General features: G+C 70.8%; 91 protein-coding genes, 4 tRNA genes and 1 pseudogene (2 of these 96 running past the window's edge). 68 read left to right on the top strand and 28 right to left on the bottom strand.

The window, feature by feature from the left end; translation table 11 throughout:
• Together pepN (ACIBNA_RS03515) and ACIBNA_RS03510 are read right to left on the bottom strand one after the other, a co-directional pair.
• Window positions 1–2448: the 5' portion of an aminopeptidase N gene (pepN, locus tag ACIBNA_RS03515; RefSeq protein WP_399163614.1), read on the bottom strand. 126 nt of this gene lie to the left of the window's left edge; only the first 2448 of its 2574 coding nucleotides appear in the window; it begins with the start codon at window positions 2446–2448; its stop codon lies off the left edge, out of view.
• A gap of 91 nt (window positions 2449–2539) precedes the next feature.
• A complete protein-coding gene (locus tag ACIBNA_RS03510; RefSeq protein ID WP_399163613.1) occupies window positions 2540–3400 on the bottom strand; it encodes a LysR family transcriptional regulator in 861 nt (286 codons plus the stop codon).
• 97 nt (window positions 3401–3497) lie between these two features.
• Between ACIBNA_RS03510 and ACIBNA_RS03505 the strand changes: the two genes are divergently transcribed.
• Together ACIBNA_RS03505 and ACIBNA_RS03500 are read left to right on the top strand one after the other, a co-directional pair.
• Window positions 3498–4748, top strand: coding sequence for an MFS transporter (locus ACIBNA_RS03505; protein WP_399163612.1), 1251 nt, complete (start codon window positions 3498–3500; stop codon window positions 4746–4748).
• Window positions 4749–4753: 5 nt separating this feature from the next.
• On the top strand, window positions 4754–5248 hold the full coding sequence (locus ACIBNA_RS03500; protein WP_399163611.1) for a DUF1203 domain-containing protein: 495 nt from the start codon (window positions 4754–4756) through the stop codon (window positions 5246–5248).
• On the opposite strand, the gene ACIBNA_RS03495 is transcribed toward ACIBNA_RS03500, so the two are convergent.
• Complete coding sequence (locus tag ACIBNA_RS03495) at window positions 5245–6261, bottom strand: aspartate-semialdehyde dehydrogenase (RefSeq protein WP_399163610.1); 1017 nt, start codon at window positions 6259–6261, stop codon at window positions 5245–5247. The genes ACIBNA_RS03500 and ACIBNA_RS03495 overlap by 4 nt on opposite strands.
• A 339-nt stretch (window positions 6262–6600) precedes the next feature.
• Here ACIBNA_RS03495 and ACIBNA_RS03490 point away from each other — a divergent pair, with 339 nt between their 5' ends.
• On the top strand, window positions 6601–7137 hold the full coding sequence (locus tag ACIBNA_RS03490; RefSeq protein WP_399163919.1) for an RNA polymerase sigma factor: 537 nt from the start codon (window positions 6601–6603) through the stop codon (window positions 7135–7137).
• A 1-nt stretch (window position 7138) separates the two neighbouring features.
• Window positions 7139–7966, top strand: a complete 828-nt coding sequence (locus ACIBNA_RS03485; protein ID WP_399163609.1) for a hypothetical protein — start codon at window positions 7139–7141, stop codon at window positions 7964–7966.
• 60 nt (window positions 7967–8026) lie between these two features.
• Here ACIBNA_RS03485 and ACIBNA_RS03480 read toward each other — a convergent pair whose 3' ends face one another.
• A complete protein-coding gene (locus ACIBNA_RS03480; protein WP_399163608.1) occupies window positions 8027–11323 on the bottom strand; it encodes a S8 family serine peptidase in 3297 nt (1098 codons plus the stop codon).
• Between the two features lie 219 nt (window positions 11324–11542).
• Between ACIBNA_RS03480 and ACIBNA_RS03475 the strand changes: the two genes are divergently transcribed.
• From ACIBNA_RS03475 to ACIBNA_RS03465, 3 genes are all read left to right on the top strand, one after another.
• Entirely contained in the window at window positions 11543–12010 is a 468-nt protein-coding gene (locus ACIBNA_RS03475; protein ID WP_399163607.1) for an NUDIX hydrolase, read from the top strand.
• Between the two features lie 231 nt (window positions 12011–12241).
• Window positions 12242–13996, top strand: a complete 1755-nt coding sequence (locus tag ACIBNA_RS03470) for a TIGR03767 family metallophosphoesterase (protein WP_399163606.1) — start codon at window positions 12242–12244, stop codon at window positions 13994–13996.
• 92 nt (window positions 13997–14088) lie between these two features.
• Entirely contained in the window at window positions 14089–15222 is a 1134-nt protein-coding gene (locus tag ACIBNA_RS03465; protein WP_399163605.1) for a serine hydrolase domain-containing protein, read from the top strand.
• Window positions 15223–15287: 65 nt separating this feature from the next.
• On the opposite strand, the gene ACIBNA_RS03460 is transcribed toward ACIBNA_RS03465, so the two are convergent.
• Window positions 15288–16328: a hypothetical protein gene (locus tag ACIBNA_RS03460; RefSeq protein WP_399163604.1), complete on the bottom strand. Its 1041-nt coding sequence runs from the start codon at window positions 16326–16328 to the stop codon at window positions 15288–15290.
• 195 nt (window positions 16329–16523) lie between these two features.
• Window positions 16524–19103 carry an aminopeptidase N gene (gene pepN / locus ACIBNA_RS03455; protein WP_399163603.1) on the bottom strand — a complete coding sequence of 860 codons (2580 nt, stop codon included), beginning with the start codon at window positions 19101–19103 and terminating at the stop codon, window positions 16524–16526.
• Between the two features lie 137 nt (window positions 19104–19240).
• Here pepN (ACIBNA_RS03455) and ACIBNA_RS03450 point away from each other — a divergent pair, with 137 nt between their 5' ends.
• The gene (locus ACIBNA_RS03450; protein WP_399163602.1) at window positions 19241–19879 is read left to right on the top strand and encodes a DsbA family protein; all 639 of its coding nucleotides are present in this window, start codon (window positions 19241–19243) and stop codon (window positions 19877–19879) included.
• 3 nt (window positions 19880–19882) lie between these two features.
• On the opposite strand, the gene ACIBNA_RS03445 is transcribed toward ACIBNA_RS03450, so the two are convergent.
• The 10 genes from ACIBNA_RS03445 to ACIBNA_RS03400 are packed head-to-tail and all read right to left on the bottom strand — an operon-like array spanning window position 19883 to window position 29736.
• Window positions 19883–20104 carry a hypothetical protein gene (locus tag ACIBNA_RS03445; RefSeq protein WP_399163601.1) on the bottom strand — a complete coding sequence of 74 codons (222 nt, stop codon included), beginning with the start codon at window positions 20102–20104 and terminating at the stop codon, window positions 19883–19885.
• Complete coding sequence (locus tag ACIBNA_RS03440) at window positions 20104–21144, bottom strand: glycerophosphodiester phosphodiesterase family protein (protein ID WP_399163600.1); 1041 nt, start codon at window positions 21142–21144, stop codon at window positions 20104–20106. Before ACIBNA_RS03440 ends, ACIBNA_RS03445 begins: the two co-directional genes overlap by 1 nt.
• Before the next feature lie 26 nt (window positions 21145–21170).
• Complete coding sequence (locus ACIBNA_RS03435) at window positions 21171–22595, bottom strand: FGGY family carbohydrate kinase (protein ID WP_399163599.1); 1425 nt, start codon at window positions 22593–22595, stop codon at window positions 21171–21173.
• 19 nt (window positions 22596–22614) lie between these two features.
• Complete coding sequence (locus ACIBNA_RS03430) at window positions 22615–23646, bottom strand: 2-hydroxyacid dehydrogenase (protein WP_399163598.1); 1032 nt, start codon at window positions 23644–23646, stop codon at window positions 22615–22617.
• On the bottom strand, window positions 23643–24722 hold the full coding sequence (locus tag ACIBNA_RS03425) for an ABC transporter ATP-binding protein (protein WP_399163597.1): 1080 nt from the start codon (window positions 24720–24722) through the stop codon (window positions 23643–23645). Before ACIBNA_RS03425 ends, ACIBNA_RS03430 begins: the two co-directional genes overlap by 4 nt.
• Window positions 24700–25524 (bottom strand): DeoR/GlpR family DNA-binding transcription regulator, encoded by an 825-nt coding sequence (locus tag ACIBNA_RS03420; protein ID WP_399163596.1) that lies wholly within the window; start codon window positions 25522–25524, stop codon window positions 24700–24702. The genes ACIBNA_RS03425 and ACIBNA_RS03420 overlap by 23 nt, the downstream gene beginning before the upstream one ends.
• Window positions 25521–26609, bottom strand: a complete 1089-nt coding sequence (locus ACIBNA_RS03415; RefSeq protein ID WP_399163595.1) for an ABC transporter ATP-binding protein — start codon at window positions 26607–26609, stop codon at window positions 25521–25523. The genes ACIBNA_RS03420 and ACIBNA_RS03415 overlap by 4 nt, the downstream gene beginning before the upstream one ends.
• The gene (locus tag ACIBNA_RS03410; RefSeq protein ID WP_086601815.1) at window positions 26606–27430 is read right to left on the bottom strand and encodes a carbohydrate ABC transporter permease; all 825 of its coding nucleotides are present in this window, start codon (window positions 27428–27430) and stop codon (window positions 26606–26608) included. Before ACIBNA_RS03410 ends, ACIBNA_RS03415 begins: the two co-directional genes overlap by 4 nt.
• Window positions 27427–28311, bottom strand: a complete 885-nt coding sequence (locus tag ACIBNA_RS03405) for a carbohydrate ABC transporter permease (protein WP_399163594.1) — start codon at window positions 28309–28311, stop codon at window positions 27427–27429. The genes ACIBNA_RS03410 and ACIBNA_RS03405 overlap by 4 nt, the downstream gene beginning before the upstream one ends.
• 3 nt (window positions 28312–28314) lie before the next feature.
• Entirely contained in the window at window positions 28315–29736 is a 1422-nt protein-coding gene (locus tag ACIBNA_RS03400; protein WP_399163593.1) for an ABC transporter substrate-binding protein, read from the bottom strand.
• 156 nt (window positions 29737–29892) lie between these two features.
• On the opposite strand from ACIBNA_RS03400, the gene ACIBNA_RS03395 reads away from it, so the two are divergent.
• From ACIBNA_RS03395 to ACIBNA_RS03385, 3 genes are read left to right on the top strand one after another with little or no spacing between them, the layout of a single operon-like run.
• Window positions 29893–31377: an FGGY-family carbohydrate kinase gene (locus tag ACIBNA_RS03395; RefSeq protein ID WP_399163592.1), complete on the top strand. Its 1485-nt coding sequence runs from the start codon at window positions 29893–29895 to the stop codon at window positions 31375–31377.
• Window positions 31374–32006: a histidine phosphatase family protein gene (locus ACIBNA_RS03390; protein ID WP_399163591.1), complete on the top strand. Its 633-nt coding sequence runs from the start codon at window positions 31374–31376 to the stop codon at window positions 32004–32006. The genes ACIBNA_RS03395 and ACIBNA_RS03390 overlap by 4 nt, the downstream gene beginning before the upstream one ends.
• A 12-nt stretch (window positions 32007–32018) precedes the next feature.
• Complete coding sequence (locus ACIBNA_RS03385; RefSeq protein WP_399163590.1) at window positions 32019–32795, top strand: SAM-dependent methyltransferase; 777 nt, start codon at window positions 32019–32021, stop codon at window positions 32793–32795.
• A gap of 119 nt (window positions 32796–32914) precedes the next feature.
• Here ACIBNA_RS03385 and ACIBNA_RS03380 read toward each other — a convergent pair whose 3' ends face one another.
• On the bottom strand, window positions 32915–33562 hold the full coding sequence (locus ACIBNA_RS03380; protein ID WP_274816305.1) for a superoxide dismutase: 648 nt from the start codon (window positions 33560–33562) through the stop codon (window positions 32915–32917).
• Between the two features lie 131 nt (window positions 33563–33693).
• Entirely contained in the window at window positions 33694–35073 is a 1380-nt protein-coding gene (locus ACIBNA_RS03375) for an amino acid permease (RefSeq protein WP_399163589.1), read from the bottom strand.
• Window positions 35074–35454: 381 nt separating this feature from the next.
• Here ACIBNA_RS03375 and ACIBNA_RS03370 point away from each other — a divergent pair, with 381 nt between their 5' ends.
• A complete protein-coding gene (locus ACIBNA_RS03370; RefSeq protein WP_399163588.1) occupies window positions 35455–36036 on the top strand; it encodes a biotin transporter BioY in 582 nt (193 codons plus the stop codon).
• A gap of 86 nt (window positions 36037–36122) precedes the next feature.
• Here the strand turns inward: ACIBNA_RS03370 and ACIBNA_RS03365 are convergent, their stop codons facing one another.
• On the bottom strand, window positions 36123–36854 hold the full coding sequence (locus ACIBNA_RS03365) for a hypothetical protein (RefSeq protein ID WP_399163587.1): 732 nt from the start codon (window positions 36852–36854) through the stop codon (window positions 36123–36125).
• A gap of 283 nt (window positions 36855–37137) precedes the next feature.
• Here ACIBNA_RS03365 and ACIBNA_RS03360 point away from each other — a divergent pair, with 283 nt between their 5' ends.
• Complete coding sequence (locus ACIBNA_RS03360) at window positions 37138–39105, top strand: protein kinase (protein ID WP_399163918.1); 1968 nt, start codon at window positions 37138–37140, stop codon at window positions 39103–39105.
• Window positions 39106–39195: 90 nt separating this feature from the next.
• Here ACIBNA_RS03360 and ACIBNA_RS03355 read toward each other — a convergent pair whose 3' ends face one another.
• On the bottom strand, window positions 39196–40701 hold the full coding sequence (locus tag ACIBNA_RS03355) for an amino acid permease (protein ID WP_399163586.1): 1506 nt from the start codon (window positions 40699–40701) through the stop codon (window positions 39196–39198).
• Window positions 40702–40979: 278 nt separating this feature from the next.
• On the opposite strand from ACIBNA_RS03355, the gene ACIBNA_RS03350 reads away from it, so the two are divergent.
• Complete coding sequence (locus ACIBNA_RS03350; RefSeq protein WP_399163585.1) at window positions 40980–41465, top strand: ribose-5-phosphate isomerase; 486 nt, start codon at window positions 40980–40982, stop codon at window positions 41463–41465.
• A gap of 963 nt (window positions 41466–42428) precedes the next feature.
• A complete protein-coding gene (locus ACIBNA_RS03345; protein ID WP_399163584.1) occupies window positions 42429–43238 on the top strand; it encodes an Fpg/Nei family DNA glycosylase in 810 nt (269 codons plus the stop codon).
• A gap of 15 nt (window positions 43239–43253) precedes the next feature.
• Here ACIBNA_RS03345 and ACIBNA_RS03340 read toward each other — a convergent pair whose 3' ends face one another.
• Window positions 43254–44510 (bottom strand): GNAT family N-acetyltransferase, encoded by a 1257-nt coding sequence (locus ACIBNA_RS03340; protein WP_399163583.1) that lies wholly within the window; start codon window positions 44508–44510, stop codon window positions 43254–43256.
• Between the two features lie 160 nt (window positions 44511–44670).
• Here ACIBNA_RS03340 and ACIBNA_RS03335 point away from each other — a divergent pair, with 160 nt between their 5' ends.
• Complete coding sequence (locus tag ACIBNA_RS03335; RefSeq protein ID WP_399163582.1) at window positions 44671–45849, top strand: PP2C family protein-serine/threonine phosphatase; 1179 nt, start codon at window positions 44671–44673, stop codon at window positions 45847–45849.
• Window positions 45850–45881: 32 nt separating this feature from the next.
• A complete protein-coding gene (locus ACIBNA_RS03330) occupies window positions 45882–46343 on the top strand; it encodes an HD domain-containing protein (protein WP_399163581.1) in 462 nt (153 codons plus the stop codon).
• Window positions 46344–46358: 15 nt separating this feature from the next.
• On the opposite strand, the gene ACIBNA_RS03325 is transcribed toward ACIBNA_RS03330, so the two are convergent.
• Complete coding sequence (locus ACIBNA_RS03325; RefSeq protein ID WP_399163917.1) at window positions 46359–47471, bottom strand: acyltransferase family protein; 1113 nt, start codon at window positions 47469–47471, stop codon at window positions 46359–46361.
• Window positions 47472–48166: 695 nt separating this feature from the next.
• On the opposite strand from ACIBNA_RS03325, the gene ACIBNA_RS03320 reads away from it, so the two are divergent.
• Both ACIBNA_RS03320 and ACIBNA_RS03315 read left to right on the top strand, forming a co-directional pair.
• Entirely contained in the window at window positions 48167–48361 is a 195-nt protein-coding gene (locus ACIBNA_RS03320; RefSeq protein ID WP_031114136.1) for a hypothetical protein, read from the top strand.
• 296 nt (window positions 48362–48657) lie between these two features.
• Window positions 48658–49485 (top strand): protein kinase, encoded by an 828-nt coding sequence (locus ACIBNA_RS03315; protein ID WP_399163580.1) that lies wholly within the window; start codon window positions 48658–48660, stop codon window positions 49483–49485.
• Window positions 49486–50229: 744 nt separating this feature from the next.
• Here the strand turns inward: ACIBNA_RS03315 and ACIBNA_RS03310 are convergent.
• Window positions 50230–50303, bottom strand: a tRNA-Gly gene (locus ACIBNA_RS03310).
• Window positions 50304–50468: 165 nt separating this feature from the next.
• On the opposite strand from ACIBNA_RS03310, the gene ACIBNA_RS03305 reads away from it, so the two are divergent.
• The 5 genes from ACIBNA_RS03305 to clpX all read left to right on the top strand — a co-directional run bounded on the left by ACIBNA_RS03305 (window position 50469) and on the right by clpX (window position 55301).
• Window positions 50469–50545, top strand: a tRNA-Pro gene (locus tag ACIBNA_RS03305).
• Between the two features lie 193 nt (window positions 50546–50738).
• On the top strand, window positions 50739–52151 hold the full coding sequence (tig, locus tag ACIBNA_RS03300; protein WP_399163579.1) for a trigger factor: 1413 nt from the start codon (window positions 50739–50741) through the stop codon (window positions 52149–52151).
• 259 nt (window positions 52152–52410) lie between these two features.
• On the top strand, window positions 52411–53016 hold the full coding sequence (locus tag ACIBNA_RS03295) for an ATP-dependent Clp protease proteolytic subunit (RefSeq protein ID WP_184993373.1): 606 nt from the start codon (window positions 52411–52413) through the stop codon (window positions 53014–53016).
• Window positions 53017–53125: 109 nt separating this feature from the next.
• Window positions 53126–53833, top strand: a complete 708-nt coding sequence (locus tag ACIBNA_RS03290; protein ID WP_399163578.1) for an ATP-dependent Clp protease proteolytic subunit — start codon at window positions 53126–53128, stop codon at window positions 53831–53833.
• Between the two features lie 181 nt (window positions 53834–54014).
• Window positions 54015–55301 (top strand): ATP-dependent Clp protease ATP-binding subunit ClpX, encoded by a 1287-nt coding sequence (gene clpX, locus ACIBNA_RS03285; RefSeq protein WP_184592647.1) that lies wholly within the window; start codon window positions 54015–54017, stop codon window positions 55299–55301.
• 61 nt (window positions 55302–55362) lie between these two features.
• On the opposite strand, the gene ACIBNA_RS03280 is transcribed toward clpX, so the two are convergent.
• A complete protein-coding gene (locus ACIBNA_RS03280) occupies window positions 55363–56316 on the bottom strand; it encodes a hypothetical protein (RefSeq protein ID WP_399163577.1) in 954 nt (317 codons plus the stop codon).
• A 138-nt stretch (window positions 56317–56454) separates the two neighbouring features.
• On the opposite strand from ACIBNA_RS03280, the gene ACIBNA_RS03275 reads away from it, so the two are divergent.
• The 24 genes and pseudogenes from ACIBNA_RS03275 to ACIBNA_RS03160 all read left to right on the top strand — a co-directional run bounded on the left by ACIBNA_RS03275 (window position 56455) and on the right by ACIBNA_RS03160 (window position 90781).
• Window positions 56455–59079 (top strand): valine--tRNA ligase, encoded by a 2625-nt coding sequence (locus ACIBNA_RS03275; RefSeq protein WP_399163576.1) that lies wholly within the window; start codon window positions 56455–56457, stop codon window positions 59077–59079.
• 161 nt (window positions 59080–59240) lie between these two features.
• A complete protein-coding gene (locus tag ACIBNA_RS03270) occupies window positions 59241–60764 on the top strand; it encodes a bifunctional folylpolyglutamate synthase/dihydrofolate synthase (protein WP_399163575.1) in 1524 nt (507 codons plus the stop codon).
• 6 nt (window positions 60765–60770) lie between these two features.
• A complete protein-coding gene (locus ACIBNA_RS03265; RefSeq protein WP_399163574.1) occupies window positions 60771–61127 on the top strand; it encodes a DUF4233 domain-containing protein in 357 nt (118 codons plus the stop codon).
• 65 nt (window positions 61128–61192) lie between these two features.
• Window positions 61193–61606, top strand: a complete 414-nt coding sequence (gene ndk / locus ACIBNA_RS03260) for a nucleoside-diphosphate kinase (RefSeq protein WP_020271915.1) — start codon at window positions 61193–61195, stop codon at window positions 61604–61606.
• A 266-nt stretch (window positions 61607–61872) separates the two neighbouring features.
• A complete protein-coding gene (locus ACIBNA_RS03255; protein WP_062705440.1) occupies window positions 61873–62892 on the top strand; it encodes a rod shape-determining protein in 1020 nt (339 codons plus the stop codon).
• Between the two features lie 144 nt (window positions 62893–63036).
• Window positions 63037–63984 (top strand): rod shape-determining protein MreC, encoded by a 948-nt coding sequence (gene mreC / locus ACIBNA_RS03250; RefSeq protein WP_399163573.1) that lies wholly within the window; start codon window positions 63037–63039, stop codon window positions 63982–63984.
• Window positions 63985–63997: 13 nt separating this feature from the next.
• Window positions 63998–64669 (top strand): rod shape-determining protein MreD, encoded by a 672-nt coding sequence (gene mreD / locus ACIBNA_RS03245; protein WP_399163572.1) that lies wholly within the window; start codon window positions 63998–64000, stop codon window positions 64667–64669.
• Between the two features lie 148 nt (window positions 64670–64817).
• Window positions 64818–67064, top strand: coding sequence for a penicillin-binding protein 2 (mrdA, locus tag ACIBNA_RS03240; protein WP_399163571.1), 2247 nt, complete (start codon window positions 64818–64820; stop codon window positions 67062–67064).
• Entirely contained in the window at window positions 67061–68263 is a 1203-nt protein-coding gene (rodA, locus tag ACIBNA_RS03235; RefSeq protein WP_399163570.1) for a rod shape-determining protein RodA, read from the top strand. Before mrdA ends, rodA begins: the two co-directional genes overlap by 4 nt.
• 56 nt (window positions 68264–68319) lie before the next feature.
• Window positions 68320–69825 (top strand): CHAD domain-containing protein, encoded by a 1506-nt coding sequence (locus ACIBNA_RS03230; RefSeq protein ID WP_399163569.1) that lies wholly within the window; start codon window positions 68320–68322, stop codon window positions 69823–69825.
• A gap of 98 nt (window positions 69826–69923) precedes the next feature.
• A complete protein-coding gene (locus ACIBNA_RS03225; RefSeq protein ID WP_399163568.1) occupies window positions 69924–71888 on the top strand; it encodes a TIGR03960 family B12-binding radical SAM protein in 1965 nt (654 codons plus the stop codon).
• A gap of 101 nt (window positions 71889–71989) precedes the next feature.
• Window positions 71990–72172, top strand: a pseudogene (locus ACIBNA_RS03220) (helix-turn-helix domain-containing protein); the annotation flags it as partial.
• Between the two features lies 1 nt (window position 72173).
• Window positions 72174–72644 (top strand): GNAT family N-acetyltransferase, encoded by a 471-nt coding sequence (locus ACIBNA_RS03215; protein ID WP_399163567.1) that lies wholly within the window; start codon window positions 72174–72176, stop codon window positions 72642–72644.
• A gap of 98 nt (window positions 72645–72742) precedes the next feature.
• A complete protein-coding gene (locus tag ACIBNA_RS03210) occupies window positions 72743–73930 on the top strand; it encodes a hypothetical protein (protein ID WP_399163566.1) in 1188 nt (395 codons plus the stop codon).
• Window positions 73931–73978: 48 nt separating this feature from the next.
• On the top strand, window positions 73979–74761 hold the full coding sequence (locus ACIBNA_RS03205; protein WP_399163565.1) for a TIGR03936 family radical SAM-associated protein: 783 nt from the start codon (window positions 73979–73981) through the stop codon (window positions 74759–74761).
• A 259-nt stretch (window positions 74762–75020) separates the two neighbouring features.
• Window positions 75021–79190 (top strand): ribonuclease E/G, encoded by a 4170-nt coding sequence (locus tag ACIBNA_RS03200; RefSeq protein ID WP_399163564.1) that lies wholly within the window; start codon window positions 75021–75023, stop codon window positions 79188–79190.
• Between the two features lie 270 nt (window positions 79191–79460).
• A complete protein-coding gene (rplU, locus tag ACIBNA_RS03195; RefSeq protein WP_020269559.1) occupies window positions 79461–79781 on the top strand; it encodes a 50S ribosomal protein L21 in 321 nt (106 codons plus the stop codon).
• Between the two features lie 14 nt (window positions 79782–79795).
• Window positions 79796–80050: a 50S ribosomal protein L27 gene (gene rpmA / locus ACIBNA_RS03190; protein ID WP_010041940.1), complete on the top strand. Its 255-nt coding sequence runs from the start codon at window positions 79796–79798 to the stop codon at window positions 80048–80050.
• A 126-nt stretch (window positions 80051–80176) separates the two neighbouring features.
• Entirely contained in the window at window positions 80177–81613 is a 1437-nt protein-coding gene (gene obgE, locus ACIBNA_RS03185; protein WP_399163563.1) for a GTPase ObgE, read from the top strand.
• 153 nt (window positions 81614–81766) lie between these two features.
• Window positions 81767–83263, top strand: coding sequence for an FG-GAP-like repeat-containing protein (locus ACIBNA_RS03180; RefSeq protein WP_399163562.1), 1497 nt, complete (start codon window positions 81767–81769; stop codon window positions 83261–83263).
• Between the two features lie 168 nt (window positions 83264–83431).
• Window positions 83432–84982, top strand: a complete 1551-nt coding sequence (locus ACIBNA_RS03175; protein WP_399163561.1) for an alkaline phosphatase D family protein — start codon at window positions 83432–83434, stop codon at window positions 84980–84982.
• 581 nt (window positions 84983–85563) lie between these two features.
• Window positions 85564–87060: a D-ribitol-5-phosphate cytidylyltransferase gene (locus tag ACIBNA_RS03170; protein ID WP_399163560.1), complete on the top strand. Its 1497-nt coding sequence runs from the start codon at window positions 85564–85566 to the stop codon at window positions 87058–87060.
• Between the two features lie 203 nt (window positions 87061–87263).
• Window positions 87264–89369 (top strand): hypothetical protein, encoded by a 2106-nt coding sequence (locus ACIBNA_RS03165; protein WP_399163916.1) that lies wholly within the window; start codon window positions 87264–87266, stop codon window positions 89367–89369.
• Window positions 89370–89572: 203 nt separating this feature from the next.
• Window positions 89573–90781 (top strand): glycosyltransferase family 2 protein, encoded by a 1209-nt coding sequence (locus ACIBNA_RS03160; protein ID WP_399163559.1) that lies wholly within the window; start codon window positions 89573–89575, stop codon window positions 90779–90781.
• Between the two features lie 88 nt (window positions 90782–90869).
• On the opposite strand, the gene ACIBNA_RS03155 is transcribed toward ACIBNA_RS03160, so the two are convergent.
• Complete coding sequence (locus ACIBNA_RS03155) at window positions 90870–92927, bottom strand: hypothetical protein (protein ID WP_399163558.1); 2058 nt, start codon at window positions 92925–92927, stop codon at window positions 90870–90872.
• A 977-nt stretch (window positions 92928–93904) separates the two neighbouring features.
• Between ACIBNA_RS03155 and proB the strand changes: the two genes are divergently transcribed.
• From proB to ACIBNA_RS03130, 5 genes are all read left to right on the top strand, one after another.
• A complete protein-coding gene (gene proB, locus ACIBNA_RS03150; RefSeq protein ID WP_399163915.1) occupies window positions 93905–95011 on the top strand; it encodes a glutamate 5-kinase in 1107 nt (368 codons plus the stop codon).
• A gap of 134 nt (window positions 95012–95145) precedes the next feature.
• A complete protein-coding gene (locus ACIBNA_RS03145) occupies window positions 95146–95604 on the top strand; it encodes a hypothetical protein (protein WP_059416949.1) in 459 nt (152 codons plus the stop codon).
• Window positions 95605–95700: 96 nt separating this feature from the next.
• Window positions 95701–96987 (top strand): glutamate-5-semialdehyde dehydrogenase, encoded by a 1287-nt coding sequence (locus ACIBNA_RS03140; protein ID WP_399163557.1) that lies wholly within the window; start codon window positions 95701–95703, stop codon window positions 96985–96987.
• 133 nt (window positions 96988–97120) lie between these two features.
• The gene (locus ACIBNA_RS03135; RefSeq protein WP_399163556.1) at window positions 97121–97690 is read left to right on the top strand and encodes a hypothetical protein; all 570 of its coding nucleotides are present in this window, start codon (window positions 97121–97123) and stop codon (window positions 97688–97690) included.
• A gap of 89 nt (window positions 97691–97779) precedes the next feature.
• Window positions 97780–98850, top strand: coding sequence for a hypothetical protein (locus ACIBNA_RS03130; protein WP_399163555.1), 1071 nt, complete (start codon window positions 97780–97782; stop codon window positions 98848–98850).
• A gap of 60 nt (window positions 98851–98910) precedes the next feature.
• Here the strand turns inward: ACIBNA_RS03130 and ACIBNA_RS03125 are convergent, their stop codons facing one another.
• Window positions 98911–100026 carry a M48 family metallopeptidase gene (locus ACIBNA_RS03125; RefSeq protein ID WP_399163554.1) on the bottom strand — a complete coding sequence of 372 codons (1116 nt, stop codon included), beginning with the start codon at window positions 100024–100026 and terminating at the stop codon, window positions 98911–98913.
• 124 nt (window positions 100027–100150) lie between these two features.
• Here ACIBNA_RS03125 and ACIBNA_RS03120 point away from each other — a divergent pair, with 124 nt between their 5' ends.
• The 10 genes from ACIBNA_RS03120 to ACIBNA_RS03075 all read left to right on the top strand — a co-directional run bounded on the left by ACIBNA_RS03120 (window position 100151) and on the right by ACIBNA_RS03075 (window position 105362).
• Window positions 100151–100312, top strand: coding sequence for a hypothetical protein (locus ACIBNA_RS03120; RefSeq protein ID WP_086602242.1), 162 nt, complete (start codon window positions 100151–100153; stop codon window positions 100310–100312).
• Between the two features lie 162 nt (window positions 100313–100474).
• Window positions 100475–100639: a hypothetical protein gene (locus ACIBNA_RS03115; RefSeq protein ID WP_184983671.1), complete on the top strand. Its 165-nt coding sequence runs from the start codon at window positions 100475–100477 to the stop codon at window positions 100637–100639.
• A gap of 68 nt (window positions 100640–100707) precedes the next feature.
• Window positions 100708–101451 carry a nicotinate-nucleotide adenylyltransferase gene (gene nadD, locus ACIBNA_RS03110; RefSeq protein ID WP_274816243.1) on the top strand — a complete coding sequence of 248 codons (744 nt, stop codon included), beginning with the start codon at window positions 100708–100710 and terminating at the stop codon, window positions 101449–101451.
• 16 nt (window positions 101452–101467) lie between these two features.
• Window positions 101468–103162, top strand: a complete 1695-nt coding sequence (locus ACIBNA_RS03105; RefSeq protein ID WP_399163553.1) for an LCP family protein — start codon at window positions 101468–101470, stop codon at window positions 103160–103162.
• 104 nt (window positions 103163–103266) lie between these two features.
• Entirely contained in the window at window positions 103267–103713 is a 447-nt protein-coding gene (gene rsfS, locus ACIBNA_RS03100; protein ID WP_399163552.1) for a ribosome silencing factor, read from the top strand.
• Window positions 103704–104378, top strand: a complete 675-nt coding sequence (locus ACIBNA_RS03095; RefSeq protein ID WP_399163914.1) for a histidine phosphatase family protein — start codon at window positions 103704–103706, stop codon at window positions 104376–104378. The genes rsfS and ACIBNA_RS03095 overlap by 10 nt, the downstream gene beginning before the upstream one ends.
• A 101-nt stretch (window positions 104379–104479) precedes the next feature.
• Window positions 104480–104552, top strand: a tRNA-Ala gene (locus tag ACIBNA_RS03090).
• Window positions 104553–104753: 201 nt separating this feature from the next.
• A complete protein-coding gene (locus ACIBNA_RS03085; protein ID WP_399163551.1) occupies window positions 104754–104924 on the top strand; it encodes a hypothetical protein in 171 nt (56 codons plus the stop codon).
• Between the two features lie 3 nt (window positions 104925–104927).
• On the top strand, window positions 104928–105161 hold the full coding sequence (locus tag ACIBNA_RS03080; RefSeq protein WP_006136074.1) for a hypothetical protein: 234 nt from the start codon (window positions 104928–104930) through the stop codon (window positions 105159–105161).
• Between the two features lie 128 nt (window positions 105162–105289).
• Window positions 105290–105362: transfer RNA gene (locus ACIBNA_RS03075), tRNA-Ala, on the top strand.
• A 119-nt stretch (window positions 105363–105481) separates the two neighbouring features.
• Here ACIBNA_RS03075 and ACIBNA_RS03070 read toward each other — a convergent pair.
• Both ACIBNA_RS03070 and ACIBNA_RS03065 read right to left on the bottom strand, forming a co-directional pair.
• Window positions 105482–107098, bottom strand: coding sequence for an NADH-ubiquinone oxidoreductase-F iron-sulfur binding region domain-containing protein (locus ACIBNA_RS03070; protein ID WP_399163550.1), 1617 nt, complete (start codon window positions 107096–107098; stop codon window positions 105482–105484).
• Entirely contained in the window at window positions 107095–108360 is a 1266-nt protein-coding gene (locus ACIBNA_RS03065; RefSeq protein ID WP_399163549.1) for a cytochrome b/b6 domain-containing protein, read from the bottom strand. The genes ACIBNA_RS03070 and ACIBNA_RS03065 overlap by 4 nt, the downstream gene beginning before the upstream one ends.
• 467 nt (window positions 108361–108827) lie before the next feature.
• On the opposite strand from ACIBNA_RS03065, the gene leuS reads away from it, so the two are divergent.
• The 5 genes from leuS to ACIBNA_RS03040 all read left to right on the top strand — a co-directional run.
• The gene (leuS, locus tag ACIBNA_RS03060; RefSeq protein WP_399163548.1) at window positions 108828–111707 is read left to right on the top strand and encodes a leucine--tRNA ligase; all 2880 of its coding nucleotides are present in this window, start codon (window positions 108828–108830) and stop codon (window positions 111705–111707) included.
• Window positions 111708–111845: 138 nt separating this feature from the next.
• Entirely contained in the window at window positions 111846–112607 is a 762-nt protein-coding gene (locus ACIBNA_RS03055; RefSeq protein WP_399163547.1) for a hypothetical protein, read from the top strand.
• A 72-nt stretch (window positions 112608–112679) separates the two neighbouring features.
• Entirely contained in the window at window positions 112680–113525 is an 846-nt protein-coding gene (locus tag ACIBNA_RS03050) for a DegV family protein (protein ID WP_399163546.1), read from the top strand.
• A 119-nt stretch (window positions 113526–113644) separates the two neighbouring features.
• A complete protein-coding gene (locus ACIBNA_RS03045) occupies window positions 113645–114799 on the top strand; it encodes a helix-hairpin-helix domain-containing protein (protein ID WP_399163545.1) in 1155 nt (384 codons plus the stop codon).
• Window positions 114796–115343: the beginning of a ComEC/Rec2 family competence protein gene (locus ACIBNA_RS03040; protein WP_399163544.1), read on the top strand. 2296 nt of this gene lie beyond the right edge of the window; 548 of the gene's 2844 nt are visible here — the first part of the coding sequence; its start codon is at window positions 114796–114798; the stop codon falls past the right edge of the window. The genes ACIBNA_RS03045 and ACIBNA_RS03040 overlap by 4 nt, the downstream gene beginning before the upstream one ends.

Here is a 115343-nt window from a genome sequence, read left to right as displayed (position 1 = left end):
CAGGGTCTCCTGGGAGACCTGGACCGTCGGGTAGAGGCCGACGGCGATCTGCTGGGCCATCTCGTGGGAGCGGGACTCCCAGATGTCCTTGACCACCTCGAAGTAGCGGTCCGCGTAAGGGGCGAGCAGGTCGCGCTGGTCGGTCTGGACGAAGCCGGCGATGACCGCCTCCTGCACGGCGTTCGGCAGCTTGTCGGAGTCGACGACCGACGCCCACGCCTCCGCCTTGGCCTCCGGGGTCGGCCGGGCCGCGCGGGCCGTGGCGGCGTGCCGCTCACCGGCGGCCGTACGGTCACGGTCGTACTCGCCCGCGATCTCCGTCTCGTCGAACCGGCCGACCGCCGCGAGCCGCTCCACGAACGCCCAGCGCAGCTCCGTGTCGACGACCAGGCCCTCGATCGTCTGCGAACCCTCCAGCAGGGCGTCCAGCAGGTCAAGCTGCTCGGGCGTGCGCGCCGTCGCGGCGAACGCGCGCGCCCACGCCAGCTGGTGGTCGCTGCCCGGCGCCGCCGCCCGCAGATGGGCCAGCGTCGCGTCGGTCCAGCGGGCCAGCAGCGCCTCGCGGGCGGCCGGGTCGGCGTACAGGTCGACCGCCAGCTTCACCTGGCGCTGCAGCGACTGCACGAGGCCGATGTCGGACTCCTTGCCGATGCCGGACAGCACCAGCGAGAGGTAGTCGCGGGCCGCCAGCTCGGCGTCGCGGGTCATGTCCCAGGCCGACGCCCAGCACAGGGCGCGGGGCAGGGAGGACTCGAAGTCGCCGAGGTGTTCCGTGACGAAGGCCAGGGACTTCTCGTCCAGGCGGACCTTCGCGTAGGACAGGTCGTCGTCGTTGAGCAGGACCACGGCCGGGCGGCGCTTGCCCACCAGCTGCGGTACGGGCGTCAGCTCGCCGTCCACGTCCAGCTCGATCCGCTCGTCCCGGACCAGCTTGCCGCTGTCGTCGTCGAGTTCGTACAGGCCGACGGCGATCCGGTGCGGGCGCAGCATCGGCTCGCCCTTCGCGCCTGCGGGCAGCGCCGGGGCCTCCTGGCGGATGGCGAAGGAGGTGACGACACCGTTCGCGTCCGTCTCGATCTCCGGGCGCAGGATGTTGATCCCGGCCGCCTGGAGCCACTTCTCCGACCACGTCTTCAGATCGCGGCCGGAGGTCTCCTCCAGGGCGCCCAGCAGGTCCGACAGGCGCGTGTTGCCGTAGGCGTGGCGCTTGAAGTAGGCCTGCACGCCCCGGAAGAACTCGTCCATGCCGACATAGGCGACGAGCTGCTTCAGGACGCTGGCGCCCTTGGCGTACGTGATGCCGTCGAAGTTGACCAGGACGTCGTCCAGGTCCCGGATCTCGGCCATGATCGGGTGCGTGGACGGCAGCTGGTCCTGCCGGTAGGCCCAGGTCTTCATGGAGTTGGCGAAGGTGGTCCACGCGTGCGGCCACCGGCTCCCGGGCGCGTGCGCCTGGCAGGCGATGGAGGTGTACGTGGCGAACGACTCGTTCAGCCACAGGTCGTTCCACCACTCCATGGTGACCAGGTCGCCGAACCACATGTGGGCCAGCTCGTGCAGGATGGTCTCCGCGCGCACCTCGTACGCCGCGTCCGTCACCTTCGACCGGAACACGTACTGGTCGCGGATGGTCACCGCGCCCGCGTTCTCCATCGCGCCCGCGTTGAACTCCGGCACGAACAGCTGGTCGTACTTCTTGAACGGGTACGCGTAGTCGAACTTCTCCTGGAACCACTCGAAGCCCTGCCGGGTCACCTCGAAGATGGCGTCCGAGTCGAGGTACTCGGCGAGCGAGGGGCGGCAGTAGATACCGAGCGGGACGGACTGGCCGTCCTTCTCGTACACGCTGTGCACCGAGTGGTACGGGCCGACGATGAGCGCCGTGATGTACGTCGAGATGCGCGGCGTCGGCTCGAAGACCCAGACGCTGTCCTGGGGTTCGGGGGTGGGCGAGTTGGAGATGACGGTCCAGCCCTCCGGCGCCCTCACGGTGAACTGGAAGGTCGCCTTCAGGTCCGGCTGCTCGAAGCTCGCGAACACCCGGCGGGCGTCCGGCACCTCGAACTGGGTGTAGAGATAGGCCTGGTCGTCGACCGGGTCGACGAAACGGTGCAGGCCCTCACCGGTGTTGGTGTACGCGCAGTCGGCGACCACCCGGAGGATGTTGCGGCCCTCCAGCAGGCCGCGCAGGGCGATCCGGGAGTCCGCGAAGACCTCGGCGGGGTCGAGGGAGTCCCCGTTGAGGGTCACCTCGTGCACGGCCGGGGCCACCAGGTCGATGAACGACTCCGCCCCGTTCTCCGCGACGTCGAAGCGCACCGTGGTCACGGACCGGTAGGTGCCGCCCTCCTGCGCGCCGGAGAGGTCGAGTTCGATCTCGTACGAGTCAACGGCGAGCAGCTTCGCCCGCTGCTGCGCCTCCTCGCGGGTCAGGTTTGTGCCAGGCACGCGGTCATCTCCTCGGTATGGGTGGGTTGCGCCATCTTTCCACGGCAGCTTCGCACGAGGCGACGACCTGGGGATCTCCTAGGGATACCCCTCACCCGGCGAGGGTCCGCGCGAACTCCCGTACCGCCGCCGTCTCCCCGTCCCGGTGCCACACGAGGCCGAGAGCCGACTCGGGAACGCCCTCCACCGGTACGAACACCACGTCCTCGCGCCGGTGGTACACGGCCGTGGGCCGGCACAGCAGCATGCCCGCGCGGCCCGCGGCGACCTGGGTCAGGCCCTCCTGGAGGGTGGTCACCGCCGGGCCGGGCACGGTGGACGGGGCGTGGGCGGCCCGCCAGTAGGCGGGGGCCGGGGGAGCGGTCGTGACCAGCGGGGCCGCCGCCACCTGAGCCGCGGTCACCTTCGCGAGGGACGCGAAAGGGTGGTCCCGGCCGACCGCGACCGTCTGGGGCCGCTCGGAGAAGACCGGGCCCAGCACCAGGTCCGGCTCCTCGACGGGAAGCAGGACGACCGCCGCGTCCACCGCGCCCTCGCGCACGGCGCCGAAGGGATCGGCGAGCGGAATCTCCACCACGTCCGTCTCGCACTCCGGGTGCGCGGACCGGAAGTCCCGCACCGCCGCCGTCAGCCCGGTGTCCGCCGTCCCCTGAAAACCGATCCGCAGGGCGCCCTCGACACCCCGGGCGGCGGCCCGCGCGTCGTCCACGGCCTCCCGCAGCCCGCCGTACGCCGGACGCAGCCGCTGCACGAACCGCTCGCCGAGCGGCGTCAGGGCGACGCGGCGGCTGGTGCGGTGCACCAGACGGCCGCCCACCCGGCGCTCCAGCGAGCTCAGCAACTGGCTCACCCGGCTCTGCGAGACGTACAGCCGCTCCCCGGTCCGGCCGAAGTGCAGCTCCTCGGACAGCACCAGGAAGCACTCCAGCTCACGCAACTCCAGCCCCGCCACGGCGGTTTCCCCCTCGATTCCGATCGATCAGTGACGCTCATGCAAGGGTGAGGGCTTCGCCGTTGTTCCCGGGCGGGCCGCGCCAAAGGGTGGAGGCATGCCCTCCACGACCTCCATGACCACCGCCGCGGAGACCGGCACGGGCGGGCCGGCGCGCCCCTGGCCCGCTGTCCTGGCGCTGGCCCTCGCCACCTTCTCCGTCGTCACCACCGAGATGCTCCCGGTCGGCCTGCTCACCTCGCTCGGCTCCGGCCTGCACGTCTGCGCAGGCACCGCCGGGCTCGCCGTCACCCTGCCCGGCCTGGTCGCCGCGGCGAGCGCACCGCTGCTGCCGGTCGCGGCCCGCCGCGCCGACCGGCGCACGGTGCTGTGCGCGCTGCTGCTCCTGCTCGCGGCCGCCAACGTGCTGTCCGCCCTGGCCCCGCACATCGCCGTCCTGCTGCTCGCGCGCGCCCTGGTCGGGGTGTGCATCGGCGGGGTGTGGGCGATCGCGGCCGGGCTGGGGACACGACTGCTGCCGCCGGACCGGGCGGGCCGGGCGACCGCGCTGATCTTCAGCGGGATAGCGGTGGCCTCGGTGCTGGGCGTCCCGGCCGGCACCTTCCTCGGGTCACTCGCGGGCTGGCGCTGGGCGTTCGCCGCGACGGCCGTCCTCGCGACGGCCGTGGCCGCAGCACTGGCCCTCGCCCTGCCGCCGCTGCCGCCCGAACGCCCCGTCAGGCTCGGCACGTTCCCGGCCCTGCTGCGCACGCCGGGGGTGTCCCGCGGCCTGCTGGCGACAGCGCTGCTGGTCACCGGCCACTTCGCGGCGTACACCTACGTCCGCCCGGTCCTGGAACGCGTCCCCGGCCTGGGCGCGGGAACGATCAGCGCCCTGCTCCTCTACTACGGCGTGGCCGGAGTCGCCGGCACCTTCGCGGGCGGATGGCTGGCGGCCCGCGACCCACGCCGGGCCCTGCTGGTCATCGCGGCCGGGCTGGGCACGGTCGTCCCGCTGCTGATCCCGGCGGCGGGCTCACTGGCCGCCTCGACGCTGCTGCTCGTCGTCTGGGGCCTGGTCTACGGGGGCGTCTCGGTGGCCACCCAGAGCTGGCTGTCGGCCGCCGCGCCGAGGGCCCGCGAGGCGGGGTCGGCGCTCTTCGCGGGTGTCTTCAACACGGGCATCGCGCTGGGCGCGTTCACCGGGGGCCGCGCGGCCGACGCACTGGGCCCGACGGCCGTGCTCTGCGTGGGCGGCGGCCTGGCGCTCCTGGCCCTGCCGGTGGCCGTACGGGCCGGGCGGCCGGGGGCAGGGGCAACACGACGTCCGGATCCCGCCGGTCCGCAGGGCCCCGGCGAGCAAACCTGATGAACATGACGACGACGTACCCGCCGCGCCCCATCGACCCGCACACCCTGAAGAACCTGCGCACGGCCGACGACGCGGGCTGCGCACCGGCCCCCTTCACCGACCCCGAGGGCGGCTCCCCGCTCCGCTGCTGCCTGCGCCACAGCGAGCCGGGCGAACGGATCGCCCTGGTCTCCTACGCCCCACTGCGCCGCTGGGCGGCCGACAGGGGCGTCGATCCCGGCGCCTACGACGAACAGGGCCCGGTCTTCATCCACGCCGAGGAGTGCGCGGGCCCGGACACCGACGCCGGCCTCCCCTTCACCAACGCCCACCGCACGGTCCGCCGCTACTCCGCCGAGGGCCGCATCGTGGGCGGTCGGCTGGTCGAGGAGTCGGACGCCTTCGAGCAGGCCCTCACAGAAGCGTTCGACGACCCGGCCGTGGCGCTCGTCCACGTCCGGGCCGTCGAGTACGGGTGTTTCCTCTACGAGGTGCGCAGGGACTTTGACGCCCCCTAGCCCTTCAGCTCGGCCGCCACCAGTTCCGCGATCTGGACCGCGTTCAGCGCGGCGCCCTTGCGGAGGTTGTCGTTGGAGACGAACAGGGCCAGGCCGTTGTCCACCGTCTCGTCGCGGCGGATGCGGCCGACGTAGGACGGGTCCTTGCCGGCGGCCTGGAGCGGGGTGGGGATGTCGGAGAGCTCGACGCCCGGGGCGTCCTTCAGCAGCTCCGTCGCACGCTCCGGGGAGATCGGGCGGGCGAAACGGGCGTTGACCTGGAGGGAGTGGCCGGAGAAGACCGGGACGCGCACGCAGGTGCCGGAGACCTTCAGCCCGGGGATCTCCAGGATCTTGCGGGACTCGTTGCGGAGCTTCTGCTCCTCGTCGGTCTCGTTCAGACCGTCGTCGACGATCGAACCCGCCAGCGGCAGCACGTTGAAGGCGATGGGGCGCTTGTAGACGCCCGGCTCGGGGAAGTCGACCGCTTCGCCGTCGTGCGTGAGCTGGTCCGCTTCGGCGACGACCTTCTGCGTCTGGCCGTGCAGCTCGGCGACGCCCGCGAGGCCGGAGCCGGAGACCGCCTGGTACGTGGCGACGACCAGGGCTTCCAGACCCGCCTCCGCGTGCAGCGGACGGAGCACCGGCATCGCGGCCATCGTCGTGCAGTTCGGGTTGGCGATGATCCCCTTGGGGCGGTTCGCGATCGCGTGCGGGTTCACCTCGGAGACGACCAGCGGGACCTCCGGGTGCTTGCGCCACGCGGAGGAGTTGTCGATCACCACGGCGCCCTGGGAGGCGACCTTCTCGGCCAGCGCCTTGGACGTGGCACCGCCCGCGGAGAACAGCACGATGTCCAGGCCGGTGTAGTCGGCGGTCGCCGCGTCCTCCACCGTCACGCCGTCCAGCTGAGAGCCCGCCGAGCGGGCCGAGGCGAACAGACGCAGCTCCGTGATCGGGAAGTTCCGTTCCTTGAGGATCCTGCGCATGACCGTGCCCACCTGTCCGGTGGCTCCGACGATTCCGACCCTCACGGTGACTCCCTCTCCTGCGTCTCTTCACGTGCTCGTTGCTTGGCCGAGGCTTTTCCATCATGCGGCCGACCACGGCCCGCCTGTCCACTTCTTTCCCCGGTCTGCCCGGGGAGTGGGACGACGGGTCCCGTTCCATGGTTGCGGACATCCGGCGCCCGCCCCCGCTGAGCTGGAGAAATTCGTTCGCCGGGGGGCATACGCCGCAAGGTCGCCTGCCCCTGTTGCTCTCGGCCACACGGGAGTGTGACGTACGCCTCTGTCGCCCCGCTGGAAAAAGGACCGAACGTTCCGGGCGGTGCCGGCGTCGTAGGAGAAACACGGTGAGGGGGGTGGCTTGTGCTGCTGCGCGGAAGGGCCCGGCGCGGCCGGGAGGCGCACGCCGGTACCGGCGACGATCCGCTGGACGCGGCACAGGAGCGCCGGGTGCGGGCGGTGCTCGCACTGGGCGGAGTGCCGCAGGCGGACCTGCCGGACGGGGTACAGCAGGTCCGCCTGCGGCTGCTGGAGCGGGCCGCGAGCGGCCGGGAGGCACCGCGGGACGTATCGGCGTGGGCGGCGGTCGTCGCCTCCAACCTCGCCATGGACTGGCACCGGGCCAAGCGCCGCCAGGAGCGCCTCGGGGAGCGGCTGGCCGCCCTGCGACAGCTGGAGCACCCCTCCGGCGAGGACACCAGCGTGCTGTCCGTCGCCGTCGCCCAGGGCCTGGACGCACTGCCCGACGCCCAGCGGCAGGTCGTCGTGCTGCGCTTCTACGCCGACCTGCCGGTCCGGTCCATCGCCGAGCAGCTCGGCGTCCCGGAGGGCACGGTCAAGAGCAGGCTGCACACGGCGGTACGGGCCCTGCGCGCCCGCCTGCACGAGGACGAGGTGGTGTGACATGCCCGCCCGGAACGACGACGACCGGCGCGACGCCGACTACGACGGCCTGGACGCGCTGATGGCAGCGCTCATCGACGAACCGCTGCCGGAGGGGGCCAGGCGGGACGGGTCCTTCATGGCAGCCCACCGAGCGGCCGCCGCGGACGTGACACTGCTGCGGCAACAGCTGCTGCTGATCGGGGAGACGCTGGCGCACGACCCCGGGGCGGAGGCAGGGGCAGCCGGTATCGAGCCGGCGGTGGAGTCCCAGGAGGCAGCGTCGCGGTCCGGGCAGGAAGGGGGAGCCGGGGCCGGTGTGGTCTCCCTGGCTGGGCGGCGTAGCCGTCCTCGGCCCCTGGTCGTGGCACTGCGGGGGCTCGCCGCGGCCGTGGCCGCCGGCGCTGTGGTGGGTATGGGCTGGCTCGTCGTGCAGAGCGGTTACGGGTCGGGGGAGGACACAGCGGGCAGCTCGGCCGCCGACAGCGCGGCCGGTCGGCGGCACGGCGACCAGGAATCCGGGCTCGGCCACGCCGGGTACCTCGCCTGCGCCCGGCTCGTGGCCGAGGGCACCGTCGCCGAGGTCGAACCGGTCCCCGGCACCGGCCAGGACCGCGTCACCCTCGACGTGGACCGCTACTACAAGCCCGCCAAGGGCCAGGACCGGATCGTCTTCCCCAGGGAGGAGGGCGTCGGACCCCGGGCGCGGCCGGGCGACCGCGTGCTCGTCGGGATCACGCGCGGGCAGGCCCAGCCGGACCTGTGGAGCGTCGGGGAGAAGGAGATCGCCTCCGAACGGGCCTGGATCACCGCCGCCCTGCCCGCGTCGGGAACCCTTCCCTGCGAGTGAGCACAAACGCCGAGGGCGGGCGTCCGTCCGGACGCCCGCCCTCCTGATGTCGTCGAACCGCTACGGCAGGACCTTCTCGATCTTCACGCTGCCCACGCCCGCGGCCGTCCCGCGCGCGTTGACCAGCTGGACCTGGCCGAAGAACTCACGCCCCTCGGGCGCTGCCGCCGCGGCGGTGACGCTGCCCGAGAACGTCGCCGAGTCGCCCGTGCCGAGCTTCACCGGCGCCGTCCCTTCGACGGTGATGCTGCCGAGGGAGGGAGCGAAGAACACGTCCCGGTAGTCGTACTCGGTCGTGCCGGCCGGCACCGAGTAGCCGACGACCTGGACGGTGTACTTGCCGGCCGCCGGGGAGGGCACGGAGACCGACTCCTCCGAGTCGCCGTCCGTGGAGCTGCCCGCCAGCTTGCCGGCGGCGTCGTAGACCAGGAGGTCCAGGTCGGCGGCGGCGTCCGAGACGCGGCCGATGGCGACGTCCAGCGACTTCGCGCCTGCGGGCACCTCGACCGTGGTGGTCTGCATCTCGTTCTGCTTGATCGACGGACGGATCGTCTTCGACGAGCCGAGCGAACCGCCCACCAGTTTGCCGTCGATCGCGGCGAAGCCGTTCGTCACCTTCCAGGAGGCGGCGGCCGGTGTGCCGACCTTCGCCTCGGGCACGGTCACGGTCTCCGGCTCGAAGGCCGCGCCGAGCACGGCGACGTCCAGCTTGTACGGGTTGTCGAGCAGCGGCGACGTACGGCGCGACTCGACCTCGATCTCCCACACGCCGGGCTTCGGGTCCGCGTAGGAACGCAGGTCCGGGCGGCAGGTGTTGGCCGGGTTCGAGTAGTTCGGGTAGCAGTTGACCGTCGACGTCGGGTCGGCCGGGACGCCGAACGGGTGGATGGAGATGAACCGGGTCTGGCTCTTGTCCTGCAGCCCGCTCATCGCGACCTCGAGCGTCTTCGCGCCCTCGGGCACGGTGACGTAGTAGTGCCGCGAGCTGTTGCGCTGCACCGAACCGGACGCGGAGAACGTGGACTTCAGCGGCGCCGCGACCACGACCGTGTTCAGGACCTGCTTGTCGATGCCCTCGGTCTTCGGGTCGTCGACCTCCAGGATCGCGCTCTTGATGCCCGCGGACTTCGGCGCGGCCTGGACCTTGACGGTGACCGGCTTGTTCAGCGGCAGCTTCACCTCGTCGGAGCCGACGATCCGGAACGTGCCGCCCGCGTTGTTCTCGAAGTGCAGCTCGTGCCGGATCGCCTTGTCGGCGCCGGACGTACGGGTGACGGTGATCTCGTACGTCTTCTTCTGGCCGGCCTTCAGGCCGCCCTCACGGTCGTACAGACCCGTGCCGTAGCCGGGCGTCTTGAGCTTGTCGTCCATCGCGGTGTCGACCGGCGCCTTGACCGTGTAGGCGTGCGAGGTGGCGCCGTCGCGGATCGAGTCCCAGGCGTCCTCGATGTTCATCAGGCCCGCGCCCTCCTCGTACGCCTGCACACCCTTGATGTGGTCGGCGGTCGAGGTGAGGGCCGTGCGCAGGGTCGCCGGCGTGAGGTCGATCTTCTTCTGCTTCGCGGCCGACAGCAGCAGCGCGGCGGCGCCGGCGGCCTGCGGGGAGGCCATCGAGGTGCCCTGGAGCATGCCGTAGCCGGCCGGCAGGGAGTAGCCCGCCTCGGCGACCGGAGCACCCGGCATCCAGGTCTGGATGGTGTTGATCGCGGCACCCGGGGCGACCAGGGTCGGGGTGAAGCCGCCGTCCTCACGCGGGCCGCGCGAGGAGAACGGCATCAGCGCGTACTTCTTCTCCACGACCGAGCCGTAGTTGGCGGCCCAGGTCTCCTTGGAGACGGACGCGCCGACCGAGATGACCTTGTCGGCCAGGGCCGGGTCGCCGATGGTGTTGGTGCCGGGGCCGGAGTTGCCCGCGGAGATCACCAGCTGGACGCCGTAGGTGTCGATCAGGCGCGTGTACAGCTCGGCGCGCGCGTTGTTGCCGTCGTTCAGCGCCGGCAGGCCGCCGATGGACATGTTGACGATGTCGACGCCGCGCTTGGTGACGAGGTCGATCATGCCCTCGGTCAGCGCCACGTTGGTGCAGCCGCCGGACCAGGTGCAGGCGCGCGAGGAGACGAGCTTGGCGCCCGGAGCCGCGCCGTCCATCTTGCCGCCGAACAGGCCGTTCGCGGCGGTGATGCCGGCGACGTGCGTGCCGTGCTCGGACTCGATGACGCCGATGTTGACGAAGTCGGCCTTCGCGCCGGTGCCGTTGTGGACGACGTCCTTGCGGATCTCGACGACGAACGGCTGCCGCTCGGCGATGTCGGTCTTCGGGTCGTCGGTGCCGAAGTACCCGATCTGGAAGCCGTCCTTGTACGGCTTCATCGCGGTGTCGTCACCGAAGTCGTTGTTGTTGTTCAGGTCGACCCGGACCGTGCCGGCGGCCGGGTCGTACAGCACGCCCCAGGAGTCCGTGGTGTCGCCGTCGCGGTTGGCGTCACCCGCGGCGTCACCGCCGGTGGTGTACGACTCCTTGAAGGTGTTCACCCGGTACGAGCCCGAAGGCGCCGTCCAGGTCCTGCCGTCGTGCGTGAACGTGGGGCCCGAGACGGAGGTGTCCATCCGGCGCCAGGTGTTGTCGCTGTCGACGACCGGGTCCGTCGCCGTCACCCAGTCGACGATCTTCCGCTCGCCGGTCGTGGTCTTCTGGAGCGCCGGGTGGCCCAGGTCGACGCCGGAGTCCAGGATGCCGATGGTGATGCCGCGGCCGTCCGCCTTCGGGTGGTCCTCGACGAAGTCGACCGCGCCCGTCTCGAAGGACGGGTTGTACGGGTTCTCCGCGGGGGTCATCCTCCCCGGCGCCGGGTACGTCCCCGCGGCGGCCTCGGCGCCCTTGACGGCGTCCGCAGCCGGCGTCGGGTCGTCCAGCGGGATCTCCTCGCGCAGGTCGATGCCGTGCACGGAGGAGAGCTTGGCGGCGGCGGCGATGGCCGAGTCCGCCCGGGACGTCGGGACGGTGGCGCGGACGTAGCCCAGCTTGTCGTCGGCCCGGCCCACCGAGCCGCCCTTGACCGCGTCCAGCTGACCGGCGACCTGCTCGGTCTGCCCGGGCGCGGTGGCGATCATCATGGTGACGGTCTTGTCGCCGTCGGCCTTGGCCTCCGCGAGCAGGTCCGCGTCGCCCGAACCGAGCTTGTCGTGCGCGGACTTGACGTCGGCGTCGGCCGGGGCGGACGCGCCCGGCTCGTCGGCGGCGAAGGCCAGGGGGACCGGCCCGGCCGCGGAGAGCGCGGCGACGAGACCGGCGGCCACGGCGATGCGCGCCACGCGTCTGCGGGCCGATATCGGGTCGCGCTGGGGGGTGTTGGTCATCGGCATCCCTTGTAGGTAAAGGAACGAGCGGGAGCGACCGGGACCGATCGGCCCTGGTCGCGACCGTCCGGAACGCAGGCCCGGACGATCGCACAGCTTTACGTAAGGGGAGGTTCTTTGGGGAGGGTTGACCGAATCGAAATGGATGTATGGGGAAAACCCGCGATGCGTTTTGCGGGCATGAGTCCCGAAGGCGGCGAAATCGGTTAACGTCCCGGAGTGCGACAGAAGTTGAGGGTGGCGGCCTACGCCGTATGCGTCCGTGACGGACAGATCCTGCTCGCCCGCTCCCCGGCTCCCGACGGCACCCCCGAGTGGGTCATGCCCGGCGGCGGCATGGAGCACGGCGAGGACCCCTACGACACCGTGCGGCGGGAGGTCGAGGAGGAGACCGGGTACCACATCGAGGTCACCGGACTGCTCGGCGTGAACTCCTCCCGCCACACCCTCCGCGAAGGCCTCGGACGCGCCGTCGACCATCACGCGGTCCGCTTCGTCTACGAGGGCCGCATCATCGGCGGCGAACTGCGCAACGAGGTGGGCGGCTCCACCGACCTGGCGGCCTGGCAGGACCTGGACGCGGTGCCCGGACTGGTCCGGGTCGGGATGGTCGACATAGCACTGCGCCTGTGGCGGGAGCGGCCGGCCACCGGACGGCTCGCCGGCCTCATGGAGGAGGTGGAATAGGTGCACTACCCCGGAAGATGAACACCGCGTGACCGACTCCCGGCCGTTCCAGGTGCGACCGGCGACGCGCAGGGTAGTCCAAGATCCACGTACGGTGATCGGCGCTGCGCGTTGCCACACCGTTTACGCGCAGGTCATTCCCAGTGCCAACGATCCAGTACGAGCGGGATGTTCGCGTGTTGGACATCCCGCGACCACTGCCGACGCGTTCGCACTCGGGGAGAGAAGCGCATGTCGCGCACACGCTCAGTCGCCGGCTCCGGCCAGGGCATCCACCGTCGTTCCGTCCTCGCCGCCACCGGAGCGGTCGCCCTGTCCGCCGGCGTCGGTTACGCCCTGCGGCCCAGCGACAGCCAGGCCGCCACCGCCAAGGAGACCACCGAGGCCGTCGCCGCCTCCTCGCGCCAGGCGCCGGCAGCGCCGCTGGCCCCGTACACCAAGGGCACGACCGTGGCGTCCGTGGCCACCCCGCGCGGCTCCGGCTACCGGCGTCTGGGCGACGGACCCGGCTGGCGGCGGGTCGTGCGCTCCGACCTGGCCGCGCCCAAGTCCGGCCGCGCCGGGCGCCGGACCGCGCTCGCGGCGTTCGTCCAGCTCACCGACCTGCACATCATCGACGCCCAGCACCCGCTGCGCCTGGAGTACCTGCGCTCGGCCGACGTGCACGCCTGGCGGCCGCACGAGGCGCTGACCGTGCAGGGCGCGATCGCGCTGGTGGAGCGGATCAACGCGCTGCGCGGCGCCCCCGTCACCGGCACCCCGCTGCACTTCGCCATGACCACCGGCGACAACACGGACAACAACGCCAAGTCCGAGCTGGAGTGGTTCCTGAAGATCATGAGCGGCGGGCGCATCACGCCCAACACCGGTGACCCGCGCCGCTACGAGGGCGTCCAGAACAGCAGCCTCAAGCTCTACTGGCAGCCGGAAGCCCCGGTCCGCGACACCGACAAGCAGGCCGGCTTCCCGCACCTCGACGGCTTCCTCAAGGCCGCGATCCGCGAGGTGCGAAGCCCCGGCCTCAACCTGCCCTGGTACTCCACGGTCGGCAACCACGACTCCATGCCGATGGGCTGCTACGCCTCGCACGGCGACTCCTACCTCACCGAACTCGCCGTCGGCGGCAAGAAGCTGATGAACGTGTCCGCCGCCGAGGCGCAGCGGCTGCTGACCCTCATCAAGAAGGCCCGGGACCCCGAGGGCGTCCACTACCACGACTTCCTCAAGACCCACGCCCGGGCCACGCGCTCGGTCACCCCCGACGAGAGCCGCGCCCCCTTCACCCCCACCGAGTACATCCAGGCGCACCTGGACCCGGCCTACCGCGGCATCGGCCCGGCCGGCCACGGCTACTCCTCCGCCAACCTCGACACGGGCACCCAGTACTACGCCTTCCGCGTCTCCGACGACGTCATCGGCATCAGCCTGGACACCACCGACGCCGGCGGCCACTACGAGGGCTCGCTCGGCACGGCCCAGCTGAAGTGGCTCGACCGGACACTGCGGGAGAACAAGGACTCCTACGCGGTGATCTTCAGCCATCACACCAGCAAGACGATGACGAACACCCGCATCGACCCGGCCCGCCCCAACGAGCGCCGGCACAACGGCCAGGAGGTCCTCGCCCTCCTCGGCGGCCACCGCAACGTGCTCGCCTGGGTGAACGGCCACATCCACAAGAACGTCATCACCCCGCACTCGATGTCCGGCGGCGGCTCCTTCTGGGAGATCTCCACGGCCTCCCACGTCGACTACCCCCAGCTCGCCCGGATCATCGAGCTGACCGACAACAAGGACGGCACGGTCTCCCTGTTCACCACGCTGGTGGAGTCCTCGGCCCCGCACCGCACGGACTTCTCCGACCTCTCCCAGACCGGCCTCGCGGCCCTCTACCGCGAGCTGTCCCTCAACGCCCCCGGCGCGAGCACGACCCTCGGCGGCGACCCGGAGGACCGCAACACCGAGCTGGTGCTGAAGAAGGGCTGAATCCCGCCCGACCACGCCCGGGCCGGTCAACTCCGGCCCGGCGGCTCGGGTCCCACCCCCTGACACCACTCGACGTGACGGGGGCAGGGGACATGAACAGACGCGTAGGCACGATCCTGACGGCGGCGACGGCCGTGGCACTGTCGGCGGCCCTGGCGGGCCCCGCGGTCGCGGCCCCGCCCACCGGCGGCCACGACGCGACCCGGCAGGCGGTGCGGGCCGCGGTCGCCGAGGGCGTGCCGGGCGTGACCGTGAGAGTGCAGCGGGGACACGGGGTGTGGGCGGCCACGGCCGGCGTCGGAAACCTCAAGACGGGCGAGCCACGTTCGACGCGGGATCACTACCGCATCGGCAGCGCGTCGAAGACGTTCATCGCCACCGTCGTCCTGCAACTGGCGGCCGAGGGCGAGCTCTCGCTCGACGACACCGTGGAGAAGTGGCTGCCGGGCGTGGTGCACGGCAACGACCACGACGGCAGCCGCATCACCATCCGCCAGTTGCTCAACCACACCAGCGGCGTCTTCGACCTGCTGGCCGACGAGACCTTCCAGCGGACGTACATGCTCAAGGAGGGCTTCTTCCGGCACCGCTTCGACACGACGACGCCCCGGGACCTGGTCGCGATGGCCATGACCAACCGGCGGGACTTCGAGCCGGGCACCTCGTGGAAGTACTCCAACACCAACTACATCCTGGCCGCGATGGTGATCGAGAAGATCACGGGCCGCCCGTACGGGGAGGCGGTCGAAGACCGCGTCATCGAACCGCTGGGGCTGACGGCCACGTCCGTCCCGCGCACCCGGACCACCGTCCCCCAGCCCAGCAGCCGCGCCTACAGCAAGCTGGCGAGGACCCCGGACGGTCCGGCCTACGACGTCACGGAGTTCAGCCCCTCCTTCGCCTACTCGGGCGAGATGATCTCCGACTCGGCCGACCTGAACCGCTTCTTCTCGGCGCTGCTGCGCGGCAAGGTGCTCCCGCCGCGGCAGCTGAAGGAGATGAAGACCACCGTCCCGACGAAGCCGGACGAGGCCTACGGCCTGGGCCTGAGGTCCTACGCGCTGAGCTGCGGCATCACCGTCTGGGGCCACGGCGGCGACCTCCACGGCTCGCACTCCAGGGCCCTCACCACCGCCGACGGCCGCCACTCGCTCGCTCTCAACTTCAACGGCGACTGGTCGGGCGACAGCGACGCGATCGTCGAGGCGGAGTTCTGCGGCAAGTAGCCCACGAGGAGGGGCCCGGAGAACCCGGCGGCCCCTCCCCTCCTGGCCCTGCCCCCGGTCCGTCACTACCGGGGCAATACCACGACGTACGCGGCCGGTTCGCGGTCGGCCGAGGCCATCAGGGCCGTGCGGACCACCGTCGCCTGCTGTTCCGGACAGTCGCGGAGCTTCCTGGGTGTGATGTGGACGACCGTGATACCGAGGCGCTCCAGGTGCTCGCGCTTGCGGGCGTACTCGGACCACAGGGCGTCGTCGTCCTGCCGGGGCGCCCGTGTGTCCAGCTCCAGCGCCACCGCGTGGGCGGGCCAGTACGCGTCCAGACCTCCGAGGTAGGGGCCGCCGGGCAGGCGCAGGTCCACGTTCCAGACCGGGTCGGGCAGGTCGTACTCGCGCACCATCCGGTACAGGCGGTCCTCCGCGATCACCCGGCCCTCGGCCAGCAGGGACTCCACGGCGGCCACCACGTGCGGACGGCTCAGCAGCCGCGCCTGGTTCAGCTCCCGCACCACCGCCGCCGGCTCACAGTGGGCGCCGCGCACCGCCTCCGTCATCAGCCGGCGCACGACGCCGGCGTCCGCGAGCTCGGCCACCGCGTCGGCCAGCGCGCGGGCGACCGGGGCCACCGACAGGCCCGTGACCTGCTCGGGGGCCGGCAGCGCCGCACTGCGGACGATGCGCGCACAGCCCGTCGAGCGCAGCCGGCGCAGCCGCGGGACCAGGACGTCGATCGCGTCCAGGGCCGGCAGCGGGGGAGTGGAGGAGAAGCCGTGCAGCGTCAGGGCGGCCAGGCCGGTGATCATCGCATCCGGGTAGGCGGGGGCGTGTCCCTCGCCCGCGCGGGGCTGGGCGGGGACACCCGTGCCGCGCTCCCGCGCCGCGTACATCAGCACCGCGTGCAGCCGCTCCTCGCTGGTCGGCGGGCCCGGGTGCAGCAGGACGACGCCCGGCAGGAGCTGCTGCCAGGGTCCGCCGGGGCGGCACTGCTCGTTCGTCTCGGACGTCGTCACGCCGTGCGAGCGGAGCTGCGCGACCGTCATGACGCGGAGCCTGCCGCGGCCGGACACGTCGTGCAGGGGGCGGTGGGAGAGCGGGGTGTTGTGGGTCATGACCCGCAATTTCCCGCGCTCCGACCGCTCTTTAACCGTTGTTACAGGCCCGTCGACAAATACGGACAACCCAGCCCTAAAGGACGGGTGTTCGGATGCCGAAAGTCCCTGGTCCGTTCGGGTGTGGGCCAGGGTTACGGCTTGCGGGGCACGCATCTCGTAACGATGGCCGAACGCCCAAATCTCAGGCCAAAGCTACTGGTCAGAGGCCGCGTCGCGCTCTTGCCCCCGCAGCGCCCGCGCCAGATCGTCCCGGGCCTCCAGCACCAGCCGGCGCAGGGCCGGGGCCGCCTCCCGGTGGGCCTCCAGCCATGCGTCCGTGGCGTCGAGGGTCTCCCGGGACTGCTGGAGCGAGGGGAACATGCCCTGCACCACATGCATCCCGATCTGGATCGACCGCTCGGCCCACACCCGCTCGATCGCCGCGAAGTACTTCTGCGCGTACGGCGCGAGCAACTCCCGCTGCGAGCCCTGGGAGAAGCCCGCGATGGTCGCCTCGATCATGGCGTTGGACAGCGCGTCGGACTCCACGACCTGCGCCCACGCCTGCGCCTTGACCGCCTTTGACGGACGGGCGGCCAGGCAGCGCACCTGGTGGCGCTTGCCGGAGGCCGTGTCGTCCCGGGCCAGCTCCTCGGCCAGCGCCTTCTCGTCCACCACCCCGTGCGCGGCCAGCGGCTCCAGGAACACCCACCGCAGCTCCTGGTCCAGGTCGAGGCCCTCGATCGACGCCGTGCCCGCCAGCAGGTCGCTCAGCAGCTCGAAGTCGGCGTCGGCGGTGGCCGTCCGGGCGAAGAAACGCGCCCACGCGAGCTGGTGCTCGCTGCCGGCCTCGGCCGCGTACAGCTCGCGCCGCGCGCCCTCGGCGAGGAGGCGGGCGGTCGTCTCCCGGCGGGCGGGCGCCGTGTAGTGCGTGAGGGCCGACTCGGCCCACGCGTGCAGCATCTGCAGCACGCCGATCTCGGACTCGCTCCCCGCGAACCGCAGCACCAGGTCCACGAAGTCCCTCGCCGGGAGCAGCGCGTCCCGCGTCATGTTCCACAGCGCCGACCAGCACAGGGCGCGCGCCAGCGGGTCGGTCACCGACCCCAGGTGCTCGCGCAGCGTCGCCAGCGAGGTCTCGTCGAAGCGGATCTTGCAGTACGTCAGGTCGTCGTCGTTGACCAGGACCAGATCGGGCGCCTCGGCGCCGGACAGTTCCGCCACGACCGTGCGCGCGCCGTCGACGTCCGCCTCGGCGCGCGCGTACCGCTCGACCGTCCCGCCGTCCGTCACCCGGTACAGGCCCACCGCCACCCGGTGCGGGCGCAGTTCCGGATGCGACTCGGCCGCCTCCTGCACCACGGCCAGCTCGTCGACGCGGCCCCGCGGGTCCAGCAGCAGCTGCGGGGTCAGCGAGTTCACCCCGGCCGTCTGGAGCCAGGACCGCGCCCACGCGCTCATGTCCCGGCCGCTGGTCTCCTCCAGCACCGACAGCAGGTCACCGAGGCGCGTGTTGCCGTACGCGTGCCGCTTGAAGTAGCGCCGGGCGCCCTCCAGGAACGCGTCCTGGCCGACGTACGCCACGAGCTGCTTCAGCACCGACGCGCCCTTGGCGTAGGTGATGCCGTCGAAGTTCAGCTTGGCGTCCTGGAGGTCGCGGATGTCGGCCGTGATCGGGTGCGTGGAGGGCAGCTGGTCGGCCCGGTAGGCCCACGACTTGCGGCGGTTGGCGAAGGTGACCCAGCCGTTGACGAAGCGGGTCGCGCCGACCAGCGAGAACTCGCCCATGAAGTCCGCGAACGACTCCTTCAGCCACAGGTCGTCCCACCACTCCATGGTGACCAGGTCGCCGAACCACATGTGCGCCATCTCGTGCAGGACGACGTTGGCCCGGCCCTCGTAGGACGCCTGCGTCACCTTGCCCCGGAAGATGTACTCCTCCCGGAACGTCACCAGGCCCGGGTTCTCCATCGCGCCCAGGTTGTACTCGGGCACGAACGCCTGGTCGTACTTCCCGAACGGGTACGGGTAGTCGAAGTGGTCGTGGAAGAAGTCCAGGCCCTGCTTGGTGACCAGGAAGACGTCCTCGGAGTCGAAGTAGGGCGCGAGGCCCTTGCGGCACAGCGCGCCGAGGGGGATCTCCAGCGTCGTGCCGTCCGGATACGTACGGGAGTAGCTGTCCGTCACGTAGTGGTAGGGGCCCGCAACCACACAGGTGATGTACGTCGAGATCGGCTTGGTCTCGGCGAACCGCCAGACCCCGTCGGCCTGTTCGCCCACGCCGTTGCTCCACACCGTCCAGCCCTCCGGAGCCCGCACCTCGAAGCGGAAGGGGGCCTTGAGGTCGGGCTGCTCGAAGTTCGCGAAGACCCGGCGGGAGTCGGCCGGCTCGTACTGCGTGTACAGGTACACCTCGCCGTCCTCGGGGTCGACGAAGCGGTGCAGCCCCTCGCCGGTGCGGGAGTAGGCGCATCGCGCGTCGACGACCAGCTCGTTGTCGGCGGCCAGGTCCTCCAGCGTGATCCGCGAGCCGTCGAAGACCTCGCCGGGGTCCAGATCCCGGCCGTTGAGTGAGACGGCCGTCACACTCGGCGCGATCAGGTCGGCGAAGCTGCTCGCCCCGGGCTCGTTGCAGCGGAACCGGACGGTCGTGACGGACCGGAACGTGCGGGGCCCTTCGGTGTCGTCCTCGCCGACCGCGGACCGCAGGTCGAGGGACACCTCGTACCCGTCGACGCCGATCAGGGCGGCCCGCTCCCGGGCCTCGTCGCGGGACAGATTCTCACCGGGCACGGGCGGAACTCCTCAAGCGTCGTCGGATACGGCTGAACAGCACCGATCCTGCCATGTGCCCCTGACGCGGGGCAGCCGGGAATGACAGGGGCGGGCATTGGCGTTCCCGGAGAAACGGTTTCCTCATGAGGAGAGACATGTCGGACAAGACGCCCGTCGACTTCTGGTTCGACCCGCTGTGCCCCTGGGCCTGGATGACCTCCCGCTGGGTGCTGGAGGTGGAGAAGGTCAGGGACATCGAGGTCCGCTGGCACGTCATGAGCCTTGCCGTGCTCAACGAGGACAAGCTCGACGAGCTGCCCGAGGAGTACCGCGAGCTGCTCGAGACCAAGGCGTGGGGTCCCGTCCGGATCGTCATAGCGGCACAGCAGGAGCACGGCGCCGAGGTGCTGGGCGACCTCTACACCGCGCTCGGCACCCGCATCCACAACCAGGGCGAGGGCTCGGAGAAGGAGACGGTCGCCGCCGCCCTGAAGGACGTCGGCCTGCCCGAGTCCCTCATGGAGCACTGGGACGCCACCCGTTACGAGCCCGAGCTGCGCGCCTCCCACAAGGAGGGCATCGACAAGGTCGGCCAGGAGGTCGGCACCCCGGTCATCGCCGTGCCCGGCGCCGACGGCGAGCAGCTCGCCTTCTTCGGCCCGGTCGTCACCCCGGCCCCGAAGGGCGAGGAGGCCGCCCGCCTCTGGGACGGCACCCTCGCCGTGGCCTCGGTGCCGGGCTTCTACGAGATCAAGCGCACCCGCACCAAGGGCCCGGACTTCTCCAACCTGTAGGGGTCACACCGAGGCGTCGGCTCCCGGGTTCTGCATGTCCTCCGGGAGCCGGCCCCCGCCGGCCTGATGGCCCCAGGGCTGGTACCACCGGCAGCCCGGAGCGGTACAGCGCCACAGGTCCGTGCGGTGCGTCCCGAGCGCCTTTCTCTCCTCGGGCTCGAGCGGCGTGAAGACCTGCGTTCCGCTGCCGCCACAGGTCGGGCAGTGCTTGTCCTTGAAGAACATCAGCCCCTCCTCGCCATCACCGCCAGGTCGGGGAAGTCGGTCACCACCGCGTCGACTCCCCAGCGGTAGTACAGCGCGTACTCGGCGAACGCGTCCCCGAAATCGGTGCTTCCGGCGCCGCGCCGGAACTCCGCCGGAAGGAACTGGTTCTCCGAGCGGAAGGTGTACGGCCCCACGCGCAGGCCCGCCGCGTGGGCGTCCGCGAGGAGCGACGTGCCGACCAGCGACGACTTGTCCGGGCCGATCCAGTCCGCGTACTGCGCGATGTCCGCCAGCCCGGCCGGGGTCATCATCTCCCGGTAGGTCGTCGTGGGCAGGTCGTACGGCCCGCCCGTCGTCCCCAGGGCCTGCCACAGCGGTACCCCCAGGCCCGTCATGCGCTTCAGGCTCGTCGGCTCGAAGGACTGCACGACGCACTCGCGCCTGCCCAGCCGGCCCAGGCGGATCGCGGCCGCCAGTTTCGGCTCCAGCGGCAGGCCGATGGACCGGAAGTACGTCGGATGCTTGGTCTCCGGGAAGACTGCGATCGTCCGGCCGTGCGCCTTCGACAGCTTCCTCGCCAGGTCCACGACCTCCTGGAAGGTCATGACCTCCTCGCGCCCGTCGAACACCGTGTTGCGGTTGCGGACCTGCGGCAGCCGCTCCACCGCCCGCAGCGTCTTCAGCTCGGCGAGGGTGAAGTCCTCCGTGAACCATCCGGTCACGGACCGGCCGTCGACCGTCTTCGTCGTGCGGCGGTCCGCGAACTCCGGGCGGCGGGCCACGTCGGTGGTCTGGGAGATCTCGTTCTCGTGCCGGACCACCAGCACATGGTCCTTCGTCGGCACCAGGTCCGGTTCGATCCAGTCGGCGCCCGTCTGCACGGCGTACGTGTACGAGGCGGCCGTGTGCTCGGGGCGCCAGCCGGCCGCGCCGCGGTGTCCGATGACCAACGGCCCGTCGGCAGGGGCCGCGTGCGCGGCTCCCGCGAGCGCGGGCACGGTCGCGGCCGCCGGGGAGGCGGCCGCCGCGAGCAGGAGAGATCGGCGTCTCAGGTGCATCCAGTTCCCTTTCGCCATCCGGATGTTCAGGTCCTTGCCCCGGCCCGTGCCTCGGCAAGCCGCACCAGGTGCTCCTCGTACCCCTTCGTGTAGTACGCGGCCCGGCCCCGGTCCGGCTCGACGACCTGCGCAGGCCGCGTCCACACCCGCGCGTCCAGCGGCACCCCGTACCGCTCGGCCGCCGCGAGGACCGCGCCCCGCGCGCCCACCTCGCCCTCGACGACCCGCAGGGGCCGCCCGAGCACATCGGCGAGCAGCCGCATCCAGGCGGGGCTGCGGGTGCCGCCGCCGCAGACGGCCAGAGCCCCTGTGAGGCCCGCCGCCTCCAGGCAGTGCCGGGCGGCATAGCCGATGCCCTCGCAGGTGGCGCGGACCAGATCACCCCGGGTGGACTCCAGACAGACACCCGTGAGTTCGGCGCGCAGCCGTGGCTCGACGAAGGGGGCGCGTTCGCCGGAGGGCGCGAAGTACGGCAGCACCCGGACGCCGTTCGCGCCCGGCGGGGTCTTTGCCAGCAGGGCGTCCACCTCGTCGTGCCGCACGCCCGTCGTCGACAGCACCCAGTCCAGGGCCGCCGTGCCGACCATCGCGGGCATGGCGCGCAGCCAGTACCCGGGCCGGTCGGTGGAGATGTACAGGCCGGCCGGTTCGCCCGTCAGGTCCAGCTCGGTCGTGGCGACCAGGCTGGCCAGACAGGTCCCGACGATCAGCAGACCGTCCCCGGGGGCCGTCACCCCGGCGCCCAGCGCACAGGCCGGCAGATCGTACGGGCCGTTGGCGATCCGCGTGCCCGACGGCAGGCCCTCGCCCAGCGCCTCGGCCGTGGCGACCGGGTCGCTCACCGGGGCGAGCAACCCGCGCCGGTGCGTGAGCCCCAGCAGCTCCACGACCCGGTTGTCGTACGTCCGGGTGCGCGGGTCCAGGAAGGGCATCGAGGCGTCCGACACATCCGTCGCCGGGCCCGCCCCCGTCAGCCGCTGGAACACCATGTCCTTGCAGTACAGGGCGGCCTTCGCGGCGTCCAGCGCCTTCGGTTCGTTGCTGTCCAGCCAGGCCAGCAGCGGCCCCGGACAGCCCGGGAACATCGCGCTGCCCGTGCGCCGGAACACCGTCTCGAACGTACCGTCGGCCAGCCACCGGTCGACCAGTTCGTGCGCCCGCCCGTCCATCCAGGAGGCCGCCGGCCGCACGGGCCTGCCCTCGCCGTCGACCAGCCACACCCCGTCGCCCTGCCCGGTGAGCCCGGCGAGCTCGACCGGCCCCGGGACCCGTCCGGTGATCTCGTCGAGCACGGCGACGACCGCCCCGTACACCTCCTCCATGTCCTGCTCGACGAACCCGCCGTGCAGTGTCAGGTCCACCGGCCGGGCGGACACGGCCAGTTCCCGGCCCGTGTCGTCGAAGGCCGCCGCCTTGACCATGGACGTGCCCACATCGATACCGACGTACATGCGGCTCTCCTCCAGGTCCTCAGGTCAGGCAGTGCGCGAGCGGCTCGCCGCGCACCCAGCGGCCCACCTCTTCGGCGGCGATACGCGCCGCCTTCTCCGCCACCGCGCGCGACGCGCCACCCAGATGCGGGGTCAGCACGACGCGGTCGCCCAGCCCGAGAAGCCGCGACTGAGCAGGCAGCGGCTCCCGCTCGTACGTGTCGAGCGCCGCCGCCGACACCTGCCCGCTCTCCAGCGCGTCGCACAGCGCGCCCTCGTCCAGCAGCGGGCCCCGGGCCACGTTCACCACCACCGCGCCGGAAGGCAGCAGCCCCAGCTCCCGGGCGCCGATCAGACCCCGGGTCTCGGGAGTGAGCCGGGCGTGCAGGGTGATCACCTGGGAGCGGCGCAGGAGTTCGTCCAGCGAGGTCACGCGCAGCCCGTGGATCTCGCCGTGCACATACGGGTCGTACACCATCACCCGCGCCCCGAACGCGCACAGCACCCGCGCCACCCGGCTGCCGACGGCCCCGTATCCGACCAGCCCGACAGGCAGGTCCTCCAGCTCCAGACCGCTCTGCTCGTAGGTGTAGTACGTCGCGCCCTCCCAACTGCCCTGCCGGGCCAGCGGGTCGTGGGCCTGGGGGATACGGCGCAGGGCGGCCAGCATCATGCCGACGGTGAACTCGGCGGTGGCGGCGGCGTTGCGGCCGGGCGCGAAGCACACCCGCACGTCACGCTGCTTCGCCGCGTCCAGGTTGACGTTGACCGGTCCGCCCCGGCAGACCACGACCAGCTTCAGATCCGGGCAGGCCGCGAGGACCCGTTCGGTGACCGGCCCCATCTGTGTGACCAGCACCTCCGCCCCGGCCAGCGCCTCGATCATCTCGTCCTCGGCGTCACTGGCCTCCTGCACCTCGGCGACCGGCCCGAACGGCTCCAGCGGCCAGCCGAGCCTCAGTTCCCTGACGTCCGCCCGCCCCACCTCGTGCTCCACCGCCCGCGTGATCAGTGACGGCAGGACGAAGTGGTCACCGGCGGCCACCACACGCACGCTGTTTCCGGAGGTCATTGCAGGGAGTCTCCTGTCTCGGCGTCGAAGACATGGGTGTGCCGGCGGTCGGCGGCGACCCGGACCCGCTCGTCGTGGGCGAGCCGCACCTCGGGGTCGGTGAGGACCACCAGGTGCCGTTCGACCCCGTCGAGGGCGACGGTCGCGATGCCCGACTCCAGCAACGGCTCATGGGCGACGACCCGGGCGGGCAGGCCGTCCTCGGCGGTGAGCCGGACGTCCTCCGGGCGGATCCCCACCACGACTTCCCGCCCCGGGTCCACCGGCACGGGCAGCGCGATCCGCACCGAGTCGGAGAGGCGGGCGTGGCCGTCGCCGTCGGCGATGCCGGGCAGCAGTGCGATCGCGGGCTCGCCGACGAAGTCCGCGACGAACACGTTGGCCGGGCTGTCGTAGATCTCGTAGGGGGTGCCGAGCTGCTGGATGACGCCGTCCTTCATCACGGCGATCCGGTCGGCGAGGGAGAGGGCCTCCTCCTGGTCGTGGGTGACCAGGATCGTGGTGTGGCCCAGGTCCTTCTGGATGCGCTTGAGTTCACGGCGGGTGGTGTCGCGCTGGGCCGCGTCCAGGTGGGAGAGCGGCTCGTCGAGGAGCAGCACGTCCGGTTCGCGGATCAGGGCCCGGGCCAGCGACACGCGCTGCTTCTGGCCGCTGGACAGGCCGGCCGGGCGGGCGTCGAGGAGGTCGGTCAGGCCGACCCGCTCGGCGATCTCCTTCACCTTGCGGTCGACGTCACCGCGGGCGGCCTTGCGGCGGGCCTTCAGCCCGAACGCCAGGTTCTCCGCCACCGACAGCGGCGGATACAGCGCGTAGTTCTCGAACGCGACCCCGATGTTGCGCTGCTGCGCGGGCCGTTCGACCACCGACGCCCCGCCGACCAGGATGTCCCCGCCGGTCACCGGCTCAAGACCGGCGATCATGCGCAGCGTCGTCGACTTGCCGCAGCCGGAGGGACCGAGCAGCCCGAGCAGCTCCCCGGACCCCAGGCTCAGGTCCATCCCGCGTACGGCGTCCACCGCCGGCCGCCCCCGCGACCGATATGTCTTACGGAGTTCACGTAGCTCCAGTCCCGTCATGGCCGCCCTTCGTCGCGCAAACCTCGTAACGGACCTTGTGCTCGTCCAGATCCCGCAGCGCCTCCGCCGACGCCCCGTCGTCCACGAGGAGCGTGTCGAAGCGGGACAGCGGGACGACCCGGTGCAGGGCGACCCGGCCGAGCTTGGTGTGGTCGATCAGCAGGACGTTCCGCGCGGCCGCGTCGAGCATCGCCCGCTTCACGGACACGATGTGCTGTTCCTGGTGATAGGCGTAACCCCCGTGCACCGCCGACGTCGAGGCGAAGCACACGTCCACCCGCAACTGCTCGACCGCCTCCACGCAGGACACCCCCAGGAAGGAGGAGTGCAGCGGGTCGTAGTCGCCGCCGAGCGCCATCAGGTGGATGCCCCGCTGGTCGGCCAGCAGGTTGATCGCCTCCAGGAAGTTGGTGACGACCGTCAGCGGCGTGACCTCGCCCGTGCGCAGGCGCCGGGCTATCTCCAGGGTGGACGTGGAGTCGTCCAGCAGGATCGCCATGCCGGGCTCCACCATCCGCAGCGCACGGTCGGCCACGGCGGCCTTCTCGGCCCGCATCGTCTTCAGCCGGTACTGCACGTTCGACTCGAAGACCCCCGACGGCTGCGCGGTCACCCCGCCCCGGAACTTCCGTACGATGCCCTGCCGTTCGAGCTCGTCGAGATCCCGGTGGATGGTCATCAGACTCACCCCGAACCGCTCGGCGAGTTCCGCCGCCGTCGCCGAGCCGTCGGCCAGCACCCGCTCGGCCATGGCGGCCTGCCGCGCCGCCGGCCCCTGCTGTCCACCACTGCTGCTGCTCATCGCTGTGTCTCTATCCGTCGTCCCCATCGCTCCGGCCGGTCGGCCTCGAACAGCAGCAGGTTCTCAGGCCGGACCACGAGCCGTACCGGATCGTCCGGACGAAGGCGCGCCGCGTCCGCCCGGGGGGCCACCAGCGACACCCGCTGCTCCCCGGTCCCGAGCCGGACGGTGACCTCGACGGACCGGCCGAGCACCTCGGTGACGTACACGGTCCCGGTGAGCTCGTGCCCCTCGCCGTGCAGGGCGATGTCCCGGGGCCGCAGCCCGACCAGGACCTCGCTGCCGGCCGGGGCCTGCGCCCGGACCGGCAGCTCCACCCCGCCGTCCGACCGCACGCCGCTCTCCGTCACCACCCCCGGCAGCAGATTGATCCGTGGCCGTCCGAAGGCCCGCGCGACCTCCGTGTCGTGCGGCCGGTACCAGATCTCCTCCCGCGTGCCCGTCTGCACGATCCGCCCCTGCCGGATGACCCCGATCCGGTCGCCGAGCGCCAGCGCCTCGACGGAGTCGTGGGTGACGTACAGCGTGGTGGTGTGCTGCACGGCCCCGATGGCCTTCAGCTCCGCCCGCATCTGCTGACGGAGTTTGGCGTCGAGGTGGGAGAGCGGCTCGTCGAGGAGGAAGGCCCGGGCGGGGCGGACCAGCACCCGGCCCAGGGCGACGCGCTGCCGCTGCCCGTTGGACAGCTGGCCCACCGGCCGGTCCAGCAGCCCCGAGATCCCCAGCAGTTCGGCGATCGCGCCGATCCGCTGCCGGGCCTCGGCGGCGGGCAGCCGGTGCCGGGGCGAGCGCAGCGGCGAGGCGAGGTTGTCGTAGGCCGAGCGGTGCGGGTAGAGGGCGTAGCTCTCGAAGCACATCGCCACACCCCGGTCGTAGGGCTCGACTCCCCGCATGTCCTCGCCGTCGAGCACGACCGTGCCGGAGTCGGGCTGTTCGAGCCCGGCGACGGTCTTCAAAGTGGTCGTCTTGCCCGCGCCCGACGGGCCCAGCAGGCAGAAGAACTCGCCCCCCCGCACCTCCAGTTCCAGCTCGTCGAGCGCGACGGTCTTCCCGTACGTCTTCCGTATCCCGTTCAGCCTGATCACGACTTCACCGCCCCGAACGACAGTCCCCGCACCAGATACCGCTGGATCGTCAGCGCCAGCAGCAGCGGCGGGACGACGGACACCAGCGCGGCGGCGGCCGTCAGGTTGTACTTGGGCCGGTCCCCGCCGAGGAAGGACAGCGCGCCCACGGTCACCGTCTGGGCCTCGTTGGAGGTGAGGATCAGCGGGAAGACGAAGTTGTTCCAGGCGAAGATGAAGGCCAGCAGCGACACGGCCGCGATGCCCGGCTTGACCAGCGGCAGCGCCACCTTGAAGAACGCCTGCTTGCGGGTGTAGCCGTCCAGCAGGGCCGCCTGCTCCAGCTCGGGCGTGAGGTCGGCGAAGTAGGACCGCATGATCCACACGATCAGCGGCAGGGTGACGAGTTGCAGCACCCACACCATGCCGACGTACGTGTCGAACAGCCCGAGCTTCTGGTACAGCACGAACAGCGGGATGATCACGGTCAGTTCGGGCGCGAAGCGGAACGACAGCAGCGTGAACATCAGGTTCTCCGAGCCCTTGAACCGCCACCGCGCCGAGGCGTACGCCGCCGGCAGCCCCACCACCAGCGACAGCACCACCGCCCCCACCGACACCACCAGGCTGTTGACGAAGAACCGCACGAACGGGATGCCCTCGCTGTCGCCGAGGACCGTCCGGTAGCCGTCCAGCGTCGGAGAGAAGGAGAAGTACGTGCTGAAGAGCTGGTCGGCGGGTTTCAGGGAGAGGATCACCATCCAGGCGATCGGGAACAGCGCGAAGACGAAGTAGAGGACGAGGGCTGCGTCCGCGAGCCAGCCCAGCACACGCTTCTTCACGTGGTCACCTCCGCGGCCCGCCGCTGGATCTTCCCCAGGTGCTTCACCAGCACCATCGCGGCCAGATACACCACGGCCCACAGCACGATCGTGTAGCTGATCCCGAAGGAGTAGCGCTGGAAGCGGATCGCCTCCAGATACGCCCGGATCTGGAGGACGACGGTCGAGTCACCGGGCCCGCCCTCCGTCAGGGCGTAGATGATGTCGAACACCTTCAGCGAGTCCATGAACCGGAAGATCACCGCCACCAGCACGTACGGCCACAGCATCGGCAGGGTCAGCCGCCGGAAGGTGTACCACCACCCCGCGCCGTCCACGGCCGCCGCCTCGAAAGGGGAGGTGGGCAGCGACCGCAGACCGGCCAGGGCGAGGATCGCCACGAATGGCGTGTACACCCACACGTCCACGGCGATCGACGACAGGAGGGCACCCGTAGGGGTGTCCGTCCACTGCACCCCGCCCAGACCGAAGGGCCGCAGCAGGTAGTTGACGACCCCCACGGACGGCTGGAGCATCAGCTTCCAGATGATCGCCGCGATCACCGGGGCGATCATCAGCGGCAGGATCAGGATCTTCTCCAGCACACGGCCCACCAGGGTCGAGCGGTGCAGCAGCAGGGCGACGGCCACCCCGAGCACGGTCTCGACGAGGGCCGCCCCGACCGCGTACAGCACCGTCACCCACGCCGAGTTCCAGAAGGCCTCCTGCGTGAAGACGGTCGTGTAGTTCTCCAGCCGCACCATGTCCGGCTGCGGTTTGCTCGCCGAGAAGTCGAACAGCGTGTAGTACAGGCCGAGCCCGAACGGGTAGAGGATCCCGCAGGTCAGCAGCAGTGCGGGCACGATCAGGACGTACGGGCGCAGGGTGAGCCGCCACCCCATCGGCTAACCCACCTTGCCGGCGAGGTCGTCCGCCAGCCCGTCGAGGACCGACTGCGCGCCCTTGCCGCCGTAGATCTCCTGGAGGGCCGCCGCCCAGCTGGTCGTCGCGTCGAAGAACTGCGCCTGCGGGGTGAACTGGATCTTCGTCTGGTCGACGACCGTCTCGAAGGTCTCCAGGAAGCCCGGCAGGTGCCGCATCTTGTCCTTGTACGCGGCGTCCTCGGCGACCGACTTGCGCACCGGGTCGATGTGGTTGTGCGTGATCGCGCCCTTGCGCAGGTGCTCCTTGCCGGTGGCCCACTGCAGGAACAGCCAACTGGCGCTCTTCTTCTTGCTCTTGGCATTCATGCCGAGCGACCAGATCCACATGTTGGTGGCGAGCGACCCGTCCGGCCCTTTGGGCCCCGGGTGGAAGGCGATCTTCCCGGAGGCGGGGCCGGCGCCCTTCACCGCCTGGAAGTAGGCGGCCGTGTCGGCGTCGAACAGCATCCCGGCCTTCTTCGCGCCGAGGTCGCTGGAGCACTGGTACCAGGTGTACGACGTCCAGGACGGCGGCCCGCCCCGCTTGACCATGCGCGCCCAGTCCTCGGTGAACGCGACGGCCTCGGGGCTGTTCATGGCGGGTGTGAGCTTCCCGCCGTCGACCGTGAAGTCCTTCAGCCCGTTGCGGGCGTACATCGTCATGAAGCCCGGGTGGATGGTGGCCCAGCTCCTGGACCCGCGTACGGCGATCCCGTACATCCCGTCGAAGCCGGCGCCGGGCGCCTTCCGCTTGATGGTCCCGGCGAGTTCGGCCAGCTCGTCGAAGGTCTCAGCCGGCTTCAGCCCCAGCTTCCCGAACACCTCAGTGTTGTAGGCGACGACGTTGGTCTCCCAGCCCCACGGCAGCGCGTACTGCCCGCCCTGGCCCAGCGGCGCGCCCGCCTTCAGCGACCACTGGTCGGCCTGGAGCAGGTTCGGGAAGAAGTCCGCCTGGTCCCACTCGGCGCCCGTCGCCGAGGAGTTGCGCATCCAGGGCCCGAGGTCCTCCAGCCAGCCCGGCGGCCCGTACTGCCACACCATGTACGCGCCGAGCATGAAGACGTCGTAGGAGGCACGCCCGCTGGACAGGTCCACGGTGAGCTTGTCGAAGTAGTTGTCCTCCGGGAAGACGTCGTACTCGACCTTGATGCCGGTCTTCGCGGTGAAGGACTTCAGGTCGGCGATGAGCGCGTCGGTGTACGGGTGCTTGTTGAGCAGCGCCTTGACGGTGGTGCCCTTCTCCCGCTTCCAGTCGAAGGAGCCGGTGACGTCGTCGGCGGCGGACCCGTCGCTCTTGCTGTCGCCCCCGCCGAAACCGGTGCCGCAGGCCGTGAGCAGCGGGGCCGCGGCAGCCCCGGCGGCGAGCGCGAGGAAGCGCCGCCGGTCGTGCACGTGCGTGTCCATCCGTACCTCCACGTGGGGGCTGGTTAACACGTCGAGTCGACTCGTTAACAGAGGGTGGAACGGCTGAAGTTGGGCGTCAATCCCTCGCGCACGGGAAAATATCGGGGCACAGTGAGAAGTTCACAGATCCGGCTGCGACGTCGTGGGAGGTTCCGGATGGCGGACGAGGATGCGGGCTGGCTGGGGATCGACCTGGGCACACAGAGCGTCCGCGTGCTGCTCGTCACCGCCGACGGCAGGGTCCTCGGCAGCGGCTCGGCCCCGCTGACCGGGCGGCGGGACGGGGTGCGGCACGAGCAGGACCCAAAGCAGTGGTGGTCGGCGCTGTGCACGGCGTCCCGGACGGCACTCGGCTCCGCGCCCGGCGTGCCGGTCGGCGGCCTCGCGGTGTGCGGCACGTCCGGCACGGTCCTGCTGACGGACGGCTCGGGCCGCCCGGTGAGCCCCGCGCTGATGTACGACGACGGCCGCGCGGCGGCGCAGGCCGCGCGGGCCCGGGAGGCGGGGCTCGCCGTCCAGGACACCTGGGCGCTGCCGAAGGCGCTGTGGCTGGTGGGGGAGTACGGCCCCGGCCTTCGGCTCGCTCACCAGCCCGACCAGGTCATCACCCGTCTCACCGGCGAACCGCCCCCGGCCGACTCCAGTCACGCCCTCAAGACCGGCTACGACCTGCACGCGGAGGCCTGGCCGGAAGCCGCCCTGTCCCAACTCGGTGTCCCGGACCGCCTGTTGCCCGACGTCGTACGCCCGGGCACGCACCTCGGCGAGGTCTGCGCGGACGCCGCCGACGCCACCGGCATTCCCGCCGGCACCCCGGTGCTCGCCGGCATGACGGACGGCTGCGCGGCCCAGATCGCCTCGGCCGCGCTGCGCCCCGGCTCCTGGAACTCGGTGCTCGGCACCACGCTCGTCCTGAAGGGAGCCGCCCGCGACCCCGTCCGGGACCCCACCGGCGTGGTCTACAACCACCGCGCCCCCGACGGCACCTGGCTGCCCGGCGGGGCGTCGAGCGTGGGGGCGGGGGCACTCGCGGCACACTTCCCGGACGCCGACCCCGCCACGATGGACGAGCGGGCGGCGGCGTTCGAGCCGTCCCGCGCGGTGGCGTACCCGCTGGTCACGCCGGGGGAGCGGTTCCCGTTCCGGGCGCCGGAGGCGGCCCTCCTCGTCCTCGGCGAACCCGAGGGCGACGCCGGTCTGTGGGCCGCGCTGCTCCAGGGTGTCGGCTTGGCGGAACGCCTGTGCCTGGACTACCTGCACCACCTGGGCGCTCCCCTCGACGGCCCGCTCACCTTCACCGGCGGCGGCGCGCGCAGCTCGTACTGGAACCAGCTCCGCACCGACATCCTCGGCCGCCCGGCCCGCGTCCCGGAACAGACGGAACCGGCGCTGGGGATGGCGGCGTTGGCCGTGTACGGGGCATCCGGGGTTTACGGGGCGTCCGGAGCCGGATCCCTCGCCGACGTCGCCGAGCGCATGGTCCGCGTCCGGACCGTCCTCGAACCCCGCGCCGACCGCACCGCCCGCTTCGCCGAGCCGTACGCCCGCCTCGTCGACGCGCTGGAGACACGCGGCTGGCTGCCCGCCCCCGTCGCGGCACACGCCCGAACCCGCCTGCACCTGGACACTGGGAAGTCATGACCACCACGACCACCACCCTCCTCCTGGCCCGGCACGGGCAGACCGTCTGGCACGCCGAGAACCGCTACGCCGGCGTCAGCGACATCGGCCTCACCGACACCGGCCGCGCCCAGGCCGAGGCGCTCGGCCGCTGGGCCGCCGCCCACCCCGTCGACGCGATCTGGACGTCCCCGCTCTCCAGGGCCGTCGCCACCGCCGAGCCCGCCTGCCGTGCCCTGGGCCTCGTCCCGCGGCGCGAACCCGACCTCACCGAATGCGACTTCGGAGTCGTGGAGGGCCGTACGCTCGCCGAGTTCGAGGCCGAGGTCCCCGACCGGGCCGCAGCCTTCCGTGCCGACCCCGTCGCCCACCCCTTCCCCGGGGCCGAGGACCCGACGGCGGCAGCGGCCCGAGGGGCCGGCGCCCTGCGTCGTATCGCCGGCGCCCACCCCGGCGGGCGTGTCCTCGTCGTCGCCCACAACACCCTGCTGCGCCTGGTGCTGTGCACGCTGCTGTCGATCCCGGCCGGGGAGTACCGCAGGGTGTTCCCGCGGTTGCGGAACGCGGCGATCAGCGAACTGCGCATGAACCCCGACGGTTCCGCCGCACTCCTCTCACTCAATGTGCCGTGCGGGACGTACGTGCCGTAGCACTATGAGCCCATGACGCAGATCGACACCTCGGTGCCGCACTCGGCCCGGATCTGGAACTACTGGCTGGGCGGCAAGGACAACTACCCGGTGGACGAGGAGGCCGGTGACGCCTACACGGCCGTCTTCCCCGGCATCGTCACCATCGCCCGCAGCAGCCGCGCCTTCCTCGGCCGCAGCATCCGCCACCTCGTCCAGGAGGCCGGCGTACGGCAGTTCCTCGACGTCGGTACCGGACTGCCGACCGTCGACAACACCCATGAGGTGGCCCAGCGTCTCGCTCCCGAGTCGCGGATCGTCTACGTCGACAACGACCCGCTGGTCCTCGCTCACGCCCGCGCCCTGCTCACCTCCACGCCCGAGGGCGCGACGGCGTACGAGCCGATCAACCTCCACGAGCCCGAGCGCATCATCGAGGCCGCAGGCAAGACGCTCGACCTCACGCGCCCCACGGCCCTGATCCTCAGCGGCATCCTGGGCCACGTGGCCGACTACGACGAGGCCCGCGACCTCGTCCGCCGCCTCCTGGCCGGCCTGCCCTCCGGCAGCTACCTCTCCCTCAACGAGGGCTCCCGCGGAACCGACCCGGCCTACGAACAGGCCCAGGACGCCTACAACGAGACCGGTGCGGTCCCGTACTTCCTGCGGCCGGTCGAGCAGATCGAGGCCTTCTTCGAGGGCCTGGAGCTGGTGCAACCGGGCGTGGTCTCGGTACCGCTGTGGCACCCCGAGCCGGGCGCTCCCACGGAACCGATCGGCCAGCACGGCGGCCTGGGCCGCAAGCCGTAGCGCACGTACGGAAAGCCCCCGCGAGGCACGTCCTCACGGGGGCTTCCTTCATTCCGCCTGCCGTTCGTGAAGGGTGAGAAGACGATCACGAGGCAGGACGACTCGACGGCACGCCGCCGTCAGGGCGCCAGCAGCAGCACGTCCGCGCGGGACTTGGCGGCCTCGTAACGGCGGGCCACGTCCTGCCAGTTGACGACCTGCCACATCGCCTCGATGAAGTCGACCTTCTGGTTCCGGTACTGGAGGTAGAAGGCGTGCTCCCAGGCGTCGAAGACGAGGATCGGCGTCGAGCCCTGGCCGACGTTGCCCTGGTGGTCGTAGACCTGCTCGACGATCAGCCGCCCGCTCAGCGGCTCGTAGGCCAGCACGCCCCAGCCCGAGCCCTGGGTCGTGGCCGATGCCTTGGACAGCTGCGCCTTGAAGTTGGCGAACGACCCGAACGACTCGGCGATCGCGTCCGCGAGCTCACCCACGCCGTCCTGCGCCAGCGGCTCACCACCGCCGTCCTTCGGACCGGTCATGTTCTGCCAGTAGATGCTGTGCAGGATGTGCCCGGACAGGTGGAAGGCCAGGTTCTTCTCCAGCCCGTTGATCGACCCCCACGTCTCCTTGTCCCGCGCCTGGGCAAGCTGCTCCAGCGTGTCGTTGGCGCCTTTCACATAGGCCGCGTGGTGCTTGTCGTGGTGCAGCTCGATGATCTCGGGGCTGATCACGGGAGCGAGCGCGGAGTAGTCGTACGGCAGGTCGGGCAGCGTGTAGACGGGCATGGCGAGGAACCCTCCGAACCTCTTATTGCACTAAGCTTGCAACTGCACGTTAGCAGCAGGAAGGTGGCGGTGGGTGCCCTGGGCACACAAAAAGGCCCCCGCGTGTCGCGGGGGCCTCGGTGCCGGAGTCCCTACTGCCGGGCGCGTGCCTTCTGCCGCGCGTACCCGACGGCGGCCAGGAACAGCGTCATCCCGCCCGTCGAGTACAACTGCACCCGCGTGTCCGGCTCCCGCGCCATCAGGACGAAGATGCCCGCCATCCCCGCCAGCGCGACCCACGTCAGCCACGGGAAGGCCCACATCCGCACGACCAGCTTCTTCGGCGTCTCCCGCTCCAGGCGTCGCCGCAGGCGCAGTTGCGAGACGGCGATGAAGATCCAGACGACCAGGATCACCGCGCCGATCATGTTCAGCAGCCAGGAGAAGACGTCGTTCGGCCGCCAGTAGCTCAGCAGCACGCACAGGAAGCCGAAGACGGAGGAGGCGAGCACGGCGATCCGCGGGACCCCGCCGGAGACGCGGCCCAGCGTCTTCGGGCCCTGGCCGCGATCCACCAGCGAGTAGGCGATGCGCGAGGCGCCGTAGATGTTGGCGTTCATGGCGGACAGCAGGGCCACCAGGACGACGACGTTCATCAGCTGGCCGGCGCCCGGGATGCCGAGTTCGTCGAGGGCGGCGACGTACGGGCCCTTCTCGACGACCTCCTTCGAGTCCCAGGGCACCAGCGTGACGATGACCGCCATCGAACCGACGTAGAACAGCGCGATACGCCACATCGCCGTACGGACCGCGCTCGCCACGCCCTTGACGGGGTTCTCCGACTCGGCCGCCGCGATGGTGACCGTCTCCAGCCCTCCGTAGGCGAAGACCGAGGCGAGCAGGCCGATGACCAGACCCTCGCCGCCGTTGGGGAGGAAGTCGGTGAGGTGCGAGGCGCCGGGGGAGTCCGTACCCGGCAGGATCCCGAGGATCGCCAGGGTGCCGAGCGCCAGGAACAGGGTGATCGCGCCGACCTTCAGGGCCGCGAACCAGAACTCGAACTCGCCGAAGTTCTTCACGGCCGCGAGGTTCGTGCCGCAGAAGACGACCATGAACAGCGCCACCCACGCCCACTCCGGCGTGCCCGGCAGCCAGCCGCTGACGATCTTCGCGGCACCGATGCCCTCCAGACCGACGGCCGTGCAGAGCAGGACCCAGAAGGACCAGCCCGCTGTGAAGCCCGCCCAGGGGCCGATCGCCCGCTCGGCGTGCGCCGAGAACGAACCCGACGACGGATACGCGGCCGACATCTCGCCGAGCATCCGCATCACCAGCATCACGAGGAGACCGGAGAGGGCGTAGGCGACCACGATCGACGGACCGGCGGCGGCGATGCCCGCGCCGGAGCCGACGAACAGCCCGGCGCCGATCACCCCGCCGAGGGCGATCATCGACAGGTGGCGTTGCTTCAGACCATGAGAGAGGGAGACGTCGTCCGTGCTGGGCGGCGTCCCGGTGGTGGTGCTGGGCATGGGCGCGGCTCGTCCAATGCGTGAGAGGCGGCAGAGGGCAAAAACGCCGCCAGTCTGGGCGGTCCCTCCGCCCGGCGGGGAGGGTTGTCCATCATGCGGACTGCCGGAACGCATGCTGTGAGTGACCGGAAGCGGAGGGTTGACACCCGTCCAGGAGGCGATTTGGCGAAACCCTACAGTTCGCCGCCGCACCCGCCACGTGATCGAAGCCTCGCCACCTCCGTGACCGGCACCACTCCGCGCCCGGTGTGCCCCCCACCCTTTGTCAAAAGCCAACCAACCGCGCGATCTCGCCTTTGTCGAGCGCTGACGGTGAACCGGGCGAGCACGCTGGGATAGCGTCACCGTGTCCCGACCGGCCCTCACTCTCGCGGAGTCCCCATGAGTACCGCTGCCGCCACACCCGCCCGCACTGGGCAGGTCCTCGCCGACCTGCTGCCCGCCTCCCGTGTCCGGGACGCGGCCCTCGTGCTCGGCGGAGCCGCGCTCACCGGCCTCGCCGCGCAGATCGCCTTGCCCGTGCCCGGCTCCCCGGTGCCGGTGACCGGCCAGACCTTCGCCGCACTGCTCGTCGGTACCGCCCTCGGCGCCGGCCGCGGCTTCCTCTCGCTGGCGCTGTACGCCGTGGCGGGACTCGCCGGTATGCCGTGGTTCAGCGACGGCACCTCCGGCGTCGCCCCCTCCTTCGGCTACATCCTCGGCATGATCCTCGCCTCCACGGTGGTGGGCGCCCTGGCCCGCCGCGGCGCCGACCGCTCGATGCTGCGCATGGCGGGCACGATGCTGGTGGGCGAGGCGATCATCTACGCCGTCGGCGTGCCCTACCTGGCCCTCGCCACCGGCATGTCCGCCACCGCCGCGATCGCGGCCGGCCTCACGCCGTTCCTGATCGGTGACGCCCTGAAGGCGGCTCTGGCAATGGGGGCGCTGCCGACGGCATGGAAGTTCGCCGACAAGCGCTGACCCGTCGTTCCGCACCAGAGGCTCCCCGGGCACACCTTCCCTCAGGCCCGGGGAGCCTCTCGTGTGTCATGGCGCGGAAGGCCGGTTCAGCCCTCCTGCCGCCGCTGCGACCACCACATCCCGGCCACGCCCGCCGCGAGCAGCGACGCGCCCGCCGCGCCCAACGGCAGCAGATCGCGCGCCGGCCCGGTCTTCGGCAGCTCCTTGCCGCCCGGGGAGTCCGGCTTGCCGGGGGAGACCGGCTCGTTGTCGGTGCCGAGCAGCAGGGGCGTCGCCGGTGCGTCCGGCGACGGATTGGTCGTGCCGAACGGCACCGGGCCCTGCTGCCAGAACGTCTTCTTCCCGTCGCTCGCCTGGACGGGCAGACAGATCTTCCCGGTCTTGGCCAGGTCGTACGTCGCATCGACGGCGTACGACTTCGACTTGCCGGCCCCGAGATTGTCGACGGGGCAGCTGAAACCGCTGTTCGAACCCTCCGGCAGATTGTTCTCGGCTATCGGGGAACACCCCTGGACGTTCTTGACGGTGAGCCCGTCGAAACCGACGACCAAAAGCAGGATCTCCCCGCTGTCCTTGTTTCCCTCGTTCTTCACCGTGGCGGTAAGCGCTGTCTTTTCGGAGCCGTTGTCGACCGAGATCTTCTCGGGCAGCAGCGTGGTCAGCTTCACCCCCGCCGGCGCCTCGTCAACGGCCTTTCCTCCCTTGCTGCTCGCGGGCCCTTCACCTTCCGCGCCGGCCGTTCCGGAAAGGATCAGTACCGCCGAGAATGATGCCGCTACCAGCGATCCCGCGACCGCCGCCGTGCGACGAGAACTCATGTTCGCCCCCCTTGCGTCCCCCTGGACTGCCCCGGACTGCCCTTGGGTTGCCCTTGAACCGTCCTGGACTGCGCCTGAATTCGCAGTACTGAAAGAGCTACCACAAGATTTCCCGGCACTATCCTGGTGCGGCGCGAAGTGTGACCATTGTGTTTCACTTGAGTCGGTCGCGGCGTCGTGGAGGGGGTGCAGCGGATTGCCGGGGAATGCGAACATCGGCGGTGTTCCAGGGATATTGGTGACGGGGCGCTATCGGCTGGTCGAAAGTATCGGCCAGGGGGGAATGGGGCGGGTGTGGCGAGCCGCCGACGAAATACTCGACCGACAGGTCGCCGTCAAGGAAATGCGTATCGACGGCCTCGACGCGGAGGACAGCGGGACCCGCCGCGAACGCACCCTGCGCGAGGCCAGGGCCACGGCCCGGATCGACCACCCCAACGTCGTACGCGTCTACGACGTGGTCGACGAAGGCGAACGCCTGTGGATCGTCATGGAGTTGGTCGCGGGCCGCTCCCTCGAACGGATCATCGCCGAGGATGGCCCACTGGGCCCCGGTGATACGGCCCGGATCGGGCTCGGTCTGGTCGCGGCGCTACGACAGGTCCATGCGCGGGGGGTACTGCACCGGGACATCAAGCCGGGCAACGTGCTGGTGGAGCACGGGAGCGGACCGGCCGGACCGGGGCCCGAACGGCGTGTCGTCCTCACGGACTTCGGCATCGCCGCGATCCAGGACGCCAAGGCGCTCACCATGGTCGGCATGCTGGTCGGCTCCCCCGACTACATGGCCCCCGAGCGCATCTCCGGCCGCCCGCAGGGCCCGCCGTCCGACGTCTGGTCCCTCGGCGCGACCCTCTGCGCGGCCCTGGGCGGCCGTTCCCCCTTCGCCCGCGACACCACGCTGGCGACCCCGCACGCGGTCCTGTACGAGGAGCCCGAACTCCCCGCGGCCTCCGGCCCGTTGCGCGACATCCTGACGTCCCTGCTGGAAAAGGACCCGTCGGTCCGCCCGGGGCTGGAGGAGCTGGCAGTGGCCTTGGAACCGGTCGCGCACCCGGCGCCGACGCCTACGGTGCCGGTGGGAGTGCTCCTCGAACGACTGGAGCGGGCAAGGGAGTTGCCGGATCCGGTGTCGGATGCGGCACCCGCCCGGGAACCCGTGGCGGTGCCGGACCGGCAGCCCGAACCCGCGCCTGACCTGAAACCCGGGCCTGACCTGAAACCCGGGCCTGAGCTGAAACCCGAGCCGGACCCGAAACCCGGGCCGGACGAACAACCCGCCCCGGAACCGGAGCCGGAGCCGCGGACATCGGCCCTGACGCCGCCGACGCCGCCGACGCCGCCACCACCCCGGCCACCCAGCCCAAAGGACCCCCGCGAACCCGCCCCCATCACCACACCCACCGCACGGACGACACAACCGAACGCGGCCAGTTCTCCAAACCCCGCCGTCAGCACCACCACTGCCACCCACCGCCCGAGCCCCGTCTCGCTCACCCGGGCACAGGCGGCAACGGAGGGCCGTCCCCGCCCCACCCCGGCACCCACCCCCATGCCGCCGGGCGAACCCCCCGGCCCCGCCACACCGGCCACCGCCCGCCCCCGAGCCGGCCACCGCCGTACGATGCTCGCCGCCGCGGCGGCCACGGTCGCGACGGTCGGCGCCGTGGTGGTAATCCTGCTGGCGACGTCCTCCGGCTCACCGGGCGACGACACCCCCCGCGCGGGCGCCTCGGCCTCCGCACCACCCGCTGAAGGCACCACCACTGACCCCACCCCCGACTCCACGCCCCCAGCCACCGTCGAAGGCACAGCCAGGCCGCAGATCCTGCCGCCCGGCGCGCACCGGGAGGCCGGAGGATTCGCCTGGGCGACACCGGAGGGCTGGCGGCGGGACGTGAAGACGGGAGCGGAGGTGCACTACACCTCCCCGGACGGCACGCAGGAACTTGTCGGCAAGTCGTCCCTGGCCCGCGGCGACCTGCTGGAGACCTGGCAGACCTCGGAGCGCAACGCCCACCAGGGCCAGGACTACCGCAAGATCCGCCTGGCGGAGACGACGTTCCGCGGCCACCCGGCGGTGGTCTGGGAGTACACGTTCACGCTGCGGGGCGTCCACTGGCACGCCCGCCTGCTCGGCTTCAACGTGGACGGCAAGTCGTACCAGATCAACACCTGGTACGACTCCGGCATCGAACCGGAAGCCCTCCGCACGTACGAGAAGGTCAAGGCCAGCTTCACGGTGCTGTAGACGGCAACGAAAAAAGGGCCCGCGGTGCGCGTACTGGCGGAACGCGCACCGCGGGCCCCCGTTCACCACGAACGGCAAGCGCCGAAAGGGTCAGCCGGCCGAGACCTCGTCCCGGCTGTCGTCCTGTGCCTGGGTCTGTGCCTGCGCGGCGTCAGCGGCGGCGGCCCGCCGACCCCCACCGACCCTCTCCTTCACGAAGGCGACGACGAGGACGAGCGCCGCGACGATCAGCGACAGCACGATGGTCTGGCGTCCGTCGTGTTCGGTGTCGGTGAGCATGTAACCGAGGATGAACACGATCAGCGCGGCCGTCGCCCAGGTCAGGTACGGGTACAGCCACATCTTCACGACGAGCTTCTCCGGCGCCTCGGCCTGGATGATCTTCCGCATCCGCAGCTGGGAGAAGCAGATCACCAGCCACACGAACAGGGCGACCGCGCCACTGGAGTTCACGAGGAAGAGGAAGACGGAGTCCGGGAACTTGTAGTTGAAGAAGACGGCGAGGAATCCGAACGCGACGGACGCGAGGATCGCCGTCCGCGGCACGCCGTTGGCGGTCGTGCGGGCGAAGGACTTCGGCGCGTCGCCGCGCTGGCCGAGCGAGAAGGCCATGCGGGAGGCGGTGTACAGGCCGGAGTTGAGACAGGACAGCACCGAGGTCAGCACGATGAAGTTCATGATCTGACCGGCGTGCGGAATGCCGAGGGAGTCGAGCGCGGCGACGTAGGAGCCGTCGTCGGTGATGGACTTGCTGTCCCACGGCAGCAGGGACACCACGACGAAGATCGAGCCGAGGTAGAAGACGGCGACTCGCCAGATGATGCTGTTGGTGGCCTTGGTCACGGCCTGCTGCGGGTTCTCGGACTCACCGGCGGCCAGGGTGGCGATCTCGCTGCCCATGAAGGAGAAGACGACGAGCAGCACACCGGTGAGGATCGCCCCGGCGCCGTGGGGCAGGAAGCCGCCGTGCTCGGTGAGGTTGCTCAGCCCGGCCTGTTCGCTGTCGACGCCGGGCAGCACGCCGAACACGGCGAGCCCGCCGATGACGATGAACGCGGCGATCGCGACCACCTTGATCCCGGCGAACCAGAACTCGAACTCGCCGTACGAGCCGACGGAGACGAGGTTGGTGGCGGTGAGCACCACCATCACGATCAGGGCCCAGGCCCACTGCGGCACGGCCGGGATCCACCCCTCCAGGATCACGGCGCCGGCGGTCGCCTCGACCGCCAGCACGACCACCCAGAAGAACCAGTACAGCCAGCCGATGGAGAAACCGGCCCAGGGCCCGAGCGCCCGGTCGGCGTGCGCGGAGAAGGAACCCGAGGTCGGATTGGCGGCCGACATCTCACCGAGCATCCGCATCACCAGCACGACGAGCGTGCCGACGAGGGCGTACGACAGCAGGATGCCGGGCCCGGCGGTGGCGATACCGGAGCTGGACCCGACGAACAGGCCCGCCCCGATGACACCACCGATGGCGATCATCGACAGATGCCGGTTCTTGAGCCCGGCCTGGAGCCCGGGGCTGCCACCGGGTTCTCCGGGGCCGCCGCGTTCGCTTCCTGTCGTCTTGAGAGTCGGCTGCGAGGTCATGGAACGGATTTCCTTTGCGCCGGGGAGCTTTCTTCCGTACGAACCGCCTGAGCCGTACGAACGGGGGGTGTGTCGCGGCATGACGGTGTACAGGGGCTCGTACGAGCGGTGTACGAGCAGGTCCAGTGAATCGGAGGTGAACGGTGAGATGAACCTCTGAATCCAGATTGTTACTTGAGGTTTTCCTGAGCTTCTATAACGCGGCTCACATTCGCCTCACGTTTCCATGAGCGCCACCCCGCGCGCCTTCCCCGAAACACCCGTGTCACACTCGTCCCATGCGCGTGTACCTCGGCTCGGACCATGCGGGCTACGAACTCAAGAACCACCTCGTCGAGTGGCTGAAGGCGGCGGGTCACGACCCCGTCGACTGCGGCCCGCACATCTACGACGCCTTGGACGACTACCCGCCCTTCTGCCTCCGCGCCGCGGAGCAGACGGCCGCGGACCCCGACGCCCTCGGCATCGTCATCGGCGGCTCCGGCAACGGCGAGCAGATCGCCGCGAACAAGGTCAAGGGCGTCCGCGCGGCCCTCGCCTGGAGCGAGGAGACGGCGGCCCTCGGTCGCCAGCACAACAACGCCAACGTCGTCGCCGTGGGCGCGCGCATGCACTCGCAGGCCGAGGCGACGGCCTTCGTCGAGACGTTCCTCAACACGCCGTTCTCCGGTGACGAACGTCACGTCCGCCGAATCGACATGCTCGACGCGTACGAGTCAACAGGCGACCTCCCTCCCATCCCACCTCACCACCCTCAGCCGTAAGTCCCCGGGCCTCGCCCTGCACGGGGCCCCTGCCTGAACCGCTGAGGTCAGGTGGTTGTGCCGAGCGGGGGAGGGGGCCCGAGGTTCGAGGTGCCCGCGGGTACTGGGGCCGGCCACCGTCGCGGCCCCAGTGTCCGAGCCTGGTGCGCAACTCCAGGGGCCGGACGCGAGGTTCAGCATCCGAGCCTCATGTGGGGGCAGGGTCCGAGCCTCTGTGGGGGTCAGGGTCCGAACCTCATGTGGAGGTCAGGGCCGAGCCCGACGCTGAGCCAGTGCCGAGCCCGACGTGGGGGGCAGCGCCGAGCCCGACGCTGAGCCAGTGCCGAGCCCGACGTGGGGGGGCAGCGCCGAGCCCGACGCGGGGGCCAAGGGCCGAACCCGACGTTGGGGGATAGTGTCCGAGCCCAGCGTGGGGGGAGAGAGAGCCGAGCCCACCGTGGGGTTCAGCGTGTGAGTGTGATGCGGGGTTCTGTGCCTGAGCTCACCGTGGGGTTCAGCGTGTGAGTGTGATGCGGGGGTTCTGCGTCCGAGCCCACCGCGGGGTTCAGCGTCAGATCCCGATGCGGGGGATTCTGTGCCCGAGCTCTCCGTGGGGTGGGTTCAGCGTACGAACCCGACGCGGAGGCTCAGCCTCTGAGCCCACGGCGGAGGTCCTGCGCCCGAGCCCACCTTGTGGGGCCGGCGCCCGAGCCCAACGCCAGGATCCGGCGCCCCAGCCCAACACGGGCGTTCAGCGGATCCGGGCCTGATGCGGAGTCGGGCGCGCAGCCCCACTTATGTGGTGCAGGGGTGAACTCATGGGATGCGGGGGCGGAGCCCCGCGAGGGGTGCAGGGGACGCAGTCCCCGCCGGGGTCCGGGGCGGAGCCCCGTGGCTTTTCGACTCGGGCCCCTCGAGGAACCGCTCCAGGGCCCCGGAGCGAGGCCACCCTCTGAACAAAGGCGACGATCACAGGAGAAACCCGTGCCGGAAGGCCACACCATCCACCGACTGGCCCTCGACTACGCCACCGCCTTCCTCGGCACAACCCCCCAGGTAACCAGCCCCCAGGGCAAGTTCACCGACGCCGCCACCCTCCTCACCGGCACGGAACTCACCCACACGGAAGCCCACGGCAAACACCTCTTCCTCGGCTTCCACGCCACCGACTGGATCCACATCCACCTCGGCCTCTTCGGCAAGGTCACCTTCGGCCCCACCCCCGCGCCTGAACCCACCGACACCGTCCGCCTCCGCCTCGCGAACGACACCACCTACGTGGACCTCCGCGGCCCCACCACCTGCGCCCTCATCACACCCCCGGAGAAGCAGGCGATACACGACCGCCTCGGCCCCGACCCCCTCCGCGACGACGCCGCCCCGGACACCGCATACCGCCGCGTCTCCCGCAGCCGTACGACCATCGCCGCCCTCCTCATGGACCAGAAGGTCATCGCCGGCGTGGGAAACGTCTACCGCGCGGAAGTCCTCTTCCGGCACCGCATCGACCCGTACCGCCCCGGCAAGGACATCACCCCGTCCGAGTGGCACTCGATCTGGACCGACCTGGCCGAGCTCATGCACGAGGGCGTCCGCAACAACCGCATCGACACGGTCCGCCCGGAACACACCCCGGAGGCGATGGGCCGCCCACCCCGGGTGGACGACCACGGCGGCGAGGTGTACGTCTACCGCAGGGCCAACCAGCCCTGCCACATCTGTGGCGGCGAGATCCGCACCGCCGATCTCGCCGCCCGCAACCTCTTCTGGTGCCCGACCTGCCAACGCCCCTGAAAAACAGCTCCGCACTCAGAAACTGTGCGGCAACCACGGCGCCACCGCACCGGCCCCGAACCCCAACGAGACCTCCGCCAACGCCCCCCGCCGCAACTCCCGCACACGCCCCGCCGCCCCCAACGCCCCGAGGCTCACCCCACCGAGATACGCCGCCCCCAACTCCCGTACGGACAAGGCGACATCCGCCGCATCCGCCGTACGCTCACAGGACGCCCCCTTCGCATCCCCGCTGAGCCGCCAACGCCCGGCGTTCCAGGGACAGAACGCGTCCTCCACCTCGAACACCACGTCCACCGGCGTCTGATACGCCCGCGCCTGCAACGCGGCCCCGACCTCCACCGGCCGTACGTACAGCGAATCCCGCAACCGCGGCTGACACCGCCGTATGTCGGACACCATGTACTGCCACGCGTCGTCGACCGGCCGCCCCCGCATCACCAGCGTCGACGTCAGGTCGATGCCGAACAGGTACCGCAGCATCGCCGCGTCCGCCGCGGGATCCAGCGCGGTGGAGTTCTCCACAATCACCGTGCCGTTGGGCCCGGCGGGCTCCCAGCCGGGCTTGACGCGGTACCGCGCGTACCCGACAGTCTCCCCGTCCCGCTCGGCGAGGACGCACTGAAGCGGCGACGCCCCGCCCCGCTCGCTCTCCGGATCGAGCACCCCGAGCCGCTCCCAGCCGGGCTGCCGCGCCAGCATCCCCGGCCGCGACGGCACCAGCCGCGCGTACACCGCCTCGCACACATCGACGACATCGGCGGGAACGGCGTATCGCAGACGCACGTCGTCCGTACCCGCCGGCAGCGACGACAGCCGCACCCGGCTCGTGTCGATCTCGGCGTTCAACTGGAAGGTGGCCTCGCCGTATCCGAACCGGCCGTAGATCGCCGGCTCGGAAGCCGTGAGCACGGCCAGCGGCTCACCCCAGGCGCGGACGTCGTCCAGCTGGCGCCGCATCATCGACGTCAGGACGCCGCGCCGGCGGTGCGTGGCCGCAACGCTCACCATCGTGACGCCCGCGGCCGGCACCAAGGCCCCGCCGGGCACGGTGAGCCGGAAGCGGAACGCCCCGGCCGTCCCCACGCAGTCGTCCCCGTCCCAGGCACCGAGTGAACGGTCGTGCTCGGTCAGCACGTTCCACAACTCCCGCTCCTCGGCGGGCTCCGGCACCCCGCCGAAGCCGCGGATGAGGGTGTCGTACCACTTGTCCCAGTCGTCCTGCCGAAGGACCCGCAGGGTCGCCGCGGAGCCGGTCGCGTCAGTTGCCATGGCGCATGCCTACCAGGGCAACTCGGGACGAGCGAGGGAATTTCGCCGGGGTGACGGCGGGCCGCGCACCGTAAGTTCACTGTGAAGTCGGCGCTCGGACGGGGGACAAGTAGGACCTCCCGTGCCAAGCGGCCGGTCCGATGGATAGGGTCCCGAACTAATGGCAGCAGGACGAGAGCGGCGCGCGGAAGCCGAGACGTTCACGGCCCGGTTGAAGAAGCAGTGGCACCGGGTCCGCGTCGGCGTGCGCCGAGCCGCCGTGGACTACTTCCGCGGTGACGGCTCGGACTGGATCGCCCTGGCCGGCCTGCTCCTGACCGTCCCGCTGATCGCGGCGGCGACGCTTGCCAACTCGGTGTGGTTCTCGCCGGCCGCGCTGGTCCTGCCGGTCGTCGTGGGCGGTCTGCTGCTGCGCCCGGCGAGCCTGCTCGGTCTGTACGCGGCGGCGGCCACGGCGCTGATCGTGGAGTCGGTGCAGCTGGGCCCCTACACGGAGGGTCCGTCCAGGGTCACCCCGGGCGTGGTGCTCGTGGTCGCGGCCTGCGGTTCCTTCGGGCTGCTGCTGGCCCAGTTCCGCAGTCGGGTCGGTGTGCCCTGGCGGCGCGGCGGCACCATGCTGTTCGACCTGCGCGAACGCATCCGGGTGCAGAGCAAGCTGCCCGGCCTGCCGGCCGGCTGGCACCGCGAGATGGCGCTGCGCCCGGCGGGCGGCCAGTCCTTCTCGGGCGACTTCGTGGTGGCCGCGCGCACCAACGGCGGCCGCACGCTGGAGGTCGTCCTCACCGACGTCTCCGGCAAGGGCATGGACGCCGGCTCCCGCGCGCTGCTCCTGTCCGGCGCGTTCGGCGGGCTCCTCGGCTCCCTCCCGCCGCACGCCTTCCTCCCGGCCGCGAACGGCTATCTGCTCCGCCAGGACTGGGACGAGGGCTTCGCGACCTCCATCCATCTGGTCCTCGACCTGGACTCCGGCGACTACGAGCTCTACTCCGCCGGCCACCCGCCGGGCCTCCAGCTCAGCGCGGGCAGCGGCCGCTGGGAGGAGAAGGCGGCGGAAGGCCCGCTCCTCGGCGTGTACGACGGTGCCCAGTTCGACCCGGTGAAGGGCTCGCTCCGCCCGGGCGACGTGCTGATGCTGTTCACGGACGGCCTGGTGGAGACCTCCGAGCGCGACATCGTCGAGGGCATCGACCGCCTCACCGGCGAGGCCGACCGCTATGTGGCCGGCGGCTTCCACGGCGCCGCCTGGCACCTCATCGAGGCCGTGGCCAAGGACGTCAACGACGACCGGGCGCTGCTGCTGATCTGCCGGGAAGGCCCGACAGCGGCCGCCATCCGCTGAGGTGCGGTCCTCCCCAGGGGCACACTGGAGCCGTGACCGAGACACCCCGCACCCCGCTGACCCTGGCCCAGGTCGAGGCCACCGCCCGCGCCGCCCACGCCGGCCAGACCGACAAGGCCGGACGGCCCTACGCCGAGCATCTCCAGGCCGTCGCGCAGGGCGTACGGGCACGGGGCGGCGACGAGGAGCAGATCGCGGCGGCCTGGCTGCACGACGCCGTCGAGGACGAGGCGCTGTCGCCCCAGTGGCTGCGTGAGGCCGCGCTGAGCAGCCGTACCAAGGACATCGTCCGCGCGGTCACCAAGCGGGCGGGGGAACCGCCCGAGGCGTACGCCGCGCGCATCCTCGCCACGCCCGGCGCGCTGCTGGTGAAGGAGGCGGACCTGGCGCACAACGCGGACCCGGCACGCCTCGCGGCCCTCGACGAGACCACCCGCAAACGACTGACCGAGAAGTACGCGCGGATGCGCGCACTTCTCGGTCTCGTCGGATGAACCCGGGTACGGGCGTCAGGCGTTGACCTTCTCGCGCTCGCGCTCGCGCCGCTCGGCGCCCTGGCGCTCACGGGCGAGCTCGGCCGCGTCCCGCTTGAAGGCCCATTCCATCTTCGGCTCCATCGCGAACCGGAAGACCCGCTGCACCGGCTTGGTGCACAGCACCGTCACGACGGCGGCGGCGGCGAGGGTCACGGCGATCTCACCGAGCGGCTGGTGCATCCACGTCGGCTCGAACCAGCCCTGGTAGTCGCCGGCCTTCACCAGGAAGCCGTGCAGCAGGTAGCCGTAGAGCGTGCCGGCGCCGAGCGCGGTGAACCACATGTGGCGGCGCGGCACCCAGGCGAAGAAGCAGGCGGTCAGCACCAGGGAGCAGCCGAACATCGCGAGGACCATGACCGGACCGGTCCACCACGGCGCGCCCAGCTCCTGCGCGGCGTCCCGGTGGTAGAACCACGCGGTGTTCATGCGCGGCACCGCCCACCAGCTGAAGGCGAGCGCGACCGCGAACACGGGCACCGCGGCGATCCGTACCGAACGGCGGCGCACCATGTGGAAGTGCTCGGGCTTCATCACCAGGCCCAGCACGAAGAAGGGCAGGAACTGCAGGACGCGCTGCAGGTCCAGGTCGTCACCGATCTCCGGGGTGACGGTCGCCAGCATGGCGAGGCCGAGCGCGAGCGGCAGCGGCCAGCGCACCATCTTCCAGATGGGGGTGGTCAGCCGCCAGACGAACAGCGCGCACAGGAACCAGGTCAGGTACCAGGGGTCGAGGAGGCTGATCTCCTGGTGCGGGTCGTTGTCGATCCACCGCTTGAAGAGGGGGTAGGCCGTCTCGAAGACGATGTACGGCACGGCCACGCCGGTGATCAGACGCTTGAGCCGGTCGGGCCGCATGTCGAAACTGCGCGAGAAGTAGCCGGAGATGATGATGAACGCCGGCATGTGGAACGCGTACACGACCTGGTACGCGGCCTCGAGGATCCGGCTGTCGCCCTTGAGCGGCTCCCAGGCGTGGCCCATGGCCACCAGCACGATCGCCAGGTACTTGGCGTTGTCGAAGAACGCGTCGCGCTGCTTGCCGTTCTGCTTCTTCTGCGGGCTCTGCGGCGAGCGCGGGCTCGGCACTCCGTCGGCCGGCGACTGTGCCGGGGGAAGTGGCGCCCTGCGGTCGCCGTTCGGTCGCAGCGAGTTCGTCACAGACCCTCCCACCAGGAACTCGGGGAGACGATCCGGGACCTCGCTGCGCTTGCGGGGGACGAGGCAGCGTGGAACATCTGAGGCACCCTAGCGTTCCCCGCGGCTTTTCGTAAAACGCCGGATGTGAATCCTGGCTATTCGCTGTGGGTACCCCGGATTTCGAGTGGTTGACGTCACTGTCGGAGTGACGGCCAACACATCGTCCGACGGCGGATTGCGCTCATCACACCCGCCCTGCTTGTCGTGATACTTCCGGACTAAGCGCCCCATAAGACCAGCGGGCGACTCCGGCGGAATGTCTGCTTCCGCACCTCTTCGAAGCCTGCCCGCAGGGTTGTTGAGGAGCCTGCGGGGGCAATTCGAATTAGCTGCGAACGCGTTGTGTGGACACGGAAACGATGTGGTCGAATTCCCTGTGCGGGTGGCACTTCGAATTGCCGTACGAGTCCCTGCCGTTCGGCCCCCGCTCCCCGGCGGCGCACACGCGTCCGGACACGAGTGAGGTGGTCGATGCGTCACGGACCGCATAGCCCGGCCGGGTTGGTGGCACGATGGTTCTGGCGGGGTGCGCGAGGTCGCGTCCCCGGGCCGGGAGAGCGGACCGACCGAGGGTGTGATCAGTTGTGGCCATTTCACTGTCTGTGGTGCTGCTGTTGGCGATCATCCTTGTGGTGTTGCTGAGAGGGGGATCCATCAAGGCAGGCCCAGCGATCGTGGCGATCCTCTTCGGCTTCTTCCTCGCCTCGACCGGCATGGCCCCGTCCATCCAGCGGTTCCTCAACTCGATAGCGGAGACGATCAACTCCATCAGCTTCTGACCGGCCGGTAGCGCCGGTCCGAGGAGTGTGCGGATGCGCTCCTGCCCGAGTGCGTGACGGGGGGAACGTACGGGGGTGGCGCTGCGCGACTCCGACCCGGCCGAGGTGGGTGGCTACCGCATCGAGGACCGCCTCGGCTCCGGCGGCATGGGTGGGGTCTACCTGGCCCGCTAGGCCTCCGGCCGGCCGCTCGCGATCAAGGTGGTGCACGGCCAGTACACCGACGACGACGAGTTCCGTGCCCTCCCCCAAGCTCTCGGCTTCGCTCGAGCAGGGGGGACCCCCACCGCCGCGAGGTGGCCGCCGCCCGCCAGGTCAGCGGGGCCTCCACGGCCCCTGTCGTGGACGCGGACGCCGACGCGCCGCGCCCCTGGACGGCCACGCTCTACATGCCGGGCGCGGACCTCGGCACCCACGTCCGCGAGCACGGCCCGCTCCCACTGCCCCGCCTGCGCGACCTCGCCGAGGCGCTGCGCGACATGCACCGCGCCGGAGTCGTCCACCGCGACCTGAAGCCGTCCAACGTGATGCTCGCCGAGAACGGCCCCCGCGTCATCGACTTCGGCATCTCCCGCGCCGCCGAGTTCGCCGCCTCGGAGGTCCTCACCCAGACCGGCCGCGTCATGGGCACGCCGCCCTTCATGTCCCCGGAACAGCTCGCGTCCCCCAGGACGTCGGCCCGGCCGCCGACATCTTCTCCCTCGGCTCGGTCCTCGCCTACGCCGCCACCCGCCGCGGCCCCTTCGACAGCCCGAGCCCCCGCCGGCTCACCACGCCCCCTGCGACCGGGACCGGGCACCCGACCGACCGAGCCCGCCGGAACGGCATGGCCGGACGCGGCACGCGCCGAGCAGAAGCCGCGCGAACCTGCCGGGACGCCGACGCCGACGCCGACACCCGAGGCCGCGCGCCCCCGCAGCCCCAGCCGACGCCGCCTGCTGCTCGTCTCCGCCGCCCTGGCCGCCGTACTCGCCGTGGTGGTCGCCACCGTCGTCCTCACCCGCGACGGCGACGACCGCACCCCCTCGCCCACCGCGCGGCCGACCTCCCCGACGGCTGGAAGCCCTGGGCAGCCCAGGCGAAGCCCCCCGACGGATCAGGGCGCGCCTCGGGCCCCGCCCTGAACGCCCACACCGGCAAGGTCGAGGAGACCCGCCCCGGCCGCGACGACAGCGGCCCGACCGACAAAGCCTCCGGCGCCCCCCTCACCCTGGTCGGCGACGCCCTGTACGTCCCGTACGGCGACCGCTCGGTCTACACGGTCGACGTACGCGACCCGCCCGCCGGATGAGGCCGACGTCGCCCGACCGGTCGAACGCCGGCGAGGCAGTGATGATCCCGGCCGCGAACCGACCTGACACACGAACGCCGAAGGCCCGGGGAGAGGAGAACCTCGCTTGTCAGACGCCTGCGACAATTCCGCGACGGCGACGCTGGTCGCGGGGGCGTGGGAAGGGAGCGGCGTTGATCCTTCGAGGGGTGCTCGAACTGCTCGTGGGTAGCGGATTGATCGTGCTGGCCTGCGACTACCGCAACGTGGCCCTACGGGTATGGGATTGGGCGGACGTAGTGGCTACGCGGAGGACCCGATGGGGGACGCCCTGGAAGAGCCCCGACCGCATGAGGATCTGGTTCGGGATCATGGGAGTCATTTGCGCGGTGCTGGGGCTGGTGTTGGTGGGCTGACAGCGCGGGCGGCGTAGGGCGCGTCGGGCAGTCTGTGGACCTGCCCGTTGGGCCGGAAGCCCGAGCGAAAGCAAGATCAGGAGCCGGATGGACACGAGGGGGACACGCCGGACTGAACACAACCCCCGGAAACGATCAGGGCCAGGCGGAGGAATGATCCTCAGACCTGGCCCTGAGCCGTATGGAGCGGGCGACGGGAATCGAACCCGCGTAGCTAGTTTGGAAGACTAGGGCTCTACCATTGAGCTACGCCCGCACAGCATGCGCCGCAGGTCGGGCGACCGCGGCACTGAAGGCATCGTAGCGGGTCGGCCCCGTCCGTCGCACACCGCATTCCCGCCGTGTGCCGACGCGGCGCAGGCCCTGTGGAAATGCGGCGGCCGGACCGCCCGGCGGCATGTACCCTACGTGTCGCACCAGACGGGGTGTGGCGCAGCTTGGTAGCGCGTCCGCTTTGGGAGCGGAAGGCCGTGGGTTCAAATCCCGCCACCCCGACCAGCCACCCGGTCACCTCGCGTGATCGTCGCCTGATCACTTACGTGATCGCCTTTTGGGCGGTGTAGTCGCTGCCGTTACTATGCAAGCTGCACGCCCGTATGTCTCAGCGTCTGAAGTCCTCCGGGCGGCGAAATCCGCCGGGCCGCTCTGGCACCGGCAGAACCCAAGAAGTCAGCCACAAGGAGACCGAACCGTGAAGAGCGCCGTGGAGACCCTGAACCCGACTCGGGTTCGGCTCACTGTCGAGGTGCCCTTCGAGGAGCTCAAGGACAGCCTCGACGCGGCGTACAAGAAGATCAACCAGCAGGTCACGGTGAAGGGCTTCCGTAAGGGCAAGGTCCCGGCCCGGGTCATCGACCAGCGGTTCGGCCGCGGTGCGGTGCTGGAGGAGGCCGTCAACGACGCGCTTCCGAAGTTCTACACCGACGCGGTCAACGAGGCCGAGCTGAGCCCCCTGGGCCAGCCCGAGGTCGACATCACGGAGCTGAAGGACGGCGAGACGCTGAACTTCACCGCCGAGGTCGACATCCGCCCCGCGATCGAGATCCCGGACTACTCCGGCATCGAGGTCGAGGTCGACGCCGTCGAGGTCACCGAGGAGGACGTCGACAAGGCGGTCGAGGAGCTCCGCGAGCGCTTCGCCTCCACCGCCCCGGTCGAGCGTGCCGCCGAGGACGGCGACGTCGTGACGATCGACCTGGAGGCCAAGGTCGACGGTGAGGTCCTCGAGGACGGCGTCGCCGACGGTGTGTCCTACACCATCGGCTCCGGCGAGCTGCTGGACGGCATCGACGACGCCGTGAAGGGCCTGGAGGCCGGTGGCGAGGCCACCTTCACCTCCGAGCTCAAGGGCGGCTCCGCCGCCGGCAAGGAGGCCGAGGTCACCGTCAAGGTCACCCAGGTCGCCAAGCGCGAACTGCCCGAGCTGGACGACGAGTTCGCGCAGCTCGCCTCCGAGTTCGACACCATCGAGGAGCTGCGCGCCGACAGCCGCAAGCGCCTCGAGAACATGAAGCAGTACGACCAGGCCACGCAGGCCCAGGAGCGCGTCCTGGAGAAGCTGCTCGAGCTGGTCGAGGTCCCGGTCCCCGAGAAGCTGCTCGAGGACGAGGTCAACACGCGTAAGCACAACCTCGAGCACCACCAGCTCGGCCAGATGGGTCTCGACCTCGCGAAGTACCTGGAGATCCAGGGCAAGAGCGAGGAGGAGTTCGAGACCGAGACCCGCGAGGCCGCGGTCAAGGGCATCAAGACCCAGTTCGTGCTCGACGAGCTCGTCAAGCAGGAGAAGCTCAACGTCAACCAGGAGGAGCTCACCGAGCACCTCATGCGGCGCGCCGCCTCCTCCGGCATGTCCCCCGACCAGTTCGCCCAGGCCGTCGTCGAGGGCGGCCAGGTCCCGCTCCTGGTCGGCGAGGTCGCCCGCGGCAAGGCCCTGGCCGTCGTGGTCGAGAAGGCCACGGTCAAGGACACCAACGGCGAGATCATCGACCTCGACGACGAAGAGGACGAGGACACCACCGAGGCCTCCGCCGAGGAGACCCCGGCCGCTGAGGCCCCGGCCGAGCCCGCCGAGGAGAAGGCCGAGGAGAAGACCGAGGGCTGAGCCCCCGGGCACTTCGAAACGCCGTAAGGACGGGCCCCGAGACACACAGTGCCTCTCGGGGCCCGTCGCGTTACCGGCCCCCAGTCGCTACGCCCCCGGCGAACACTCCCATCTCCGGGATTCCCCGAAGGGACCCGCGCGTTAGGGTCCATGAATACCAGGGCAGTGGAGCCTCCGATACGGCTCCCGCCCCGCAGGGAACACGTGAAGACGGCCCGGCGCCGTCGTAAGACGAGCAGGTGGATACGTGACGAATCTGATGCCTTCAGCCGCCGGCGAGCCTTCCATCGGTGGTGGCCTCGGCGACCAGGTCTACAACCGGCTGCTCAACGAGCGGATCATCTTCCTCGGCCAGCCGGTCGACGACGACATCGCGAACAAGATCACCGCACAGCTGCTGCTCCTTGCCGCCGAACCGGACAAGGACATCTACCTGTACATCAACAGCCCCGGCGGTTCGATCACGGCCGGCATGGCGATCTACGACACCATGCAGTACATCAAGAACGACGTGGTGACGATCGCCATGGGCCTCGCGGCCTCGATGGGACAGTTCCTGCTCAGCGCGGGCACCCCCGGCAAGCGCTTCGCGCTGCCGAACGCCGAGATCCTCATCCACCAGCCCTCCGCCGGCCTGGCCGGCTCGGCCTCGGACATCAAGATCCACGCCGAGCGGCTGCTGCACACCAAGAAGCGCATGGCCGAGCTCACCGCCCAGCACACGGGCCAGTCGGTCGAGCAGATCACCCGCGACTCGGACCGCGACCGCTGGTTCGACGCGTTCGAGGCCAAGGAGTACGGCCTCATCGACGACGTCATGCCCACGGCCGCCGGTATGCCGGGCGGCGGCGGCACCGGGGCCTGAGAGGTCCCCACGGGGCCTGTGGCGCCCCGTGAGGCCTACGGAGCCCTCCCGGGCCCCAGCGACCCCAGACAGCCCCAGCCGACCGCCTCAGCCCTCTTCAGGAGACACCGTGAACCAGTTCCCCGGCAGCGGGATCTACGACCGTACGCACGCCGTGCAGGACATGAGCGCCTCGCAGGGCCGCTACACCGGCCCGCAGGCCGAGTCCCGCTACGTCATCCCGCGCTTCGTCGAGCGCACCTCCCAGGGCATCCGCGAGTACGACCCGTACGCGAAGCTCTTCGAGGAGCGCGTGATCTTCCTCGGCGTCCAGATCGACGACGCCTCCGCCAACGACGTCATGGCGCAGCTGCTGTGCCTGGAGTCGATGGACCCCGACCGTGACATCTCGGTCTACATCAACAGCCCGGGCGGCTCCTTCACGGCGCTCACGGCGATCTACGACACGATGCAGTACGTGAAGCCGGACATCCAGACGGTCTGCATGGGCCAGGCGGCCTCCGCCGCCGCCGTCCTGCTGGCCGCCGGTACGCCGGGCAAGCGCATGGCCCTGCCGAACGCGCGCGTGCTGATCCACCAGCCCTACAGCGAGACCGGCCGCGGCCAGGTGTCCGACCTGGAGATCGCCGCCAACGAGATCCTCCGGATGCGCTCGCAGCTGGAGGAGATGCTGGCCAAGCACTCCACGCAGACGATCGAGAAGATCCGCGAGGACATCGAGCGCGACAAGATCCTCACGGCCGAGGACGCGCTGAGCTACGGCCTGATCGACCAGGTCATCACCACCCGGAAGTTGGACAACTCGAGCCTGCGCTGAGGCGACAGGCTGTATCGTCTGCCGCCCCTTGGCACGGTTTGGCACGGTCCACGTCAAAGCGAACCGCGCCAAGGGGGGCCCGAACGAGGGGCCCGGCAAGGTACCGTCGGACATAAGGCAGCACCAGGAGTCCGCTGGACGTCGACGTCCAGGAGTCTCCCAGGCGAAGGGGAAGCACACCGTGGCACGCATCGGTGACGGCGGCGATCTGCTCAAGTGCTCGTTCTGCGGCAAGAGCCAGAAGCAGGTCAAGAAGCTCATCGCAGGGCCCGGTGTGTACATCTGCGACGAGTGCATCGACCTCTGCAACGAGATCATCGAGGAGGAGCTGGCGGAGACCAGCGAGGTCCGCTGGGAGGAACTCCCGAAGCCCCGCGAGATCTACGAGTTCCTCGAGGGGTACGTGGTCGGCCAGGAGGCCGCCAAGAAGGCCCTCTCCGTCGCGGTGTACAACCACTACAAGCGGGTCCAGGCCGGTGAGAACGGCGGGGCGAACGGCCGCGACGACGCCATCGAGTTGGCGAAGTCCAACATCCTCCTCCTCGGCCCCACGGGCTCCGGCAAGACCCTCCTCGCGCAGACCCTCGCGCGGATGCTGAACGTCCCCTTCGCGATCGCCGACGCCACGGCCCTGACGGAGGCCGGCTACGTCGGCGAGGACGTCGAGAACATCCTGCTCAAGCTGATCCAGGCCGCCGACTACGACGTCAAGAAGGCCGAGACCGGGATCATCTACATCGACGAGATCGACAAGGTCGCGAGGAAAAGTGAAAACCCCTCGATCACGCGCGACGTCTCGGGCGAGGGCGTCCAGCAGGCCCTGCTGAAGATCCTGGAGGGCACCACGGCCTCGGTCCCGCCGCAGGGCGGCCGTAAACACCCCCACCAGGAGTTCATCCAGATCGACACGACGAACGTGCTGTTCATCGTGGGCGGTGCCTTCGCCGGACTGGAGAAGATCATCGAGTCCCGGGCCGGCGCCAAGGGCATCGGCTTCGGCGCGCAGATCCGCTCCAAGCGCGAGATGGAGTCCAAGGACCAGTTCCAGGAGGTCATGCCGGAGGACCTGGTCAAGTTCGGCATGATCCCCGAGTTCATCGGCCGCCTCCCGGTCATCACCTCGGTCCACAACCTCGACCGCGAGGCCCTGCTCCAGATCCTCATCGAGCCGCGCAACGCGCTCGTCAAGCAGTACGAGCGCCTCTTCGAACTCGACGGCGTGGAGCTGGACTTCGAGCGCGAGGCCCTCGAAGCCATCGCCGACCAGGCCATCCTGCGCCAGACCGGCGCGCGCGGCCTGCGCGCCATCATGGAGGAGGTCCTCCAGGGTGTGATGTACGAGGTCCCGTCCCGCAAGGACGTGGCCCGGGTCGTCATCACGGCGGACGTCGTCCAGTCGAACGTGAACCCGACGCTGATTCCGCGGGATGCGCGGGGGCGGGGGCCTGGGGAGCAGAAGACGGCCTAGTCACTCACCGCACGCGAAGGCGCCCAGCACAGTTGCCGGGCGCCTTCGTCGTTGCCGGTGGTCAGGCCTTGACGCGGACTTCCCCGCGGACCTTGGTGGTGAGGTCGATCGCCACGTCCTTGGTGACGCCCTGCGCCGCGTCACCCGGCGACACGATGGCGATCGTGCTGTAGTCGGCCCACGCGCAGAACCAGTTGGTCTTCTCTTTCCCGGTCTTCCGGTCCGGCCCCTTGACCGACTGGCACTTCATGACCGCGCCGTCGAGGTCCGCCGCCTCGGGCTCGCCGACCAGCTCCGGCTTGCCGGACCCGGTGGCGGACTCCTTCTCGGCCGACTTCTTGAAGTTGGCGAAGAACAGGTCCAGAGTCGCCTCCGGGTCGGAGATCTCACCGTAGGCACCGGCCACCGAAAGGGTCTTGGCCGTCGCCATCTTCGCCGCGGACGCCGGGTCGTCGGGGTCGTAGTCGCTCAGGTCGACCGTGTTGTAGAGGCCCGCCGCGGACTTGGCGTTCTTGACGCCGCTCTTCTCCAGCTCCGACGTCGAGTTGGCGCCGACGGTCGCCCCGTCCTGCGTGGTGCGCTTGTAGTCGCTGAGCACCGTCGCCGGCGTCGTGAGCTTGTGCGGCCCGTCGTCCTCCAGGCCGCCACCACCCCCACCGATCACGAAGTACGCCCCCACACCGATGGCCGCGACCACCGCGACCGCGCCGATGACGATGCCCGTCTTCTTCTTGCCGCCGCCCGGGGCCGGGGGCTGGGGCACGCCGTACGGGGCCTGGCCGTAGGGCGGCTGTTGGCCGTACGGGGGCTGCTGGCCGTAGGGGTTCGGCTGGGGCGGGACGCCCTGCGGGGGCTGCTGCGGGTAGCCGTAGCCGGGCTGGGGCGGAGGGGCCTGCTGGGGGTAGCCGTAGCCGGGCTGGGGGGCCTGCGGCGGCTGGCCGTACGGTCCCGGCTGGCCGTACGGTCCGGGCTGCTGGGGCTGCCCGCCGTACGGGCCCGGCTGGTTGTAGCTCATGTTCTGGGTTCCCCTCCAGATGCTGATGCGTTCGAGACATCCTGGCGCAGACCCGCCGTGTGCATGGCAGCGGGCCCCTCACCGTTACAAAGGAAACGCGTTTCGGGACGGGGTAGTGACACCTCTAAACTGACCCCCGTGACCGAGAACGCTCAGCAGCAGCCACCAGCGCCCAGCACCGACCTGCCGACCCAGTACGCGCCGGCCGACGTGGAGGGGCCGCTGTACGAGCGCTGGGTAGAGCGGGGTTACTTCGAGGCGGACGAGAAGAGCGACAAGCCGCCGTACACGATCGTCATCCCGCCGCCGAACGTCACGGGCTCGCTCCACCTGGGGCACGCCTTCGAGCACACCCTCATCGACGCCCTGACCCGCCGTAAGCGGATGCAGGGGTGCGAGACGCTGTGGCAGCCCGGCATGGACCACGCCGGTATCGCCACGCAGAACGTCGTCGAGCGGGAGCTCGCCAAGGAGGGCAAGTCCCGGCACGACCTGGGCCGTGAGGCCTTCGTCGAGCGGGTCTGGCAGTGGAAGGGCGAGTCCGGCGGGCAGATCAGCGGACAGATGCGGCGCCTCGGTGACGGCGTCGCCTGGTCGCGTGAGCGCTTCACCATGGACGAGGGCCTCTCCCAGGCCGTCCAGACCATCTTCAAGCGGCTCTACGACGACGAGCTGATCTACCGCGCCGAGCGCATCATCAACTGGTGTCCGCGCTGTCTGACCGCCATCTCGGACATCGAGGTGGAGTACCAGGACGACGACGGCGAGCTCGTCTCCATGAAGTACGGCGACGGGGACGACACCATCGTCGTCGCCACGACCCGCGCCGAGACGATGCTCGGTGACACGGCCGTCGCCGTTCACCCCGAGGACGAGCGGTACAAGCACCTGATCGGCAAGCTGGTCAAGCTGCCGCTGACCGACCGCTCCATCCCGGTCGTCGCCGACGAGCACGTCGACCCCGAGTTCGGCACGGGTGCCGTCAAGGTCACCCCGGCGCACGACCCGAACGACTTCGAGATCGGTCAGCGCCACGACCTCCCGGCCTTGACGATCATGGACGAGCATGCCGTGATCACCGCCCACGGCCCCTTCCAGGGCCTGGACCGGCTGGAGGCCCGCTCGGCGATCGTCGCCGCGCTGCGCGCCGAGGGCCGGATCGTCGCCGAGAAGCGGCCGTACGTCCACTCGGTCGGCCACTGCTCGCGCTGCAAGACCACCATCGAGCCCCGGCTGTCCATGCAGTGGTGGGTCAAGGTCGGCCCGCTGGCGAAGGCCGCCGGCGACGCCGTCCGCGACGGGCGCGTCAAGATCCATCCGCAGGAGATGGAGAAGCGCTACTTCGACTGGGTCGACAACCTCCACGACTGGTGCATCTCGCGGCAGTTGTGGTGGGGCCACCGCATCCCGGTCTGGTACGGCCCGAACGGCGAGGTCGTCTGCGTCGGCCCCGACGAGGAGCCGCCGAGCGGCGAGGGCTGGCGTCAGGACACCGACGTCCTCGACACCTGGTTCTCCTCCGGCCTGTGGCCGTTCTCCACGCTCGGCTGGCCCGAACAGACCGAGTCGCTCGCGAAGTTCTACCCGAACTCGGTCCTGGTCACCGGCTACGACATCCTCTTCTTCTGGGTCGCCCGGATGATGATGTTCGGCCTGTACGCGATGGACGGCACCCCGCCGTTCCACACCATCGCCCTGCACGGCATGGTCCGCGACCAGTTCGGCAAGAAGATGTCGAAGTCCTTCGGCAACGCGGTCAACCCGCTGGACTGGATGGACAAGTACGGTTCGGACGCGCTCAGGTTCACTCTGGCCCGTGGCGCGAACCCGGGCGTCGACGTGCCGATCGGCGAGGACTGGGTCCAGGGCTCCCGCAACTTCGCCAACAAGATCTGGAACGCGACGCGCTTCGCGATGATGAACGGCGCGACGGTGGACGGCCCGCTGCCGGAGCCGTCGGCGATGTCGTCGACGGACCGCTGGATCCTCTCCCGCCTGAACACGGTCGTCGCCGAAGTCGACGCGTTCTACGACGACTACCAGTTCGCGAAGCTGTCCGACTCCCTGTTCCACTTCGCGTGGGACGAGGTCTTCGACTGGTACGTCGAGCTGTCCAAGACGACGTTCCAGGCGGGCGGCGAGGCGGCCGAGGTCAGCAAGCGCGTCCTCGGCGAGGTCCTCGACGTCACGCTGAAGCTGCTGCACCCGGTCGTCCCGTTCGTGACGGAGACGCTGTGGACGACGCTGACCGGCGGCGAGTCCGTCGTCATCGCCGACTGGCCGAAGGACAGTGGCTTCCGGGACGCCGACGCCGAGCGCGAGATCGAGAGCCTGCAGTCGGTCATCACCGAGGTCCGCCGCTTCCGCGCCGACCAGGGCCTCCAGCCAGGCCAGCGGGTCCCGGCCCGGCTGACCCTGGACGGCACGCCGTTCGCGACGCACGAGGCGGCCATCCGCCAGCTGCTCCGGCTCCAGCCGGAGGGCGACGCCTTCACGGCCACGGCGACCCTCCCGGTCGCCGGCGCCGAGGTCGCCCTCGACCTCTCCGGCACGATCGACGTGGCGGCGGAGCGCAAGCGCCTCGCGAAGGACCTCGCGGCGGCGGAGAAGGAGAAGGCGCAGGCGGGCGCCAAGCTCGGCAACGAGGCGTTCCTGGCGAAGGCCCCGGACCACGTCGTGGAGAAGATCCGCACCCGCCTCGCCAAGGCGGAGGAGGACATCGCCCGGATCCAGGCGCAGCTGGAGCGGCTGCCGCAGGCGTAAGGGTTCCTACGGTCGCAAAGGCCCCGGTGCTTGTCAGCGCCGGGGTCTTTACGCAGTTCAGGGGCGCGGGGAACTGCGCGACAAGCCACAGACGACCCGCACAGACACCACGACGCAAACCACCCCCGAGCAATGTCACTGCCGCTCCGTAGACTGGCCCCGTGAGCGAGCTCCCTCCAGACCACAGCGCCGACGACCAGCCCGACCCCCTCAACACCTTCGACGAGATCATCGCGGAGGAGACCACCCGCGACCCCGACCTCGCGGTCATCGAAGCCGGCAGCCGAACCCTGCGCACCCAGGGCGGCCCGCCCGACGCCGACATCCCGACCCGCCCCGCCGACCCCGAGGTCGACAAGGCCCTGCGCGAGGTCGAGGCGGAGCTCGCCACGCGCTGGGGCGAGACCAAGCTGGAGCCCTCGGTCAGCCGGATCGCCGCGCTGATGGACGTGCTGGGGGACCCGCAGCGGTCGTACCCGTCGATCCACATCACCGGGACCAACGGCAAGACCTCCACGGCCCGCATGATCGAGGCCCTCCTCGGCGCCTTCGAGCTGCGGACCGGCCGCTACACCTCGCCGCACGTGCAGTCGATCACCGAGCGCATCAGCCTGGACGGCGCCCCGATCTCCGCCGAGCGGTTCATCGAGACGTACCAGGACATCAAGCCGTACATCGAGATGGTCGACGCGCAGCAGGACTACCGGCTGTCCTTCTTCGAGGTGCTCACGGGCATGGCGTACGCGGCGTTCGCCGACGCGCCCGCCGACGTCGCCGTCGTCGAGGTCGGCATGGGCGGCTCCTGGGACGCCACGAACGTGATCGACGGCGACGTCGCCGTCGTCACGCCCATAGACCTCGACCACACCGACCGGCTCGGCACCACGCACGCGGAGATCGCGGCGGAGAAGGCCGGCATCGTCAAGCAGGGTGCGACCGTCATCCTGGCGCAGCAGCCGGTCGACGCGGCGCAGGTGCTGCTGAAGAAGGCCGTCGAGGTGGACGCGACCGTGGCCCGGGAGGGGCTGGAGTTCGGTGTCGTGGACCGGCAGGTGGCCGTCGGCGGGCAGCTGCTGACGCTGCGCGGGCTCGGCGGCGAGTACACCGAGGTGTACCTGCCGCTGCACGGCGCCCACCAAGCGCACAACGCGGCCGTCGCGCTCGCCGCCGTCGAGGCGTTCTTCGGCGTCGGTGCGCAGCGGCCCGATCCGCTGGACCTGGACACGGTCCGCAAGGCGTTCGCGGCCGTCGCCTCGCCGGGGCGGCTGGAGGTCGTGCGGCGTTCCCCGACCGTCGTGCTCGACGCCGCCCACAACCCGGCGGGCGCCCGGGCGGCGGCCGAGGCGGTCGGTGAGGCCTTCCAGTTCAGCCGACTCATCGGTGTCGTCGGCGCGAGCGGCGACAAGAACGTGCGGGGGCTGCTGGAGGCCTTCGAGCCGGTGTTCGCCGAAGTCGTGGTCACGCAGAACTCCAGTCACCGCGCGATGGACGCCGACGAGCTGGCCGGCATCGCCGTCGAGGTGTTCGGCGAGGAGCGCGTCCAGGTCGAGCCGCGGCTGCCCGACGCGCTGGAGGCCGCGATCACGCTGGCCGAGGAGGAAGGCGAGTTCGCGGGCGGCGGAGTGCTCGTCACCGGTTCCGTCATCACCGTCGGCGAGGCCCGACTGCTCCTGGGGAGGGGCTGAGATCCCGTGCGTACGCTCTGTTCTTCGACCCTGATCGGCGAGTTCTTCATCATCGGCTTCGCCGGTCTGGTCGCCATGAAGGACCCCGACCTGTCCATGACGACCGTGTGGACGGTCTGCGGTGTCGCGATGTTCCTGTGCCTGGTGCTGTGCGGCCTGGTGACACGCCCGGGCGGGGTCGCGCTCGGCTGGGCGTTGCAGATCGCGCTCATCGCGTCGGGCTTCGCCGTGCCGATGATGTTCTTCCTGGGCTTGGTCTTCGCGGCCCTGTGGTGGGCGTCCGTGCACTACGGGCGGAAGGTGGACGAGGCGAAGGCGAGATTCGCGGCCGAGGCCGGCTCCTCCACACCTGACGCTGCGTAACAGGCGCCCCGACACGCCGGGTAATCTCGTCTTCCCGCACAACCTTGATGCATAAGGAGCCCGTCGTGAGCCAGCGCACCCTCGTCCTCCTCAAGCCCGACGCCGTCCGTCGCGGCCTGACCGGCGAGATCATCAGCCGCATCGAGCGCAAGGCGGGCTGGACGATCACCGCGCTGGAACTGCGCACCCTGGACCAGGACACGCTGGAGCAGCACTACGGCGAGCACAAGGGCAAGCCCTTCTACGAGCCGCTGGTGGAGTTCATGGCCTCCGGCCCTGTCGTGGCGATGATCGTCGAGGGCGAGCGGGTCATCGAGGGGCTGCGGGCGCTCGCCGGCCCGACCGACCCGATCGCCGCGGCCCCCGGCTCCATCCGCGGCGACTACGGCGTCATCGTCCGGGAGAACCTGATTCACGCCTCCGACTCGGAGGAGTCCGCCGAGCGCGAGGTGAAGATCTTCTTCCCGGGTCGCGCCTGAGTTGAAACGGCGAGGGAAGTCTGGGAGCCACCGGCTCCCGGACTTTTCTGGCATATGCGTGGCGATCGAGGGAACGATGGTCCCCAAACGCCCGTCTCCACAAGCGAACCCGCACAGCATCTGCTGACAATGGCGGAGACCCTCCCGCAGTGTTCGCGAAGGCGCGTCTACGATGGAAGCCTTCACGTCACAGCACCCACCTTTGCCTACCTGAAAAGCCCTCAAAAGCCAGTGGGAAGGCCAGACGAATCCTGATGGGGAACTCAATGTCGTTCATCGGCCGTGACATGGCTGTCGACCTCGGGACCGCCAACACGCTGGTGTACGTCAGGGGTCGCGGGATCGTACTCAACGAGCCGTCCGTCGTCGCGATCAACACCAACACCGGTGGCATCCTCGCGGTCGGTGCCGAAGCAAAGAAGATGATCGGGCGCACGCCCGGCAACATCGTTGCCGTTCGTCCGCTGAAGGACGGCGTGATCGCCGACTTCGAGATCACCGAGCGGATGCTCCGCTACTTCATCCTGAAGATCCACAAGCGGCGGTATCTGGCTCGTCCGCGGGTCGTCGTCTGCGTGCCCTCGGGCATCACGGGCGTCGAGCGCCGCGCCGTCATCGAGGCGTCGTCCCAGGCCGGCGCCCGCCAGGTGCACATCATCGAGGAACCCATGGCCGCGGCCATCGGCTCCGGCCTGCCGGTCCACGAGGCCACGGGCAACATGGTGGTCGACATCGGCGGCGGCACCACGGAGGTCGCGGTCATCTCCCTCGGCGGCATCGTCACCGCCCAGTCCATCCGTGTCGCGGGCGACGAACTGGACAACGCGATCATCCAGCACATCAAGAAGGAGTACTCCCTCCTGCTGGGTGAGCGCACGGCCGAGCAGATCAAGATCACGGTCGGTTCGGCGTACGACCTCGACTCCGACGAGCACACCGAAATCCGCGGCCGGGACCTGGTCTCCGGGCTGCCGAAGACCGTCGTCATCTCCGCGGCCGAAGTCCGCAAGGCGATCGAGGAGCCGGTCAACGCGATCGTCGACGCCGTCAAGACGACCCTCGACAAGTGTCCGCCGGAGCTGTCCGGCGACATCATGGACCGAGGAATCGTTCTGACCGGCGGCGGAGCGCTGCTGCGGGGCCTGGACGAGCGGCTGCGCCGGGAGACCGGTATGCCGATCCACATCGCCGAGGACCCTCTGGACAGCGTGGCGCTCGGTTCCGGAAAGTGCGTCGAGGAGTTCGAGGCGCTCCAGCAGGTGCTGGACGCCCAGCCGCGCAGATGACGTAACTCTTCGATTCCGCCGTACGGGACGATCTCCTCTCGTACGGCGGATCGTTGATATAGATGCATAAGCTCCCACAATGCAGCCCCTCGGGTTTCCCTGGGGCTTCCCGAATTCCTATGAGGAAGGGCACGGCCGCCGCACGTGAGGGACACACGAGAGAGCCGGCTGCTCCTGGTGCTGCTGATCGCGATCGCGTTCGCGTTGATCACGGTGGACATTCGCGGTGGGGAGGATTCCCCGGTCGACGGTGCCCGGCAGGCAGCGGCAACGGTCTTCGGCCCGATCGAGAGCGGTGTGTCGGCCGCGGTCGACCCGGTCGGCAACGCGGTCTCCGCCATCCGGGACTCCGGCCAGCGGCACGACCGGCTCGCCGCGCTGGAAGAGGAGAACGCGGCCCTGAAGGCGCGGCTCGGCAGCGACGACCGCAGCCGCAGCCGCCTCAAGCAGCTCGACAAGATGCTGAAGGTCGCCGGCCAGGGCCAGTACGGCATCAAGGGCGCCGAGGTCATCGCCATCGGAGCCGCGCAGGGCTTCTCCTGGACCATCACGATCGATGTCGGCGCCAACGACGGCATCAAACGCGACATGACCGTCCTGAACGGGGACGGGCTCGTCGGCCGGGTCACCACCGTCGGACCCAACACCGCCACGGTCCTGCTCGCCAGCGACCCCGACTTCACGGTCGGCACCCGGATGGAGGCCAGCGACGAGCTCGGCTTCGCCTCCGGGCAGGGCGACCGCCCGCTGCGCGTGGAACTCCTCAACGGCAAGGCGGAGGTGAAGAAGGGCGACCGGCTGGTCACCTTCGGCTCGCAGGCCGACCGGCCGTTCGTGCCCGGCGTGCCCGTCGGCGTGGTCTCCCGCGTCGACCCCTCCGGCGGCGGCCTGACCCGCACGCTCTACGTGACGCCGTACGCCGCCTTCAGCAAGCTCGACATCGTCGGTGTCGTCGTCGAGGCCCCGAAGAAGGACCCGCGCGACACGGTGCTCCCGCCCAAGCCGAAGCCGACTCCCAGGCCGACGGTGACGGTGACCGTGACGCCGTCCGCCGAGGCACCCGCGGACGGCCAGAACCAGCAAGAGCAGTAGGAGCTGTCACCTCATGCGCGTCAACCGGATCCTGCTCTCCTCCTCCCTGGTCGTCGTCGCCCTGGTGATCCAGGTGAGCGTCCTCGCCCGCCTCCATCTGCCGGGCGCCGTGCCCGACCTGATGCTTCTGACCGTCCTCGGCCTCGCGCTGGTGTACGGCCATGTGGGTGGCGCCCTCGTCGGTTTCGGCGCGGGCCTGCTCGCCGATCTGGCCCCGCCCGCCGACCACGCCGCCGGGCGCTATGCCCTCGTGCTGTGCCTCATCGGCTACCTCGCGGGCCTGGTGAAACCGGAGACGGGCCAGCTGAAGTCCGCGACCGGCCCCATGGTCGTGGTGGTAGCCGCCGCGATCGGCTCCACCCTGCTGTACGCCGGGGTCGGTGCCCTCGTCGGTGACACCGCCGCCCGCCATGTGGGCCTGGGCAGCCTGCTGTTCACGGCCGTCCTGTACGACCTGCTGCTCGCCCCGTTCGTGGTGCCGTGGGTCATGGCGCTGGCCAGACGCGCCGAGAACGATCCGCTCGCCGAGGCCGGCTCCGCTGCCAAGGCCACCGACATCTCCTCCGGCTGGCTCTCCGGCGGCACCGGCCTGAAGATCGGCAGCCAGCGCAACGGGCTGCGGGTGAAGGCGGCCCGGGCACGGGTGGCGCGGGCCGGGCGCATCAAGGGGGTCAAGCGGCTGTGACCGCAGGGAAGTTCACCCGAACGGACCCCTCCGGTAGGAACGCCGCCTCGTGGGCCCGTCGTTCATCACTCGTATCCGCACACGCGTGCCCGGACACACCGTCGTATCCGCACATCCGTACGCGCACTGAGAGGGGGAGGCGGCCGCAGTGACCAACATTCCCGAGACCGGCCGGAATTCACGGGTCCAGATCCGGCTCGTCGTCATCCAGGTCCTCGTCCTCTCCCTCCTGCTCACCCTCGGCGGGCGCCTGTGGTACCTCCAGATCCGTGAGGGCGCGGCGTACGCCAAGGAGGCGTCGGGGAACCACGTCCAGCAGGTCGTCCAGCCGGCCGTCCGCGGCTCCATCCTGGACGCGCGCGGCGTGGCCCTCGCCGACAACGAGACGCGACTGGTCGTCTCCGCCTCGCGCACCGACCTGCTGAAGATGCCGGACGACGGCAAGGAAGTCCTCACCAAGCTCGCCGGAGTCCTGGGCATGACCCCCAACGAGGTCCAGGAGAAGGTCCGGCTGTGCGACGCCGAGACGCCGCAGCCCTGCTGGAACGGCTCGCCGTACCAGCCCATCCCCATCACCGACGAGGCCACCCCCAAGCAGGCCCTCCAGATCCGCGAGCGCGCCGAGGACTTCCCCGGCATCACCGCCGAGCCCGAGGCCGTGCGCCGTTACCCGAGCCCGGGCAAGGCCAACACCGCCCAGGTCCTCGGCTACCTCTCGCCGGTCACCGACGAGGAGATCAAGAAGGCGCAGAACACCAACTCGCCGTATCTGCGCTCCGACCAGGTCGGCCGCTCCGGCCTGGAGCGCCACTACGACAAGCAGCTGCGCGGCAAGGCCGGCGTCACGCGCTACGAGGTCGACAACCTCGGCCGCGTCATCGGCCAGGCCGAGGCAGACCCGGCCCACCCCGGCGACAACCTCGTCACCAGCATCGACGCGCGCGTCCAGCGGATCGCCGAGTACGAGCTGAACGAGGCCATGAAGCAGGCCCGCAAGGAGCACGACCGCAACACGGGCACGAACTACAAGGCAGACTCCGGCGCCGTCGTCGTCATGGAGGCCAAGACCGGCCGCGTCGTCGCCATGGCCTCCAACCCGACGTACGACCCGAACGCCTGGGTGGGCGGCATCTCCGCCAAGGACTACACGCGGCTCACCGGCAAGAGCTCCAACTACCCGCTGCTCAACCGCGCGATCCAGGGCCAGTCGGCGCCCGGCTCCATCTTCAAGGTCATCCCGACGGCCGCCGCGGTCAACGCGGGCTACTCCTTCAACGGCCCTTACCAGTGCTCCAGCTCGTACTCGATCGGCGGCCAGGTCTTCAAGAACTTCGAGTCCAAGGGATACGGCCCGATCAGCCTCGGCCGCGCCCTGGAGGTCTCCTGCGACACGGTCTTCTACCGGCTCTCCCACGAGGAGTGGAAGAAGGACGGCGGCACCAAGCCGAAGAAGAAGCCCAACGACTGGTTCTACAAGACCGCCCACCAGTTCGGCCTCGGCAAGGAGACCGGCATCGACCTGCCCAACGAGGTCACCGGCCGCGTCCCCGACCGCCAGTGGAAGCTGGACTACTGGAAGGCCAACAAGGACGCCTGGTGCCGCACCGGCAAGCGCAACGGCAGCTACGCCGAGAAGATCGCCTACGAGAACTGCCTCGAAGGCAACCGCATGCGCGCCGGTGACTCCGTCAACTACTCCATCGGCCAGGGCGACACCCTCGTCACCCCCATCCAGATGGCCACCATCTACTCGGCCATCTCCAACGGCGGCACCATGTACACCCCCTCGGTCGGCAAGGCCGTCATCAGCGCCGACGGCAAGACCGTCACACCGATCAAGCCCAAGTCGCACGGCAAGCTGCCGATGACGCAGAAGACGCGCAGCGAGATAAGCGATGCCCTCGCGGGAGTCGCCACCCGCGGTACGGCCGCCTGGCGGTTCGGCGGCTGGCCGCAGGACAAGATCCCGATGCACGCCAAGACGGGTACGGCGGAGGTCTACGGCAAGCAGACCACCTCCTGGTTCGCCACGTACACCAAGGACTACTCGATCGTCATGACGATCTCCCAGGGTGGTACGGGCTCCGGCGCCTCGGGCCCCGCCGTCCGCAACATCTACAACGCGCTGTACGGCGTCTCCCCGGACGGTGACATCGACTCGAAGAAGGCCCTGCTGCCCAGCCCGGAGAAGGCCCTGCCGAAGGTCAAGACGGACGGCACCATCGCCTCCCCGAAGGTCCCCAAGGACCCGGCCAAGGACCAGCAGGCGAACAAGAAGGACCCGAACGCCCCGGCCGACCCGCTCCAGCCGGCGACGGCGGCCCCGCCGACGCCGCAGAACCGTGACACCCGAAGGCGCCGGCGCCGGCGGGGAAGCCGGAGGTTGCCGACATGACCGGCGGTGTGAACAGCTTCCAGGTCTCCGGCTACGGCCCCGAGCGCTCCGGCTGGACCCGGCTCCTCGCCCGTGACTCGGTCGCGCGGCGGCTCGACTGGCCGATCCTGCTGTCGGCGACGGCCCTGTCGCTGCTCGGCACGCTCCTCGTCTACTCGGCGACCCGCAACCGCACGGAGCTCAACCAGGGCGACCCGTACTACTTCCTCGTCCGGCACCTGCTGAACACCGGCATCGGCCTCGCCCTGATGGCCGGCACGATCTGGCTCGGCCACCGCGGCCTGCGCACGGCCGTACCGATCCTGTACGGCCTCTCGGTCCTGCTGATCCTGCTGGTGCTCACCCCGCTCGGCTCCACGATCAACGGCGCCCACTCGTGGATCAAGCTCCCCGGCGGCTTCTCCCTCCAGCCGTCGGAGTTCGTGAAGGTCACGATCATCCTGGGCATGGCGATGCTGCTGGCGGGCAGAGTCGACGCGGGCGACAGGAAGTACCCCGACCAACGCACGGTCATGCAGGCACTGGGCCTGGCCGCCGTGCCCATGGTGATCGTGATGCTCATGCCCGACCTCGGGTCGGTCATGGTCATGGTCATCATCGTGCTCGGCGTGCTGCTCGCCTCCGGTGCCTCCAACCGGTGGGTGTTCGGACTGATCGGCGCCGGCGGGATCGGCGCGATCACCGTCTGGCAGATCGGGGTGCTCGACGACTACCAGATCGCCCGCTTCGCCGCCTTCGCCAACCCGGAGCTCGACCCGGCCGGCGTCGGCTACAACACCAACCAGGCCCGCATCGCCATCGGCTCCGGCGGCCTGACCGGCTCCGGCCTCTTCCACGGCTCGCAGACCACCGGACAGTTCGTGCCCGAGCAGCAGACGGACTTCGTCTTCACCGTGGCGGGGGAGGAGCTCGGCTTCCTCGGCGGCGGCCTGATCATCCTGCTGCTCGGCATCGTCCTGTGGCGGGCCTGCCGTATCGCCCGGGAGACCACCGACCTGTACGGCACGATCGTGGCCGCAGGCATCGTCGCCTGGTTCGCCTTCCAGACGTTCGAGAACATCGGCATGACGCTCGGCATCATGCCGGTCACCGGCCTGCCGCTGCCGTTCGTGTCGTACGGCGGTTCGTCGATGTTCGCCGTGTGGATAGCGGTCGGTCTGTTGCAGTCGATCCGGGTACAGCGCCCGATGTCGGCCTGACCACACCGCGGGGCGGCCCCCTGCCGCCCCGCGCCCGCGCCGACTAGATTCGGCCCATGGCGGACACCAAGCGCGAGATCGAGCGGAAGTACGAGTCCGAGGACAGCGGGATTCCCGACCTGACCGGTGTCGCCGGGGTCGCGGCCGTGCTCGACAAGGGCGTCGCCCACCTCGACGCCACCTACTACGACACAGCCGACGAACGCCTCGCCGCGTCGTCCGTCACCCTGCGCCGCCGCACCGGCGGCTCGGACGCGGGCTGGCATCTGAAGTTCCCCGTCGCCCCCGGCGTCCGCGACGAGATCCACGCCCCGCTCTCCGACACCCTCCCGGACACCCTCGCCGGGCTCGTCCGCTCCCGCGTCCGCGGCGGCGAACTGCTGCCCGTCGTCCGGCTGCGCTCCGACCGCGATGTACGCCACCTCGTCGACGTCGACGGCCGGCTGCTCGCCGAGGTCAGCGTCGACGCCGTACGGGCCGACCGGCTCACGGCCGGCGGCGGTGAGGCGCAGTGGACGGAGATAGAGGTGGAGCTCGCCGACGGGGGGGACCCGGCCTTCCTCGACAAGGTGGGGAAGCGGCTGCGCAAGGCGGGCGTACGGCCGTCGGCCTCGGCGTCGAAACTGGCGCGGGCCCTGGCGGAGACGGCACCGGGCCGGCAGCGCGCGTCCGTCTCGGCAGGGGAACCGGTGACCGCCGCAGACCACGTCCTGGCGTACCTGCGCGCCCAGCGGGACGCCCTCGTCGAGCTCGACCCGGCCGTGCGGCGGGACGCCGAGGACTCCGTGCACAGCATGCGCGTGGCCACCCGACGGCTGCGCAGCACCTTCAAGTCTTACGGCGAGATCCTCGACCGGACCGTGACCGACCCGGTCGGTGACGAGCTGAAGTGGCTGGCCGGTGAGCTGGGCCTGGACCGGGACCGCGAGGTGCTGACCGAACGGCTGACGGCGGCCCTCGCCGAGGTGCCGGCCACCCTGGTCCGCGGCCCGGTCGAAGAGCGGCTGCACACCTGGGCGAGCGCCGAGCAGGGCGGCGCCCGCGGACGGCTCATCGGCGTCCTGGACTCCCGCCGCTACCTCGCCCTGCTCGACGCACTGGACGCGCTGATCGCCGACCCGCCGCTGCGGAAGGCGGCCGGCAAGAAGCCCCACAAGCGGATCGCCAAGGCCGTGAAGAAGGACTTCCGCAAGGTCGCCGAGCTGGTCGAGCGGGCCGTGGAACTGGAGCCCGGCACCGACCGCGATGTCGCGATCCACGAGGCCCGCAAGAAGACCAAGCGCGCCCGCTACGCGGCGGAGGCCGCCCGACCAGCCCTCGGCAAACCGGCCCAGGCCCTGGGCAAGTCCATGAAATCGCTCCAGAACCTGCTCGGCGAGCACCAGGACAGCGTGATGGCCCGGCAGGCGCTGCGCGAGCTGTCGGCGGTCGCCCACGCGGCGGGGGAGAGCGACTTCACCTACGGCCTGCTCCACGAGCGCGAGGAGCAGCGGGCGGTGCGCGTGGAGAGGGAGCTGCCCGGATTCTGGGACGGGATCAAGGGCGGGGCGGCGGGCCTGTGATCTTCCGCTGATCTTCCGCGCGTACGAAGGTACGGCCCGGTCGCGTTAGTCTGGATGGTCACCCTGTCCGTTCAGTCCAGCTCACGAAGGTGCGCGACATGCCTGCCGAAGTCGCTGCGTCGGTGTTCCCGCAGCTCGAAGCTCTGCTCCCGCATGTGCAGAAGCCGATCCAGTACGTCGGCGGAGAACTCAACTCCACGGTCAAGGACTGGGACTCCTGTGACGTCCGCTGGGCGCTCATGTACCCGGACGCCTACGAGGTCGGCCTGCCCAACCAGGGCGTCATGATCCTCTACGAGGTGCTCAACGAGCAGCAGGGCGTCCTCGCCGAGCGCACCTACAGCGTGTGGCCGGACCTCGAGGAGCTGATGCGGGAGCACGGCGTCCCGCAGTTCACGGTGGACAGCCACCGGCCCGTGAAGGCCTTCGACGTGCTCGGCCTGTCCTTCTCCACGGAGCTGGGCTACACGAACATGCTGGCGGCTCTGGACCTCTCCGGGATTCCCCTGGAGGCCAAGGACCGCGGCCTGGACGACCCGATCGTCATGGCCGGCGGCCACGCCGCGTTCAACCCCGAGCCGATCGCGGACTTCATCGACTGCGCGGTGATCGGCGACGGCGAGCAGGCCGTCCTGGAGGTCACCGCGATCATCCGCGCATGGAAGGCGGAGGGCCGCCCCGGCGGCCGCGAGGAGCTCCTGTTCCGCCTGGCGAAGACGGGCGGGGTGTACGTACCCGGCTTCTACGAAGTCGAGTACCTGCCGGACGGCCGTATCGCCCGAGTCGTGCCGAAGCGCAGCGGTGTCCCGTGGCGGGTCTCCAAGCACACGGTGATGGACCTCGACGAGTGGCCCTACCCCAAGCAGCCCCTGGTCCCGCTCGCGGAGACGGTCCACGAGCGCATGTCGGTGGAGATCTTCCGCGGCTGCACCCGCGGCTGCCGTTTCTGCCAGGCCGGCATGATCACCCGCCCGGTCCGCGAACGCTCCATCACGGGCATCGGCGACATGGTCGAGCAGGGTCTGAAGTCGACGGGCTTCGAGGAGGTGGGCCTGCTGTCCCTCTCCTCGGCGGACCACTCGGAGATCGGCGACATCGCCAAGGGCCTGGCGGACCGCTACGAGGAAGACAAGATCGGCCTCTCCCTCCCGTCCACCCGCGTGGACGCCTTCAACATCGACCTGGCGAACGAACTCACGCGCAACGGCCGCCGCTCCGGCCTCACTTTCGCCCCCGAGGGCGGCTCGGAGCGCATCCGCAAGGTCATCAACAAGATGGTCTCGGAAGAGGACCTGATCAGGACCGTCGCGACGGCGTACGGCAACGGCTGGCGTCAGGTGAAGCTGTACTTCATGTGCGGCCTGCCGACGGAGACCGACGACGACGTCCTCCAGATCGCCGACATGGCGACGAAGGTCATCGCCAAGGGCCGCGAGGTGTCGAAGTCCAACGACATCCGCTGCACGGTCTCGATCGGCGGCTTCGTCCCCAAGCCCCACACCCCCTTCCAGTGGGCCCCGCAGCTGTCGGCGCAGGAGACTGACACCCGCCTGGAGAAGCTGCGGAACAAGATCCGCGGCGACAAGAAGTACGGCCGCTCCATCGGCTTCCGCTACCACGACGGCAAGCCCGGCATCGTCGAGGGCCTGCTGTCCCGCGGCGACCGCCGCATCGGCGCCGTCATCCGCGCGGTCTACGACGGCGGCGGCCGCTTCGACGGCTGGCGCGAGCACTTCTCGTACGACCGCTGGATGCGGTGCGCCGAAAAGGCGCTGGCTCCCTTCGGCGTAGACGTCGACTGGTACACGACGCGTGAGCGCACGTACGAGGAGGTGCTCCCCTGGGACCACCTGGACTCCGGCCTCGACAAGGACTGGCTCTGGGAGGACTGGCAGGACGCCCTCGACGAGACGGAGGTCGAGGACTGCCGCTGGACGCCGTGCTTCGACTGCGGGGTCTGCCCGCAGATGGACACCCAGATCCAGATCGGCCCGACGGGGAAGAAGCTGCTGCCCCTGACGGTCAAGAACGCGGCACCGGCGCCGAGCGGTCACGCGCACTGACGATCGTCCGACGGCGTCACCGAATCCCTCTCACCGTACTGGGAGCCCCCTCCGTCCTGGAGGGGGCTCCTTTTGGTGGCCGCCCTGCTGGTCAGCGGAAGATGGCCGTGGGCGAACTCGCCGAACGCGTCGGCATCACCCCCGCCAACCTCGCGGTCCTCAAGAACGGCCGCGCCAAGGCGGTCCGCTTCTCGACCCTCGCCGCGCTCTGCGAGGTACTCGAGTGTCAGCCGGGGGACCTGCTGCGCTGTGAGGGGACGGGACCGCCGACCGGACAATGCCCTGGTGGAGAACATCAGCATCCGCCCGGCTCGGTCCGGCGAACTGGCGGCCGTGGCGGCCCTGCGATGGGAGTGGCTCGTCGAGAACGGCGGCGAGGCCCTCGGCGAACGCGCCGCATTCGTACGGCACTTCGTCGAGTGGGCCCGGGACAACGCCGGTTCGCATCGGTGCATGGTGGTCGTGCGTGACGATGACGTGGTCATCGGTATGGCCTGGCTGGCGGTGGTGCAGCGGGTCCCCACGCCGCGGGCGCCGCGGCGGGCCTCCGGCGATCTCCAGTGCGTGTACGTCGTACCCGAGGCGCGCGACGGCGGGCTGGGCGGGCGGCTCATCCGGGCGGTTCTGGACGGGGCCCGCGAGCTCGGGCTGGAGCGGGTGACCGTGCACTCGACGCCGCGGGCGATTCCCGCGTACGCCCGGTGCGGTTTCGAGGAGTCGCCCCGGCTGCTGCAGGCTCGGGTCGCGGGCGCATGAGCCGTATGATCATGACGCCAGGTGGAGGATCTGCGGAAGAACGGGGCGGGGCTGTGCGGTGCTGGATCCGGACGGGGTGCTGAGGCGTCTACGACGGTATGGATCTGGAGAAGCCGGCCCGAGAGGGCTCCGAGACGTGCGTCGATCTGTGGAAACGGGTGCCCGAACCGTCCGCGCCGCCGGTGCGTGAGGCGGCGCCCGAGGGGTGCATCGCCGTCGCGATCCGGATTCCCGTGCGGATCGTCGTGCTCGTGCTGGTCGTCCCCGTGCGGATGGTGTGGGACGCGCTCGTCGTGGCCGGGCGGTTCCTGAACGACGTGCTGCTGCGGCCGCTGGGCCGGGCGCTGCTGTGGCTCGGGCGGGCGGTGTTCGTCTGGCCGTTCGTGGGGCTGTGGCGGTATGTCGTCGTGCCGGTGGCGAAGGCGCTCGGGTGGCTCGGGAACGTGCTCCTCGTCGTGCCGGTGGTGTGGCTCTACCGGTACGTGCTGACGCCGGTTGGACACGCGATCGCATGGGTCGCCACACAGGTCGCCAAGGGCGTCGGGGCCGCGCTCGGCTGGGTGTACTCGTACCTGCTCACGCCGGTCGGGCGGGCCGTGATGTGGGTGCTGAAGGGGCTCGGCGCCGTGCTCGCCGCGGTCGGGATCGGCGTATACACGGTCGTGGCGTGGCTCGCCCGGTACCTGGTCGTCGTACCCGCCGTGTGGCTGTACACGTGGGTGCTCGCGCCCGTCGGGCGGGCGATCGTCTGGTGCGGCAAGGGACTGGTGTGGCTGGTGAGCATGGCCGTCACCGGCATCGGGACGGCCCTCTACTGGATCGCCCGGATCCTGCTCGTCCTGCCCGCCCTCGCCCTCTGGCGCTGGGTCCTCGCCCCGGTCGGGCGGGTCCTCGCGGTCATCGGGCGGGAGGTCCTGGACGCCCTCGGGCACGCGTGGCGGATCGCCGGGCACATCTCGCTCGCCGTCGGACGGTTCCTCGCGACGCTCTTCCGGTGGATCTTCGTCGAGCCGGTGCGGTGGGTGTACCGGAGCGTGCTGACGCCCGTCGGGCACGTCGTGCGGGACACCGTCCTGCGGCCCGCCGCCGAGGCCGCCCGCAGTGTGGGACGGGCCACGCGGCAGGCGCTGGCCTCCGCCCGGGAGTCCGTACGGCAGGCGCGCGCCGACTTCCGGCGGATGCTCTTCGGCGAGCCGGCGCAGCCGCAGCCGGTCGACCTCGGGGAACCTTCGGGCCGCGAGGCACGTACTCTTGGTAGCAGTACGACCGCTCTCACGAAGGACTGAACGACACTGGGCAAGCGACAGCCCGAAGGCCCGCCGCCCGCACCCGCGGTGCAGCGCATCCGACTGCGCTACACCAAGCGCGGCCGCCTCCGGTTCACCAGCCACCGTGACTTCCAGCGCGCCTTCGAGCGTGCGTTGCGCCGTGCCGAGGTGCCGATGGCCTACTCGGCGGGCTTCACACCGCACCCGAAGGTGTCGTACGCCAATGCCGCACCCACCGGCACGGGCAGTGAGGCGGAGTACCTGGAGATCGCGCTCACCGAGGCGCGCGACCCGGAGCAGCTCAGGAACCTTCTCGACGAGTCGCTGCCCGCCGGGCTCGACATCATCGAGGCGGTCGAGGCCCGCACCTCGGGCCTCGCCGACCGGCTGACGGCTTCCGTGTGGGAACTGCGGCTGGACGGCGTCTCGCCGGAGGACGCCCGCCGAGCGGCGGACGCCTTCAACGCGGCCGAGACCGTCGAGGTCCAGCGCCTCGCGAAGAACGGGGTACGCACCTTCGACGCCCGCTCCGCCGTCGCGAGCCTGGAGATCCGCGACCTCGCGGAAGCACACGGTTCGCAGGCTGATAGGCCGACCGACCAGCCCTGTGCGATACTGCGGCTGGTTGTTCGGCACGTGACGCCTGCCGTACGACCCGACGACGTCCTGTCCGGTCTTAGCGCCGTGGCCGACCTGGCGCCGCCGGTCCCCGCAGCGGTGACCAGGCTGGCGCAGGGGCTGTTCGATGAAGAGACCGGCACGGTGACCGACCCGCTCGCGCCCGACCGCGAGGCAGCGGAGGCCCACTCAACGGCCGAACCGCCTGCCGCCGCGACGGCGTCGGCGTAAGGAAGGTTCCGCGTAGGGACGGACGTCGTAGCGCCGCCCTGGGACTCGGGAGCCACCTGGGTCGGGCAGCGCACCGACCACAAGACTTTCGCCAGGCCGTACGCATTCGGCGTACGGAACCGGCGAGACAGGACACAGAGAGCTCCCGTGCGGCGCCCGCGCCCCGGACGGCGGCGACGCGCACAGCGCGAGCCGCGGACGTCACCGGCACAGCCGGACCAGGTGCGGCGCCCGGGAGCCTGACGGGAGAAAAGCCCGCATGCTCGGACCGACCGAACCCACAGAGTCCGCCACGGACTCCGAACACAACACTCCCAGCGACACCCTGCCGCCCCGTCGGCGGCGCCGTGCCGCGTCCCGCCCGGCGGGTCCGCCCGTCGGCGCCCTCTCCGACGCTCCGGTGGAGACCGTCACGCCGGCCATACCGGCCGCGGAGCCCGACGACCTGGCGGCCGACGCCGTAGAGGCCGACGAGGTCGAGGAGACCTCCGAGGCTGCCGCGAGCGCCGAGGAGGCCGCGCCTGCCGCTCCCAAGCGGCGCCGCGTGGTCCGCCGTGCTGCCGCGCCCGCCGGGGCTCCCGCGTCCGCGGAGAGCGCCGAGACCGTGGTGCAGGTGACCGCCGCTGCCCCGTCCGCCTCCGAGGCGTCGGAGCAGGCCGAGGCCCCCGCCGCGTCCGCCGAGGTGGCCGAGGACGCCGCTCCCCGGCGCACCCGGCGTCGTGCGACGCGCACGGCGACCTCGCCTGCTGCGGCTCCGGCGGAGGCGGTGGAGACGGCGGCGCCGGCTGCCGCCGCACAGGCCGAGCCGAGTGCCCCCGAGTCCGCCACGGCCGGTGGGCCCGCTGACGGTGCCGAGACCGCGGAGGCCGCCGAGGAGGCTGCTCCGCGTCGGGCTCGGCGGCGTGCCACACGACGGGTGACCGCGCCCGTCGCAGCGCCTGCCGCCGCGGATGCGGCGGAAGGAACCGCCGACGCGGGCCGGTCCGGCTCCGTCGCTCCGACCGACGCGCCCGCCGAGGCCGTCGCCGCCGTGTCTGGTGGGCCCGCCGAGGCCCCCGCCGGCTCGCCCGCCGAGGAGGCGAAGGCACCTGTGACCGATTCCCCCGCCGCAGAGTCCGACGGAGCCTCCGAGGCCGCCGCCCAGGCTTCCGAGCCCGCCGAGGACGCCGCTCCGCGGCGCCGTCGCCGGGTGGTCCGCCGGGCCGCCAGTGGTTTCGCCGAGCCCGCGCAGTCCTCGCGGGCCTCCCGGGGCTCGAAGTCCGCGCGGGCCGCCGCCGGTGCCGAGGCCGCCGGTGAGGACGAGACGTCGGCGCGGCCCGCACGGCCCGCTGTCGCCCTGTTCCAGGCGCCCGTGTTCACCGAGCCCCAGTTCCAGACGCCGGAGCGGGCCGCTGCCGCAGCCGCCGCCGAGGCGGCCGAGGCCGAGGAGCCCGAGGAGGCGGAGGAGTCCGCGCCGGCCGAGGTGCGCGAGGAGCAGCCCGGCGGGTCGCGCCGGCGGCGTCGTCGCCGGGGTTCCGCAGACGAGCCCGAGGCCCAGGCCACCGCGGCCCCCGCTGCCGAGAGCGCCGCCGACGAGGCGGAGGAGCCCGAGGAGTCCGCCGAGGGCGAGGACCAGGACGACGCCGAGGGGGCCGGCTCGCGCCGACGCCGTCGCCGGGGCGGCCGCCGCCGTCGGCGTGGCGAGTCCGCCGAGACCGACGCCGAGGGCGGCGAGGACACGGACGCCGAGTCCGAGCAGGTCGCCGCCGCACAGGCCGCGCAGGACGCCGAGGACACCGCGGAGCAGGCCGAGGAGGACCAGGAGGAGTCCGACGAGGCCGCCGATCGTGACGAGTCGGCCGGCGGCGGCTCCACCAGCAGCCGCCGGCGCCGTCGCCGCCGTCGCCGGGCCGGTGACACCGCGCCCGAGGCCGAGCCCACCGACGACGACCCGGAGCGCACGGTCGTCAAGGTCCGTGAGCCCCGCCCCAAGGCCGAGCCGTCCGACGAGGTGCAGTCCATCAAGGGCTCGACCCGTCTGGAGGCCAAGAAGCAGCGCCGCCGGGAGGGCCGCGAGCAGGGCCGCCGGCGCGTCCCGATCATCACCGAGGCCGAGTTCCTGGCCCGGCGTGAGGCCGTCGACCGCGTGATGGTCGTCCGGCAGCACGGCGACCGTACGCAGATCGGCGTCCTGGAGGACGGCGTGCTCGTCGAGCACTACGTCAACAAGGAGCAGTCGACCTCGTACGTCGGCAACGTCTACCTCGGCAAGGTGCAGAACGTGCTGCCGTCGATGGAGGCCGCCTTCATCGACATCGGCAAGGGCCGCAACGCGGTGCTGTACGCCGGTGAGGTCAACTTCGAGGCGCTCGGCATGGCCAACGGGCCGCGGCGCATCGAGTCCGCCCTGAAGTCCGGGCAGTCCGTGCTCGTCCAGGTGACCAAGGACCCCATCGGGCACAAGGGCGCCCGCCTGACCAGCCAGGTCTCCCTCCCCGGGCGCTACCTCGTGTACGTGCCCGAGGGCTCCATGACCGGCATCAGCCGCAAGCTGCCCGACACCGAGCGGGCGCGGCTGAAGACGATCCTCAAGAAGATCGTCCCCGAGGACGCGGGCGTCATCGTGCGCACCGCCGCCGAGGGCGCGAGCGAGGACGAGCTGCGCCGGGACGTCGAGCGGCTCCAGGGGCAGTGGGAGGACATCCAGAAGAAGGCCAAGAACGGCAACGCCCCGACGCTGCTGTACGGCGAGCCGGACATGACCGTCCGGGTCGTGCGCGACATCTTCAACGAGGACTTCTCCAAGGTCGTCGTCAGCGGGAGCGACGCGTGGGAGACCATCCACGGGTACGTCTCGCACGTCGCGCCGGACCTCGCCGAGCGGCTGACGAAGTGGACCTCCGAGGTCGACGTCTTCGCCACGTACCGGATCGACGAGCAGCTCGCCAAGGCACTCGACCGCAAGGTGTGGCTGCCCAGCGGCGGCTCGCTGGTGATCGACCGGACCGAGGCGATGGTCGTCGTCGACGTCAACACCGGCAAGTTCACCGGCCAGGGCGGCAACCTCGAGGAGACCGTCACCAGGAACAACCTGGAGGCGGCCGAGGAGATCGTGCGCCAGCTGCGGCTGCGTGACCTCGGCGGCATCATCGTCATCGACTTCATCGACATGGTGCTGGAGTCCAACCGGGACCTGGTGCTGCGGCGCCTGCTCGAATGCCTGGGCCGGGACCGTACGAAGCACCAGGTGGCCGAGGTGACCTCGCTGGGCCTCGTGCAGATGACCCGCAAGCGGGTCGGGCAGGGGCTCCTTGAGTCCTTCTCCGAGACCTGCGTCCACTGCAACGGGCGCGGTGTCATCGTGCACATGGAGCAGCCGACCACCTCCGGCGGAGGCGGCGGCAAGCGCAAGAAGCGTGCGCGCGCAGGTGCCGCCGAGCAGCCCCACGTGCACGAGGCAGCCGTCGAGGCCATCGAGACCGTCGAGGAAGAGGCGGAGACCGAGGCCGAGATCGGTGCCGAGATCGCCGAGCCGATCGCGCTGCCCGAGCCGGCCTTCGAGCCCGACGAGGAGCTGTACAGCAGCGCCGCCGAGGCGGAGGCCGCGGCCACGCGCGGGCGGACGCGACGCCGGGCGAGCCGGCGGGCGTCGGCTCCGGCGGGTGCGCCGCGCGGTGAGACGGCGGAGCCGAAGGCCAGGCAGGACATGAAGGCCGAGCAGGCCGAGGCCGAGGTGCCGACGGCTCAGGACGTGACCGCCGCCGAGGAGATCGCCCGTCCGGTGCAGCCGGAGCCGGCCGCCGAGGCGCACGCCGAGCCGATGGCCGTCGAGGACCCGGTCGTCGAGGCTCCGGCCGCCGAGGAGGCCGCGCCCAAGGGCCGTGGCCGTCGGCGGGCGACGCGCAAGGTGTCCGCGCCGGCCGGTTCTCCGGCGGGGGCGGAGGCGACCGTGGTGACGGTGTCCGAGACCGCGCCCGCCGCGCCCGAGGCCGCTAAGACGCCTGAGCAGGCCGAACAGCCCGCGGCGGCTGCCGAGGCGGCGGTTGCCGAGGCGCCCGCCGAGAGTGCCGCCCCGGCCCGTCCGCGGCGCCGTGCCGTGCGCAAGCCCACCGTGTCCACCGCGTCCGAGGAGGCGGCCGTCGTGGTCGTCCCGTCGGCCGCGTCCGAGGAGGCCCCCGAGGCTGCCGCGGCTGAAGGCGCCGCCACGGAGGAGGCCGTTGAGGAGCCGGCCCCGGCCAAGAAGACGGCCCGCAAGACGGCCAAGAAGGCCACGACGGCTAAGAAGGCCGCCACCAAGAAGACCGCGGCGAAGAAGACCGCGGCCAAGAAGACGACGGCGAAGAAGGCGGCGAAGACCACCAAGACCGCCGCCAAGAAGACCACGTCGAAGAAGACCGTCGCGGCGGAGCAGTCCCGCTCCTCCGTCTCGGCCTCCACCGACGAGGACTGACCCGCCTCGACGTCCGCCAGGGGCGTGCGCGAACCGTGCGTACGCCCCCGGCGGACGCGACCGGCGTGACCGGTCGCACAGGCGGTGGGCCCGGCTCGGTTTGACCCCCTCGGCCGCGGCCCCGTAACCTTGACCGTCGGCGTGTCGAATGACGCGTCACATCCCCGTAAACCTCATCCTCCGGGCGCCGGGCGCCCAGGAGAGGCCGCTTGCTGTGTCGGGCGGCTGGCCTGCGGGGGTGCCGTTTCCCGAGCGAGAGAGTGAGTCCGCGTGTACGCCATCGTGCGCAGCGGTGGCCGCCAGCACAAGGTTGCTGTCGGTGACATCGTTGAGGTTGACAAGATTTCCACTGCCCAGGTTGGCGACACGGTCGAGCTCTCGACCCTGCTCGTTGTCGACGGCGACGCCGTGACCAGCGACCCGTGGGTGCTGGCCGGCATCAAGGTCCAGGCCGAGGTCGTGGACCACCACAAGGGCCAGAAGATCGACATTCTGCGCTACAAGAACAAGACCGGCTACCGCCGTCGCCAGGGCCACCGCCAGCAGTACACGGCGATCAAGGTCACTGAGATCCCCACGGCTGCGAAGTAAGGGACTGAGGAGAAATGGCACACAAGAAGGGCGCATCGTCCACCCGGAACGGTCGCGACTCCAACGCCCAGCGGCTCGGCGTGAAGCGCTTCGGCGGTCAGGTCGTCAACGCGGGTGAGATCCTGGTCCGTCAGCGCGGTACCCACTTCCACCCGGGCGCCGGCGTCGGCCGTGGCGGCGACGACACGCTGTTCGCGCTCCAGGCCGGTTCGGTGCAGTTCGGCACCCACCGTGGCCGCAAGGTCGTGAACATCGTTCCGGTCGCCTGACCGGAAGCTTTCGCGAGGCGGACCTCACTTCCCTCACGGGAAGCGGGTCCGCCTTTCGCGTGTTACGCAGAGAACAACCCCGTACAACCCGTACACAACGGCCGTACATCACTGGAGGCACTCACCATGACCACCTTCGTGGACCGCGTCGAGCTGCATGTCGCCGCGGGTAACGGAGGTCACGGCTGTGCCTCCGTCCACCGCGAGAAGTTCAAGCCGCTGGGCGGGCCCGACGGCGGCAACGGCGGGCGCGGCGGGGACGTGATCCTCACCGTCGACCAGTCCGTCACCACGCTCCTCGACTACCACCACTCCCCGCACCGCAAGGCCACGGGCGGCAAGCCCGGCGAGGGCGGCAACCGCTCCGGCAAGGACGGACAGGACCTCGTCCTGCCGGTGCCGGACGGCACGGTGGTGCTCGACAAGGCGGGCAACGTCCTCGCCGACCTGGTCGGGCACGGCACGTCGTACGTCGCCGCGCAGGGCGGCCGGGGCGGGCTCGGCAACGCGGCGCTTGCGTCCGCGCGGCGCAAGGCGCCCGGATTCGCGCTGCTCGGCGAGCCGGGGGACCTGCGGGAAGTCGTCCTGGAGCTGAAGACGGTCGCCGACGTGGCGCTCGTCGGGTATCCGAGCGCCGGCAAGTCGTCCCTGATCTCGGTGCTGAGCGCCGCCAAGCCGAAGATCGCCGACTACCCGTTCACCACGCTCGTGCCGAACCTCGGTGTCGTCACGGCCGGCTCGACGGTGTACACGATTGCCGACGTGCCCGGGCTGATCCCGGGAGCCAGCCAGGGCAAGGGCCTGGGCCTGGAGTTCCTGCGGCACGTGGAGCGGTGCAGTGTGCTCGTGCACGTCCTGGACACCGCCACGCTGGAGTCGGAGCGCGACCCGGTCTCCGACCTCGACGTCATCGAGGAGGAGCTGCGGCAGTACGGCGGCCTGGACAACCGTCCGCGGATCGTCGTCCTGAACAAGATCGACGTACCGGACGGCAAGGACCTGGCCGAGATGGTGCGGCCCGACCTGGAGGCGCGCGGGTACCGCGTGTTCGAGGTGTCGGCCGTGGCGCACATCGGTCTGAAGGAGCTGTCGTACGCGCTCGCGGAGCTCGTGGCGCAGGCGCGGGCGGCGAAGCCGAAGGAAGAGGCCACGCGGATCGTGATCCGGCCCAAGGCCGTCGACGACACCGGCTTCACGGTGACGCGCGAGGCCGACGGGCTGTACCGGGTGCGCGGGGAGAAGCCCGAGCGCTGGGTGCGGCAGACCGACTTCAACAACGACGAGGCGGTCGGCTACCTGGCGGACCGGCTCAACCGGCTCGGGGTCGAAGAGGAACTGGTGAAGGCGGGCGCCCGGGGCGGCGACGGTGTCGCCATCGGTCCCGAGGAGAACGCCGTGGTCTTCGACTGGGAGCCGTCCGTGATGGCCGGGGCCGAGATGCTCGGCCGACGCGGTGAGGACCACCGGCTGGAGGAGTCGCGGCCGGCCGCGCAGCGCCGCAGGGACCGGCAGGCCGAGCGGGACGAGGCGCAGCGGGAGTTCGACGACTTCGAGCCGTTCTGAGTGTCCTGAGTTAACGAGAAGCAAATTCGCAACGGACTTCAAGGCAACCAAGTCGTTCTTCGGTGAGTCGTACTGGGCGGCGCGCATGAGGATCTTGTTCCTCGTCGCACCGCAACTGCCCAGCGGATCACCGGAGTTCACGTGCCCCAGTCCATGAGCAAGCGCAGGATCGGCCGAGGAGTGGCAGTGGCGGCGGCCGTCGCGGTCGTCGCGGCCGTCACCGCCCCGGTGGCGGCACAGGCCGCCGCCGCGGCCCCCGGGACCCCGGCCGCCGCGGCGAAGCTCCACGACGACTTCAACGGTGACGGCTACGCCGACCTCGCCGTGGCCGCCCCGACCGCGACCGTCGGCGGCAAGAAGGGCGCCGGATACGTCGCCGTGGTCTACGGCTCGCAGAACGGGCTCGACGCGACGAAGAGGCAGGTGTTCACCCAGAGCACGGCCGGCGTGCCCGGCAGCCCCGAGACGGACGACGCGTTCGGCAGCGCGCTCACCACCGCCGACCTCGACCGCGACGGGTACGCGGACCTGGTGGTCGGCGTGGGAAGCGAGGACGCGGCCGCCGGCGGTGAGGAGTCCGGGCTGGTCGAGGTCGTGTGGGGCGGTGCGAAGGGCCTGTCCGGCGGGGCCGCCCTGGCCACCGGGAAGTCCTACGACTGGCTCGGCCGCCAGGGGCGCCTGACCGTCGGGGACATAAACGGCGACGGTGCCGAGGACCTGGTGACCGTGGAGAACCAGTTCAATCTGCGCGTGCTGAAAGGCCCGTTCGCCCGGGACGGCTCCACGGCCCACGGCGAGCAGATCGTGACGGACGAGTTCGACAGCCGCGTCCTCGACCTGGCCACCGGCGACGTCAACGGCGACGGTGTCACGGACGTGGCCGCCACCGAGAACGACGGCGACGAGTTCGACGCCCGCCGGGTCGTGTACTGGCTGGGCACCAAGCAGGGGCTCACGCCGTACACCACCGTGCGGGGCGGCGACGGCTACCGGCTCCAGGGCGGCGAGAACCTCGACGTCGGGGACATCGACCGGGACGGCTACGACGACATCGTGGTCGGCCGGGCCGTCGACGGGTACGACAGCGACCTCGACACCCCCGCCGTAAAGGGCGGCCGGGTCACCTGGATCCCGGGCGGCCCGGACGGGCCCGACGGTGTGAAGGCCAGGTTCCTCAACCAGGACAGCTCCGGCGTGCCCGGCAGCGCCGAGGCGGGCGACGGCTTCGGGACCGACGTCCAGGTCGCCGACGTCAACGGCGACGGATTCCCGGACGTGGCGACCGGGCTGCCCGGTGAGAACCTGGGCGGTGTGGCCGACGCGGGAGCCGTCGTCGTGCTGCCCGGCACCGAGCGCGGGCTCACCGGCACCGGCGCTCAGGTGGTCACGCAGGACACGCCCAACGTGCCGGGCACCCCCGAGAAGAGCGACGCGTTCGGCAGGGCCGTCCACCTCGCCGACGCCAACCACGACGGCCTGGCCGACCTGGCCGCGGGCGCGCCGGGGGAGAACGGCAACGCCGGCTCCGTGTGGTACTTCAGGTCCGGCCCGACGACCGTCGTGAGCCCGAACGCCACGACGACCTTCGGCAACATCCTCCTCGGCACGACTGCCACGGGCGCCCGCCTCGGCACCGGTTTCGCTTACTGATCACCCGTCAGACCCGCCCCGGCAACGGCTTGTTCCAGCGCTGGTGGCGGGTCTCCTTTTGTCTGCTTAGTTGTCATGGACGTGAACCCCGGCGTTCAGCGGGCGGACCGCCCGCGAGCGTGAAGCTTCCCAGTGTCCAAGTGGCCAGCGAGGTAAGGGAGTCAGCCGATGACCGGAGCAGTATCCCCCGACCGACGCCGCTTTCTGACCGCCGGTGCCGCGGTCCTCGGTGCCGCGGCCTCCGCCCAGCTGTGGCTTCCGGCCACCGCCCACGGGGCCGAGACACCGCTGCCCGACGGCGTGTTCAGCCTCGGCGTGGCCTCCGGAGACCCGCTGCCGGACGGCATCGTGCTGTGGACCCGGCTCGCCCCGGACCCGCTGGACGGCGGCGGTATGCCCGACCGGGTGGTGCCGGTGGAGTGGCAACTCGCGGAGGACTCCCGGTTCAGAAAGCTCGTCCGCCGCGGCACCGCCCAGGCCCGGCCCGAGTACGGGCACAGTGTTCACGTGGACGTACGCGGGCTGCGCCCGGACCGTACGTACTGGTACCGCTTCCGCACCAGCGGGCAGCTCTCGCCCGCCGGCCGCACCCGCACCGCGCCCGACCCCTACAGCTCCGGTGGTTCCCTGCGCATGGCGCTGGCGTCCTGCCAGAACTGGCAGCACGGCTATTTCACGCCGTACGCCGACATGCTCGACCAGGACCCGGACGTCGTGGTGTTCGTCGGCGACTACATCTACGAGTCCACGCCGTCGGCGACGGGCGTACGACGCCACGAGGGTTCCGGTGAGCCGTTCAGCCTCGCCCAGTACCGCAACCGGTACGCCCAGTACCGCACCGACGCGGACCTCGCGGCGATGCACGCGAACGCGCCGTTCGTGGTGAGCTTCGACGACCACGAGGTGGACAACGACTTCGCCGGCGAGATCCCGCAGGACCCGGACAAGCAGCCGCACGACGCGTTCGTGGCCCGGCTGACCGCGGCCTACCAGGCGTTCTACGAGCACATGCCGGTCCGTGCGACCGCCGTGCCTACGGGGGCGCACATCCGGATGTACCGCCGCCTGGAGTTCGGCCGCCTGGCTCGCCTCAACGTCCTGGACACCCGGCAGTACCGCAGCGACCAGGCCACCAGCCAGACCGGTGCCCAGGACCCGTCGCTGACCATGCTGGGCGCGCGGCAGAAGCAGTGGCTGCTGAACGGGCTGCAGGACTCGCCGGCCCGCTGGAACCTGATCGCCTCCCAGATCATGATGGCCGAGACGGACCTCAAGGTCGGCGAGGGCAAGCTCTGGTTCTACGACGCCTGGGACGGCTACCAGGCCGAACGCAACCGGTTCCTCCAGGAGTTCAAGCAGGTCCGCAACCCCGTCGTGCTGTCCGGTGACCGGCACCTGACGATGATCAGCGACCTCAAGGAGGACTACGCCGACCCGGACTCCGCGGTCGTCGGCGCAGAGTTCGTCGGCACCTCCATCTCCAGCAACGGCGACCAGGACCAGGCGGCCTTCCGCAGGGAGTGGGACCCGCGGCGCCCGGACAACCCGCACTGGAAGCTGCTCGACGCCCATCGCGGCTACCACCTCTTCGACGTCCGCCGCGACGGCATCGACGCGCAGGTGAGGGTGGTCGACACCGTGCGGCAGCCGTCGGCGACGCCGAGCACGCTGGCCAAGCTGCGGGTCGAGGCCGGCCGGCCTGGAGTCAAGGTGGTCTGATCCGGCCCCTGACACACGCATGAGCCCGGTACTCCTCGGAGTGCCGGGCTCTTGGTCGTACGAGACGGGCGAGCCGTGTGAGAAGTCCGACCCGGGCTCGCCGAGTATTGCTCGCGCCGAGACCGAAATGCTGCAGAATCTTGATCAGGAATTCCGCGGCAATGAACGGCCGGGCGAGCCGTATTCGCGGTCGGGCCTATGAAGAACCCGTGCAGCCCCACGCCCCGGGACGTGAAGATCCGCACGCCACGGCCGTGGAGCCCGCCCCGGCGAGCGGTGGAGCCGGTACGCGGGGCCCTGCCAAAGCGCGTACCGTGCACCGGACATCGTCACAACGTCCAAGGAACTCGTGAAGGTCCTCGGTCACCGCCGTCCCGAGCTGCTCCGATGTCGCTGAGCTTCTGTGGAGTTACTCACAGCGCATTTCCCCGGGGCCCGCGCGACCGTCTCACCAATCACCAGGAGTGGGAGGTGAATGACAGGTTGCGCGCACATATGCGGCAGAGGTCGCTCACCTTGCACTGCGGTAACCACAAGTGGGACCATTTCCAAGTTCCCTGTCGCCCCAAGGTAGGTCACCTGTGTCCCAGCACATAGCCAAGCCCCGTACCACCGCAGTGATCCTGGCCGGTGGCACCGGTCAGCGCGTGGGTCTGTCGATCCCCAAGCAGCTGCTGAAGATCGCCGGCAAGGCAGTCATCGAGCACACGCTGACCACTTTCGAGAACGCCGACTCGATCGACGACATCATCGTGCTGATGGCGCCGGGCTATGTGCCCGATATCGAGAAGATTGTCGCGAAGGCCGGATTCAAGAAGGTCTCGAGGATCATCGAGGGCGGCTCCACGCGGAACGAGACCACCGAGCGTGCCATCTCCGCCCTGGGCGAGGGCCTCGCCGAGGGCGAGGACGTCAACGTCCTCTTCCACGACGCCGTGCGCCCCCTGCTGTCGCAGCGCGTCATCGACGACTGCGTCACCGCGCTGGAGCGCTACCAGGCCGTCGACGTGGCCATCCCTTCCGCCGACACCATCATCGTCACGCGCACGCACGGCGAGGACGGCGAGTTCATCACCGAGATCCCGGACCGCTCCCGGCTGCGCCGCGGCCAGACGCCGCAGGCCTTCAAGCTGTCCACGATCAAGCGGGCCTACGAGGTCGCCGCCGGCGACCCCAACTTCCAGGCCACCGATGACTGCTCCGTCGTGCTCAAGTACCTGCCGGACGTGCCGATCCACGTCGTCGCGGGTGACGAGTACAACATGAAGGTCACCCAGCCCGTCGACGTCTTCATCGCCGACAAGCTCTTCCAGCTCGCCTCCACGGCCGCGCCCGAGCAGGTCTCCGAGGAGGCGTACCGCGAGCTGCTGACCGGCAAGACGGTCGTCGTCTTCGGCGGCTCCTACGGCATCGGCAAGGACATCGCCGAGCTCGCCGAGTCCTACGGCGCCAAGGTCTACGCGCTGGGCCGCTCCACCACCGGCACCCACGTGGAGAACCCGGAGGAGGTCGACGACGCCCTGTCCAAGGCGTACGCCGAGACCGGCCGCATCGACTTCGTGGTGAACACCGCGGGCGTGCTGCGCATCGGCAAGCTCGCCGAGACCGACAACGCCACCATCGAGGAGGCGCTGAAGGTCAACTACCTGGCCCCGGTGCAGATCGCCCGTTCGTCGTACAAGTACCTGTCCGAGACCAAGGGCCAGCTGCTGCTGTACACCTCCAGCAGCTACACCCGGGGTCGCGCCGAGTACAGCCTGTACTCCTCGACCAAGGCCGCCATGGTGAACCTCACCCAGGCCCTGTCCGACGAGTGGGCCGGCGACGGCGTCCGCGTCAACTGCATCAACCCCGAGCGCACCGCCACCCCTATGCGCACCAAGGCTTTCGGTCAGGAGCCGACGGGCTCGCTGCTGTCCTCCGAGGCCGTGGCCCGCACCTCGCTCGACGTGCTGCTGTCCGAGCTGACCGGCCACGTCATCGACGTCCGCCAGCAGGACCCGACCGCCGGTGCGGCCCGCGCCTCCGGCTTCGAGGGGGCGCTGGCCTCGGTGCTGGACCGGCAGGACGGCGTGTAATAATTGGCGCCAAATAGACTTCAGTAATTCAGGCCTCTGCGCCCTCCTGTTAACGGGGTTCGTCAACAGGAGAGTTCGCAGGGGCCTGAATCCATACAGTCCCGCGAATATTCACAGACCAGCCGCATTCTCGAACCAAGACCGGCACACCCCTCCCAAGAGCAGGTTTCTCCGTGATATCCACCGCTATTCGCGTCGCCCGGGTGGGCAGCGCGGCCCAGCTGGCCGCGGCGGTCCTCATGATGCTGGGCTTCCCCTGCCTCATGCTGGCCGCGCTCGTCCCGAGCGTCCCCGCCTTCGCGGCAGCGGCCGCCGTGACGTACCTGGCGGACCACTATCTGCACCGCAAGGGCAGCTACCTGATCAACCGCCTCAGCAAGGTCCGGGCCGGCCTGTCGATCCGCTTCCTGATCCGGCAGCTGCTCCTCGTCCTGCTGCTGGCCAGGCTGTCCCTCGCGGACAACCTGATCTACTACGGGGCGATCGCCTGCTTCATCGCCTTCTACGGTCTCCAGGCCCCGCACGGCGCGCTGGTCCAGCTGATCCGCAACCGCCGCCGCATGCCGGTCGCCACCCGCAACGTCGACCTGAAGTCCCGCATCCGCATCCCGGACGCCCCGCCGCGCCGGCTGCTGCACCGCTCCGCCGAGAAGATGCTGCACCTCGACCTCTTCGCGGTCGCCGGCATCCTGCTCGCCGCGCAGGTGCAGTCGGCCCTCGTCGGCTTCGTCGGCATCGGCATCACGGTGGCCGTCGCCTCCCTGTACGTCCTCGCGCTCGTCCCGTACGTTCGAGGCCGGAAAGTCCCGCCGAACGCCGAGAAGGTGCTGGCCGCCGTCGACGACTGGCTGGGCGAGTACAAGCCGGAGACGGTCCTGTACTTCTCCGGTTCGAAGGACTCCGCGTACCAGGTGAACATGTGGCTGGACACCATGGAGAACCTGGACTCCAAGCCGCTGATCATCCTGCGTGAGCGGGCCATCCTCAACAACCTGGCGCCGACCACGGTCCCCGTCATCTGCGTGCCCGGAGGGGTGCACCTGATGAACATGGACCTGTCCACGGTGCGGGTCACGCTCTACGCGGCGAACGTCGGCAAGAACATCCACATGCTGCGCGTGCCCACCATGAAGCACGTCTTCATCGGCCACGGCGACAGCGACAAGCTCGCCAGCGTCAACCCGTTCAGCAAGGTCTACGACGAGGTGTGGACGGCCGGTCGCGCCGGCCGCGACCGCTACGCCATCGCCGACGTCGGTGTCCGCGACGACGACATCGTCGAGGTCGGCCGCCCGCAGCTGGCCCCGATCCAGACCTGGCAGGGCGTCCCCGAGGGGCCCCGCGGCGGAGCCGCTGATGGACGCTGCCCGACCGTGCTGTACGCCCCCACCTGGGAGGGCTGGGACGACAACCCGGGCAACACCTCGATCCTGCTGGCCGGCGAGAACATCGTCCGCAGGCTGATCACGGCCGACCCGCCGGTCCGCGTCCTGTACAAGCCGCACCCGTTCACCGGCACGCGCAGCAAGGAGGCCAAGGCCGCCCACCAGCGCATCACCGCCCTGGTCCGGAAGGCCGCCGCCGAGCGCGCCACCGACTCGCGCTTCGCCACCGACAGCGCCGCCCAGGCGCAGGCCAGGACCGAGCTGGCCCGGATCGAGGCCCGGATCGCCCAGCTGGTCGGCACCGGCGGCGACAAGGGCCGCGACGAGGCCGAGGCCACCCGTGACGGGCAGGTCGACGTCACCCGGCATGAGGAGGTCGCCCGGCTGCGCACCGAGTGGAACGACGCCTACTGGCGTTCCTTCCCCACCTGGGAGCACCGCGTCATCACCGGCGCCCAGCCGCGGCTGTACGACTGCTTCAACGTCTCGGACGCGATGGTCTCCGACATCTCCAGCGTGGTCTCCGACTTCATCGCGAGCGGCAAGCCGTACGCGGTCACCGACTCCGCGGAGCTGGGTGCCGAGGAGTTCAAGCGGAACAACACGGCGGTGCGTGCCGCGGTGATCCTGTCCAACAGCGCGGCCGAGCTGGGCGAGCTGCTCGGCGCGGTGCGCGACCCGGCCGCCGATCCGCTGGCCGAGGACCGCAAGGAGCTCAAGCAGTACCTGCTGGGCCCGGACGAGCCGGCCTCCATCGACCAGTTCAACACCGCGGTGGCGAACCTCGCGCTCAAGGCCGAGACGCGCAACGTCGGCCAGGAGTCACGGATCGCGGCCGCCACCGCCGATGCGGAACTGGCGAACGCCGTGCCCGGGCAGCGGGTGTCCTCCGCCGGTGACACGGACGGCGTCGGCACGGGCTGAACCGCCGCCGCCTACTTCAGAGTTCGGCCCCCGAGGAGCTTCCTCGGGGGCCGAACTCTTTCTCGTTCCCCCTTCCTGCCGGTTCACCATGTGACGTGACTCACGAATACATGTGTCTGAGGCAACCGCTTGCCTCGATCTCCCGTCTACCAAGTAGCGAATGAGGCGATACGGGGGGAATATCCCATTGACTAGGGGGAAACGTGACCGTTGCGCAGCCTGATGTGAGTGTGATCATCGGGGCGTACGAAGCGATGCCGTATCTGATCGAGTGCCTCTCGTCCGTCGAGGTACAGACCATCGATCCGGAGCGCATCGAGGTCATCGCGGTGGACGACGGATCGACGGACGGCACGGGGGAGTACCTGGAGGAGTTCGCCGAGCGCGCTTCCATGCACGTCCTGGTGATCCGGCAGGAGAACTCCGGCGGCCCCAGCGGTCCGCGCAACGTCGGTCTGGGCAAGGCGACCGGGCGTTACGTCTTCTTCCTCGACGCCGACGACCGGCTGGGCCCCGAGGCCCTGGAGCGGATGGTCGACATGGCCGACCGTGCCGGGACGGACGTCGTCCTCGGCAAGGTCGAGGGCGTCAACCGCTCGGCGCCGAAGTCCATGTGGGGCAAGACGGTGGAGCGCACGGACGTCTTCTCGTCCAACATCAAGTTCACGCTCAGCGCGCAGAAGCTGTTCCGCCGTGAACTGCTCGACCGACACGGCATGCGGTTCGACGAGTCGCTGTTCACCGGCGAGGACGCGCTGTTCACGATGGAGGCGTACCTGCGGGCGGACGGCGTCTCCGTGGTCGCCGACCACACCTGCTACTACCTGGTGGGCCGTGACGACGGCAAGCACGTGACCAAGAGCGGCAGTTACACACTGCGCTTCGACTCCGCGCGGGCCCTGACGAACCTCATCGCCGAGCACGTCCCCGCGGGCGGCCGGCGCGACCAGCTGATGGTCCGGCCGTTCCTCGTCACGCTGCTGCCGCAGTTCGGGCCGAAGTACCTGACGGACAGCGAGGAGATACGCCGGCACAAGTTCGAGCTGGCCAAGCCGCTGATGGACGCGTACTGGACGGAGGGCGTCGCCCAGCGCCTCAAGGTCCACGAGCGGCTGCGGCTGCATCTGGTCGCCGAGCAGCGTCCCGAACTGCTGCTGGACGTCGTGAAGTTCGTCAAGGCCAAGAAGCAGGCGGCGGCCCTCCTGGAGAAGAAGGGCCGCCGCGTCTACCTGGCCTATCCGCACTTCCGCGACCGCGCCGCGGGCATCCCCGACTCGGTGTACCTCGCCGAGCCGCGCGAGGCCCGAGACTTCCCGGGCTACCGCGAGGGCGGCGTCGACACGTTCGTACGCCGGGCGGTACGCAAGGCGCGGCGGGTGCTGGCCTCGCGTGAGGTGCGGCAGGCGGCCTGAACGCGGGCGCGGGGCCGGTGGGTCGATCGCCCATGGCCCCGCGGTTGGTTCGTCGGTTGTTTCCTCGGTTGGTTCGGCGCGCTGTCCGCTAGCGCGGTGCGGCCGTCGGCAGGCCGGCCCCGTCGCTCGCCGGCTCCGTGCGCTGGCCGGGCAGTTCCGCCGTCAGGTGCTCCGCCACCCGTGCCCGGTGGGCCCTGGCCTCGGCGCACAGGGCCCGTACGGCCGCGTTGAAGCGCTCCTGCGACGGCGGATCGGCCGGGCCCAGCAGGCGCAGCTTCAACGCGGCGCGTGCCGTTGCCAACTCGTCCTTCTCCGGGTGCCGGACCGTCTCCAGCAGACCCGGCACCCCGGCCGCGTCCGGCGTCAGCACGGTCGCCGCCGCCACCGTCGGGAACGCCGCACGGAAGGCCTCCTCGGGCAGCTCGCTGGTGTTCGCCACCGCGTACGGCTTCTCGCTCGCCAGGAAGTCGCTGATCACGCTCGACACGTCACTGATCAGCAGGTCGGCCACGTTGAAGCAGGAGTACAGCGCCGGCCGGGCGTCCGTGATGATCTGGTGTTCGCCCTCCGGCAGCGAGGCCCAGTACGCCTCCTCCCAGGCCGCCGTCGCCCGTGCCACCGCCTCGGCCCGGCCCGGCTCCGGCGCCGACTGCACCCGCATCCGCTCCACCGTGTCGGCCCCGGTCCGGAAGGCGGCCGTGGTGAGCCGGTCCAGCTCCTCGGTCAGGCGGGCGAGTTCGGCACCGGCCGTGGGGCGACGCGACCCCGTCCGCTCCCGGTTGGCCGCCCGGATCAGCTCCCGGATACGCAGATCGGCCGCGCCCGCGCGCGGGTCCACCGACCCCGTCAGCGGATGCGGCTTGTACAGCAGCCGCACGCCTGGTTCCGCGAGCAGCGCCCGCACCAGGTTCTCGCCGGCCGCGATCACCGACGTGTTGCCTGGGTTGCCGTCCCAGCCCTCCCAGGTCGGCGCGTACAGCACGGTCGTGTACGTCCCCGTCGGCGGGCCCGCGTAGGGCCGTACGGTGTCCAGCTGCGGGCGGCCCGTCTCCACCACGTCCTTGTCCTCGACGCCCACCTCGGCCAGCGCGTACCGCTCGCGCGCGGCGGGCCCGGCCACCCACACCTCGTCGTACGCCTTCGCGTACGGGTTGCACGAGGACAGCTTGTCACTCTCGCCGTGGTTGACGAAGGTGTGCCTGATCGTGGGGATGCGCAGCACCTGGGAGGTCTTGCCGGAGTTCGACGGGTGGATGAGCACCTGGAGCGTGGAGTGCTCAAGACGCATCAGCGTGGACACCTTCGGCAGGCACACGATCGGGATGTCCGTCGCCGCGATCTTCTGCACCATGAACCGCTCGCGCAGCACGATGACCGGCTTCCCGTCGATCTTGGAGAGCGGCTCCAGCCACATGTTCGCCTGGTAGGCCGAGGAGGCACCGCCGGAGAAGTACAGGCCCACGGTCGGCCGGTACTCGGCCAGCCACGCGTCGAACCAGTCGAGCACCTCCTGCTCGCCCGCCGGGCGGCGTCCCGGCAGCAGCCGGACGAGCAGGGCGCCGAGGCCGGTCAGCGCGAGCCCGAGGGAGAGCGAGATGCCCGCGGCCGCGTACACCGGCTCGTCGCCCGGCGCGGCGGCCAGCAGCCCGGCCGTCGCCGGCAGGCCGAACACCAGCAGCCGGTGGCCGGGGCGGCGCAGCAGCACGGACGGGGCCTTGGACAGCCGCAGCGCCGAGGCGTCGATGTTCCGGGTCACCACCGGCAGGGTGCGGGTCCGGTGCACCAGCATGGAGACCGCCTGGATCGCGCAGTGCAGTACGTAGAAGGCGAGCAGCCCGGCCACGAGCGGGGCGTACACGGTCTCCCGGTCCTGCTCGCCGAGCCGCAGCAGGCCGACGACCAGCAGCAGGTCCCGCAGGACGTGCCGCACCGTGATGTCCGCGTGCGACTTGGCGAACAGCGACAGCACCCCGCGCTGCCACCGGTACAGGGCACCCTCGGTGGCCAGGGAGACGGCGGTCGCGGCGAGCAGCAGTGGCACGTGGGGCAGTAGCGCCGCGACCGCCTGAGCGGCGAACGCGGCGGCCAGGACGATGGTGACCAGCCCCTTCAGCAGGGCCGGTGGACGGGGGAGAGGTAGGGGCACTGCGGTCACTCCAGGGGGTCGGATTGGCGGAGTTCGGCCGCCTGGGTTAACGCGCGGCGACCTCCCGACGACACGCGCGTGTCCGGGGCGGCGTGAGCGGCGTGCCGCGGGGTGGTCGGGATGTGCGCGGTGGTGTGGGTGGCGGGGTGGTCGGGGTGTGCGTGGTGCGGGGCTGTGGGTGGGCCTGGAGTGGCATGCGTGGTGCGGGGCCGTCAGTGGGCCGGAGAGTGGCGTGCGTGGTGTGGGGCCGTGGGCGGGGTGGGGAAGTGGCGTGCGTGGTGCGCTGGGGGCGGGTCGAGGCGCGGGTCCGGTGACGGTCCGCGCGGTGCGTCGTGGGTGGGCTGGGGGCAAGTGCTCGGTGGCGAACCTGCCTGGGGGCGTCGGTGGCGGCCTGCGTGGCCGGTCGGGGTCGTGTGTCCGGTGGCGGCCTGCGGAGTGGGGGATGGGCCGTGTGCCCAGTGGCGCTTGCGGGGCATGGCAGGGGTCGGGGAAGTGCCGCGCGTGGTGCGCTGCGGGCGGGTCGAGGTCGCGGGTGCGGTGGCGGTCTGCGCGGTGCGTCGCGGGTGGGCCTGGGCCGCGTGCCCGGTGGCGAACCCGCGTGGGCGCGTCGGGGGGCGGGCCGGTGGCGAGCCGCCTGGGGGCGTCGCGGGCGAGCCCGGTCGCGGCCTGCGGGGCGGGTCGGACTCGTTGCCCGGCGGCGGTCTGCGGGGTGGGCCGACACCGAGTGCCCGGTGGCGAACCTACCTGGGGCGTCGCGGGAACGTCCAGGGGCAACCGTGCCCGGGAGAGCCCGCACGGTCGGCTTCGCGCACGCCTGTCCGCGGACCGGGAGGACGGCCACCGTGCCGTGACGCGAGTCGTACCGTCCGTAGCGTGGACCGGCGCCGCGTCCCGTCCGCCCGTCCCGTAGATTTCCAGGTGAGCGACCGAATCGACGCGAGGGGACGGACGGCGACGTGGCAGGGGCAAGGCAGGCCGTGGGCGAGGCCCGCAGGATCGTCGTCAAGGTCGGGTCCTCCTCGCTGACGACCGCGTCGGGAGGCCTGGACGCCGACCGGGTGGACGCGCTGGTCGACGTGCTCGCCAAGGTCCGCAGCGGCGGCGAGCGCGAGATCGTCCTGGTCTCCTCCGGAGCCATCGCCGCCGGTCTCGCCCCGCTGGGCCTGCGCCGCCGCCCCAAGGACCTCGCCCGGCAGCAGGCCGCCGCCAGCGTCGGCCAGGGCCTGCTGGTCGCCCGCTACACCGCCTCCTTCGCCCGCTACGGCGTCCGCGTCGGCCAGGTCCTGCTGACCTCCGACGACATGAGCCGCCGCGCGCACCACCGCAACGCCTCCCGCACCCTCGACAAGCTGCTCGCGATGGGCGCCTTGCCGATCGTCAACGAGAACGACACCGTCGCCACGGACGAGATCCGCTTCGGCGACAACGACCGTCTCGCCGCCCTCGTCGCCCACCTCGTCCGCGCCGACCTGCTGGTGCTGCTGTCCGACGTGGACGGCGTCTACGACGGCGACCCCGGCAAGCCCGGCACCTCCCGCATCGCCGAGGTGCGCGACCCGTCCGACCTCGCGGGCGTCCAGATCGGCAGCGCGGGCAAGGCCGGCGTCGGCACCGGCGGCATGGTCACCAAGGTCGAGGCCGCCCGGATCGCGGCCGCCGCCGGCGTGCCCGTCGTGCTCACCAGAGCCGTCCACGCGGCCGACGCCCTGTCCGGCCAGGACACCGGCACCTACTTCCACCCCACCGGCAAGCGCTCCGCCGACCGGCTGCTGTGGCTCCAGCACGCCTCCACCCCGCAGGGCGCCCTCACCCTGGACGACGGTGCCGTCCAGGCCGTCGTGGAGCGCCGCAAGTCGCTGCTGCCCGCCGGGATCGCCGCCGTCGAGGGCGAGTTCAGCGCCGGCGACCCGGTCGAGCTGCGCGACGCCACGGGTCGGACCGTGGCCCGCGGGCTCGTCAGCTTCGACGCCAAGGAGATCCCCCGGCTGATCGGCCGCTCCACCCGCGAACTGGCTCGCGAACTCGGACCCGCGTACGAACGCGAGGTCGTACACAGGGACGACCTGGTGCTCCTGCACCCGTAATGTGGCGAAACGTCTGCCCCCGGTGGTGGACGTTCCGCAAAACCGCCACGCGATCTCTTGCGGCCTGCTCAACTTTGTCTCGGGGACATATTCCGCAGCAGCGCCACTGTGCAAAGGAGGCCGTCGTGAGACGAGTGCGCCCTGGGGCCACGGCGTCCCGTGGTGGTGCCGGCTCCCGCGCGGCCGGTGAGGAGCGGGCCCTGACGAGCGTGGCGGCCGGAGACCGGTTCGAGGGCGAGGAACCCGCGGACACCCCGCGCCTGTGGCACGTCACCCTCAGCGTCTCCGGCAAGGAGGCCCCGCTGCCCGAGGTACGGCGCGCCCTGGAGCAGCTCGCCCACGACCACCCCTTCCTCCTGACCAGCCGGTACGCGGTCGACCACGCGGAGATCCGCTACTGGGAGGAGGCCCGCGACCTGCACGACGCGGCCGCCGTCGCCCTGCGCCTGTGGGGCGAGCACCGGCAGACCGCCGGGCTGCCGCCCTGGGAGATCGTCGGCCTGGAGGTCATCGACCGCGCGACCTACCACCAGCGCATCGCCGAGGGCTACGGGCCGCCGCCGGCATCACCGGTCGGAGTCCATCCGTTTTGACCCGGTCCGGCAGCCGTCTCGGGAAGTGTCTCGGCAAGCGTCTCGGGGTGTGGAACGAGCGGTGAACGGTCCGGCCCGGCACACTACGCTTCCCTCATGACCACGCTTTCGCCGTACGACTCCATGTCCCCGGTCACCGAGGCCGCCTACCGCGCCAAGGCCGCCGCCGCGAGCCTCGCGCCGCTGCCGCGGGCCGACAAGGACGACGCGCTGCTCGCCATCGCCGACGCGCTGGAGGTCCGTACGAGCGAGATCGTCGAGGCCAACGCCAAGGACGTCGCCAAGGCCCGCGAGGCCGGCATCAGCGAGGGCATGATCGACCGGCTCACGCTCACCCCCGAGCGGGTCCGCGCCATCGCCTCCGACGTGCGCGACGTCGCCGCGCTGCCCGACCCGGTCGGCGAGGTCGTGCGCGGCTCCACGCTGCCCAACGGCATCGACCTGCGTCAGGTCCGCGTGCCGCTCGGTGTCGTCGGGATCATCTACGAGGGCCGGCCGAACGTCACGGTCGACGCCGCCGCCCTCTGCCTGAAGTCCGGCAACGCGGTCCTGCTGCGCGGTTCCTCCTCGGCGTACCAGTCGAACACCGCCCTCGTGCGCGTCCTGCGCGACGCCGTGGGCGGGGCCGGGCTGCCCGCCGACGCCGTTCAGCTCGTGCCCGGCGAGAGCCGCGACAGCGTGCGCGAGCTGATGCGCGCCCGCGGCCTGGTCGACGTGCTCATCCCGCGCGGCGGCGCCTCGCTGATCAACACGGTCGTCCAGGAGTCGGTCGTCCCGGTCATCGAGACCGGCACCGGCAACTGCCACGTCTACGTCGACGCCCAGGCCGACCTCGACATGGCCGTCGAGATCCTGATCAACTCCAAGGCCCAGCGCGTCGGAGTCTGCAACGCCGCCGAGACCCTGCTGGTCCACCAGGACATCGCCGCCGAGTTCCTGCCGCGGGCCCTGGACGCCCTCGCGGAGGCCGGGGTCACCGTGCACGCCGACGAGCGCGTCCTGGCCCACGCCAAGGACTCCAAGGCCACGGTCGTCGAGGCGACGGCCGAGGACTGGGAGACGGAGTACCTGTCGTACGACATCGCCGCGGCCGTGGTGGACTCGCTGGACAAGGCCGTCGAGCACATCCGGCTGTGGACCTCCGGCCACACCGAGGCCATCGTCACGACGTCCCAGCAGGCCGCCCGCCGCTTCACCCAGCTGGTCGACTCGACCACCGTCGCCGTCAACGCCTCCACCCGCTTCACCGACGGCGGCCAGTTCGGCTTCGGCGCGGAGATCGGCATCTCCACCCAGAAGCTGCACTCCCGCGGCCCGATGGGTCTGCCCGAGCTGACCAGCACCAAGTACATCGTCACCGGGGACGGGCACGTGCGGCGCTGAGCCGCCTGCCACGTGGGTATGTAAAGCGGCGCATGTGTGTGCGGCAGGGGCGCCCCCGGCCGGGCGCGCGCCGTGCGGCACCCCGTGAACGCCGTCTCAACCGGCGGATGAATTTCCATACCGTCTGCCCAAAATGACCCCCCAGGTCTACTCTGGAACAGTGCCGGAGGACGTGGGGGGCACGCCGTTTCCTGACGGCCGGGAGCCCGACGACGACCACGACCGCGGGGTGTCGGACGAAGAGTTCGCCTCCGTGGTCTTCGACGAGGCCTTCGTACGCGCGGCCGTGGTGCACGAGCCGACCGCCGTGGAGCGCCTCCTGGCCGCCGCCAAGGCGAGAGCCGAGGCGGAGGCGCGCCGCGCCCACTCCAGAGGCGAGCGGTACGACGACGGGTACGGCGATTTCGGCCATGATCCCGAGCTGGACGACTCCGACATCCTCGAGGACCGCTACGGCGGCACGGGGCCGTACTCCAAACAGGTTCGCTGGCACCGCCCCGTCGCCTGGCTGCTCGCCCTCGTGATGGGCATCGGCATGGTCGCGCTGGCCTTCACGGCGGTCTACCGGGGCGCGTCCTCCAACCGCCAGGACACCGTGCCGGCGCCCACCTCGACCGGCCTGGAACAGAGCAGCGGGGCGACTCCCTCCGCTTCCGCGGACTACTCCCAGCCGGCCGTCTCGGTGATCCCGCCCTCCCCCTGACCGGAACCCGCCCGTCCTGGTGAGGACCTGTCAGAACTTGTGGTGCAGCAGGGCGTTTACCCGAGCTTCCGGCGACCTACCCTGAAGATATGGGCGGGCCTGGAGACCCACCTGAGGGGCCACCCGAGGGCGGTCCCTCAGGTGGAGAGGACGAGTACCGATCCGTCGTCTTCGACGAGTCGTTCGTCCGGGCTGCCCGCCTCCAGGAGTACTCCGCCCAGGAGCGCATCAGCGACCACGCGCCCGCCGTGCGCCGCGCCCCGCCCCTGCGCCGGGGCCTGTCCCGGCAGGCGCTGGTCCTGGTCCTGCTGATCGCCGTCGCCTTCGGCACCGCGATCTACATGGGTGTACGGCACCCCTACCAGACGCCCACCGCTCAGGAGTCCGCCGAACCGCTGCGGATGACCGTCATCCCGCTGGCCCCCGAGGGCAAGGTGCCCGGCACGGCCGACACGGCGTACCTGTACGAGCGCAGCCCCGCCGCACAGTTCAAGACCGGCGCGGAGGGCGTGCCGCTGCCCGCCTCGCGGCGCACCGCGCACTTCTCGGACAGCCAGGTCGTCAGCGCCCTGACCACCGCCAAGGACTACATCGTCCGCTCCGCCCTCGACCCGGACGTGCTCACGGGCCGTGAGGTCCGGGCCGTCCGCGTCCTGCTGGCCCCCGACCAGCTGGACCAGTTCGATCAGAGCTTCGCCCGCCCCACCGCGGACGGACGCCATGCGCCCACCGGGTGGCTCGTCCGCTTCGACCCCTCCCGCGCCGAGCTGGCCGACCGCAAGGTGCGGGTCCAGGGCACGCTCCAGGCCGCCGAGGCCGACTCGTCCACGCTCGAGGTCACCGCCGACCACACGTTCGTGTACGCACTGCGGCCGGCCGGGGCCGGTGACAAGGCCGAGGTGTCCCTGTTCACCGTCCGCCGCGAGCTGCACTTCCGCTTCGACCGCGACGACCTGCGCCTGCACCAGGCCCAGCTCGTCGTCTCCTACGTCCAGGCCGGCCCGCTCTCCTGCGCCGAGGACTCCACGAACCACCTGCGCCCCCTGCTGGCCGGCCAGACGGCCAAGGAAGGCGGCCCCGCCGGCACGGACCCCTACGCCACGGGCAGCGCCACGGCCCTGTGCGGCTCCCTGGCGAAGAGCGCGCAGCCGAAGGTGTGAGCCGGGCTCCCCGCCGGCCGCCCGGGGCGCTGTGGCCCTCCCGACGCTCCTACGGGTGCCTCAGCCGTCGTCGCGTGGCGGCCGGTCGTCTCCCGGGGAGTCCGACGGGTCCGGCGTCTCAGGCCCGCGAGGCGGCTTCTGAGCCGAGTTCGTGAAGCCGCCGAAGCCCCGGCGGACGCGGTCGCCCAGGTCGCCGGCGCCACCGGCGAGGTCGGTGACCAGCTTCATCAGCGGGTCCTTGGAGCTCTTCACATGGGTCGTGTAGTGGTTCGCCGACTCCCGCCAGGAGTCCCGGACCGAGGTGTCCTTGTCCTCGTCGCGCCGCGGGTAGTGCCCGTCCATGATCCGCTGGTAGTCCCGCGACTCTGCCCACTTCTTCAGCTCGGCCGCCCGCACCGTGGTGAAGGGGTGGGAGCGGGGCAGCACGTTCAGGATCTTCAGCACCGAGTCGCGCAGGTCGCCCCCGGCCTCGTACTCATCGGCCTGGGCGAGGAACGCGTCCACGTTCATCTCGTGCAGGTGGTTGCCGCCCGCGATCTTCATCAGACCCCGCATGGACGCCTGGAGATCCTGCCCGACCAGCAGCCCCGCCCGGTCCGCCGACAGCTCCGACTTGCGGAACCACTCCCGCAGCCCGGTCACGATCGCCATGATCGCGAGGTTGCCCAGCGGGATCCAGGCGACCCGTACGGCGAGGCTGGTCAGGAACAGCAGGATCGTCCGGTAGACCGAGTGCCCGGACAGCGCGTGCCCCACCTCGTGGCCGACGACCGCCCGCATCTCCTCCTCGTCGAGCAGCTCGACGAGCCCCGTCGTGACCACGATGATCGGCTCGTCCAGGCCGATGCACATCGCGTTCGGCTGCGGGTCCTGGTTCACGTACATCGGCGGGACCTTCTCCAGGTCCAGGATGTAGCAGGCGTCCCGCAGCATCACGTTCAGATGCGCGAACTGCTGGTCCGACACCCGCACCGAGTCGGACAGGAACAGCAGCCTCAGACTGCGCTCGGGCAGCAGACCGCTGAGCGCCTTGAACACCGTGTCGAAACCGCTCAGCTTGCGCAGCGCCACCAGGGCGGAGCGGTCGGCCGGATGCTCGTACGTACGCGAGGAGATCCCGGGGAAGCGCCTGCGCTGCCTGCTCGGCACGTTCTCGTGCTCGTGGCCGTCGGACATGTCTTCCCCCATGTGCGTCGTGTGACCTTTACGGCCCCTTGTGCGGCCTTTTGCTTCCCCGAGGCAGAGCCCAGCCTAGGCGGAGTTACGGTGGTCGGGCAGTACAGCGAAGGAGACCACCGCCATGGAGCACCACCCCGCGGCCGCCTGGCTCGCCGAGGCCGCGACCGCCGCCGAGCGGCAAGGAGGGCCGGGGATGCTGAGGTACGTACTGATCGTGATGATCCTGGGCTGTGTGCTGACCGCGTGGTTCCTGCTGCGTGGCTACAGACGGAAGGACGACTGAGGCACCGGGAAGGTTCCCCGCCTGGCCCCGTGACCGGGCCGGGCGGGAGCAGGCACCGCCTCCGTGTCACGAAGAGGCGGAGTCGGGGTGATCGCGGTCGGGGCGCCCGCTTACGATGAGCCGACGTCTTTAACCCGCCCACACCGATAGGTCCTGCCGAAGATGAGCTTCCACAGCACCGCTGCCCAGTTGGTCACCCTCGCCGCCGAGGGCGAGGAGCACGGCGGAAACCACGAGAGCCTCAGCCCCTTCCTCACCGGTGGCGCCGCCCTTTTCATCCTGCTGCTCATGCTGTGGATCACCACCCGCTTCAACCGCGACCGCTGAGCCCGGCAGGGCGCCCCGCGCGGGGAGCCCCCGGGACCCCTCAGGCAGGGCCGGTAGGGTCTGCACGCATGGGAGAGCAGGACATGCCTACCGGTCCGGCGAACGAGACGCCGCACGACCCGGCACAGGACACGGCGAGCGGCACCGAGCGACACTCGGAGCCCCGCCGTGCCGCCACGGCGCACCGCCAGATCGACGGCCCCGGAACAGGCCGGCCCCAGCCGGGCAAGCGCCGCCTCGGCGTCATGGGCGGCACCTTCGACCCGATCCACCACGGGCACCTGGTGGCGGCCAGCGAGGTCGCCGCGGCGTTCCACCTCGACGAGGTGGTCTTCGTCCCCACCGGCCAGCCCTGGCAGAAGAGCCACCGCAGCGTCTCCCCGGCCGAGGACCGCTACCTGATGACGGTCATCGCGACCGCCGAGAACCCGCAGTTCTCCGTGAGCCGCATCGACATCGACCGCGGCGGGCCCACCTACACCGTGGACACCCTGCGCGACCTGCGCGCGCTCAACCCCGACACGGACCTGTTCTTCATCACCGGCGCCGACGCGCTTTCCCAGATCCTCACCTGGCGGGACAGCGAGGAACTGATCTCCCTCGCGCACTTCATCGGGGTCACCCGGCCGGGCCACCACCTGAACGACCCAGGACTCCCGGAGGGCGGCGTCTCCCTCGTCGAGGTCCCCGCCCTCGCCATCTCCTCCACGGACTGTCGTGCGAGAGTCGCCAAGGGCGACCCCATCTGGTATCTGGTGCCGGACGGAGTCGTGCGCTACATCGACAAGCGCGAGCTGTACCGCGGCGAGTGAGCCGAGAGGGGCACCGGTGAACGACCGATACGACCCGGGGTACGGGGGCGACCAGTACGAGCTCGTCGGCTACGACGAGTACGGCCGGCCTGTCTACCGCCAGGTCCCGGCACAGCAGACCCAGCAGCAGACGTACGACCCGTACGCCCAGCAGCAACAGCAGGGCTACGGCTACGACCCGTACGCCCAGGCCGGGCAGCAGCCCCCGCCCGCGTACGACTACGGCGGCGGTCAACAGCAGCCCGTCCACGGCTCCTACGACCCCTACGCCACCGGGCAGCACCAGGGCGGCAGCGCGTCCCACGACCTCTATGGCCAGGCCGCGGCCGGCGCCGGCACGGCCCAGCAGCCCCGCGTCGCCGAACAGACCGCCCACATCCCGCAGCAGGCGGGGCCGGCCGACGACGAGGAAGTCCGCGACCGGTCCCAACCGGAGTACCACACCGAACAGTTCGGGTTCGTCGAGGAGCCCGACGACAACTCCGAAGACGTCATCGACTGGCTGAAGTTCACCGAGAACCGCACCGAGCGTCGCGAGGAGGCCCGGCGCCGCGCCCGCAGCCGGATCGTCGCCCTGGTCGTCGTCCTAGCGCTCGCCGCGGTCGGCGGCGTCGGTTACCTCTGGTACGCGGGGAAGCTGCCCGGCCTGTCCTCCGACGACTCCGCGACGGGCACCGCGACGGCCGCGGGCGCCCAGAAGCGCGACGTGATCGTCGTCCACCTGCACGACACCAAGGGCGGCGGCACCGCCACGGCCCTCCTCGTCGACAACACCACCACCAAGCGGGGCACCACCGTCCTGCTGCCCAACTCCCTCGCCCTGACCAGCGACGACGGCACCACGACGACGCTGGCCAAGTCGGTCGAGGACGACGGCTCCGACGGCACCCGAGACGCGCTCGACACGGTCCTCGGCACCGACATCGAGGGCACCTGGCGCCTGGACACCCCCTACCTCCAAAACCTCGTCGACCTCATCGGCAACATCGACGTCGACACCAACACGGACGTCCCCGACCCCGGCGCCAAGAAGAAGGGCGCGGCCCCCCTGGTCAACCAGGGCAAGGACCAGACCCTCAGCGGCAAGATGGCCGTCGCCTACGCCACCTACCGCGCCCCCGGCGAGGCCCAGAACGCCCAGCTGGAGCGCTTCGGGCAGGTCCTGCAGGGCGTACTGCGCAAGATGTCCTCCGACCCGCAGGCCGCGACGACCACGATCCAGACGCTGGCGCAGATCCTGGACCCGTCCCTGACCGACAAGGACCTCGGCTCCTTCCTCGCCGGGCTCTCCGACCTCGCCAAGGGCGGCGACTACAAAACGGACCTGCTGCCGGTCCAGACCGACGGCACGCTCAGTGCCCAGGCGAGCGCGGGCGTGGTCAGGAACGTCCTCGGCGGCACCGCCAAGAGCCCCGACAAGGACGCCGCCGTCAGCGTCTCCGTCCAGAACGCCAGCGGTGTGAAGGACAACACGGAGAAGGCCCGCGTCGTACTCCTCAACGGCGGCTTCACCTTCCTGGAGGGCGGCACGCCCGGCACCGCCCAGGCCACGTCCAAGGTCACCTACGCCGACGCCGCCGACAAGGCCGACGCGGCCGAGGTCGCCAAGACCCTGGGCCTGCCCGCGGGCTCCGTCACCAAGGGCAGGACCTCCACGAGCGCCGACGTCGCCGTGGTTCTCGGCCAGGACTACAAGCCGTCGTCCGACTAGGCGCAAGCGGCGCGCCCCCCACGTGATTGCCGTAATCGCGTGGGGGGCTGTCGGCGGTCCGTGAGACCCTTGGTGGCAAGTGACCGCCGACGGAAAGCCTTGTAGTGACCGTGACCGACCGCTCTCACGAGCTGATCAACACCGCCGCCCAGGCGGCCGCCGACAAGCTGGCACACGACATCGTCGCCTACGACGTCAGTGACGTGCTGTCCATCACGGACGCCTTCCTGCTGGCCTCCGCGCCCAACGACCGCCAGGTCAAGTCGATCGTCGACGAGATCGAGGAGCGCCTCAACAAGGAGCTCGGCGCCAAGCCGGTGCGCCGCGAGGGCGACCGCGAGGCCCGCTGGGTGCTGCTCGACTACGTCGACATCGTCGTCCACGTCCAGCACAGCGAGGAGCGCGTCTTCTACGCCCTGGAGCGGCTGTGGAAGGACTGCCCCGAGCTGGAGCTGCCCGAGGACGCCAAGGCCACCCGCGGCAAGGCCGAGCAGCACGCCAAGCTGCAGGCGGCCGAGGAGGCGGCGGAGCTGGACGGTGACTGGCGGTGACCTCCTTCAGTGAGGCGTCCGCCGGCCAGGGCCGAGGCCGCCGCGTCATCCTCTGGCGGCACGGCCAGACCGCGTGGAACGTGGAGCGCCGCTTCCAGGGCACCACGGACGTCGAGCTCACCGAGACCGGCGTCGCCCAGGCCCGCCGCGCCGCGCGGCTGCTCGTCTCCCTGAAGCCGGACGCGATCGTCGCCTCCGACCTGAAGCGGGCCGCGAACACGGCCGCCGAGCTCGCCGCGCTCACCAGCCTCGACGTGACCCACGACGAGGCGCTGCGCGAGACCTACGCGGGTGTCTGGCAGGGCCTGACGCACGAGGAGATCATCGCCCGGCACGGCGACGAGTACGCCGCGTGGAAGCGCGGCGAGCCGGTGCGCCGCGGTGGTGGCGAACTGGAGACCGAGGTCGCCGACCGCGCCGCCCCCGTGGTGCTGCGGCACGCCGAGAAGCTCCCCGAGGACGGCACGCTCGTCGTGGTCAGCCACGGCGGCACCATCCGCACCACCATCGGGCGCCTCCTCGCCCTGGACCCCCACCACTGGGAGAGCCTCGGCGGACTCTCCAACTGCTGCTGGTCCGTCCTCGGTCAAGGCGCCCGCGGCTGGCGCCTGCTGGAGCACAACGCCGGCACCCTGCCGGAACCGGTGCTCGGCGACGACGACTGACCCCCGGATTTCACTTTCCGGCAGGTCGCAGGCTAAAGTTCTTCTTGTTCGCCCCGCCAGACGGGGAGACAGAATCATCATGCGGCTCCGCCGCATGGCGAGGGGCTATAGCTCAGTTGGTAGAGCGCCTGCATGGCATGCAGGAGGTCAGGAGTTCAATTCTCCTTAGCTCCACGTCAAGATCCCGTTCCCGTCCAGGGGGCGGGATTTTTCGTGCCCGGCGTTGAGTCACTCGGGCCCGGTCAGGCGTATACCTCTACGGCCACGACGCCTGCCGTGTCCGGACTGGTACTGAGGCGTCGCTGACCGTATTGCTCCGGCCGTGGCAGAATCAAACGGCCGGAAGGGGGCGCGGCCCGACGGGAGGGAGTAGCGATGCCTGCGAGCATCCAGGAGGTCGACCACCTCCTCGGAGCAGCATTGACATGGGATATGTCCACCCGCCTCAGCTGCCCTTCCTGCGGATCCGCGCACGTGGCCCAGATGCTCGGCGACAACGGCGGGATCTCCTACGTGTGCACGGCCTGCGGCCACAGCTGGAGCTGATCGATGGGTGCACACAGGCGGAAATGCGACTGGTGTGGCAGCGGGACTCCGATCGTCCGCGACATGGAGCCGATCAATCCCGACTACCAGTACTGGTGCGAGGAGTGCGCGCGGGCGCTGATCATAAAGGGCGACCCGATCGAGACGTACCGCGAGCTGGAGGGTGAGCCGATCTACGGCCGGCTTCTGGAGGAGCACTGCACGCTCAAGCGGTTCTATTCGTTCGTCACGGCGTAGAGCCCGCAGGGCTGGTGCAAATCCGGCATAGCGGGCATCCCTGTACGAGGCGAAATCGATTTGGTGTTGGGCCCGGTGGACCAGTAAAGTTGGCGTCGCCGCCGGGGAAACCCGGAGGGACACAGCAAGGGGCTATAGCTCAGTTGGTAGAGCGCCTGCATGGCATGCAGGAGGTCAGGAGTTCAATTCTCCTTAGCTCCACAGAAGATGAAGAAGGCGGGCCATCCGATCGGATGGCCCGCCTTCTTCGTGTGCGGTGTGTGCGGTGTCCGTGTGCGCGTACGGCGGGCTCCCCTGAGGGAAGCCCGCCGTACGCGTGCTCAGCGGCCGAGGGCGCGGCGGCCGCGGCCCTGGGACAGGACCGGGAGGTTGCGGGACGGCGCGCCGCCCTGAGCGCGCGTGTCCTCCTCGACGCGCAGGGCCAGCGCCGGACAGCGACGCACCGCGCGTAGAGCCTTGGCCTCGGCGTACCGCGGCACCTGCGCCTGCGCCACAGTCGGGAAGCCGTCGGCGCCGAGCTGGAACACCTCGGGGAGGATGTCCGCACACAGGCCGTGGCCCCGGCACAGTGTCCAGTCGACGTAGATCTTCTGGCGGCTGGGGCCGTTCTCCTCGGACTCGCCGCCGCCCGGGATGCCCCTAGGGGCCCTGCCGCCCTCGAAGAGCGGCAGAACGCCCTCCACGGGCCGTCCGCAGCCGTTTCCGAGGACATGGGCGGCCAGGTCGTCCGTGAACGCCTTGATGGTCGACTCGATGAACATCGCGGAGCCGTCCGGGTGCGAGCACGCGCCGCGCCGCTTGACGTTCTTGGCGACCTGCTTGAGGGCTTCCAGGGCGGCCGGTCCGCCGCCGTTGAGGATGTCCTCCAGGCCGCGCGCGGCGGCCGGCAGACCGAGGTAGCAGGGGCCGCACTGGCCCGCGCTCTCCTCCGCCAGCCACTGGGCGACGCGCAGTGACTCGCCCAGCGGGCAGGTGTCCTGAGTGATCGGCAGGATCGCGCCGGCGCCGAGCGAACCGCCCACGGCGTCCAGGGAGTTGCGGGAGACGATCGCCTCGTTGACCGTCGCCGCGTCGATCCACTTGCCGTGGTAGCCGCCGGTGAGCACGCCCTGCGGCATCGGCGGGGCGCCGGCGAGCTGGAGGACGTACCGCAGCGGCACGCCCGTCGGGACCTCGATCACCATGGGGCGGGCGACCGCCCCGGAGACCGTGAGCATGACGGTGCCCGGCTCGTCGTACAGGCCGGTGTTGCCGTAGCGCTCCGGGCCGATGCGGGCGGCGATGGCCAGTTGGGCGAAGGTCTCGGCGTTGGACAGCAGCGTGGGCGCGCCGCCGACGCCGTTCTGCGAGGCGCTGACCTTGCGGCCCGGCGGGATGGCGGGGCCGCCGTCGATGGAGCGGATCAGCGACGCGGCGGCGCCGGTGACCATGCGGACCGGGTTGCGCTGCACACGCGCGCGCAGTGCCGATCTGCGGCCGTTGCTGAGGCCGCGTTCGGCGAGCGCGGCCTCCATGGAGCGCTGTGTGGACTCACGGGTGACCCCCACCACGAGCGTGCGGGCACCCAGCGCCTCGGCGCACAGCAGTGCGCCGTCCAGGATCAGATGGGGAGCACGGTTGATCAGCACCGTGTCCTTGCGGCAGGCCGGCTCGTCCTCGCTTCCGTTCACGACGACGACCGGCCGGACGCCGCGTTTGATCGCCGACTCGGCGACCGAGCGCAGCTTCTTGTGGAAGGGGAAGCCCGCGCCGCCGCGGCCCTTCAGGTTGATGCGTTCGGCGAGTTGCGCGAGCTGCTCGCCGCCCATCGGCTCCAGTGGCCCGTGCACCTTCAGGTGCATGGGCAGATCGAGCCGATCGACAAGGTCGAAGCCGGACGTGAGCTGAGGAAGACCGACCACGCGGACTTCGGGTACGTCAGGCAAAGCCTCGTTCACTTAAAGCCTCCGGAAGGCGTGTTCCAAGGTTCGCCCGATCCCGGTGCGTCGAAGTCGTAGGACGCACCGGGCATTGTTTCAGTGGCGGGACCGCTGTTGTACGTGTCGTTCGGGTAGTACGTGTCGTAGACGGCGTTCGTCTCACCCGTGTCGTACACGTCACTCGATCCATAGCCGGCGGCGCCTGGATTGCCATAGGCCGGGATGCTTTGTCCGGTGTCCTGCAGGGGGTCGTAGGGCGGGATGTTGAAGCCCGTGTCCTGGAGCGGGTCGTAGGCCGACGGCGGGGCCTCGCCGACCGGTGGCGGGGACGGGATCGGCCAGTTGCCCGAGGTGCTGGAGGGGCCGTCCACGGTCGGGATGGTCTCGGTGGGCTGCATGTCCAGCGGCAGCTCCATGCGGGTGGTCGGCCCCGGCGCGAAGGCCTCCTGGCCCCGGGGAGGGCCCGAGACGGCCCGGTAGGCCGCGGCGAAGCCGTTCGCGGGGTCCTTGGCCGAGGGGCGTTCCGCCTTCTCGTACAGCGGCCCCGACGGGGAGGCCATGGCCCCCACGGGCGTGCCCCGGCCCTCGTAGCCGGGCAGCGCCGAGCCGGTGCCCGCCCGGGCCCGGCTCTCCTCCAGGTCCCTGCGGCCCTGGCCCTCCCCGGGCCCGATGAGCTCGGCGAACTTGTCGGCGACCTTGCGCTTGACCGGGCGCGGAGCGGCGCGCAGGGCGAGGGCTCCGGCCACGCCGGCCAGGGACAGGCAGTACAGGATGACGAAGATCGGCTTGGCCGGGCGGCCCGCGTAGAGGCCGTGGACCAGGGCGGCGCACCAGGCCGGGTAGGCCAGCATGTGCATGGCCCGCCAGCGGGCCGCGACGGGCGCCGGGGACGCGAAGCGGTTGCGCAGCATGCCCGTGACGCCCACGAAGATCATGAGCATGCTGGCCAGGGTGCCTAGGCCGACGAGGAACGGCCGGCCCATGAGCTCGTCGTTGTCGCTGGCGATGAGCCCGAAGGGGATGAACACCGCGACCCACGTGGTGTGGGCGAGCGCCAGCTTGACTCCGATGTGCATCAGGAGGAAGACGATCGAGGCGACCGCCGTCGTCCGGTGCACGGCCTGTGCCAGGATGCGCCTGCGCGCGTCGAGGAGGACCCGGTCCTGGGCGACCAGCCCCCAGATCACCGAGCAGGACAGGCATACGAGGGACAGCACGCCGACGCCGAAGTTGAGGAAGTCGGCGAACGTGTCGTCTGCCGTGGAGTCGTAGTTCGTCACGGTCGGCCTCCCCACATCCCGGTGACCGGGTGTAGCGGGCTGTTACTGCGATGAGGGTTCATGGGGGCAACTCCGAGCGGTTCGGGAAAGCGGTCCCGCTGCCGCACTCTAAGCCGCGCCATACCGATGGGTACGAGGTTTGAGTTATTGCGTTGTTATCAAAGGACAATGTGGTTGCTGTGATGTCCCTTAGTGACTGTTACGCGAAGTAACTTTTGACCTTGGTTCAGCTTATTGGGCACCGAGACGGCCCACCGGAAGCGCGTCGCGGCGCGCTGGGGGCCTGCGGTACCCTAACGCCATGCGTGCCGTACGCCTTCTGCTTAGCGGGCCGCGCTGATCAGTCCCGGCCACCGGACGAGTCGAGTGGCCGGAATCGGCGCGGCGTCCCCTCCTGTGCGAGGGGATTTTTCGTTTCCCGAACCCCACAGCCGCAGGCAGAGACGATCGATGGAGCTTTGAGGATCATGAGCGAGACGAACCCCGCTGCCGCCTCCGAGGTGGCAGCGCCGCACCGCTACACGGCCGCCATGGCAGCCGAGATCGAGGCACGCTGGCAGGACTTCTGGGACGCCGACGGCACCTACGGCGCGCCCAACGCGAAGGGTGACCTGGCGGGCGACCAGGGGACCGTCGCCAAGCCCAAGAAGTTCGTCATGGACATGTTCCCGTACCCGTCGGGTGCGGGCCTGCACGTCGGACACCCGCTGGGCTACATCGCCACTGACGTGTTCGCGCGCTTCCAGCGGATGACCGGCCACAACGTCCTGCACACCCTGGGCTTCGACGCCTTCGGACTGCCCGCCGAGCAGTACGCCGTGCAGACCGGCACGCACCCGCGCGTGTCCACCGAAGCCAACATGGAGAACATGAAGTCCCAGCTGCGCCGGCTGGGCCTGGGTCACGACAAGCGCCGGTCGTTCGCCACGATCGACCCGGAGTACTACAAGTGGACTCAGTGGATCTTCCTGCAGATCTTCAACTCCTGGTACGACCACGAGGCGAAGAAGGCCCGCCCGATCTCCGAGCTGGTCGCCCAGTTCGAGTCGGGTGAGCGGCCCGTACCGGGCCACACGCGCGCGTGGAGCGAGCTGAGCGCCGCCGAGAAGGCCGACGTCCTGGGCGAGTTCCGGCTGGCCTACGCCTCCGACGCGCCGGTCAACTGGTGCCCAGGCCTGGGCACGGTGCTGGCCAACGAGGAGGTCACCGCCGAGGGCCGTTCCGAGCGCGGCAACTTCCCGGTCTTCAAGGCCAAGCTGCGCCAGTGGAACATGCGCATCACGGCCTACGCCGACCGGCTGCTGGAGGACCTGGAGGAGCTGGACTGGCCCGAGGCCATCAAGCTGCAGCAGCGCAACTGGATCGGCCGCTCCGAGGGCGCCCGTGTCGACTTCCCGATCGACGGCGAGCGCATCACCGTCTTCACCACCCGCCCGGACACCCTGTTCGGCGCCACCTACATGGTGCTGGCGCCCGAGCATCCGCTGGTCGAGAAGTTCACCCCGGCCGCCTGGCCGGAGGGCACCCACGAGGTGTGGACCGGCGGTCACGCGACCCCCGGGGAGGCCGTCGCCGCCTACCGCGCGCAGGCCGCGTCCAAGTCCGACGTGGAACGGCAGGCCGAGGCCAAGGACAAGACCGGCGTCTTCATCGGCGCGTACGCGACCAACCCGGTCAACGGCGAGCAGATCCCGGTCTTCATCGCCGACTACGTGCTGATGGGCTACGGCACCGGCGCGATCATGGCGGTGCCGGCGCACGACGCGCGTGACTTCGAGTTCGCGCGCGCCTTCGAGCTGCCGATCAGCTGCGTCGTCGAGCCGACCGACGGCCGTGGCACGGACACCTCGACGTGGGACGGCGCCTTCGTGTCGTACGACGCGAAGATCGTCAACTCCACGGGGGAGGGTGTCTCCCTGGACGGCCTGGGGGTCGTCGACGCCAAGGCGCGCATCACCGAGTGGCTGGGGCGGTCCGGCATCGGCGAGGGCACCGTCAACTTCCGGCTGCGCGACTGGCTGTTCAGCCGCCAGCGCTACTGGGGCGAGCCCTTCCCGATCGTCTACGACGAGGACGGCATCGCCCACGCGCTGCCCGAGTCGATGCTGCCCCTGGAGCTGCCCGAGGTCGAGGACTACTCGCCGCGCACGTTCGACCCGGACGACGCCGACACCCAGCCCGAGACCCCGCTGTCCCGCAACGAGGACTGGGTCAACGTCACGCTGGACCTGGGCGACGGCCGTGGTCCGCGCACGTTCCGCCGCGAGACCAACACCATGCCCAACTGGGCCGGTTCCTGCTGGTACGAGCTGCGCTACCTGGACCCGCACAACAGCGAGCAGCTGGTCGACCCGGAGATCGAGCGGTACTGGATGGGCCCGGGCGAGGGCCGGCCGCACGGCGGTGTCGACCTGTACGTCGGCGGCGCCGAGCACGCCGTACTGCACCTGCTGTACGCGCGCTTCTGGTCCAAGGTGCTGTACGACCTGGGGCACGTCTCCTCGGTGGAGCCGTTCCACAAGCTGTTCAACCAGGGCATGATCCAGGCCTACGTCTACCGCGACAGCCGTGGCATCGCGGTGCCGGCCGCCGAGGTGGAGGAGCGCGACGGCGCGTACTACTACCAGGGCGAGAAGGTCTCCCGGCTGCTGGGCAAGATGGGCAAGTCCCTGAAGAACGCGGTCACTCCGGACGAGATCTGCGACGAGTACGGCGCCGACACGCTGCGTCTGTACGAGATGGCGATGGGCCCGCTGGACGTCTCCCGGCCCTGGGACACGCGCGCGGTGGTGGGCCAGTTCCGGCTGCTCCAGCGGCTGTGGCGCAACATCGTCGACGAGGCGACCGGCGAGGTGATCGTCGTCGACGCCGAGCCGGACGAGGAGACGCTGCGCGCCCTGCACAAGGCGATCGACGGCGTGCGCGGGGACCTGGAGGGCATGCGGTTCAACACCGCCATCGCCAAGATCACCGAGCTGAACAACCACCTGACCAAGGCGGGCGGGGCGGTGCCGCGGTCCGTCGCGGAGCCGCTGGTGCTGATGGTGGCGCCGCTGGCCCCGCACATCGCCGAGGAGCTGTGGCGCAGGCTGGGGCACGAGGGCTCGGTGGTGCACCAGGACTTCCCGGTGGCCGACCCGGCGTACGTGGTCGACGAGACCGTGACCTGCGTCGTGCAGGTCAAGGGCAAGGTCAAGGCACGGCTGGAGGTCTCCCCGGCCATCTCCGACGAGGAGCTGGAGAAGGCCGCGCTGGCCGACGAGAAGGTCGTCGCCGCGCTGGACGGGGCCGGGATCCGGAAGGTGATCGTGCGGGCGCCGAAGCTGGTGAACATCGTTCCGGCGTAGCCGCCAGGCACTGCGGACCGCTCTCGGGGTGGTCCCCTACGGGCAGGTTCGGGGTTTTTCTGGAACTCCGGGCCTGCCCGCTGCGTTTACCGTTGAAGAGCGACGTGAGGTGCCGTGACGTCCTGAGGAGGAGCCCTTGTGGAAGCAGTGATCGCAGTCTTCGCCCTGCTCTTCGTGCTCTTTCTCGGGCTCGGGGCGTACGCCACGGTGAAGGTGGTCGGCGCCGCCAAGCGCGGCGTGGACCGCGGCATCACCCAGGCCCGCCGCACGGTCGAGGACCACACACTGCGGGCCAAGTCCTTCGCCCAGCCCGGCACCGCGGGCGAACTCGCCCAGCTCCGGCTGAAGCTGCGCACCTCGATGCGCGCCACGCAGGACGCGTTGCAGGCGGCCGTCGCCGAGGACGAGTCCCTGAAGGAGTCCCTCGGCCTCTTCGAACGGCTCAGCGCCCATGGACACGAGCTGGACGACGAACTGAAGCGCCTGGAGTCCGAGCCGGACCGCACCGCGCTCGCCGAGCGGCTGCCCGAGCTGCGCGAGCGCACCGAACGCATCACGCACTCGGCGGACTCGCTGCGCTGGGCGGCCCGCGACCGCGCCCGCCGCTTCGCCGACGACGACCTGGACTCGCTCAGCGCGCAGATCGACCTGGAGTCCGGGGCGCTGCGGCACTGGACGACGGCCCCTGAGTCCCGGACCGCCTCTTCTCCGACGCCCCCGCCCGCCTCGCCGCCGTGGCCCGAGGCGCCCGCCGCGGATGGCGCCACGGCCGGGCAGACCTGGCCGGAAACCCCGCAGTCGAGCCCGGCCCAGGAGCCGGCACGACCCGCCATCACACCGCCGGGACCGCGCCCCACCTACCCCTGGCAGAAGAAGCCCCGCCCCGAGAGCACCACTTGATCCGGCCACTCGCGGCACAGGGCACGGGGGCCGGGCTGCCGCACGGGCACTACGGCAGGTAACCTCCAGCTCATGTCCCGCCATGTCGCGATCGTCACCGATTCAACGGCCTACCTGCCGGCCAGGACGATGGAGCGTCACGGCATCACAGCGGTACCTCTGACCGTCGTCCTCGGCGACCGGGCGCTGGAGGAGGGCACCGAGATCTCGACCCGCGCCCTCGCCCAGGCTTTGCAGAAGCGGCGCCCGGTGACGACCTCACGGCCCAGCCCCGCCGTCTTCGAGGAGACCTACCGCAAGGTCGCCGAGTCCGGCGCCACCGGCATCGTCTCCCTCCATCTGTCCGCCGAGCTCTCCGGCACGTACGACGCGGCCGTCGTCGCCGCGCGGCAGGCGCCGGTGCCGGTGCGGGTGGTGGACACCGGCATGATCGCGATGGCGCTCGGCTTCTGCGCGCTCGCCGCGGCGCAGACCGTGGAGTCGGGCGGCACGGTGGACGAGGCCGTCACCGCCGCGGAGAAGCGGGCCGCGGGCACGTCCGCCTACTTCTACGTCGACACCCTCGACTACCTGCGCCGCGGCGGCCGTATCGGTGCCGCGCAGGCCCTGCTGGGCTCGGCGCTCGCGGTGAAGCCGCTGCTGCAACTGGCCGATGGCCGTATCGAACCGCTGGAGAAGGTGCGGACCGCTTCGAAGGCCATCGCCCGCCTCGAGGAGATCGCGGCCGAGCGCGCGGGCAGCGCCCAGGTCGACGTCGCCGTCCACCATCTCGCCGCCCCGGACCGGGCGTCGGCCCTCGCCGACCGGTTGCGGGCACGGGTGCCGGGGCTTGCCGATCTGCATGTCAGCGAGGTCGGCGCGGTGATCGGGGCGCACACGGGGCCCGGGTTGCTGGGGGTCGTGGTTTCGCCGCAGTGAACGGTTACGGCGGGCTCTGATCACCCGAGTGGGTGGCCGAGTTATCCACAAGCCGGCGGTCGTCCCCGGGAATTGACCAAGATCATCGCGAGGGTGCCGAAGTGGCCGATCCTCGTCGCATGGCACTTCGATCACGTTCACGCACAGCGACTGCGACCAGCGGGCCGGGCCGTGGACCGGCGTCCGACGGCCGTATCCGTCACCGCCGTCACCGGCCTGTCGCACGCGGCCGGGCACGGCATCGTCATGCCTCGGCGGAGGAACTCCGCCGACGCGCGGAGGCGCTGTTCGGCGAGCATGCCGAACGGGCCGGGGAGCGGCGGGAGTCGGGCCATGGTCCGCCCGAGCCCGAGGAGACGGCCGGTGGAGGACGTGCTCGGCGAGGGCTCGACCGGGCGGAGGCTGCTGCGGGACCCGGTGTGGATCCTGATGTGGAGTCAGTCCGTGTGCCCGCCCGCGTCCCCGTCGGTGCCGACGGTGGGGCGGGCGCCGGGGTAGGTGGCGGAGACGGCCGCCTCGGGGAAGGGGCCTGGCGGGAGCGGGCCGGGCTCGCGGTGCGGGAGCGCATGCCCCTGTGGTTGCAGGCCAGGTGTGGCCTGGAGCGGCGGAGCGTGCTCGCGCTGACGGTGGTGCTCGTCGTCGCCGCGGCGTTCGCCGTGCAGCACTTCTGGGCCGGCCGGACCCAGTCCGTACGACCGCCCGAGGTGGTGCGAGCGGCGGCACCGTACGGAGAGCCGGGACAGAGCGGACAGGCCGGGCCGGAACGAGGACCGGGCGCGCCCGCAGGGGCGGCGAAGCCGACAGGTGCCGCAGGGGCGCCCGAGATCGTCGTGGACGTCGGCGGCAAGGTCCGTGAACCCGGGATCCACCGGCTGCCGGCCGGCTCGCGTGTCGCGGACGCGCTGCGCGCGGCGGGCGGAGTGAAGCCCGGCACGAAGACCGACGGTCTCAACCGCGCCCGCTTCCTCGTGGACGGCGAGCAGGTGATCGTCGGGGGACCGGCTCCCCCGGTGGGAACCGGGGCGGGCGGTACGGCTGCCGGAGGCACGGCCGGTGCGGCGGCGGGCGGCGCGATGCCAGGGGCTCCCGTCTCCCTCAACACGGCCACCGCGGACCAGCTCGACACCCTGCCGGGTGTCGGCCCGGTGCTGGCGCAGCACATCATCGACTACCGCACGCAGCACGGCGGGTTCCGCTCCGTGGACGAGCTGCGCGAGGTGAACGGCATCGGCGACCGCCGCTTCGCCGACCTGCGGAATCTCGTACGGCCATGAGGAGCGCCCGTGACCTGCCGACGGGGCGGGACGAGGCGACACCCGAGGCCTTCACCGCCGGGTCGGCCGCTCCCGCCCGGTCCTCCGTGCACGCCTCCTCCGGGAAGCGGCTGGGCAGCTCCCGTCCGCGGCAGGAAGGACCCACGGACCTACGGCTCGTCCCACCCGCCCTCGCGGCCTGGGGCACGGCCGCACTGGTGCTGGACGCATCGCCGGGGTGGGTTCTGGGCATCGTGGTCGGCTGTCTGGCCGCCGTCGGCCTGCTGCCGATGGCCCGGCGAGCAGGGTGGGCCTCATGGCCGCGAGCGTCGGCCGCAGCTGTGCTGCTGTGCGTGGCCGCGGCTGCCGCCTCGGCCGGGCTGCATGGGGCGGATCTGCGCCGGGGGCCCGTGCCCGGCCTGGCGCGGGAGTACGCGACGGTGACCGCCGAGGTCGAGCTCACCTCCGACCCCCGGCTCACCCGGCCGAAGGTCCGGGGCGATCACGTCGCTCCCACCGCCGTGCTGATCGACGCCGATGTGCGGCGCGTTCAGGAGGCGGGTGG

It is taken from the genome of Streptomyces sp. NPDC050164, assembly GCF_044459945.1.
Lineage (GTDB): Bacteria > Actinomycetota > Actinomycetes > Streptomycetales > Streptomycetaceae > Streptomyces > Streptomyces coeruleorubidus_A.
This window is presented reverse-complemented; position numbering and strand designations above follow the sequence as displayed.

Coding starts and splice junctions, on each gene's coding strand:
- ACIBNA_RS03045 (WP_399163545.1), top strand. CDS start 113,645: ATGGCACTTCGATCACGTTCACGCACAGCGACTGCGACCAGCGGGCCG.
- ACIBNA_RS03435 (WP_399163599.1), bottom strand. CDS start 22,595: ATGTACGTCGGTATCGATGTGGGCACGTCCATGGTCAAGGCGGCGGCC.
- ACIBNA_RS03120 (WP_086602242.1), top strand. CDS start 100,151: ATGGAGCACCACCCCGCGGCCGCCTGGCTCGCCGAGGCCGCGACCGCC.
- ACIBNA_RS03175 (WP_399163561.1), top strand. CDS start 83,432: ATGACCGGAGCAGTATCCCCCGACCGACGCCGCTTTCTGACCGCCGGT.
- ACIBNA_RS03500 (WP_399163611.1), top strand. CDS start 4,754: ATGACGACGACGTACCCGCCGCGCCCCATCGACCCGCACACCCTGAAG.
- ACIBNA_RS03445 (WP_399163601.1), bottom strand. CDS start 20,104: ATGTTCTTCAAGGACAAGCACTGCCCGACCTGTGGCGGCAGCGGAACG.
- ACIBNA_RS03125 (WP_399163554.1), bottom strand. CDS start 100,026: ATGTCCGACGGCCACGAGCACGAGAACGTGCCGAGCAGGCAGCGCAGG.
- ACIBNA_RS03350 (WP_399163585.1), top strand. CDS start 40,980: ATGCGCGTGTACCTCGGCTCGGACCATGCGGGCTACGAACTCAAGAAC.
- ACIBNA_RS03420 (WP_399163596.1), bottom strand. CDS start 25,524: ATGAGCAGCAGCAGTGGTGGACAGCAGGGGCCGGCGGCGCGGCAGGCC.
- ACIBNA_RS03340 (WP_399163583.1), bottom strand. CDS start 44,510: ATGGCAACTGACGCGACCGGCTCCGCGGCGACCCTGCGGGTCCTTCGG.
- ACIBNA_RS03140 (WP_399163557.1), top strand. CDS start 95,701: ATGACCACGCTTTCGCCGTACGACTCCATGTCCCCGGTCACCGAGGCC.
- ACIBNA_RS03470 (WP_399163606.1), top strand. CDS start 12,242: ATGTCGCGCACACGCTCAGTCGCCGGCTCCGGCCAGGGCATCCACCGT.
- ACIBNA_RS03255 (WP_062705440.1), top strand. CDS start 61,873: ATGTCGTTCATCGGCCGTGACATGGCTGTCGACCTCGGGACCGCCAAC.
- ACIBNA_RS03200 (WP_399163564.1), top strand. CDS start 75,021: ATGCTCGGACCGACCGAACCCACAGAGTCCGCCACGGACTCCGAACAC.
- ACIBNA_RS03485 (WP_399163609.1), top strand. CDS start 7,139: ATGCCCGCCCGGAACGACGACGACCGGCGCGACGCCGACTACGACGGC.
- ACIBNA_RS03365 (WP_399163587.1), bottom strand. CDS start 36,854: ATGAGTTCTCGTCGCACGGCGGCGGTCGCGGGATCGCTGGTAGCGGCA.
- leuS (WP_399163548.1), top strand. CDS start 108,828: ATGAGCGAGACGAACCCCGCTGCCGCCTCCGAGGTGGCAGCGCCGCAC.
- ACIBNA_RS03390 (WP_399163591.1), top strand. CDS start 31,374: ATGACCACCACGACCACCACCCTCCTCCTGGCCCGGCACGGGCAGACC.
- nadD (WP_274816243.1), top strand. CDS start 100,708: ATGGGAGAGCAGGACATGCCTACCGGTCCGGCGAACGAGACGCCGCAC.
- ACIBNA_RS03465 (WP_399163605.1), top strand. CDS start 14,089: ATGAACAGACGCGTAGGCACGATCCTGACGGCGGCGACGGCCGTGGCA.
- ACIBNA_RS03425 (WP_399163597.1), bottom strand. CDS start 24,722: ATGACGGGACTGGAGCTACGTGAACTCCGTAAGACATATCGGTCGCGG.
- rpmA (WP_010041940.1), top strand. CDS start 79,796: ATGGCACACAAGAAGGGCGCATCGTCCACCCGGAACGGTCGCGACTCC.
- ACIBNA_RS03085 (WP_399163551.1), top strand. CDS start 104,754: ATGCCTGCGAGCATCCAGGAGGTCGACCACCTCCTCGGAGCAGCATTG.
- ACIBNA_RS03385 (WP_399163590.1), top strand. CDS start 32,019: ATGACGCAGATCGACACCTCGGTGCCGCACTCGGCCCGGATCTGGAAC.
- ACIBNA_RS03355 (WP_399163586.1), bottom strand. CDS start 40,701: ATGACCTCGCAGCCGACTCTCAAGACGACAGGAAGCGAACGCGGCGGC.
- ACIBNA_RS03360 (WP_399163918.1), top strand. CDS start 37,138: ATGGGGCGGGTGTGGCGAGCCGCCGACGAAATACTCGACCGACAGGTC.
- ACIBNA_RS03280 (WP_399163577.1), bottom strand. CDS start 56,316: ATGAGCTACAACCAGCCGGGCCCGTACGGCGGGCAGCCCCAGCAGCCC.
- ACIBNA_RS03380 (WP_274816305.1), bottom strand. CDS start 33,562: ATGCCCGTCTACACGCTGCCCGACCTGCCGTACGACTACTCCGCGCTC.
- mreD (WP_399163572.1), top strand. CDS start 63,998: ATGCGCGTCAACCGGATCCTGCTCTCCTCCTCCCTGGTCGTCGTCGCC.
- ACIBNA_RS03130 (WP_399163555.1), top strand. CDS start 97,780: ATGGGCGGGCCTGGAGACCCACCTGAGGGGCCACCCGAGGGCGGTCCC.
- ACIBNA_RS03050 (WP_399163546.1), top strand. CDS start 112,680: ATGTCCCGCCATGTCGCGATCGTCACCGATTCAACGGCCTACCTGCCG.
- ACIBNA_RS03395 (WP_399163592.1), top strand. CDS start 29,893: ATGGCGGACGAGGATGCGGGCTGGCTGGGGATCGACCTGGGCACACAG.
- ACIBNA_RS03335 (WP_399163582.1), top strand. CDS start 44,671: ATGGCAGCAGGACGAGAGCGGCGCGCGGAAGCCGAGACGTTCACGGCC.
- obgE (WP_399163563.1), top strand. CDS start 80,177: ATGACCACCTTCGTGGACCGCGTCGAGCTGCATGTCGCCGCGGGTAAC.
- ACIBNA_RS03430 (WP_399163598.1), bottom strand. CDS start 23,646: ATGACCTCCGGAAACAGCGTGCGTGTGGTGGCCGCCGGTGACCACTTC.
- ACIBNA_RS03180 (WP_399163562.1), top strand. CDS start 81,767: ATGAGCAAGCGCAGGATCGGCCGAGGAGTGGCAGTGGCGGCGGCCGTC.
- ACIBNA_RS03210 (WP_399163566.1), top strand. CDS start 72,743: ATGGATCTGGAGAAGCCGGCCCGAGAGGGCTCCGAGACGTGCGTCGAT.
- ACIBNA_RS03080 (WP_006136074.1), top strand. CDS start 104,928: ATGGGTGCACACAGGCGGAAATGCGACTGGTGTGGCAGCGGGACTCCG.
- ACIBNA_RS03370 (WP_399163588.1), top strand. CDS start 35,455: ATGAGTACCGCTGCCGCCACACCCGCCCGCACTGGGCAGGTCCTCGCC.
- rodA (WP_399163570.1), top strand. CDS start 67,061: ATGACCGGCGGTGTGAACAGCTTCCAGGTCTCCGGCTACGGCCCCGAG.
- ACIBNA_RS03450 (WP_399163602.1), top strand. CDS start 19,241: ATGTCGGACAAGACGCCCGTCGACTTCTGGTTCGACCCGCTGTGCCCC.
- ACIBNA_RS03480 (WP_399163608.1), bottom strand. CDS start 11,323: ATGACCAACACCCCCCAGCGCGACCCGATATCGGCCCGCAGACGCGTG.
- ACIBNA_RS03115 (WP_184983671.1), top strand. CDS start 100,475: ATGAGCTTCCACAGCACCGCTGCCCAGTTGGTCACCCTCGCCGCCGAG.
- ACIBNA_RS03135 (WP_399163556.1), top strand. CDS start 97,121: ATGACCCCCCAGGTCTACTCTGGAACAGTGCCGGAGGACGTGGGGGGC.
- ACIBNA_RS03225 (WP_399163568.1), top strand. CDS start 69,924: ATGCCTGCCGAAGTCGCTGCGTCGGTGTTCCCGCAGCTCGAAGCTCTG.
- ACIBNA_RS03295 (WP_184993373.1), top strand. CDS start 52,411: ATGCCTTCAGCCGCCGGCGAGCCTTCCATCGGTGGTGGCCTCGGCGAC.
- ACIBNA_RS03505 (WP_399163612.1), top strand. CDS start 3,498: ATGCCCTCCACGACCTCCATGACCACCGCCGCGGAGACCGGCACGGGC.
- ACIBNA_RS03375 (WP_399163589.1), bottom strand. CDS start 35,073: ATGCCCAGCACCACCACCGGGACGCCGCCCAGCACGGACGACGTCTCC.
- ACIBNA_RS03230 (WP_399163569.1), top strand. CDS start 68,320: ATGGCGGACACCAAGCGCGAGATCGAGCGGAAGTACGAGTCCGAGGAC.
- ACIBNA_RS03440 (WP_399163600.1), bottom strand. CDS start 21,144: ATGCACCTGAGACGCCGATCTCTCCTGCTCGCGGCGGCCGCCTCCCCG.
- ACIBNA_RS03405 (WP_399163594.1), bottom strand. CDS start 28,311: ATGGGGTGGCGGCTCACCCTGCGCCCGTACGTCCTGATCGTGCCCGCA.
- ACIBNA_RS03400 (WP_399163593.1), bottom strand. CDS start 29,736: ATGGACACGCACGTGCACGACCGGCGGCGCTTCCTCGCGCTCGCCGCC.
- ACIBNA_RS03460 (WP_399163604.1), bottom strand. CDS start 16,328: ATGACCCACAACACCCCGCTCTCCCACCGCCCCCTGCACGACGTGTCC.